This window comes from Variovorax davisae (assembly GCF_030316845.1).
In the GTDB taxonomy this organism is placed as follows: domain Bacteria; phylum Pseudomonadota; class Gammaproteobacteria; order Burkholderiales; family Burkholderiaceae_C; genus Variovorax; species Variovorax davisae.
Map to the genome: position 1 here is coordinate 497,267 of NZ_JASZYS010000001.1, position 111,993 is coordinate 609,259.

100 protein-coding genes, 5 tRNA genes, 2 pseudogenes and 1 riboswitch (2 of these 108 only partly in view) are annotated in these 111,993 nt (G+C 69.5%); of the genes and pseudogenes, 65 read left to right on the plus strand and 42 right to left on the minus strand.

Annotated elements, in window-relative coordinates:
• Positions 1–106, minus strand: the start of a protein-coding gene (locus QTI33_RS02445) for a peptidylprolyl isomerase (protein WP_444814793.1). Its footprint begins 482 nt before the window's first position; the window shows 106 of its 588 coding nt (coding positions 1–106); its start codon is at positions 104–106; its stop codon lies beyond the left edge, outside the window.
• 55 nt (positions 107–161) lie between these two features.
• Complete coding sequence (locus QTI33_RS02450) at positions 162–752, minus strand: tetratricopeptide repeat protein (protein ID WP_286504166.1); 591 nt, start codon at positions 750–752, stop codon at positions 162–164.
• A 191-nt stretch (positions 753–943) separates the two neighbouring features.
• On the opposite strand from QTI33_RS02450, the gene cysS reads away from it, so the two are divergent.
• The 8 genes from cysS (at position 944) to QTI33_RS02490 (ending at position 7,015) form a co-directional block, all read left to right on the plus strand.
• Positions 944–2,320, plus strand: coding sequence for a cysteine--tRNA ligase (gene cysS / locus QTI33_RS02455; RefSeq protein ID WP_286504167.1), 1,377 nt, complete (start codon positions 944–946; stop codon positions 2,318–2,320).
• The gene (locus QTI33_RS02460; protein WP_444814794.1) at positions 2,317–2,988 is read left to right on the plus strand and encodes a DNA-3-methyladenine glycosylase family protein; all 672 of its coding nucleotides are present in this window, start codon (positions 2,317–2,319) and stop codon (positions 2,986–2,988) included. The genes cysS and QTI33_RS02460 overlap by 4 nt, the downstream gene beginning before the upstream one ends.
• A gap of 16 nt (positions 2,989–3,004) precedes the next feature.
• On the plus strand, positions 3,005–3,985 hold the full coding sequence (locus QTI33_RS02465; protein ID WP_286504168.1) for an acetyl-CoA carboxylase carboxyltransferase subunit alpha: 981 nt from the start codon (positions 3,005–3,007) through the stop codon (positions 3,983–3,985).
• A gap of 44 nt (positions 3,986–4,029) precedes the next feature.
• Positions 4,030–5,010: a tRNA lysidine(34) synthetase TilS gene (tilS, locus tag QTI33_RS02470; RefSeq protein ID WP_286504169.1), complete on the plus strand. Its 981-nt coding sequence runs from the start codon at positions 4,030–4,032 to the stop codon at positions 5,008–5,010.
• 93 nt (positions 5,011–5,103) lie between these two features.
• Complete coding sequence (locus QTI33_RS02475; protein ID WP_286504170.1) at positions 5,104–6,372, plus strand: aspartate kinase; 1,269 nt, start codon at positions 5,104–5,106, stop codon at positions 6,370–6,372.
• A gap of 22 nt (positions 6,373–6,394) precedes the next feature.
• Positions 6,395–6,487: transfer RNA gene (locus QTI33_RS02480), tRNA-Ser, on the plus strand.
• 105 nt (positions 6,488–6,592) lie between these two features.
• Entirely contained in the window at positions 6,593–6,817 is a 225-nt protein-coding gene (locus tag QTI33_RS02485; RefSeq protein WP_286504171.1) for a hypothetical protein, read from the plus strand.
• 30 nt (positions 6,818–6,847) lie between these two features.
• Positions 6,848–7,015 carry a hypothetical protein gene (locus tag QTI33_RS02490; RefSeq protein ID WP_286504172.1) on the plus strand — a complete coding sequence of 56 codons (168 nt, stop codon included), beginning with the start codon at positions 6,848–6,850 and terminating at the stop codon, positions 7,013–7,015.
• 16 nt (positions 7,016–7,031) lie between these two features.
• On the opposite strand, the gene QTI33_RS02495 is transcribed toward QTI33_RS02490, so the two are convergent.
• The 4 genes and pseudogenes from QTI33_RS02495 to QTI33_RS02510 all read right to left on the minus strand — a co-directional run bounded on the left by QTI33_RS02495 (position 7,032) and on the right by QTI33_RS02510 (position 10,371).
• Complete coding sequence (locus QTI33_RS02495) at positions 7,032–7,838, minus strand: PPK2 family polyphosphate kinase (RefSeq protein ID WP_286504173.1); 807 nt, start codon at positions 7,836–7,838, stop codon at positions 7,032–7,034.
• Positions 7,839–7,851: 13 nt separating this feature from the next.
• The gene (locus tag QTI33_RS02500) at positions 7,852–8,280 is read right to left on the minus strand and encodes an RNA-binding S4 domain-containing protein (RefSeq protein ID WP_286504174.1); all 429 of its coding nucleotides are present in this window, start codon (positions 8,278–8,280) and stop codon (positions 7,852–7,854) included.
• Positions 8,281–8,284: 4 nt separating this feature from the next.
• Entirely contained in the window at positions 8,285–9,700 is a 1,416-nt protein-coding gene (locus tag QTI33_RS02505) for a sensor histidine kinase (protein ID WP_286504175.1), read from the minus strand.
• A pseudogene (locus QTI33_RS02510) lies at positions 9,697–10,371 on the minus strand (response regulator). The gene QTI33_RS02505 and the pseudogene QTI33_RS02510 overlap by 4 nt, the downstream one beginning before the upstream one ends.
• Before the next feature lie 112 nt (positions 10,372–10,483).
• On the opposite strand from QTI33_RS02510, the gene QTI33_RS02515 reads away from it, so the two are divergent.
• The 3 genes from QTI33_RS02515 (at position 10,484) to QTI33_RS02525 (ending at position 13,576) form a co-directional block, all read left to right on the plus strand.
• The gene (locus tag QTI33_RS02515) at positions 10,484–11,443 is read left to right on the plus strand and encodes a Bug family tripartite tricarboxylate transporter substrate binding protein (RefSeq protein ID WP_286504176.1); all 960 of its coding nucleotides are present in this window, start codon (positions 10,484–10,486) and stop codon (positions 11,441–11,443) included.
• An 80-nt stretch (positions 11,444–11,523) separates the two neighbouring features.
• Positions 11,524–12,057 carry a tripartite tricarboxylate transporter TctB family protein gene (locus QTI33_RS02520; RefSeq protein ID WP_286504177.1) on the plus strand — a complete coding sequence of 178 codons (534 nt, stop codon included), beginning with the start codon at positions 11,524–11,526 and terminating at the stop codon, positions 12,055–12,057.
• Between the two features lies 1 nt (position 12,058).
• Positions 12,059–13,576, plus strand: coding sequence for a tripartite tricarboxylate transporter permease (locus tag QTI33_RS02525; protein WP_286504178.1), 1,518 nt, complete (start codon positions 12,059–12,061; stop codon positions 13,574–13,576).
• Between the two features lie 16 nt (positions 13,577–13,592).
• Here the strand turns inward: QTI33_RS02525 and QTI33_RS02530 are convergent, their stop codons facing one another.
• Positions 13,593–14,051: a hypothetical protein gene (locus QTI33_RS02530; RefSeq protein WP_286504179.1), complete on the minus strand. Its 459-nt coding sequence runs from the start codon at positions 14,049–14,051 to the stop codon at positions 13,593–13,595.
• Between the two features lie 143 nt (positions 14,052–14,194).
• On the opposite strand from QTI33_RS02530, the gene QTI33_RS02535 reads away from it, so the two are divergent.
• Positions 14,195–14,899, plus strand: coding sequence for a Crp/Fnr family transcriptional regulator (locus QTI33_RS02535; RefSeq protein ID WP_286504180.1), 705 nt, complete (start codon positions 14,195–14,197; stop codon positions 14,897–14,899).
• A gap of 1 nt (position 14,900) precedes the next feature.
• Here QTI33_RS02535 and QTI33_RS02540 read toward each other — a convergent pair whose 3' ends face one another.
• From QTI33_RS02540 to QTI33_RS02570, 7 genes are all read right to left on the minus strand, one after another.
• The gene (locus QTI33_RS02540) at positions 14,901–15,788 is read right to left on the minus strand and encodes a copper chaperone PCu(A)C domain-containing protein (RefSeq protein ID WP_286504181.1); all 888 of its coding nucleotides are present in this window, start codon (positions 15,786–15,788) and stop codon (positions 14,901–14,903) included.
• Positions 15,789–15,810: 22 nt separating this feature from the next.
• Positions 15,811–18,135, minus strand: coding sequence for a TonB-dependent receptor (locus QTI33_RS02545; protein WP_286504182.1), 2,325 nt, complete (start codon positions 18,133–18,135; stop codon positions 15,811–15,813).
• A gap of 98 nt (positions 18,136–18,233) precedes the next feature.
• Complete coding sequence (locus QTI33_RS02550) at positions 18,234–18,590, minus strand: DUF2946 family protein (RefSeq protein ID WP_286504183.1); 357 nt, start codon at positions 18,588–18,590, stop codon at positions 18,234–18,236.
• A 55-nt stretch (positions 18,591–18,645) separates the two neighbouring features.
• Positions 18,646–18,999 (minus strand): hypothetical protein, encoded by a 354-nt coding sequence (locus QTI33_RS02555; protein ID WP_286504184.1) that lies wholly within the window; start codon positions 18,997–18,999, stop codon positions 18,646–18,648.
• Positions 19,000–19,029: 30 nt separating this feature from the next.
• Positions 19,030–22,137: an efflux RND transporter permease subunit gene (locus QTI33_RS02560; RefSeq protein WP_286504185.1), complete on the minus strand. Its 3,108-nt coding sequence runs from the start codon at positions 22,135–22,137 to the stop codon at positions 19,030–19,032.
• Between the two features lie 12 nt (positions 22,138–22,149).
• Complete coding sequence (locus QTI33_RS02565) at positions 22,150–23,307, minus strand: efflux RND transporter periplasmic adaptor subunit (protein WP_286504186.1); 1,158 nt, start codon at positions 23,305–23,307, stop codon at positions 22,150–22,152.
• Positions 23,304–24,785 carry an efflux transporter outer membrane subunit gene (locus tag QTI33_RS02570; RefSeq protein ID WP_286504187.1) on the minus strand — a complete coding sequence of 494 codons (1,482 nt, stop codon included), beginning with the start codon at positions 24,783–24,785 and terminating at the stop codon, positions 23,304–23,306. Before QTI33_RS02570 ends, QTI33_RS02565 begins: the two co-directional genes overlap by 4 nt.
• Before the next feature lie 220 nt (positions 24,786–25,005).
• Here QTI33_RS02570 and QTI33_RS02575 point away from each other — a divergent pair, with 220 nt between their 5' ends.
• The 8 genes from QTI33_RS02575 (at position 25,006) to QTI33_RS02610 (ending at position 32,985) form a co-directional block, all read left to right on the plus strand.
• A complete protein-coding gene (locus QTI33_RS02575) occupies positions 25,006–26,541 on the plus strand; it encodes a sigma-54 interaction domain-containing protein (RefSeq protein ID WP_286504188.1) in 1,536 nt (511 codons plus the stop codon).
• A gap of 150 nt (positions 26,542–26,691) precedes the next feature.
• The gene (locus QTI33_RS02580) at positions 26,692–27,882 is read left to right on the plus strand and encodes a substrate-binding domain-containing protein (protein ID WP_286504189.1); all 1,191 of its coding nucleotides are present in this window, start codon (positions 26,692–26,694) and stop codon (positions 27,880–27,882) included.
• A gap of 128 nt (positions 27,883–28,010) precedes the next feature.
• Entirely contained in the window at positions 28,011–28,778 is a 768-nt protein-coding gene (locus tag QTI33_RS02585) for an ABC transporter ATP-binding protein (RefSeq protein ID WP_286504190.1), read from the plus strand.
• Entirely contained in the window at positions 28,775–29,500 is a 726-nt protein-coding gene (locus QTI33_RS02590; RefSeq protein WP_286504191.1) for an ABC transporter ATP-binding protein, read from the plus strand. Before QTI33_RS02585 ends, QTI33_RS02590 begins: the two co-directional genes overlap by 4 nt.
• Entirely contained in the window at positions 29,497–30,480 is a 984-nt protein-coding gene (locus QTI33_RS02595) for a branched-chain amino acid ABC transporter permease (protein WP_286504192.1), read from the plus strand. Before QTI33_RS02590 ends, QTI33_RS02595 begins: the two co-directional genes overlap by 4 nt.
• Positions 30,481–30,490: 10 nt before the next feature.
• Complete coding sequence (locus tag QTI33_RS02600) at positions 30,491–31,555, plus strand: branched-chain amino acid ABC transporter permease (RefSeq protein WP_286504193.1); 1,065 nt, start codon at positions 30,491–30,493, stop codon at positions 31,553–31,555.
• Positions 31,552–32,427 (plus strand): alpha/beta fold hydrolase, encoded by an 876-nt coding sequence (locus QTI33_RS02605; protein ID WP_286504194.1) that lies wholly within the window; start codon positions 31,552–31,554, stop codon positions 32,425–32,427. Before QTI33_RS02600 ends, QTI33_RS02605 begins: the two co-directional genes overlap by 4 nt.
• A 51-nt stretch (positions 32,428–32,478) precedes the next feature.
• A complete protein-coding gene (locus tag QTI33_RS02610; RefSeq protein ID WP_286504195.1) occupies positions 32,479–32,985 on the plus strand; it encodes a DUF1993 domain-containing protein in 507 nt (168 codons plus the stop codon).
• Here the strand turns inward: QTI33_RS02610 and hemH are convergent.
• A complete protein-coding gene (gene hemH / locus QTI33_RS02615; protein ID WP_286504196.1) occupies positions 32,967–34,016 on the minus strand; it encodes a ferrochelatase in 1,050 nt (349 codons plus the stop codon). The genes QTI33_RS02610 and hemH overlap by 19 nt on opposite strands.
• Positions 34,017–34,031: 15 nt before the next feature.
• On the opposite strand from hemH, the gene QTI33_RS02620 reads away from it, so the two are divergent.
• Positions 34,032–34,763 (plus strand): HAD family hydrolase, encoded by a 732-nt coding sequence (locus tag QTI33_RS02620; protein WP_286504197.1) that lies wholly within the window; start codon positions 34,032–34,034, stop codon positions 34,761–34,763.
• Between the two features lie 15 nt (positions 34,764–34,778).
• Here the strand turns inward: QTI33_RS02620 and QTI33_RS02625 are convergent, their stop codons facing one another.
• The 4 genes from QTI33_RS02625 to QTI33_RS02640 form a co-directional block, all read right to left on the minus strand.
• Positions 34,779–35,309, minus strand: coding sequence for a hypothetical protein (locus tag QTI33_RS02625; RefSeq protein ID WP_286504198.1), 531 nt, complete (start codon positions 35,307–35,309; stop codon positions 34,779–34,781).
• Positions 35,309–35,989 (minus strand): C39 family peptidase, encoded by a 681-nt coding sequence (locus tag QTI33_RS02630; RefSeq protein WP_444814795.1) that lies wholly within the window; start codon positions 35,987–35,989, stop codon positions 35,309–35,311. The genes QTI33_RS02625 and QTI33_RS02630 overlap by 1 nt, the downstream gene beginning before the upstream one ends.
• 13 nt (positions 35,990–36,002) lie before the next feature.
• Positions 36,003–36,374: a hypothetical protein gene (locus tag QTI33_RS02635; RefSeq protein ID WP_286504199.1), complete on the minus strand. Its 372-nt coding sequence runs from the start codon at positions 36,372–36,374 to the stop codon at positions 36,003–36,005.
• 94 nt (positions 36,375–36,468) lie between these two features.
• Entirely contained in the window at positions 36,469–37,848 is a 1,380-nt protein-coding gene (locus QTI33_RS02640; RefSeq protein ID WP_286504200.1) for a hypothetical protein, read from the minus strand.
• Between the two features lie 569 nt (positions 37,849–38,417).
• Between QTI33_RS02640 and QTI33_RS02645 the strand changes: the two genes are divergently transcribed.
• On the plus strand, positions 38,418–39,737 hold the full coding sequence (locus tag QTI33_RS02645; protein ID WP_286504201.1) for an acetate kinase: 1,320 nt from the start codon (positions 38,418–38,420) through the stop codon (positions 39,735–39,737).
• Between the two features lie 17 nt (positions 39,738–39,754).
• Positions 39,755–41,260, plus strand: coding sequence for a sigma-54 interaction domain-containing protein (locus tag QTI33_RS02650; RefSeq protein WP_286504202.1), 1,506 nt, complete (start codon positions 39,755–39,757; stop codon positions 41,258–41,260).
• Here QTI33_RS02650 and hpnE read toward each other — a convergent pair.
• Genes hpnE through hpnC form a run of 3 tightly spaced genes read right to left on the minus strand, consistent with a single transcriptional unit; the run spans position 41,257 to position 44,312 of the window.
• A complete protein-coding gene (gene hpnE, locus QTI33_RS02655; RefSeq protein ID WP_286504203.1) occupies positions 41,257–42,561 on the minus strand; it encodes a hydroxysqualene dehydroxylase HpnE in 1,305 nt (434 codons plus the stop codon). The two genes, QTI33_RS02650 and hpnE, sit on opposite strands and share 4 nt — an antisense overlap.
• Position 42,562: 1 nt before the next feature.
• Positions 42,563–43,402 carry a presqualene diphosphate synthase HpnD gene (hpnD, locus tag QTI33_RS02660; RefSeq protein WP_286504204.1) on the minus strand — a complete coding sequence of 280 codons (840 nt, stop codon included), beginning with the start codon at positions 43,400–43,402 and terminating at the stop codon, positions 42,563–42,565.
• Between the two features lie 13 nt (positions 43,403–43,415).
• Positions 43,416–44,312, minus strand: coding sequence for a squalene synthase HpnC (gene hpnC / locus QTI33_RS02665; RefSeq protein WP_286504205.1), 897 nt, complete (start codon positions 44,310–44,312; stop codon positions 43,416–43,418).
• A gap of 53 nt (positions 44,313–44,365) precedes the next feature.
• Between hpnC and QTI33_RS02670 the strand changes: the two genes are divergently transcribed.
• The 13 genes from QTI33_RS02670 to QTI33_RS02730 all read left to right on the plus strand — a co-directional run bounded on the left by QTI33_RS02670 (position 44,366) and on the right by QTI33_RS02730 (position 59,367).
• Positions 44,366–46,276 carry a potassium transporter Kup gene (locus QTI33_RS02670; RefSeq protein WP_286504206.1) on the plus strand — a complete coding sequence of 637 codons (1,911 nt, stop codon included), beginning with the start codon at positions 44,366–44,368 and terminating at the stop codon, positions 46,274–46,276.
• Positions 46,277–46,394: 118 nt separating this feature from the next.
• Entirely contained in the window at positions 46,395–47,513 is a 1,119-nt protein-coding gene (locus QTI33_RS02675) for an efflux RND transporter periplasmic adaptor subunit (RefSeq protein ID WP_286504207.1), read from the plus strand.
• A 10-nt stretch (positions 47,514–47,523) separates the two neighbouring features.
• A complete protein-coding gene (locus tag QTI33_RS02680) occupies positions 47,524–50,691 on the plus strand; it encodes an efflux RND transporter permease subunit (RefSeq protein ID WP_286504208.1) in 3,168 nt (1,055 codons plus the stop codon).
• Between the two features lie 117 nt (positions 50,692–50,808).
• A tRNA-Leu gene (locus tag QTI33_RS02685) sits at positions 50,809–50,895 on the plus strand.
• 31 nt (positions 50,896–50,926) lie between these two features.
• Positions 50,927–52,240, plus strand: a complete 1,314-nt coding sequence (tig, locus tag QTI33_RS02690; RefSeq protein ID WP_286504209.1) for a trigger factor — start codon at positions 50,927–50,929, stop codon at positions 52,238–52,240.
• A gap of 91 nt (positions 52,241–52,331) precedes the next feature.
• Positions 52,332–52,940 (plus strand): ATP-dependent Clp endopeptidase proteolytic subunit ClpP, encoded by a 609-nt coding sequence (clpP, locus tag QTI33_RS02695; RefSeq protein WP_286504210.1) that lies wholly within the window; start codon positions 52,332–52,334, stop codon positions 52,938–52,940.
• Positions 52,941–53,080: 140 nt separating this feature from the next.
• Positions 53,081–54,346: an ATP-dependent Clp protease ATP-binding subunit ClpX gene (clpX, locus tag QTI33_RS02700; RefSeq protein ID WP_286504211.1), complete on the plus strand. Its 1,266-nt coding sequence runs from the start codon at positions 53,081–53,083 to the stop codon at positions 54,344–54,346.
• A 119-nt stretch (positions 54,347–54,465) separates the two neighbouring features.
• Complete coding sequence (lon, locus tag QTI33_RS02705; RefSeq protein ID WP_286504212.1) at positions 54,466–56,907, plus strand: endopeptidase La; 2,442 nt, start codon at positions 54,466–54,468, stop codon at positions 56,905–56,907.
• 54 nt (positions 56,908–56,961) lie between these two features.
• A tRNA-Gly gene (locus tag QTI33_RS02710) sits at positions 56,962–57,037 on the plus strand.
• A 54-nt stretch (positions 57,038–57,091) separates the two neighbouring features.
• Positions 57,092–57,165, plus strand: a tRNA-Cys gene (locus QTI33_RS02715).
• A gap of 86 nt (positions 57,166–57,251) precedes the next feature.
• Positions 57,252–57,344, plus strand: a tRNA-Leu gene (locus QTI33_RS02720).
• Positions 57,345–57,366: 22 nt separating this feature from the next.
• Positions 57,367–57,999: a DUF6806 family protein gene (locus QTI33_RS02725; RefSeq protein ID WP_286504213.1), complete on the plus strand. Its 633-nt coding sequence runs from the start codon at positions 57,367–57,369 to the stop codon at positions 57,997–57,999.
• A gap of 69 nt (positions 58,000–58,068) precedes the next feature.
• A complete protein-coding gene (locus tag QTI33_RS02730; RefSeq protein WP_286504214.1) occupies positions 58,069–59,367 on the plus strand; it encodes an MFS transporter in 1,299 nt (432 codons plus the stop codon).
• A 3-nt stretch (positions 59,368–59,370) separates the two neighbouring features.
• Here the strand turns inward: QTI33_RS02730 and QTI33_RS02735 are convergent, their stop codons facing one another.
• The 6 genes and pseudogenes from QTI33_RS02735 to proV form a co-directional block, all read right to left on the minus strand.
• Positions 59,371–60,141: a PA3715 family protein gene (locus QTI33_RS02735; RefSeq protein ID WP_286504215.1), complete on the minus strand. Its 771-nt coding sequence runs from the start codon at positions 60,139–60,141 to the stop codon at positions 59,371–59,373.
• The gene (gene murI, locus QTI33_RS02740; protein WP_286504216.1) at positions 60,141–60,953 is read right to left on the minus strand and encodes a glutamate racemase; all 813 of its coding nucleotides are present in this window, start codon (positions 60,951–60,953) and stop codon (positions 60,141–60,143) included. Before murI ends, QTI33_RS02735 begins: the two co-directional genes overlap by 1 nt.
• Positions 60,950–62,500: a fumarate hydratase gene (locus QTI33_RS02745; protein WP_286504217.1), complete on the minus strand. Its 1,551-nt coding sequence runs from the start codon at positions 62,498–62,500 to the stop codon at positions 60,950–60,952. Before QTI33_RS02745 ends, murI begins: the two co-directional genes overlap by 4 nt.
• Positions 62,501–62,569: 69 nt before the next feature.
• Positions 62,570–63,559, minus strand: a complete 990-nt coding sequence (gene proX, locus QTI33_RS02750; RefSeq protein ID WP_444814805.1) for a glycine betaine/L-proline ABC transporter substrate-binding protein ProX — start codon at positions 63,557–63,559, stop codon at positions 62,570–62,572.
• Between the two features lie 6 nt (positions 63,560–63,565).
• A pseudogene (gene proW, locus QTI33_RS02755) lies at positions 63,566–64,708 on the minus strand (glycine betaine/L-proline ABC transporter permease ProW); the annotation flags it as partial.
• A gap of 19 nt (positions 64,709–64,727) precedes the next feature.
• Entirely contained in the window at positions 64,728–65,987 is a 1,260-nt protein-coding gene (gene proV, locus QTI33_RS02760) for a glycine betaine/L-proline ABC transporter ATP-binding protein ProV (RefSeq protein WP_286504218.1), read from the minus strand.
• Positions 65,988–66,448: 461 nt separating this feature from the next.
• Between proV and fumC the strand changes: the two genes are divergently transcribed.
• A complete protein-coding gene (gene fumC, locus QTI33_RS02765; RefSeq protein ID WP_286504219.1) occupies positions 66,449–67,846 on the plus strand; it encodes a class II fumarate hydratase in 1,398 nt (465 codons plus the stop codon).
• 18 nt (positions 67,847–67,864) lie between these two features.
• Here the strand turns inward: fumC and QTI33_RS02770 are convergent, their stop codons facing one another.
• Positions 67,865–68,482, minus strand: coding sequence for a YqhA family protein (locus QTI33_RS02770; protein WP_286504220.1), 618 nt, complete (start codon positions 68,480–68,482; stop codon positions 67,865–67,867).
• Between the two features lie 165 nt (positions 68,483–68,647).
• Between QTI33_RS02770 and acs the strand changes: the two genes are divergently transcribed.
• Both acs and QTI33_RS02780 read left to right on the plus strand, forming a co-directional pair.
• Positions 68,648–70,645, plus strand: coding sequence for an acetate--CoA ligase (gene acs, locus QTI33_RS02775; protein ID WP_286504221.1), 1,998 nt, complete (start codon positions 68,648–68,650; stop codon positions 70,643–70,645).
• Between the two features lie 43 nt (positions 70,646–70,688).
• Positions 70,689–71,195, plus strand: a complete 507-nt coding sequence (locus tag QTI33_RS02780) for a LapA family protein (protein ID WP_286504222.1) — start codon at positions 70,689–70,691, stop codon at positions 71,193–71,195.
• A 19-nt stretch (positions 71,196–71,214) separates the two neighbouring features.
• Here the strand turns inward: QTI33_RS02780 and QTI33_RS02785 are convergent, their stop codons facing one another.
• The gene (locus QTI33_RS02785) at positions 71,215–71,520 is read right to left on the minus strand and encodes a c-type cytochrome (protein WP_286504223.1); all 306 of its coding nucleotides are present in this window, start codon (positions 71,518–71,520) and stop codon (positions 71,215–71,217) included.
• Positions 71,521–71,625: 105 nt separating this feature from the next.
• Between QTI33_RS02785 and QTI33_RS02790 the strand changes: the two genes are divergently transcribed.
• Complete coding sequence (locus QTI33_RS02790) at positions 71,626–71,880, plus strand: TIGR04438 family Trp-rich protein (RefSeq protein WP_286504224.1); 255 nt, start codon at positions 71,626–71,628, stop codon at positions 71,878–71,880.
• A gap of 128 nt (positions 71,881–72,008) precedes the next feature.
• Here QTI33_RS02790 and ilvD read toward each other — a convergent pair whose 3' ends face one another.
• Positions 72,009–73,703, minus strand: a complete 1,695-nt coding sequence (gene ilvD / locus QTI33_RS02795) for a dihydroxy-acid dehydratase (RefSeq protein ID WP_286504225.1) — start codon at positions 73,701–73,703, stop codon at positions 72,009–72,011.
• A gap of 97 nt (positions 73,704–73,800) precedes the next feature.
• Here ilvD and QTI33_RS02800 point away from each other — a divergent pair, with 97 nt between their 5' ends.
• Positions 73,801–74,736: a LysR family transcriptional regulator gene (locus tag QTI33_RS02800; protein ID WP_286504226.1), complete on the plus strand. Its 936-nt coding sequence runs from the start codon at positions 73,801–73,803 to the stop codon at positions 74,734–74,736.
• 6 nt (positions 74,737–74,742) lie between these two features.
• On the opposite strand, the gene bfr is transcribed toward QTI33_RS02800, so the two are convergent.
• The gene (bfr, locus tag QTI33_RS02805) at positions 74,743–75,213 is read right to left on the minus strand and encodes a bacterioferritin (RefSeq protein WP_286504227.1); all 471 of its coding nucleotides are present in this window, start codon (positions 75,211–75,213) and stop codon (positions 74,743–74,745) included.
• A gap of 137 nt (positions 75,214–75,350) precedes the next feature.
• On the opposite strand from bfr, the gene lgt reads away from it, so the two are divergent.
• The 6 genes from lgt to QTI33_RS02835 all read left to right on the plus strand — a co-directional run bounded on the left by lgt (position 75,351) and on the right by QTI33_RS02835 (position 81,780).
• Entirely contained in the window at positions 75,351–76,178 is an 828-nt protein-coding gene (gene lgt / locus QTI33_RS02810; protein ID WP_286504228.1) for a prolipoprotein diacylglyceryl transferase, read from the plus strand.
• 95 nt (positions 76,179–76,273) lie between these two features.
• Positions 76,274–76,942 (plus strand): GntR family transcriptional regulator, encoded by a 669-nt coding sequence (locus QTI33_RS02815; RefSeq protein WP_286504229.1) that lies wholly within the window; start codon positions 76,274–76,276, stop codon positions 76,940–76,942.
• Positions 76,939–78,396 (plus strand): malonyl-CoA decarboxylase, encoded by a 1,458-nt coding sequence (locus tag QTI33_RS02820; protein WP_286504230.1) that lies wholly within the window; start codon positions 76,939–76,941, stop codon positions 78,394–78,396. Before QTI33_RS02815 ends, QTI33_RS02820 begins: the two co-directional genes overlap by 4 nt.
• A 78-nt stretch (positions 78,397–78,474) precedes the next feature.
• A complete protein-coding gene (locus tag QTI33_RS02825; protein WP_286504231.1) occupies positions 78,475–79,461 on the plus strand; it encodes a Bug family tripartite tricarboxylate transporter substrate binding protein in 987 nt (328 codons plus the stop codon).
• Positions 79,458–80,234, plus strand: coding sequence for an enoyl-CoA hydratase/isomerase family protein (locus QTI33_RS02830; protein ID WP_286504232.1), 777 nt, complete (start codon positions 79,458–79,460; stop codon positions 80,232–80,234). Before QTI33_RS02825 ends, QTI33_RS02830 begins: the two co-directional genes overlap by 4 nt.
• A gap of 7 nt (positions 80,235–80,241) precedes the next feature.
• Positions 80,242–81,780, plus strand: coding sequence for a malonate--CoA ligase (locus QTI33_RS02835; RefSeq protein ID WP_286504233.1), 1,539 nt, complete (start codon positions 80,242–80,244; stop codon positions 81,778–81,780).
• Positions 81,781–81,789: 9 nt separating this feature from the next.
• On the opposite strand, the gene QTI33_RS02840 is transcribed toward QTI33_RS02835, so the two are convergent.
• The 4 genes from QTI33_RS02840 to QTI33_RS02855 all read right to left on the minus strand — a co-directional run bounded on the left by QTI33_RS02840 (position 81,790) and on the right by QTI33_RS02855 (position 83,647).
• Positions 81,790–82,215 (minus strand): universal stress protein, encoded by a 426-nt coding sequence (locus tag QTI33_RS02840; RefSeq protein ID WP_286504234.1) that lies wholly within the window; start codon positions 82,213–82,215, stop codon positions 81,790–81,792.
• Positions 82,216–82,257: 42 nt separating this feature from the next.
• Positions 82,258–82,701 carry a universal stress protein gene (locus QTI33_RS02845; protein WP_286504235.1) on the minus strand — a complete coding sequence of 148 codons (444 nt, stop codon included), beginning with the start codon at positions 82,699–82,701 and terminating at the stop codon, positions 82,258–82,260.
• Positions 82,702–83,096: 395 nt separating this feature from the next.
• Entirely contained in the window at positions 83,097–83,423 is a 327-nt protein-coding gene (locus QTI33_RS02850) for a cell division protein ZapA (RefSeq protein ID WP_286504236.1), read from the minus strand.
• Complete coding sequence (locus QTI33_RS02855) at positions 83,423–83,647, minus strand: DUF904 domain-containing protein (RefSeq protein ID WP_286504237.1); 225 nt, start codon at positions 83,645–83,647, stop codon at positions 83,423–83,425. Before QTI33_RS02855 ends, QTI33_RS02850 begins: the two co-directional genes overlap by 1 nt.
• Before the next feature lie 69 nt (positions 83,648–83,716).
• A riboswitch (cobalamin riboswitch) is annotated at positions 83,717–83,952 on the plus strand.
• A gap of 174 nt (positions 83,953–84,126) precedes the next feature.
• On the opposite strand from QTI33_RS02855, the gene QTI33_RS02860 reads away from it, so the two are divergent.
• The 8 genes from QTI33_RS02860 to QTI33_RS02895 all read left to right on the plus strand — a co-directional run bounded on the left by QTI33_RS02860 (position 84,127) and on the right by QTI33_RS02895 (position 91,731).
• Positions 84,127–85,920: a TonB-dependent receptor domain-containing protein gene (locus tag QTI33_RS02860; protein WP_286504238.1), complete on the plus strand. Its 1,794-nt coding sequence runs from the start codon at positions 84,127–84,129 to the stop codon at positions 85,918–85,920.
• 83 nt (positions 85,921–86,003) lie between these two features.
• The gene (locus tag QTI33_RS02865; RefSeq protein ID WP_286504239.1) at positions 86,004–86,570 is read left to right on the plus strand and encodes a bifunctional adenosylcobinamide kinase/adenosylcobinamide-phosphate guanylyltransferase; all 567 of its coding nucleotides are present in this window, start codon (positions 86,004–86,006) and stop codon (positions 86,568–86,570) included.
• Positions 86,567–87,427 (plus strand): ABC transporter substrate-binding protein, encoded by an 861-nt coding sequence (locus QTI33_RS02870; RefSeq protein ID WP_286504240.1) that lies wholly within the window; start codon positions 86,567–86,569, stop codon positions 87,425–87,427. Before QTI33_RS02865 ends, QTI33_RS02870 begins: the two co-directional genes overlap by 4 nt.
• The gene (locus tag QTI33_RS02875) at positions 87,424–88,428 is read left to right on the plus strand and encodes a FecCD family ABC transporter permease (protein WP_286504241.1); all 1,005 of its coding nucleotides are present in this window, start codon (positions 87,424–87,426) and stop codon (positions 88,426–88,428) included. Before QTI33_RS02870 ends, QTI33_RS02875 begins: the two co-directional genes overlap by 4 nt.
• On the plus strand, positions 88,425–89,201 hold the full coding sequence (locus QTI33_RS02880; RefSeq protein WP_286504242.1) for an ABC transporter ATP-binding protein: 777 nt from the start codon (positions 88,425–88,427) through the stop codon (positions 89,199–89,201). Before QTI33_RS02875 ends, QTI33_RS02880 begins: the two co-directional genes overlap by 4 nt.
• Before the next feature lie 12 nt (positions 89,202–89,213).
• Entirely contained in the window at positions 89,214–89,783 is a 570-nt protein-coding gene (gene cobO / locus QTI33_RS02885) for a cob(I)yrinic acid a,c-diamide adenosyltransferase (protein WP_286504243.1), read from the plus strand.
• Positions 89,780–90,730: an adenosylcobinamide-phosphate synthase CbiB gene (cbiB, locus tag QTI33_RS02890; protein WP_286504244.1), complete on the plus strand. Its 951-nt coding sequence runs from the start codon at positions 89,780–89,782 to the stop codon at positions 90,728–90,730. The genes cobO and cbiB overlap by 4 nt, the downstream gene beginning before the upstream one ends.
• Positions 90,727–91,731, plus strand: a complete 1,005-nt coding sequence (locus tag QTI33_RS02895; protein WP_286504245.1) for an aminotransferase class I/II-fold pyridoxal phosphate-dependent enzyme — start codon at positions 90,727–90,729, stop codon at positions 91,729–91,731. Before cbiB ends, QTI33_RS02895 begins: the two co-directional genes overlap by 4 nt.
• 1 nt (position 91,732) lies before the next feature.
• Here QTI33_RS02895 and QTI33_RS02900 read toward each other — a convergent pair whose 3' ends face one another.
• Positions 91,733–92,647, minus strand: coding sequence for a LysR family transcriptional regulator (locus QTI33_RS02900; RefSeq protein WP_286504246.1), 915 nt, complete (start codon positions 92,645–92,647; stop codon positions 91,733–91,735).
• A gap of 165 nt (positions 92,648–92,812) precedes the next feature.
• On the opposite strand from QTI33_RS02900, the gene QTI33_RS02905 reads away from it, so the two are divergent.
• From QTI33_RS02905 to QTI33_RS02920, 4 genes are all read left to right on the plus strand, one after another.
• Positions 92,813–93,676 (plus strand): alpha/beta hydrolase, encoded by an 864-nt coding sequence (locus tag QTI33_RS02905; RefSeq protein ID WP_286504247.1) that lies wholly within the window; start codon positions 92,813–92,815, stop codon positions 93,674–93,676.
• 205 nt (positions 93,677–93,881) lie between these two features.
• Complete coding sequence (locus QTI33_RS02910; protein ID WP_286504248.1) at positions 93,882–95,126, plus strand: efflux RND transporter periplasmic adaptor subunit; 1,245 nt, start codon at positions 93,882–93,884, stop codon at positions 95,124–95,126.
• 22 nt (positions 95,127–95,148) lie between these two features.
• Positions 95,149–98,406, plus strand: coding sequence for an efflux RND transporter permease subunit (locus tag QTI33_RS02915; protein ID WP_286504249.1), 3,258 nt, complete (start codon positions 95,149–95,151; stop codon positions 98,404–98,406).
• Positions 98,407–98,436: 30 nt separating this feature from the next.
• Positions 98,437–99,921, plus strand: coding sequence for an efflux transporter outer membrane subunit (locus tag QTI33_RS02920; RefSeq protein ID WP_286504250.1), 1,485 nt, complete (start codon positions 98,437–98,439; stop codon positions 99,919–99,921).
• A gap of 22 nt (positions 99,922–99,943) precedes the next feature.
• Here QTI33_RS02920 and QTI33_RS02925 read toward each other — a convergent pair whose 3' ends face one another.
• Positions 99,944–100,192, minus strand: coding sequence for a hypothetical protein (locus QTI33_RS02925; protein ID WP_286504251.1), 249 nt, complete (start codon positions 100,190–100,192; stop codon positions 99,944–99,946).
• Between the two features lie 125 nt (positions 100,193–100,317).
• On the opposite strand from QTI33_RS02925, the gene QTI33_RS02930 reads away from it, so the two are divergent.
• The 4 genes from QTI33_RS02930 to QTI33_RS02945 are packed head-to-tail and all read left to right on the plus strand — an operon-like array spanning position 100,318 to position 104,175.
• Positions 100,318–101,790, plus strand: a complete 1,473-nt coding sequence (locus tag QTI33_RS02930) for a cobyric acid synthase (protein ID WP_286504252.1) — start codon at positions 100,318–100,320, stop codon at positions 101,788–101,790.
• Positions 101,787–102,833: a nicotinate-nucleotide--dimethylbenzimidazole phosphoribosyltransferase gene (cobT, locus tag QTI33_RS02935; protein ID WP_286504253.1), complete on the plus strand. Its 1,047-nt coding sequence runs from the start codon at positions 101,787–101,789 to the stop codon at positions 102,831–102,833. The genes QTI33_RS02930 and cobT overlap by 4 nt, the downstream gene beginning before the upstream one ends.
• Positions 102,830–103,627, plus strand: a complete 798-nt coding sequence (locus QTI33_RS02940) for an adenosylcobinamide-GDP ribazoletransferase (RefSeq protein ID WP_286504254.1) — start codon at positions 102,830–102,832, stop codon at positions 103,625–103,627. Before cobT ends, QTI33_RS02940 begins: the two co-directional genes overlap by 4 nt.
• Positions 103,624–104,175 (plus strand): histidine phosphatase family protein, encoded by a 552-nt coding sequence (locus QTI33_RS02945; RefSeq protein WP_286504255.1) that lies wholly within the window; start codon positions 103,624–103,626, stop codon positions 104,173–104,175. Before QTI33_RS02940 ends, QTI33_RS02945 begins: the two co-directional genes overlap by 4 nt.
• A 9-nt stretch (positions 104,176–104,184) precedes the next feature.
• Here QTI33_RS02945 and nth read toward each other — a convergent pair whose 3' ends face one another.
• Entirely contained in the window at positions 104,185–104,823 is a 639-nt protein-coding gene (nth, locus tag QTI33_RS02950; RefSeq protein ID WP_286504256.1) for an endonuclease III, read from the minus strand.
• A gap of 63 nt (positions 104,824–104,886) precedes the next feature.
• Between nth and QTI33_RS02955 the strand changes: the two genes are divergently transcribed.
• Positions 104,887–106,074 (plus strand): aminotransferase-like domain-containing protein, encoded by a 1,188-nt coding sequence (locus QTI33_RS02955; protein WP_286504257.1) that lies wholly within the window; start codon positions 104,887–104,889, stop codon positions 106,072–106,074.
• 136 nt (positions 106,075–106,210) lie between these two features.
• The gene (locus QTI33_RS02960; protein WP_286504258.1) at positions 106,211–108,463 is read left to right on the plus strand and encodes a PhoX family protein; all 2,253 of its coding nucleotides are present in this window, start codon (positions 106,211–106,213) and stop codon (positions 108,461–108,463) included.
• 18 nt (positions 108,464–108,481) lie between these two features.
• Here QTI33_RS02960 and QTI33_RS02965 read toward each other — a convergent pair whose 3' ends face one another.
• The 3 genes in view from QTI33_RS02965 to mfd are tightly spaced (at most 4 nt apart) and all read right to left on the minus strand, a layout consistent with a single transcriptional unit that may run on beyond the window.
• A complete protein-coding gene (locus QTI33_RS02965; protein ID WP_286504259.1) occupies positions 108,482–109,723 on the minus strand; it encodes a cystathionine gamma-synthase family protein in 1,242 nt (413 codons plus the stop codon).
• A gap of 4 nt (positions 109,724–109,727) precedes the next feature.
• Positions 109,728–110,432: a phosphoserine phosphatase SerB gene (serB, locus tag QTI33_RS02970; protein ID WP_286504260.1), complete on the minus strand. Its 705-nt coding sequence runs from the start codon at positions 110,430–110,432 to the stop codon at positions 109,728–109,730.
• A protein-coding gene (gene mfd, locus QTI33_RS02975; RefSeq protein ID WP_286504261.1) for a transcription-repair coupling factor crosses the window boundary here: on the minus strand, positions 110,429–111,993 show its end. Its footprint extends 1,921 nt past the window's final position; the window shows 1,565 of its 3,486 coding nt (coding positions 1,922–3,486); its start codon lies beyond the right edge, outside the window; the stop codon is at positions 110,429–110,431. Before mfd ends, serB begins: the two co-directional genes overlap by 4 nt.

Below are 111,993 nucleotides of genomic sequence, written 5' to 3' on the forward strand. Positions count from 1 at the left end.
TGACGCGCGGGGCGCCCTGCGCCCAACTGGGCACGGCGGTCGTGGCGATGGCCAGCGTGGCGGCCAGGGCCAGGGCCCGGCGGCGCGAAAAGGCTTGAAGAATCACGGGTGGATCGCTTTCGAAGGAGTGCGCCGCGGCGCGTTCAGGAAAGAGGAAGGCTTCAGTTGCGCACCGGCTTGCGCACCACCGGCGTGGCCGGCGGCAGGGCGTCGGGCGCGGGTGCGCCGAACATCTGGCGCACCAGGGCGAGCTTCGGCGGCGCGGTGGTGTTGCCGGCCTCGAGCTTGAGCGCCCGGCCATAGGACTGGGCCGCCAGCCGCGCATAGACGTCGCCGAGGTTCTCGTGCGCGGTGGCGTAGTCGGGGTTGAGCTTGATCGCCATCTCGAGCGCGGCGCGCGCCTTGTCGAACTGGCTCTGGGCGGCGTAGAGCGCGGCCAGGTTGTTGTAGGGCTCGGGCAGTTCGGGGAAGTCCTGCGTCAGTGCCGTGAACACCACGATCGCGTCGGCCTGCTTGCCCTGCTCGGTCAGGATCACGCCGCGCAGGAAGCGCATCTGCGGGTCCCGCGGCTTGCCTGCGATGTAGGCATCGGCCTTGGCCAGGGCCTGGTCGGCCTTGCCCTGGCGCAGCAGGGTGTTGACGTCGGAATAGTCGTCGGCGTGGGCGATGCCGACCGTGAGCGCGACCACGAGCGCGGCGACGGCCCGGACGATGCGCAGGGGGGAGGAGGGGGCGGAAGCGGCGTGCGGCATGGTGTCTCGGGAGGTGGAGGGGATGGGCCTCGTAAACACGCGGAAAACATCCGGCGGTGGCCGTTTATACTTGGAAGATTGTAGCCGAGGGGCCTTTTCCAGCCGCTCGTCGCCACACCCCCGCCACCCCTGAAAAACCCCCAGCGTTCGCCCGTTCCCTGCACGTGCGCGAATCGACGTTTCCGAGCCTCATGAGTCTTCGCATCTACAACACGCTCTCGCGTGAACTGGAGGAATTCACCCCTCTGCAACCCGGCAGGGTGCGCATGTACGTGTGCGGCATGACGGTCTACGACTACTGCCATCTGGGCCATGCGCGCTCGATGATCGCCTTCGACGTGGTGCAGCGCTGGCTCCGGATCTCGGGGCTGGACGTGGACTACGTGCGCAACATTACCGACATCGACGACAAGATCATCCGCCGGGCGGTCGAGAACGGCGAGAGCATCCGGGCGCTGACCGACCGCATGATCGACGCCCTGCACGAGGATGCCGACGCGCTGGGGATCGAACGGCCTACACACGAGCCGCGGGCGACCGAGTTCATTCCCCAGATGCTGTCGATGATCTCCACGCTGGAGCACAAAGGCCTGGCCTATCGTTCGCCCAACGGCGACGTGAACTACGCGGTGCGCAAGTTTCCCGGCTACGGCAAGCTGAGCGGCAAGACCCTCGACGAGCTCCATGCCGGCGAGCGCGTCGCGGTGCTCGACGGCAAGGACGATCCGCTCGACCCGGTGCTCTGGAAGAGCGCCAAGGCCAGCGAACCCGACGAGGTCAAGTGGGCGAGCGAATTCGGCCCCGGCCGGCCCGGCTGGCACATCGAGTGCTCGGCCATGGCCTGCCAGCTGCTGGGCGAGACACTGGACATCCACGGCGGCGGCGCCGACCTGCAGTTCCCGCACCACGAGAACGAGATCGCCCAGAGCGAGGGTGCCAGCGGCAAGCCGCTGGCCCGCACCTGGATGCACAACGGCTTCATCAACATCGACGACGAGAAGATGTCCAAGAGCCTGGGCAACTTCTTCCTGATCCGCGACGTGCTCAAGAAGTTCGATGCCGAGACCGTGCGCTTCTTCGTCGTCCGGGCCCATTACCGCAGCCCGCTCAACTACAGCGACGTGCACCTGAACGATGCCCGCAATTCGCTGCGCCGGCTCTACAACGCGCTGGCGCTGGTGCCACCGGCGCCGGTCGCGATCGACTGGACCCAGGCCCATGCGGCGCGCTTCAAGGCCGCGCTGGACGAGGACTTCGGCACGCCCGACGCCGTGGCCGTGCTGTTCGACCTCGCGGGCGAGGTCAACCGCACGCAATCCGCCGAATCCGCCGGCCTGCTGAAGGCGCTGGCCGGCTGCCTGAACCTGCTGCAAGCCGACCCGCAAGCCTTCCTGCAGGCCGGCAGCATGCTCGACGACGCCACCATCCAGGCCCTGATCCAGCAGCGCGCGCAAGCCAAGGCGGCGAAGAACTTCGCCGAGGCCGACCGCATCCGCCGCGAACTGCTGGCCCAGGGCATCGAGCTCAAGGACTCGGCGAGCGGCACCACCTGGACCTCGGCCCAGTGAGCGCCGCCGCCCGAACCACGGCTGCCGTCAAGGAGCCGATCGTCCAGGTCTTCACGCCCGATTACTGGGAGGAAGCCTGCAAGCACCTGGGCAAGAAGGACCGCGTCATGAAGCGGCTGATCCCGCGCTTCGGCGACGTCCGCCTGGAGTCGCGCGGCGACGCTTTCACGACGCTCGCGCGCAGCATCGTCGGCCAGCAGATCTCGGTGCCGGCGGCGCAGACGGTCTGGCGCCGCTTCGTCGAACTGCCGCGCAAGCTGACGCCGGCCAGCGTGCTGAAGCTCAAGGTCGACGACATGCGCGGCGCCGGGCTGTCGGCGCGCAAGGTCGAATACCTGGTCGACCTGGCGATCCATTTCGACTCGGGCGCGGTGCACGTCGACGCCTGGGAGAACATGTCCGACGAGATGATCATCGCGGAACTGGTCGCGATCCGCGGCATCTCACGCTGGACCGCCGAGATGTTCCTGATCTTCCACCTGATGCGGCCCAACGTGCTGCCGCTGGACGACCCCGGCCTCATCAGCGGCATCAGCCAGAACTACTTTTCGGGCGATCCGGTCAGCCGCAGCGATGCCCGCGAGGTCGCCGTGGCCTGGGCCCCGTACTGCAGCGTGGCGACTTGGTATATTTGGCGATCGCTCGACCCGCTACCGGTCGCAATTTGAAAAACAGGAGAAGACGTTGGCGAAACGAACCTTTCTCGACTTCGAGCAGCCCGTGGCCGAGCTCGAAAGCAAGATCGAAGAACTGCGTTATGTCCAGACCGAATCCGCGGTCGACATCTCGGAAGAAATCGATCAGCTGGGCAAGAAAAGCCTGCAGCTCACCAAGGACATCTACAGCGACCTGACGCCCTGGCAGATCACCAAGATCGCCCGCCATCCGGAACGCCCCTACACGCTCGACTACGTCAACGAGATCTTCACCGATTTCGTCGAACTGCACGGCGACCGCCATTTCTCGGACGACCTGTCGATCGTCGGCGGCCTGGCGCGCTTCAACGGCACGCCCTGCATGGTGCTGGGCCACCAGAAGGGCCGCGACACCAGGGAGCGCACGGCGCGCAACTTCGGCATGAGCAAGCCCGAGGGCTACCGCAAGGCGCTGCGCCTCATGAAGACGGCCGAGAAGTTCAAGCTGCCGGTCTTTACCTTCGTCGACACGCCGGGCGCCTACCCGGGCATCGACGCCGAGGAGCGCGGCCAGTCCGAGGCCATCGGCCGCAACATCTTCGAGATGGCGCAGCTCGAGGTGCCGATCATCGTCACCATCATCGGCGAGGGCGGCTCCGGCGGCGCGCTGGCGATCTCGGTGGGCGACCAGCTGGTGATGCTCCAGTATTCGATCTATTCGGTGATCAGCCCCGAAGGCTGTGCCTCGATCCTCTGGAAGACCAGCGACAAGGCCCAGGAAGCGGCCGATGCGCTCGGCATCACCGCGCACCGGCTGAAGGCGCTCGGCCTCGTCGACAAGATCGTCAACGAGCCGGTCGGCGGCGCCCACCGCGACCATCGCCAGATGGCGGCCTTCCTCAAGCGGGCGCTCAACGATGCCTTCCGCCAGGTCAGCGACCTGTCGACCAAGGACCTGCTGAACCGCCGCTACGAGCGGCTCCAGGGCTACGGCCGCTTCGCCGACACCAAGGCCGACAGCAGCAAGTGAGGCGCTGGGCGCCGAGGCACGGCCCGGCGCACCGCCCGCTCTCCATGGAAAATCCGGCCGCCCAAGCTCTCGCATCCTGGGCGGCGGCGCCGTTGCCGCTGGCGATCGCCTACAGCGGCGGCGCCGATTCGACCGCGCTGCTGCACGCGGCCGCGGCCCGCTGGCCCGGGCAGGTGCATGCCCTGCACGTGCACCATGGCCTGCAGCAGGCGGCCGATGACTTCGAGGCGCACTGCGCCGCCGCCTGCGCGGCGCTCGGCGTGCCCCTGCATTCGGCCCGCGTCGACGCCCGCCACGCCCCCGGCCAGAGCCCGGAGGACGCGGCCCGCCGTGCCCGCTATGCCACGCTGGCGGCGCTGGCGCTGCCCCGCGGGCTGCGCCACGTGGCGCTGGCCCAGCATGCGGACGACCAGGTCGAGACGATGCTGATCGCGCTCGGCCGCGGCGCCGGCCTCGATGGCCTGGCGGGCATGCCGCGCTGCATCGAGCGGCACGGCGTGAGCTTCCACCGGCCGCTGCTCGACGTGCCGGCCGAAGCGCTGCGCGCCTGGCTCGCCGCCAGTGGCGTTGCCCATGTCGACGACCCGACCAACGCCGACCTGCGCTACACCCGCAACCGGATCCGCCAGCGGGTGCTGCCGGCGTTGGCGGCCGCGCTGCCGCAGTTCCGCGAGACCTTCGCCCGCTCGGCGCGCAATGCGGCGCGGGGCTCGGCGCTGCTGGCCGAGCTGGCGGCCCGGGACCTGGCCGACGCCGGCGCGCCGCCGTCGCTGGCCGTGCTGCGCGCGCTGCCGCGGGAGCGCCTGGCCAATGCGCTGCGCCACTGGCTGCGGCGCGACCACGGCGTGGTGCCCAGCGAGGCGCAGTTGGAGCAGCTGCAGGATCAGATCGCGGCCTGCAGCACGCGCGGGCACCGGATCCGCCTCAAGATCGCGTCCGGCCGGGTCGAGCGGGAGGGCGCCGTGCTGCGTTGGTACAATGCTTCGCCCTTGTCGCAGTCCGCCGCCCTGGCGCGAAAGCGCTGAAGCGATGAATCCGGCCGGCGGGCGCGCGAGTGCCTGCAGAGGCCAGCGAAGCCGGCAATGCGGCATCCGAATCCTTCTCTTTGACTTTCACCCATGGCATTGATCGTTCATAAATACGGCGGCACGTCGATGGGCTCGACCGAGCGCATCCGGAATGTCGCCAAGCGCGTTGCCAAGTGGGCACGCGCCGGCCACCAGATGGTGGTGGTCCCGAGCGCCATGAGCGGCGAGACCAACCGCCTGCTCGGCCTGGCCAAGGAACTGGCGCCCGCCAGCCCCGATGGCGGCCACTACCGCGAACTCGACATGCTCGCCGCCACCGGCGAGCAGGCTTCGTCAGCCCTGCTGGCGATCGCCTTGCAGGCCGAGGGCCTGGAGGCCGTGAGCTACGCCGGCTGGCAGGTCCAGGTGAAGACCGACAGCGCCTACACCAAGGCGCGCATCGAGAGCATCGACGACGAGCGCGTGCGCGCCGACCTCGATGCGGGCCGTGTCGTCGTCATCACCGGCTTCCAGGGTGTGGACGAAGGCGGCAACATCACGACCCTCGGGCGCGGCGGCAGCGACACCTCGGCGGTGGCGATCGCCGCGGCGCTGAAGGCCCACGAGTGCCTGACCTTTACCGACGTCGACGGCGTCTACACCACCGACCCGCGGGTCGAACCCGACGCCCGCCGGCTCAAGACCGTGAGCTTCGAAGAGATGCTCGAGATGGCCAGCCTGGGCTCCAAGGTGCTGCAGATCCGCTCGGTCGAGTTCGCAGGCAAGTACAAGGTGCCGCTGCGCGTGCTGTCGAGCTTCACGCCCTGGGACATCGACATCGAGGAAGAAGCCAAGTCCGGCACCCTGATCACTTTCGAGGAAGACGAAAACATGGAAAAAGCCGTCGTATCCGGCATTGCCTTCAACCGCGACGAGGCCAAGATCTCGGTGCTCGGCGTGCCCGACAAGCCGGGCATCGCCTACCACATCCTGGGCGCGGTGGCCGACGCCAACATCGAAGTCGACGTCATCATCCAGAACCTGAGCAAGGACGGCCGCACCGACTTCAGCTTCACGGTGCACCGCAACGACTACGCCCGCGCGGTCGACCTGCTCAAGGACAAGGTGCTGCCGACCCTGGGCGCCGCCGACATCGTCGGCGACACCAAGATCTGCAAGGTCAGCATCGTCGGCATCGGCATGCGCAGCCACGTCGGCGTGGCCAGCAAGATGTTCCGCGTGCTGAGCGAAGAGGGCATCAACATCCAGATGATCTCGACCAGCGAGATCAAGACTTCGGTCGTGATCGACGAGAAATACATGGAATTGGCGGTCCGCGCGTTGCATAAAGCCTTCGATCTGGACCAACCGACCGCCTGAAGATGGCATAATCCAAGGCTCAGGAACTGTGACCGAGTGGCCGAAGGTGCTCCCCTGCTAAGGGAGTATGGGGTGTAGAGCCTCATCGAGGGTTCGAATCCCTCCGGTTCCGCCAAATTGATCTTCGATGATCTTTGAAAGCCCCGACGCTGATCCAGCGCCGGGGCTTTTTCATTGGAACCGCCGACAAGGGCCGAGGGCCAAAGGCCAAGAAAAGCGAATGCAGATTCAGTACAGAGGGCCGTTTGCCCTGAGGGGCTACGGCAAGGTGCTCGACGACGGGCGCTTCGAGGCCGTCTTCGTGGTCACCGAGCCGACGGCGGCGGGCGAGATGGATTCGCACCATTCGACCCATCTGTTCTTCGACTCGGAGGCCGCTGCCGTGGCCGCCGCCGGTGCCGCCGCCGCGCAGTGGCTGGAGCGTCTCGTGGCGGCCGCCGCCTGAGTCCGCGCTGCCGCGCGCTACCATCCCCGGATGCCTGAATTCACCCTGGAACTCGCTTCCGTCGTTGCCGTGAGCTTCGCTGCCATCATGACCGTCGGCTTCGCCTGGCGCGAGCGCAAGTGGGGTCCGGCGCTGATGATGGTCGGCATCGTGGGCTTCCTGGCCATCATCGCCTACGGCATCGTGCCGAAGTTCTGATGCGGGTGAACGGGCCCTACTCGACGATCAGCCCCTTGAGGGCCGGGTCGGCGTCCGGCACGCGCAGCTTCATGTCCTTGAGCGTCTTCACCAGCAGCCCGGCGATCATCAGGTTGCGGTGGTGCTTGCTGTCGGCCGGGATCACGTGCCATGGCGCGTCGTCGGTCGAGGTGGCGGTCAGGGCCTTTTCGTAGGCCGCCTGGTAGGCCTCCCATTTCTTGCGCACCGCGAGGTCGTCGAGCGAGAACTTCCAGTGCTTGTCGGGGTCGTCGACCCGTGCCTGCAGGCGCACGCGCTGCTCCTGCTTGCTGATGTGCAGCATGCACTTGACGATGACGGTGCCGGTCTGGGTCAGCAGGCGCTCGAAGTCGTTGATCTGGGCATAGCGCTGCCGGGTCTGGCCCTTGTCGATCCAGCCTTCGACCACCGGCACCAGCACGTCCTCGTAGTGGCTGCGGTTCCAGACCGTGATCTCGCCGGTGCGCGGCACCGCGGCATGGCAGCGCCACAGGAAGTCGCGCGAGCGCTCTTCCTCCGTCGGCGCCTTGAAGGCCGCCACCTTGACGCCCAGCGGCGAGGTGCGCGAGAACACCCAGCGGATGGTGCCGTCCTTGCCGCTGGTGTCCAGCCCCTGCAGCACCAGCAGCAGCTTGCGCCGGCCCTCGGCGTGCAGCAGGTTCTGCAGCCGGTCGAGCTCGATGGCCAGGGCGTCGAGTTGCTCGCGCTGGGCATCGTCGCCGCCGCTGGAGAACGGCGTGGCGGCCGGATCGACGCCGGACAGCTTGAACTTGGGACCGACACGGAATTTCTTGAAACTGGCCATGGCAGGGAGTCCTTCAGGTCTCGTCGTCGGGGTCGATGGAGGCACTCCAGCGGCTGTCCCAGTCGGCGCGCCGTGCGCCGTCGAGGTCGCGCCGGTCGCGCTTGGTGGGGCGGCCCTGCTCGATGCTCAGCGCTGGTTCGCTGCCCAGCCGGCGCTGCTCGCGCGCGGCCGCCTGGGCCGCCAGGCTCTCGGGTGTTTCTTCATAGAGCAGCTGGGCGACCGGGGCCGGGCCGCGCTGGCCGCTGATGCCGCGCACCCAGACCACCCGCGACAGGCTGCCCAGGCGCAAGGTGACGGTATCGCCCACCTTGACCTCGCGCGAGGCCTTGGCGACGTCGCCGTTGACCTGCACGCGGTTCTTGCCGATCTCGTCGGCAGCCAGCGAGCGCGTCTTGAAGAAGCGCGCCGCCCAGAGCCATTTGTCGATTCGAAGTCGGTCCATGAGTTCAGCGATTGTCGCGCGCCAGCGGGATTCGCACGACAGCGTCCAGCCCGACGGTCCGGCCGTCGGCCTGGCGGTTGTCCAGCGCGATGCGCCCGCCCAGGGCCAGCACGATCTCGCGGCAGATCGCCAGTCCCAGGCCGGAGCCGCTGGCCACGTCGCCGGCCGCGAACGGCGCGAACAGCCGCTGGCGCAGCTCGTCGGAGATGCCGCGGCCCTGGTCGCTGACCTGCAGCAGCGCCAGTTCCCCTTCGGCCTGCACCCGCACCGTCAGCGCCGCTGCGCGCGGGCTGTGCTTGATGGCGTTGTGCAGCAGGTTGCGGGCGAGCTCCTGCAGCATCCAGAGGTGGGCGCGCACCGGCACCGGCCCCGGATCGGTCGACAGCTCGAAGTCGAGCGCCTTGTCGGCGACCAGCGGCGACAGGTCGAGCGCCACCGCGCGCACCGCCTCGGCCAGGTCCAAGGTGACCGACTCGGGCTGCTGGCGCAGCTGCTCGACCTTGGCCAGCGACAGCATCTGGTTGGCCAGCGCGGTCGCGCGCTCGACGGTCTCGCTGATCTCGCCCAGCGCCTGGTCGGGCGGGACGTCGCCGCGGCGGGCCGACTGCACCTGCGCCTTGAGCACCGCGAGCGGCGTGCGCAACTGGTGCGCGCTGTCGCGCACGAAGCGCTTCTGATGGTCCAGCAGCCGTTGCAGCCGGCCCATCACCTGGGTCGTGGCGTCGATCAGGGGGCGCAGTTCGCGCGGCGCATCGGGCGCGTCGATCGGCGACAGGTCGTCGGCGGCGCGGGCCTGGATCGCCTCGCCCAGCGCGCGCACCGGGCGGGTGGCGCGCTGCACCACGACGACCGTGACCGCGGCGATCACCCCCATCAGCACCAGCTGGCGCCACAGCATGTCGACCAGCAGCTTGCGCGCCAGCGTCTCGCGCAGCTCCAGCGTCTCCGCCACCTGCACCACGGCCATGGCGCGTCCGCGGGCGCTCGCGATGGGCTGCAGCAGCACGGCCACCCGCACCGGCATGCCGCGGAAGCCGGCGTCGTAGAAGTCGACCAGCGCGGCATAGGGCGGGCGGTTCGGCAGCTGGCCGCGCCAGAAGGGCAGTTCCTCGAAGCCCGAGACCAGCTGGCCGTCGAGCGCCGACACCCGGTAGTACATCCGGCTCTGGTTGTCGGCCTCGAAGGCCTCGAGGGCCGAGTAGGGAACGATGGCGCGCAGCGTGGCCGCCTCGTCGTAGCCCTCGACGTCGAGCTGCTCGCCGATGGTCTTGGCCGAGGCCAGCAGGGTGCGGTCGTAGGCGGTGGTGGCGGCGGCCAGGCTCTGGCGGTACAGGCTCACGCTGTTGATGACGATGAACACCGCGATCGGCCCCAGGATGCCCAGCAGCAGCCGGGCGCGCAGCGAGGTGGCCCGCATCACGCGTCTTCGCGCAGCAGGTAGCCCAGGCCGCGCAGCGTCATCAGCGTGGCGCCGGTGGCGGCGAGCTTCTTGCGCAGCCGGTAGACCACGACCTCGACGGCTTCGTACTGCACGTCGGCCTCGCCCGGAAACACCAGCTCGAACAGGCGCTCCTTGCTGACCGCATGGCCGGGCTTGGCCATCAGCGCCTTCAGCAGCGCCAGTTCGCGCGGCGTCAGTTCGAGCACCTCGGCGCGGTGGTAGATGGCGCCGCTGTCGGGCTCGTAGCGCAGGCCGCCGACCTCCGGCAGGCGCGCCGACGCCTCGGCGCCCTGGTGGCGCCGCCTGAGCGCCCGGATGCGGGCCTCGAGCTCGTCGAGGTCGAAGGGCTTGGGCAGGTAGTCGTCGGCGCCGGCATTGAGGCCGACGATGCGGTCGCCGACCGTGCCGCGGGCGGTGAGCAGCAGCACCGGCGTGCGCAGCCCGGCGGCGCGCGCCCGGGCCAGCACCTGCAGGCCGTCGAGCCCGGGCAGGCTGAGGTCGAGCGCCACCACGTCGGGTTCGAGCGCCTGCCACTGGGCCAGCGCCTAGGCGCCGTCGCCGCAGATCCGGACGTCGATCTGGCGCCGCCCGAGCGTGCGCTGCAAGGTGGTTTGCATCGACGGATCGTCTTCGACTAGCAGCAGCTTCATGGCGCGATTTTCGGTGTTTACCCCAGTCCGAAGGACAGCCAACTGACAGCAGGGCGGCGCATCATAGCGGCGTCAGCTTCCACTCAGCTTGCCAAAATCCAAGGAGACCTGCATGCGTCGCGATACCTTTCTGAAGTCCCTGGCCGCCCTGGCCGCCACCGGTGCCCTGCCGTTGTCGGCCTGGGCCGCTCCCAATGTCAAGATGATGATCCCCGCCAACCCGGGCGGCGGCTGGGACACCACCGGGCGGGCGCTGGGCAAGGCCCTGACCGACGCCAAGCTGGCCGACACCGTGACCTTCGACAACAAGGGCGGCGCCGCCGGTGCGCTGGGCCTGGCCCAGTTCGTCAACGGCTCCAAGGGCGATCCCAACGCGATGATGATCATGGGCGCCGTGATGCTGGGCGGCATCATCACCGGCAAGCCGCCGGTGAGCCTGTCGCAGGCGACGCCGATCGCCCGCATCACGAGCGAATACAACGTCTTCGTGCTGCCCGCCAGCTCGCCCCTGAAGACCATGAAGGACGTGGTCGAGCAGCTCAAGAAGGACCCGGGCAGCGTCAAGTGGGGCGGCGGCTCGCGCGGCTCCACCGAGCACATCGCCGCAGCCATGATCGCGCAGAAGGTGGGCGTCGATCCGTCCAAGATCAACTACGTGGCCTTCCGCGGCGGCGGCGAGGCCACGGCGGCGATCCTGGGCGGCAACGTCACGGTCGGCGGCAGCGGCTTCAGCGAATTCGCCGAGTACATCAACGCCGGCAAGATGCGCGCGATCGCCGTCACCTCGGCCCAGCGGCTGCCGGGCATCAACGTGCCGACGCTGAAGGAGCAGGGCATCGACGTCGAGATCGGCAACTGGCGCGGCGTCTACGGCGCGCCCGGCATCACGCCCGAGCAGCGCAAGGCCCTGACCGACATGGTGCTGGCGGCGCTCAAGACGCCGACTTGGGGCGAGGCCATGAAGAAGAACGACTGGACCCCGGCGGTGCTGTCCGGCGAAGCCTTCGCCAAGTTCGTCGACGACGAGTTCGCGAGCCTGCGCGCGACCATGGTCAAGTCGGGCATGGTGTGAGCGCCTGAATCGCTTCGCAACGGGCGCAGGCCGTCGAAACGGCCTGCGCCCTTTTTCCGCCCCCAGCGAGGTCCAGAAGAATGTCCAACATCGACGCACTCCCCCCTTCACCCCCGGCGTTGTGGCCGCAGACGCTGGTCGGCGCCGGGGTTCTCGTCACCGGGCTGGCGCTCGCCTTCGGTGCCATCGGCATTTCGTCCGAGGCCGGCTATGGCGGTGTCGGGCCCAACTTCCTGCCCTGGCTGGTGTCGATCGCACTGACCATCTGCGGCGCCTGGATCCTGTGGGAATCGCGCACCGGCGGCTTCCGCGAAATGGACGAGCCTTCGGGCGCCTCCGCGGCCTACTGGGCCGGCTTCGTCTGGGTCTCGGCGGGCCTGCTGCTCAACGCGGCGCTGATCACCAGCATCGGCTTCATCCTGAGCTGCACCCTGTGCTACGTGCTGGCGGTGCAGGGCCTGCGGCGCGCCAGCGGGCAGGGCGGCGTCAACGCGCCGCGGACCTGGCTCATCGACCTGGTGACCGGGCTGCTGATCGCGGCGCCGGTGTTCTGGACGTTCACGAAGTTCCTGGCGATCAACCTGCCGGGCCTGACGAGCACAGGCTGGATCTGACATGGAAATCTTCAACGCATTGATGCACGGCTTCGCGCTGGCGATCACGCCCGCGAACCTTCTCTGGTGCCTGGTCGGCTGCGCCCTGGGCACGGCGGTCGGCGTGCTGCCCGGCATCGGCCCGGCGGTCGCCGTCGCGATGCTGCTGCCGATCACCGGCAAGGTCGACGTCACCGCCTCGATGATCTTCTTCTCGGGGATCTACTACGGCGCGATGTACGGCGGCTCGACCACCTCGATCCTGCTCAACACGCCGGGCGAGACCGCCAGCATGGTGACGGCCATGGAGGGCAACAAGATGGCCAAGAGCGGGCGCGCCGGGGCCGCGCTCGCCACGGCGGCGATCGGCTCCTTCGTCGCCGGCACGATCGCCACCGTGATCGTCACGCTGTTCGCGCCCTTCGTGGCCGACTTCGCGGTGAAGCTCGGTCCGCCCGAGTATTTCCTGCTGATGCTGCTGGCCTTCACCACCGTGAGCGCGGTGCTCGGCAAGAGTACGCTGCGCGGCATGACGGCGCTGTTCATCGGCCTGGCGGCCGGCTGCATCGGGCTCGACCAGATCTCGGGCCAGGGCCGCTACACCGGCGGCATTCCCGAACTGCTCGACGGCATCGAGATCGTGCTGGTGGCGGTCGGCCTGTTCGCGGTTGCCGAGGTGCTGTATGCGGTGCTCTACGAGGGCAAGGTGGTCGAGGGGCAGAACAAGTTGAGCCGTGTCCACATGACGGCGCGCGACTGGAAGCGCTCGATCCCGGCCTGGCTGCGCGGCACCGCGATCGGCACGCCCTTCGGCTGCATCCCGGCCGGCGGCACCGAGATCCCGACCTTCCTGAGCTACGCGACCGAAAAGAAGCTGGCCAAGGATTCGGACGCCAAGGCCGAGTTCGGCACCAGCGGCGCGATCGAAGGCGTGGCCGGCCCCGAGGCGGCCAACAACGCCACCGTCACGGCGGCGCTGATTCCGCTGCTGACGCTCGGCATCCCGACCTCGAACACCACCGCCATCCTGCTCGGCGCCTTCCAGAACTACGGCATCCAGCCGGGGCCGCAGCTGTTCACGACCTCGGCGGCGCTGGTCTGGGCGCTGATCGCCTCGCTCTACATCGGCAACGTGATGCTGCTGGTGCTGAACCTGCCGATGGTCGGGCTGTGGGTCAAGCTGCTCAAGATCCCGAAGCCGCAGCTCTACGCGGGCATCCTGATCTTCGCCACGGTGGGGGCCTACGGCATGCGCCAGAGCGCCTTCGACCTGGTGCTGCTGTACGCGATCGGCGTGCTGGGCGTCGTGATGCGGCGCTACGACTTCCCGACGGCGCCGGTGGTGGTCGGCATGATCCTCGGGCCGCTGGCCGAAGCGCAGCTGCGCAACGCGATGTCGATCGGCGAGGGCAGCGCGGCGGTGTTCTTCCAGCGCCCGATGTCGATCGCGCTGGTGATCATCGTGCTGGCGGTGATGATCCTGCCGCGCGTGGCCAAGCGGCTGAGCGAGCGGCGCGCCGCCGGGGCGGCGGCCGCCTGAGGCCGCGGCGCGCAGATCAGTTCGCGGCCGGGCCCGCGCCGTACGGGGCGGTCGCGGTCTGCTGCATCCTGGCGCCCTGCAGGCGCTGCACCTCGGCCATGTATTCCGGGCCGCTGCGCATGCGCTGGTAGGCCGCCATCTGGGCGCGGTAGGCCGGGCTCGACGGATCGAAGCTGTCGCGGTTGGCGACCTGGCTCATGCCGGAGCGGATCCAGAGATTCGTGTCGGCGGCGACCTCGACCCGGCTCATCGCGCCGGTGGCGGGGTCGGCGGGGCCGACGCGGTACTCCTGCGGCGCACTCATCATCATCGACCGGCTGGCCGCCAGGTCGGCCGTCACGGCCGAACGGCTGTAGGCGCCGCCCGTGGTGGCGATGGGCGCTCCGACCCACTGCTCGGCCGGGACCGTCTGGGCAAAGGCGGCGGCGCCGGCCAGCGCGAGAACCGAGGCACCGAGAAGTTGCTTGGCATTCATGATGAAATCTCCCGAAGGCTTGGACGTGCAGTCGCGGACATCGCGGCCATCACAGGACGTGACTGTGACGATTCCGCGCCGTGGGGGCTGTGCGATTTCGCACGTCATTTCTCAATCCGCCCGATGCAACTGGGGGTTCCGCCATGGCGCTCCAACGTTCCTCCCTCGGCCTGCAGCACATCGCGCTGCTGCAGGGCCTGTCGGCCGGCCGGCTGGCGCAGCTGGCCGAGCGCTGCCAGTGGAAGAGCCTGCCGGCCGCGACGCCGGTGCTGCTGCGCTCCGAGCAGAAGAGCGATGTCTACTTCGTGGTCTCGGGCGCCCTGCGCGTGACCTCTTACGCGGCCAATGGCCGGCAGGTCACGTTCCGCGATCCGCAGGCGGGCGAGCATTTCGGCGACATCGCGGCGATCGACGGCCAGCCCCGCTCGGCGGACGTCGTCACGCTCACGCCCTCGGTGGTGGCCAGCCTGGACCGCACCGCCTTCCTCGAACTGCTGCGCGACGAGCCGGTGGTCGCCGAGCGCGTGATGCGGGGCCTGGCGGCGCTGGTGCGGCAACTGTCGGACCGGGTCATCGACCTGAGCACGCTCGGGGTGCAGAACCGCGTGCACGCGGAACTGCTGCGGCTCGCCCAGCAGGCCGGCGTGGTCGACAACCGCGCGCGGCTGGAGCCGGTGCCCACCCATGCCGAGCTGGCCGGCCGGATCAGCACCAACCGCGAACAGGTGACGCGGGAGCTCAACGCGCTGCGCCGCGAGGGCCTGCTCGCCAAGGATGGCAAGGCGCTGGTGGTGCCCGACGTGGCGCGGCTGGCCGGACTGGTGGCCGAAGTCCGGGGCTTCGACTAGCTCAGTTGTGCACGTGGCCGCCGTGCGCTTCGGCCGCGCTGCCGGCCGGCGTGCCGACCGGGACGTCGACCTGGAGCGCGCTCTTGACGCCCTTGGCATCCTCGAAGCGCAGGGTGAGCGGGATGCTGCCGCCCTTGGTGAACGGCTGCTTCAGGTCCATCAGCATCACGTGCAGGCCGCTGGGCTTGAGCTCCACGGTCTGCCGCGCTGGCAGTTCGAGCCCGCCGGTGACGGCGCGCATCTTCATGGTGTCGCCTTCCATCTTCATCTCGTGCACCTCGGCGACGCCGGCCGCGGGCGTCGAGGCGCCGACCAGCCGGGCCCCCGAGGGTGCCGTCAGCTTCATGAAGGCGCCGGTGCCGCTCTGGCCCGGCACCGTCTGGCGGACCCAGGCGTCGCGCACGTCGACTGCGGCCACGCCGGCCGGCAGCACGTCGAGGCGGGCCGCGGGCAGGGCCAGCTTCTCCGTCGAGCCCGCGACCGGCAGCTGGGCCCAGTCGGCGCTGCCGACGTCGCAGCTCTGCAGCACCTTGAAGTAGAGCGGGCCGGGCTTGTCGGTGAGCTTGCCGCGGACGATGAATTCGGCCCGTTCGGCGCCCGGCAATGCGGCCTGCGCCGAGTCGGCCTTCCACGACACCTCGCCCGGCGTGGCGGCCAGCGCCCAGCCCTGGCGCGGCTGGGCCTGGATCAGCGTGAAGCCCTGGGGCAGCTGGACCCGCAGGCCGGTGGTGGCCTTGGCGTCGGTGCAGGCATGGCCGACGCGGAAGGCGGCGTCGTAGTCGCTGCCGGCCGCAGCGCCGCCGGCGGGCAGGGTGACGTGGGCCATGGCGGCGGTGCTGCAGAGCAGGGCGCAGGCCGTGAGCGAACGGATGGCGGATGGGGTGGTCATGGTGCTCTCCTGGGGGCGGGGTTCAAAGGTCCCAGCGCAGTTCAGCCGTGTACGTGCGCTGCGGGTAGGGGTGGAAGTTCCAGTACTGGTAGTTGTTGGCATTGTCGATTCCGAAGGCGGCGGACCACTGCTTGTCGATCTGATAGCGCACGCGCAGGTCGACCGTGAAGTACTTGCTGGCGCCGAAGTAGGCGAAGCCGTTGACGTCGCTGTTGTCCAGCGTCGAATACTGCTTTCCGCTGTAGCGTGCCGCGGCCGTGAAGGCCCAGTGGGCGTCGGGCCGGTAGGTGGCGTAGACCGTCGAACGCCATTGCGGCACGCGCGGCTGCCACTTGCCCACGCTGGCCGGGAACAGCGGGTTCGCGACGATCTTCGAGTTCGCGTAGGTGAGGCTGGCACCCATGTCGAGGCCGCGCATCCACACGTCCTGCCCGGTGTACGACAACTCGAGGCCGGTGGTGCGCACCTTCTGGATGTTCTGCACCCGCGAGATGCTGGTGTTCGGGATCAGCTGGCTGTAGAGCGCGTCGTCGGTGGTCTCGTGGAACAGCGTGGCGCGCGCCAGGCCATTGCCCAGGTCCTTCTCGGCGCTCAGTTCGCTGGTCCAGGATTTCTCGGGCTTGAGCAACGGGTCGTTGATGAAGGACAGCGCGCCACCGCTGGTCGCGCCGTACAGCTCGCCCACGGTCGGGTAGCGCACGGCCCGGCCCAGCGAGGCCTTGAGCACCGTGTCGTCGGCCCACTGGTAGGCCAGCGCCGCCTTCGGCGAGGCGTCGGATTCGCTGCGCGAGGCGTAGGGCAGGGCGCTGGTCGCGGTGGCGGTGAAGCCGTTGCTGGCTTGCCAGTCCTCCCATCGCAAGCCCAGCACGGCCTTCCATCTCGGCGCGAAGGACCAGCTGTCCTGCACCCATCCGGCGACGGTCTCGGTGTTGCCGCCGACGTTGCTGACCAGCGTGCCCGAGGGGCCGGAGAGCCAGTTGCCGATCGCGTTGGTCTTGAGGATGCCGAGCTTGTAGGCATCGCGCTCGACGCCGAAATCGACGATGTGGGCGCCGCCCACTCCCTGCGGCCGCCAGGTGCCCTTGGCCGTCAGCGTATTCCAGCCCGTGGAACCGCCCTGGTCCTGCAGGGTGCCGGCGCCGCCGAAGGCCGCCAGCGGCAGCGCCACCGTGGGTGCGCGCTGCTGGTCCTTCGAGTAGTCGTAGAGGCTGGCGGCCACCTCCCAGTCCCACTCACCCTGGGTGTTGCTCCTGACCGAGAGGCCGTGCATGGTGTGCGTCTGCTCGTCGTTGGTGAGCGGAAAGGCCGTCGGCGCGAGCGTGAAGCTGCGCCCGAGGATGTTGACCAGCCCGCTGTAGACCGCCTGGCCCTGGGCGGTGCGCAGGTAGCTCTCCGGCCGGCCCTCGGAACTGTTCTGCCACCAGCCCAATGTGTAGGTGGCGGTGACGGTGGGCGAGAAGTCGTAGGCCAGCTTGAGCTTGGCATGGTCCTGGAGCGTGTGGTACTGGGTGCCGGTGCCCAGGATGTACCACGGCGTGTTGGTGGTGTTCAGGCCCGGCACGAAGCCCGCCACCGGGGTGCCGGCGCGCCCGGGCGTGCCCGAGGCCACCGTCGCGGTCGTGAAGGTCAGCGGCTGGCCCTGGCTGTCGCCCCGGCTCAGGTCGATGAACCACGACCAGTCGCCGCTGCGGCTGCCGAGCGAGGCGCTGGTCTGCCAGCTGTTGAAGGTCTTGCTTGTGGCGTAGAGGTCGTTGGGCTGCGACTGGTAGCCCATCTTGACGTGGGCCTCGAGCTGCGAGGGCATCCGGGTCACGTAGTCGACCACCGCGCCGGCCGAGTTGCCGGGGTAGGCGGCCGAGAAGGGGCCGTACATCACGTCGACCCGCTCGATCTCTTCGGGCGTGACGAGGCCCCAGCGCGGCGCATAGTTGCTGCCGTTGGCGATGCCGTTGCCGAGGTAGTTCGACAGCAGGATGCCGTCGGCGTAGACCGCCGAGCGGGCGCTGTTGCCGGTGCCCGAGGCGCGGGTCGACAGGATGGCGTGGTTGTAGTCGCCGATGTAGCGCTTGCGCACCAGCAGGCTGGGCAGGTACTTGAGCGCATCCTCGCTGTCGGTGGCGTTGATGCGGGTCTCGATCTCCTCGCGGGTGACGCCCTCGATGGTGGTCGGGATCTGGGTCGGCAGCGAGGTCGGCTGGCCGCCGGTCACGGTGACGACGCCGAGCGAGCGCGTGCGGTCGGGGGCCTCTTCGGCGGCACGCGATGCCGGCCGGTCCTGGGCCGACGCCGGCAGGGCCCACCAGGGGAAAGCCGCGCTCAACGCGAGCGACAGCAGGGTCTTGTCCATGGGAAGAATCTCCTCGGCAGCCTTGGGCTGCCTCCGCATTGCTGGAACGCGCAGCGCGGCGCCTTCCATGCGCCGCGTGCGTCAGGGCTGAAGCAAGCTCAGGAGAGAGGAGGTCCGCGCGCCGGCAGCGGGGCGGCGGTGGCCGCGGCGATGCGCGCGGCCGGAATGGGCTGGACCGCATGGCCCAGCGGCTGCAGCGTCGGCAACTGCACCAGCGGCAAGGCCGGCGGTGGTGCACCGGCCGGCAGGCACAGCGGGCAGTCGAGATGGCCGGCGGCGGGCGCCTTTGCGCCGTCGTCGGTCAGGACCACCAGCATGGTGGCGCCGGCGGCAGAGCAGACGATTTCCATCGGCTTCGGCTGCACCAGCGGAGAGGCCACGGCGACGCCGAGCGACAGCGCGAACCAGGCCAGCACGAAGCAGGCGAGGAGGCGGGCGCGGCGAAGGGCGGGCATGGGCGCGATTATGCGGCTTGGCGTGGACGGCCGGACTGGCGTCGTGCGGGCGGGGTCAGCGCGCGGGGGCGTCGGCCGGCACCACGGTGGTGGAGCGGCGCGAGCGGACCGTTTCGGTCGCGCCCGGCACCGGCTGGCCGGCCGGCGTGACCACCGTGGCGCGCCGGTCGGGCGTGCGCGTCGTGACGTTGGCCGGCGGTCCGCCGCGCGCGCGGTCCAGTGCCGCGCCGGCGTCGCGCACGCAGGCTTCGCGCTCGGGCGCCGGCAGCTTGCCGCTGTTGCACACGGCCAACTGCCGCTCGTGGCGCTCCTGGGCCTGCTGCAGGTCGGTCGGGGTCTGGGCCCAGGCGCCGAGCGCGGCGGCCAGCAGGACGCCGCAGGTCGCGGCACGGAAAACGGGTCGAGTCATGGTGTGGCTCCGTCGATGGACGGGGCTAGTCTATCCCGCGCTGTGGGCCGCGTCCGGCTTCGCTTCGGATGCGGCGGGCTGGCCGCGCAGCCGCCGCACCGTGCGCTTGATCCAGCCCTCGACGTCGTCGACATAGGTGAACACCGCCGGCACCACCAGCAGGCTCAGCACGGTGGAGGTGATCAGCCCGCCGATCACGGCCATCGCCATCGGCGCGCGGAAGCTGGAATCGGCGGCGCCGAGCCCGATCGCGATCGGCAGCATGCCCGCGCCCATCGCCAGCGTGGTCATGATGATCGGCCGGGCCCGCTTGTGGCAGGCGTCGCGCAGCGCGTCCCAGCGGCTCATGCCATGGTCGCGGCGCGCCACGATCGCGTACTCGACCAGCAGGATCGAGTTCTTGGTCGCGATGCCCATCAGCATGATGAGCCCGATCAGCGAGGGCATCGACAGCGCCTTCTGGCCGATCAGCAGGCCGACGAAGGCGCCGCCGAGCGCCAGCGGCAGCGCGCACAGGATCGTGATCGGGTGCAGGAAGTCCTTGAACAGCAGCACCAGCACGATGTAGATGCACAGCACGCCGGTCAGCATCGCCAGGCCGAAGCTCGCGAACAGCTCGGTCATGACCTCGGCGTCGCCGACCTCGGCCACCCGCACGCCGGGCGGCAGGCTGCGGATCGAGGGCAGCTTCATCGCCGCGTCCTTGGCGTCGCCGAGGCCGACGCCCGACAGTTCGATCTCGAAGTTGACGTTGCGCGAGCGGTCGTAGCGGTCGATCACGGCCGGGCCGCCCTCCATCGTGAGCGCCGCCACCTGGCTCAGCATCACCGGTCCGCGCGTGCCGGGCACCGCGAGCCGTTCGAGCAGCGCCAGGTCCTGCCGCGCCGAATCTTCCAGCTTGACCACGATCGGCACCTGCCGCTGTGCCAGGTTGAGCTTGGGCAGGTTCTGGTCGTAGTCGCCCAGGGTGGCGACGCGCAGCGTCTCGGCGATCGCCGAACTGGTGACGCCGAGGTCGGCGGCGCGCGCGAAGTCGGGCCTGACCGCGATCTCGGGCCGGATCAGGCTGGCGGTCGAGGTGATGTTGCCGAGGCCAGGAATGGTGCGCAGGTCGCGCTCCACCGCGCGCGCGGCGGTGGTCAGCGCGTTCGGGTCGTCGCCGCTGAGCGCCAGGATGTACTTCTCGCCCGAGCCGCCGAGGCCGACGGTGCTGCGCACGCCGGGCAGGGTTTCGAGCGCGGCCCGGATGCGGTTCTCGACCACCTGCTTGCGCGGGCGATCGCCGCGCGGATCGAGCTGGATCGTGAGCGTGGCCTTGCGGGTCTCGGGGGTGCCGAAGTTGGCGAAGGGGTCGCCGCCGGCGCTGCCGCCGCCGACCGTGGTGTAGACGCTGCGCACATGGTCGATCGCCATCAGGCGGCGGCGCGTCTCCTCGGCGGTCGCGGTGGTCTGGGCCAAGGTGGCGCCGGGCGCGAGCGACAGGTAGACCTGGGTTTGCGAGTTGTCGTCGGGCGGGATGAAGCCGGTCTTGAGCAGCGGGATCATCGCCACCGAGCCGAAGAAGAAGAGGGTGGCCAGCACCATCGTCGTGAAGCGGTGCTTCAGGCACCACTCGGCCATCCGCATGTAGATCCGGAGCCAGCGCGGCTCCTTCTCGGCGCCGACGATCGGCTTCAGGATGTAGGCCGCCATCATCGGCGTCAGCACGCGGGCCACCACCAGGGAGGCGAACACCGCGAGCGAGGCGGTCCACCCGAACTGCTTGAAGAACTTGCCGGCCACGCCGCTCATGAAGGCGGTCGGCAGGAACACCGCGATCAAGGTGAAGGTGGTGGCGATCACGGCCAGGCCGATCTCGTCGGCGGCTTCCATCGCCGCCTGGTAGGGCGTCTTGCCCATGCGCAGGTGGCGCACGATGTTCTCGACCTCGACGATCGCATCGTCCACCAGGATCCCGACCACCAGCGACAGGGCCAGCAGCGACACCACGTTGATCGAGAAGCCCAGCAGGTACATGCCCACGAAGGCCGGGATCACCGACATCGGAAGTGCCACCGCCGAAATGAAAGTCGCGCGCCAGTCGCGCAGGAACAGCCAGACCACGATGACGGCCAGGATCGCGCCTTCGTAGAGCAGGTGCAGCGAGCCTTCGTACTCCTCCTCGACCGGGGCGACGAAGTTGAAGGCCTCGGTGAGCTGGATGTCGGGGTGCTGCAGGCGCATCTCGCCAAGCGCCTTCTGGATCGCGGCGCCGACTTCGACCTCGCTGGCGCCGCGGCTGCGCGCCACCTCGAAGCCGACCACCGGACGGCCGTCGAGCAGCGCGGCCGCGCGCGGCTCGGCGATGGTGTCGCTGATGCGCGCCACTTCGTCGAGGCGGATGCGGCGGCCGTCGCCGAGCGCGATCTGCATGTCGGCCAGCTGGTCGGCCGACTGCACCGTGGCCAGCGTGCGCACCGGCTGCTCGCTGCCGCCGACGTCGGTGCGGCCGCCCGCGCTCTCGGTCTGCACCAGTCGCAGCTGGCGCGAGATGTCGGCCGCGGTGGCGCCGAGCGCCTGCAGCCTGGCCGGATCGAGATCGACATGCACCTGGCGCGTGACGCCGCCGACCCGGTTCACCGCGCCGACGCCGGGCAGCGCCAGCAGCTTCTTGGTGACGTCGTTGTCGACGAACCAGGACAGCGCCTCGTCGTCCATCTTGGACGACGCGATCGTGAAGGCCAGCACCGGCTGGGCCGCGAAGTCGAGCTTGGTGACCACCGGGTCGCGGACGTCGGCCGGCAGGTCGGCGCGCACCCGCTGCACCGCCGAGCGCACGTCGTCGACCGCTTCCTGCACCGGCTTCTCGAGCCGGAACTCGACGATCAGCGTGGCCGCGCCGTCCTGCACCTTGGTCGTGATGTGCTTGAGGCCCTGGATGGTGGCGATCGCGTTCTCGAGCTTGCGCGCGACATCGTTCTCAAGCTGCGAGGGCGCGGCGCCCGGCAGCGCGGCCGACACCGTGACGGTCGGCAGGTCGATGTCGGGGAAGTTCTGCACCTTCATGGCGTTGAAGGACAAGAGACCCGCGAAGGTCAGCAGCACGAACAGCATCACCGCCGGGATGGGGTTGCGGATGGACCAGGCCGAGACGTTCATCGTCGCTGCTCCTTACTTGGCGGCTTCGACCGTGGGCTTGGCAGCCGCCGCCGGCGCCTCGACCACGCGCACCAGGTCGCCGTCGTTGAGGAAGCCCGCGCCCTGGACCACCACCCGCGCGTCGGCCGGCAGTGCGGTCGTGATCTCGACCCGGTCGCCGACCCGGCGGCCGGTCTCGACCTTGCGCTGGGCGACCCGGTTGTCGGGCTGCAGCAGCAACAGGTAGTTGAAGCCGTCGCGCGGCACCACCGAGGCCTGCGGCACCGTCAGCGCGCTGGTGTGGCCGAGCTGGAAATCGCCGCGCGCGAACATGCCGGCCTTGAGGCCCGTGTTCTGCAGCACGTTGGGGATGTCGACATAGACCAGCGCGGCGCGGGTCTGCGGATCGACCGTCGGCGCGATGCTGCGGACCTTGCCGCTGACCTGGGCGCCGCTGGCGCTGGTGATCACGGCCGGCGTGCCGACCGCGATGCGGCCGAGCTCCGACGAGGTGACCTCGGCCCGCCATTCGAGGCGGCCCTGGCGGACCATGCGAAACAGCTCGGTGCCGGCGGCGACCACGCTGCCGACGGTGGCGGTGCGGGCCGAGATCACGCCGTCGTCGGGCGCGAGCACCTGCGTGTTGCGGCCGCGCACCTGCTGCGCGGCCAGCACCGCCTCGGCCGCCTCGACCCGCGCCTTGGCGGTCTGCTCGGCCGTCTGGTACTGGTTGATCTGCTGCTGGCTCATGGCGCCGGTGGCCTGCAGCGTGCGCGCCCGCGCCGCGGTGCCGGTGGCGTCGGCGGCGGTGGCGCGGGCCTCGGCCAGCGAGGCCTTGGCCTGGGCCACGTCGGCCTGCACGGATTCGGGCGAGAAGGTCGCGAGCAGCTGGCCCTTCTTGACCGCGTCGCCGACATTGACCCGCACCTCGGCCAGCTTGAGGCCGTTCGATTCGGAGCCGATGCTGGCCTCCTGCCAGGCCGCGACATTGCCGTTGGCCGCCAGCGTGACGCTCAGTTCGCTGGTCTCGGGCTTGGCGACCGTGACGGTCAATGAGGGCCGGGCCGTGGCCTCGGGCTTTTTCTCGGGTGCGGCGGCGGGCTTGCCGCGCAGCAGCCAGACAGCGCCGGCGACAAGCACCAGCACGGCAGCCAGCACGACGAGGAGGGTGGAACGCTTCATTCTTTTCATGGCGACGGTGCGGAGGCAGGGGCGGTGGAGGCCAGGGATTCGGGCCGCGTCCAGCCGCCGCCCATGGCGCGGTAGAGCGAGACCCAGGCTTCGGCGCGCTCGCGCTGCAGCGCGACGCGGGCGGTCTGCGAGACGAACAGGGTGCGCCGCGCATCCTCCAGGTCGAACAGGCTCGCCAGCCCGGTGTTGAAGCGGGCCTGGGTGGCGTCGAAGGAGGTCTGGTAGTTCTGCACCGCGGTGTCGGCGTCGGCGGCGCGGTCGTTGGTGCTCTGCAGGTTGATCAACGCCTGCTCGACCTCGCTCACGGCGCGCCGCACGTTGGCGCGGTAGAGCGACACGGATTCGTCGTAGCGCCCCTTGGCGGCGTCGTAGTTGGCCGCCAGGGTGCCGCCGTCGAAGATCGGGACGTTGAGCGCCAGCGGGCCCAGCGTCCAGGTGTTCAGCGATTCGCTGAAGCCACCGCCGCGCACCTTGAGCACGGCGATCGAGCCCTGCAGCGTCAGGCGCGGAAAGCGCTGGGCCAGCGCCGCGCCGGCTTCGGCGCTCGCCGCGGCGACGTCGAGTTCGGCCGCGTAGACGTCCGGCCGCTGCGCCAGCGCCTCGGCCGGCACGCTGTAGACCGCCTGCACGGCCGGCAGGGTGACGTCGATCGGAGCGGCGGCGAGCTTGGGCGCCAGGACCGCTCCCTCGATGCCGGTCAGCGCCACCAGCGCCTGCTGCTGCACGCTGCACAGCGCGCGCTGCTGGGTCAGCCTGCCGGCGGCCTCGGCGGCGCTGGCGCGGGCCAGTGCGGCATCGGCGGGCGCCGTGAAGCCGGCCTGCGCCGACAGCTCGGTCAGGCGCGCGGACTCGGCGCGCGATCGGGCATCCGAGGTCGACACCACCAGCTGGCGCCGGCAGGCACGCTCGGCCAGGTAGGCGTTGGCGGTCTCGGCCGCCACCGACACCCGGGCGTCGTGCCAGCGGGCGTCGGCGCCCGCATAGCGCGACTGGCTGGCGTCGCGGCTGCCGCGCAGGCCGCCGAACAGGTCGATCTCCCAGCTCGACTGCAGGCCGGCCTGCTGCGTGGTGAGGGGCGGGATGTCGGTGCCGGTGCTGCCGGTCGAGAAACCCGAGGTGGGCGAGTTGCCGCGGCTGGCCGACAGCGAGCCGTTGAGGTTCGGCACCAGCGCGGCACCGGCCGCGACGCGCGAGGCGCGGGCTTCGCCGATGCGGGCCTGGGCGCTGGCCACGGTCGGGCTGGCGGCCTCGGCGGCGACGATCAGCTCGACCAGCAGCGGGTCGTCGAGTTGCCGCCACCACTCGGCCAGCAAGGGCATGGAGCCGCCGTGGGGCAGGGCGGCGGTGCCGACCGGCAGGGGTGTCTGCCATTGCGCCGGCGTCGGCGCCGCGACCTGTTCGGGCGGCCGCGAAACGGCGCAGGCGGCGAGCAGCAGGGGGGCGACGAGCAGGAGCGCGGGGAGCCGGGAGTTCCTCATGAGATTCCGCAAGAAAGGAGTGACGTGCGCTGGCGGACGGGTGGTGGCGCCAGGGCGTCGGCAGGCGGCCGGTGGACCGTGCAAGGGGCGCAGCATAGCAAGGCCTCATGGGCGCTTCTGTAGTCGCGCACCGCATCTTCCAAAGCCATCGATGGTAGCGACTCGGCGAGCCGGAATTGTCCGATTCGGGCGTCGGATGGATGCACGCTACGATCCCGCCATGCCACCCGCTTCCGCCGCACCTCCTGCCCTGCCGCTCGACGCCGAAGGCATCCTCGCGCTCGCCGCGCGTTCGATGTTCCACCTGTTCTCCAGCATCAGCCAGGGCATGTTCCTGGTCGACCGGGGCGGGCGCATCGTCTGGGTCAACGAGGGCTACCGGCGCTTCCTGCCGGCGCTCGGTTTCTCGTCGATCGACCAGTTCCTGGGCCATCTGGTCGAGGACGTGATCCCGAACACGCAGATGCGCCGCGTGCTCGACACCGGCGAGCCGATCCTGATCGACCTGCTGACCAACAAGGCCGGCACGTTCGTGGTCAGCCGCATCCCGCTGCGCGAGGAGCGCGAGGGCGATGCCGGCGCGACGCCCGGCGAGGTGATCGGCGCCATCGGCATCGTGCTGTTCGACCATCCCGAGACCACGCTGCAGCCGCTGATCAGCAAGTTCGCGCTGCTGCAGCGCGACCTCGACGATGCCCGCCGCGAGCTCGCGAGCCAGCGCGCCAATCCGCTGTACCAGCAGTCGGCCGACGGGCAGCGGCGTTCCAAATACACCTTCGCCAGCTTCATCGGCAGCAGCCCGGCGGCGGTCGAGGTCAAGCGCCACGCACGGCGCGCGGCGCAGTCGTCGAGCCCGGTGCTGCTGCTCGGCGAGACCGGCACCGGCAAGGAGCTGCTGGCCCACGCGATCCATGCCGCCTCGGCCCGTGCCGGCGGCATGTTCGTCAGCGTCAACATCGCGGCCGTGCCCGACACCCTGCTGGAGGCCGAGTTCTTCGGCGTCGCGCCCGGTGCCTTCACCGGCGCCGACCGCAAGGCGCGCGAGGGCAAGTTCAAGCTGGCCGACGGCGGCACGCTGTTCCTCGACGAGATCGGCGACATGCCGCTGGGCCTGCAGGCCAAGCTGCTGCGCGCGCTGCAGGAGGGCGAGATCGAGCCACTGGGCTCGAACAAGCTGGTGCCCTTCGATGCCCGGGTGATCGCTGCGACCTCGCGCGACCTCGCTGCGCTGGTCAGGGATGGGCGTTTTCGCGAAGACCTGTACTACCGCCTCAACGTGCTGCCGGTGCGCGTGCCGCCGCTGCGCGAGCGCCGGGCCGACATCCCCGCGCTGGTCGAGGCGCTGGGCGAGGACATGGCGCTGCGCAGCGGCGAGGCGCCGCCCGAGCTCACGCCCGACGCGCTGGCGCTGCTGGCCGCGCAGCACTGGCGCGGCAATATCCGCGAACTGCGCAATGTGCTCGAGCAGGTGACCATGCGCAGCGATTCGCAGCGCATCGACGCCGCCCAGCTGGAGCGCATCCTGCGCGAGGCCGGGCAGGAAAAGATCGCCGCGCCCGAGCCGCTGCCGAGCGCCGCCCCCGACTCGGCCGAAGGCGCGGCGCTGCTGCGGCCGCTGGCCCAGCAGGTGGCCGAGCTCGAACGCCGGGCGATCGCCGCCGCCATGGCCGCGACCGGCGGCAACAAGCTCGCGACCTCGCGGCTGCTGGGCATCTCGCGCGCGACCCTCTACGAACGTCTGGAAAACCCTGAATAGAAAACATGCAATCGCCTGAAATTCAGACAATCCTTTTGTCCTGATTCCGGGCGTTCCGGAGGAAAACCAAGGGAAAGTCCTTTGTTTTCAAGGCGATGGCGGCTGGCACGAACTGTGCAATATTCAGCCATCACCTTCAGGAGACAAAGAATGCAACGTCGCTACCTCGTCGCGCTGGCCACCCTGGCTGCCGCAGGTGCCCTGGCCGCTCCGGCCTGGGCCCAGTCCAACGAGATCAAGATCGCCCACGTCTACAGCAAGACCGGTCCGCTGGAAGCCTACGGCAAGCAGACCCAGACCGGCCTGATGATGGGCCTGGACTACGCGACCGGCGGCACGATGACCGTCAACGGCAAGAAGATCGTCGTCATCGAAAAGGACGACCAGGGCAAGCCCGACCTCGGCAAGTCGCTGCTGGCCGCGGCCTACGCCGACGACAAGGCGGCGCTGGCGGTCGGCCCGACCTCCTCGGGCGTGGCGCTGGCGATGCTGCCGGTGGCCGAGGAATACAAGAAGATCCTGCTGGTCGAGCCGGCGGTGGCCGACTCGATCACCGGCGACAAGTGGAACAAGTACATCTTCCGCACCGGCCGCAACAGCTCGCAGGACGCGATCTCGAACGCGGTGGCGATCGACAAGCCCGGCGTCACGGTCGCCACGCTGGCGCAGGACAACGCCTTCGGCCGCGACGGTGTGAAGGCTTTCGGCAGCGCGCTGAAGAAGGCCAAGCTGGTCCATGAGGAATACCTGCCGCCGGCGACCACGGACTTCACCGCGGGTGCGCAGCGCTTGATCGACAAGCTCAAGGACCAGCCGGGCCGCAAGGTCATCTGGATCGTCTGGGCCGGCGCCGGCAATCCGTTCAAGATCGTCGACCTCGACCTCAAGCGCTACGGCATCGAGATCGCCACCGGCGGCAACATCCTGCCCGCCATGGCGGCCTACAAGGCGCTGCCGGGCATGGAAGGCGCGGCCTACTACTACTTCGGAATTCCGAAGAACCCGGTCAACGAGGCGATGGTCTCGATGCACTACAAGGAATTCAAGACGCCGCCGGACTTCTTCACGGCCGGCGGCTTCTCGGCCGCGATGGCGATCGTGACGGCGCTCAAGAAGACCGGCGGCGACACCGGCACCAACAAGCTGATCACGGCGATGGAAGGCATGAGCTTCGACACGCCCAAGGGCAAGATGACCTTCCGCAAGGAAGACCACCAGGCGATGCAGTCGATGTACCACTTCAAGATCAAGGTCGACCCGGCCTTCGCGTGGGGCGTGCCTGAACTGGTGCACGAGATCAAGCCCGAAGAGATGGACATTCCCATCAAAAACAAACGCTGACCCCCAGGTTGCCCGGCACTTCGTGTCCGGGCGCCCACCCCCTTTCAGGGGGCGACACCAGCGGCCCGGCAAAGCCGGTTCCGCGGTGTTCCACCAACACGGCCTGGCTGCGCCGGCCGGCTCAAGCCATGCTCGAAACCAAAGATCTCACCATCCGCTTCGGCGGACACGTGGCGGTGAATGCTGTCTCCTGCGCGTTCGCGCCGGGCACGCTGACCGCGATCGTCGGTCCCAACGGGGCCGGCAAGACCACGTACTTCAACCTGATCTCGGGCCAGCTCAAGGCGTCCGAGGGCACGGTGTCGCTCGACGGCCAGCTGCTGTCGGGTCTGCCGGCCTCGGCGCGCACGCGGGCCGGGCTCGGGCGGGCCTTCCAGTTGACGAACCTGTTCCCGAACCTCACGGTGCTCGAGAACGTGCGGCTCGCGGTGCAGGCGACGCGCGAGGGCGCGCACCGGCGCGGCCTCAACCTGTGGAGCATCTGGAGCGACCACCGCGCCTTGACCGAGCGCGCCGACCAGATCCTGGCCGACGTGGCGCTCAAGGCCAAGGAGCACGCGACCGTGGCCAGCCTGCCGCACGGCGACCAGCGCAAGCTCGAAGTGGCGCTGCTGATGGCGCTCGAACCCAAGGTCTTCATGTTCGACGAACCGACCGCGGGCATGAACGCGGCCGAGGCGCCGGTGATCCTCGACCTGATCCGCAAGCTCAAGCAGGACAAGCGCAAGACCATCCTGCTGGTCGAGCACAAGATGGACGTGGTGCGCGAACTGGCCGACCGCATCATCGTGCTGCACAACGGGCAGCTGGTGGCCGATGGCGAGCCGGCCGAGGTGATCGCCTCGCCGATCGTCCAGGAAGCCTATCTGGGCGTCGCGAAGGAGGCCTCCGCATGAACGCGAATCTTCTCGAGATGAAGGACGTGCACACGCACATCGGTGCCTACCACATCCTGCACGGCGTCGACCTGGCCGTCCCGCGCGGCCAGCTCACGATGCTGCTGGGTCGCAACGGCGCCGGCAAGACCACCACGCTGCGCACGCTGATGGGCCTTTGGCATGCCTCGCAGGGCAGCGTGCGCTTCGGGGACAAGGACATCACCGCCTTGCACACGCCGCAGATCGCCGAGCTCGGCATCGCCTACGTGCCCGAGAACATGGGCATCTTCTCGGACCTCACGGTCAAGGAGAACATGCTGCTCGCCGCTCGCAAGGCGAAGAACGCCGAGCAGATGGACGACGCGCGGCTGAAGTGGATCTTCAAGCTGTTCCCCGCGGTCGAGAAGTTCTGGAACCACCCGGCCGGCAAGCTCTCGGGCGGGCAGAAGCAGATGCTGGCCGTGTCGCGCGCGATCGTCGAGCCGCGCGAGCTGCTGGTGGTCGACGAGCCCAGCAAGGGGCTGGCGCCGGCCATCATCAACAACATGATCGATGCCTTCGGCGAGTTGAAGCGCAGCGGCGTGACGATCCTGCTGGTCGAGCAGAACATCAGCTTCGCGCAGCGCCTGGGCGACAAGGTGGCCGTGATGGACAACGGCCGCGTGGTGCACAGCGGCAGCATGGCCGCGTTCTCGGCCGACGAACAACTGCAGCAATCCCTGCTGGGACTCGCGCTATGAAAAACTCCGACTTCGACTGGAAGCCGCTCCTGCTGGTGCCGGTGCTCGCGCTGGTGGCGCTGCCGCTCACGGGCTCGGTCTCGACCTGGCTCACGCTGACGGTCGCCGGGCTGGCGATGGGCATGATCATCTTCATCATCGCGTCGGGTCTGACGCTGATCTTCGGGCTCATGGACGTGCTCAATTTCGGCCACGGCGTGTTCATCGCGCTCGGCGCCTTCGTGGCCAGCAGCGTGCTCGGCCTGATGGGTGACTGGACCGGCTCGGGCGAACTGTGGCGCAACCTGGTGGCCGTGTTCCCCGCCATGCTGGTCGCCATGCTGGTGGCCGGCGCAGTCGGCCTGGCCTTCGAGCGCTTCATCGTGCGGCCGGTGTACGGCCAGCACCTGAAGCAGATCCTGATCACGATGGGCGGCATGATCATCGGCGAGGAGCTGATCAAGGTCATCTGGGGCCCGGCGCAGATCCCGCTGCCGCTGCCCGAAGCCCTGCGCGGCTCGCTCCTGGTCGGCGACGCCGCGATCAGCAAGTACCGCATCCTCGCGGTGGTCATCGGCCTCTTCGTCTTCGGCCTGCTGGCCTGGACCCTGGGCCGCACCAAGATCGGCCTCTTGATCCGCGCCGGCGTGCAGGACCGCGAGATGGTCGAGTCGCTGGGCTACCGCATCGGGCGCCTGTTCGTCGGCGTCTTCGTGGTCGGCAGTGCGCTGGCCGGCCTGGGCGGCGTGATGTGGGGCCTGTTCCAGCAGAACCTGATCCCGCAGATGGGCGCGCAGGTCAACGTGCTGATCTTCATCGTGATCATCATCGGCGGGCTCGGCTCGACCGCCGGCGCGCTGATCGGTGCCTTGCTGGTCGGGCTGATGACCAACTACATCGGCTTCATCGTGCCCACCCTGACGCAGTTCGCGAGCATCTTCCTGATGGTGGCCGTGCTGCTGTGGCGTCCGCAGGGCGTCTATCCGGTCGCCAACCGCTGAAGGGAAACCGATGCTCTCCCGACTTCTTTCCAACGACCTGCCGCGCAGCCGCCTGCTGGCGCTGCTGCTCGCGGCCCTGGTGCTGGCCCTGGCCTTCGCACCCTTCCTGTTCCCGGGTGTCAAGGCGCTCAGCGTGGCGGCCAAGATCCTGGTCTTCATCGTGCTGGTCGCGAGCTTCGACCTGCTGCTGGGCTACACCGGGATCGTCAGCTTCGCGCACACCATGTTCTTCGGCATCGGCGCCTACGGCATCGCGATCTCGGCCAGCCGCCTGGGCGCCAACTGGGGCGCGGTGGCGGTCGGCCTCGGGGCCGCGCTGGCGATCTCGCTGGTGCTGTCGCTCGCGATCGGGCTGTTCTCGCTGCGGGTGCGGGCGATCTTCTTCGCCATGATCACGCTGGCCGTGGCCTCGGCCTTCCAGACCCTGGCCTCGCAGATGTCGGACTTCACGGGCGGCGAGGACGGCCTGACCTTCAAGCTGCCGGAGCTGATCTCGCCGAGCTTCGAGTTCGCCGAGGAGCCCTTCCTCGGCGTCTCGCTGGACGGCCGGCTGCTGTGCTACTACCTGCTCTTCGTGGCCACGGTGGTGCTGGTGCTGGCGCTGCTGCGGATCGTGAATTCGCCCTTCGGCCGGGTGCTGCAGGCCATCCGCGAGAACGAGTTCCGCGCCGAGGCGATCGGCTACCGCGTGGTGGTCTACCGCACCACGGCCTCGGTGCTGTCGGCGCTTTTCGCGACCCTGGCCGGCGCGATGCTGGCGATCTGGCTGCGCTACAACGGGCCCGACACCTCGCTCAGCTTCGAGATCATGGTCGACGTGCTGCTGATCGTGGTGATCGGCGGCATGGGCACGGTCTACGGGGCGGTGGTGGGCGCGGTGCTGTTCGTGATCGCCCAGAGCTACCTGCAGGACCTGCTGCGCATCGCCAGCGAGGCCGCGAGCGGCATCGGCTGGCTCGCCGCGCTGCTGTCGCCGGACCGCTGGCTCTTGTGGCTCGGCGTGCTGTTCGTTCTGTCCGTCTATTACTTCCCGACCGGCATCGTCGGCCGCCTGCGCGCGAGGGCCATGAAATGAACGCTCCGAGCTCGAACTACCTCCAACTCGCCGGCCGCGAAGTCCATTGGCTCGACTGGGGCCCGCGCGACGGCCCGGTGGTGGTGGCCTGGCATGGCCTGGCGCGCACCTGCCGCGACATGGACGAGCTGGCCGTGCATTTCGCCGGGCGCGGCTTCCGCGTGATCTGCCCCGACACCATCGGTCGCGGACTGAGCCAGTGGAGCCCGGCGCCGGACCAGGAATACCAGTTGTCCTTCTACGGCCGGCTCGCGCTCGAATTGTTCGACGCGTTGAAGCTCACCCGTGTCCACTGGATCGGCACCTCGATGGGCGGCGCCATCGGCATGGTCTGCGCCTCGGGCCTGCTCGAGCCGACGATGAAGCCGCGCATCGCGAGCCTGGTGCTCAACGACAACGCGCCGCAGATCGCCGCCGCTGCGGTCGAGCGCATCCGCTCGTATGCGGGCCAGCCGCCGGCGTTCGACACGGTGGTCGAGCTCGAGCAGTTCTTCCGCACCGTCTACAAGCCCTATGGCTGGCTGAGCGACGCCCAATGGCGCCGGCTGACCGAGAGTTCGACCCGCCGCCTGGCCGATGGCCGCGTCACGCCGCACTACGACCCGGCGATGGTGCGGCAGTTCGAGGCCCACCCGGACGACTATCTGATGTGGCCGCACTACGACGCGATCGAGGCGCCGGTGCTGTGCCTGCGCGGCGTCGACTCCGACCTGGTGCTGCCCGAGACGCTGGCGCAGATGCGCACCCGCGGCCCGGGCGCCGCCGGCCGCCTGCAGGTCATTGAGGTGCCGGGCTGCGGCCACGCGCCGGCGCTCAACGTCCCCGAGCATCTGCTGCCGATCGAGGCCTTCGTGCGCGCCGCCGGCACGTGAAGCGCGGCGGGCCGACAATCGGCCCGCTCAATCAATTCGGAGACTTCATCCATGGCGCTCTCGTTCTACGACATCTCGGTCCCGGTTTTCGTGCGCGGACTCGGTCAGCTCTCGCATGTGCTCGACAAGGGGCTGGCCCATGCGCAGGCCGGCGGCACCGAGCCGGCGGCCCTGTTCGATGCGCGGCTCGCGCCCGACATGTTCACCTTGGCCGGGCAGGTGCAGAGCGCCAGCGACGCCGCCAAGCTCGGCACGGCCCGCATCGCCGGCATCACGGCGCCGAGCTTCCCCGACACCGAAGCCAGCTACCCGGAGCTGCAGGCGCGGGTGGCCAGGACGATCGAATTCCTGAACGGCGTGGACCGGGCGCAGGTCGATGGCGCCGAGGCGCGCGAGATCGTGATGAAGGTGCGCGGCAACGAGCTCAAGTTCACGGCCGAGCGCTATCTGCTGCAGTTCGCGCTGCCGAACTTCTTCTTCCACATCACGACCGCGTATGGCGTCTTGCGCCACAGCGGCGTGCCGGTCGGCAAGCTCGACTACCTCGGCAGGTTCTGAGCCCCGGCGCGGGTCGGCCAGCCTTGCAGGTGGCGCTCGGCGATGCCACTGAGCGCCGTGATCCAGGCCGGACTGTCGTTCAGGCAGGGGATGTAGTGGAACGCCTTGCCGCCCGCTTGCAGGAAGGCCTCGCGGCCTTCCATCGCGATCTCTTCCAGCGTCTCCAGGCAATCCGCCGGAAAGCCGGGGCACATCACGTCGACCCTTGAAACGCCCGCTGCGCCGAGTTCGCGCAGTGTCGGCTCGGTGTAGGGCTCGAGCCACTTCGCGCGGCCGAAGCGCGACTGGAAGGTCACGCGGTATTGCGCCGCCGTGAGCGCGAGCCGCTCGGCCAGCAGCCGTGCGGTGGCCAGGCACTGCTGCTGGTACGGATCGCCGAGCCGGATGTTGCGCTCGGGGATGCCGTGGAAGCTCATCACGAGCTGGTCGCCGCGGCCGTTGCGCTGCCAGTGCTGTTGCACGCTCTGCGCCAGGGCGTCGATGTAGAGCGGGTCGTCGTGGTAGTCGTTGACGAAGCGGATCTCGGGCAGCCGCCGCACCCGCGCGCTCCACGCGTTGACCGCGTCGATCACGCTGGCGGTGGTGGTGGCCGAGTATTGGGGGTAGGCCTGCAGCACCAGCACCCGGGCCGCGCCTTCGGCCTGGAGTTCGTCCAGCCGGGCCGCGACCGAGGGCTGGCCGTAGCGCATGGCATCGCGCACCGTCAGGCGATGGCCGCGCTCCCCGAGCCAGCCGGCCAGCAGCACCGCCTGCTTGCGGGTCCAGACCTTGAGCGGCGACCCCTCGGGCGTCCAGATGCTGGCGTACTTGGCGGCCGACCTGGCCGGCCGGGTCCGCAGGATGATGCCGTGCAGGATCAGCGCCCAGAGCAGGCGCGGGATCTCGACCACGCGCGGATCGCCGAGGAAGTCCGCCAGGTACGGGCGCAGCGCCTTGGCGGTCGGCGCGTCGGGGGAGCCGAGGTTGCACCAGAGCACCGCGGTGCGCTCCGGGGTCATGGGGGCGGCGGGCGGTTCGTCTCGAAAGGGCATGCGATATTCTCGGTCATGGCCATCGCGACCCCCGACCCCCTTGCCCTCGACGTCCGGCGCATCGGCGCCATCTCGCTCGACCTGGACGATACCTTGTGGCCGATCTGGCCGACCATCGAACGCGCCGAGCGCGTGCTGCACGAGTGGCTGCTGCGCGAGGCGCCGAAGACCGCCGAACTGCTGCTGACGCCGGGCGTGCTGCGCGAGTTGCGCGAAGCCACCGGCCGGGAGCGCTCCGACCTCGCGCACGACCTGAGCGCGCTGCGCCGCGAGTCGATTCGCGGCGCGCTGCGGCGCGCCGGCGAAGACCCGGCGCTGGCCGAGCCGGCCTTCGAGGCCTTCTTCGAAGAGCGCCAGCGCGTCACGCTCTACGACGATGCGCTGCCGGCGCTCAAGTGGCTCAGCGAACGCTATCCGCTGGTGGCGGTCTCCAACGGCAATGCCGACGTCCATCGCACCGGTGTCGGACGCTGGTTCCGCACCGCCTTCAATGCGCGCGAGTTCGGCAGCGGCAAGCCGCATGCGCCGATCTTCCGCGCCGCCGCGGCGTCGGTCGGCTTGCTGCCCAAGGACATGCTCCATGTCGGCGACGATCCCGCGCTCGACGTGGTGGGCGCGCTGGACGCGGGCATGCAGGCCGCCTGGCTGGTGCGCGAGGAGCGGCCCTGGGAGCACGGCGCGCGGCCCCAGCTGATCGTGCCGAACCTGCACGCGCTGTGCATGGCGCTCGACACGGCCCGCGATTGAGCCGATCCGCTGCGGTCAGCGTGGCCCGGTGATCGCGCGCACCAGGCCGTCGCTCACGGGCGCCTGGGTGTTGAGGTTCTTGATCATGCCCAGCGCGTTGCTGCTGGCATCGATCACGGTCCGGTTCACGATGTGCTGGTTGTCCAGCGTGTTCTGGATCACGGTGCCCGAGCTTCCGGCCTGCTGCGGCAGGAAGCTGTTCCCGGGGCCGATCTGGATCAGGTTGATGGCCGCCATCTGCTTGCTGAGCTGCGCCGCCTGGGCCGCGCTCAGGTTGTTCAGCTGCCCGAAGTTGAGGGTGGTCTGCGTCACCAGGTCGCCGTTGACGTAGGTGGCGCGTGAGATGCCGAAGGTCACCATCAGGCCGTTGCCGGTGTCGAAGCCGCCACGCAGACTGTCGAGGGTGCTGTCGCCCACCGCCATCCATGTCTCGTTGTGCCGCTGCGCCGGGTCGGCCACGCCGTCGGCCCAGGCGGCGCAGGCGCCCACGAGCACCGACACGGCGAGCATCGTTCGCATCACCGACAGGGCACGTGCGCGGCGCATCAGAAGTCTCCGGGGCCGAGCTTCGGCAGCGAGAGGTCTGTGATGCCGTTGCGGGCCATGCCCGTGTCCATCGGTGGCCGCGGCGCGGCGCGCCAGTCGGCGGCAACGTTGAAACGTGCCGATTCCATGCGGTTGTGGATGACGAACAGCAGGCCGTTCTGCCACTTGCTCTCGAACACCTTGCGCGGCATGGCGCGCGTCCCCAGGGCGGGGTCGCCCAGCAGCACCCGGTCGTCCTGCACGCCCTTGACGACCACGAAGTGGTGGTAGCCGTCGGAATTGATCAGCACGATGGCCGGGACGCGGGCCTCGTTGAGCTTGTCCAGCGGCTGCTTGAAGCCGTCGGCCTGGAAGCCCTGGGCCTCGAGAAAGCGTTTCATGTCGAGCAGCGAGAAGCCTTCGGTGCGGATCTTGGCCTGGTCGCCATGCTCGTACATCTGCTGGAACACGGTCTGCTCGGTGACCGGAAAGCCGTAGTGGTGGGTGAGCAGCGTGGCGACTGCGGCCGAGCCGCAGCTGAAGTCGTATTTCTGGATCAGCGTGCGTCCCGTGCGGGACGCCTTCAGGGAAGTCAGCGGCAGCACCACGTCGCCCATGGCGATCGAGGGCATGTAGGCGCCGTCGGCGACGGCCAGATCGGCCGTCGCCAACAACGCGATGCAGAGCAACAGCCGACGCATGATGGAACGCCCTTCAGTTCATCTGCAGATTGAGGATCGTGGCGTTCTGGATCAGCACGTTGGCGCCGCTGTTCTGGATCACCGTCGGCAGCCCGCTCATGTTGGCGAACGAGCCGGCGCTGATGTTGTTGTCGCCTGTCGTGACGTTGCGTGCCGAGTTGTTGGCCGTGACGCCGCGCAGGGTCATGTCGTTGTTCACGACCTCGGCGCCACCGCGGGTGCGTGCCAGCGTGTCGGCGTCGACCGGTTGGGCGACGAAGGCCACGCTGTGGGTCCCGGCGCCGGTGGCGTCGGGTTCCGGCTGCGTGCGCTGCGCCGCCGCTGTCGCCGGCAGCATGATCCCGAGCGCCAGGCAAATGGGCCCGAGGCGGGTGATGGATGTCATCGTGTCTCCCTTCGGCCTGTGGTGAGGGCGGGCCGCTCCGCGCCGCGCGCCCGGTGACCCGGGACGCGCGGCGGTGATCGGTCCCGCGCTTCGATCAGCGACCCACGGACAGGTTGGCCTGCACGTTCACGCTTTGTTGCACCAGCGAGGACAAGCCACTGTTCTGGTTCGCGAGCATGACACCGGCGGCGCTCTGCCCGACGCTGGTCATCGTGTTCGACATGTTGAACGTGCCTGCATCGACGGTGATCGTCCCGCCGCCACCACCGGAGCCACCTTGGCCCACGCCACCGGTACCGCCTGCGGCGGTGTTGGTTCCACCATTGCCGCCGGTGCCACTGCCGCCGGTGCCGCTGCCGCCGTTGCCACCATTTCCGGCCGTGTTGTTGCCGTTGCTGGCGCTGCCATTGGTGGCGCTGCCGTTGGTGCTCGAGCCGCCGTTGCCGCCGGTGCCGTTGCCGGCCGTGCGGGTGCCGCCGGAGGTGCTGGTGGCCGTGCCGCCTGCGCCGCCTGCGCCGCCTGCGCCGCCTGCGCCCGTGGCACCGCTACCGCCGCCTGCGCCGGCCGTGCTGGTCCCGGAGCCCGCACCGCCTGCGCCGCTCGCGCCGCCCGCACCGGCCGTGCCACTGGTACCGCCTGCGCCGCCCGAACCGCCTGCGCCGCCGGCGCCCAGGGTGCCATCACCACCGGAACCGCCCGAGCCGCCGGAGGTGTTGCCGGTGCTGCCACCGCCGCCGCCGCCGCCGCTGCGGCCGCCCAGACCTGCGGCCAGGCTGCCGCTGCTGCCGCCGCGACCGCTGTCGCCGCTGGCGCCACCGCGTCCGCCATCGCCGCCGCTGGAGACGGCCCTGCCGCTTTCGCTGGAACCGCTGGCGCTGCCACCGGAGCCGCGACCGCCGTTGCCGGCGTCACCAGCACCGCCGTTGGTGGCGCTGCCATGGGTGATCGAGCCGTTGGAGGCAGTGCCGCCCACTGCGCCGACGGCGCCGTTGCCGACGCCACCGTTGCCGCTCGCGCCGCTTCCGGAGGCGGTGCCGCCAGCACCACGACCACCGGTGCCGCCATAGCCCTTGCCGCCCGCAGCAGAGCCGTTGTTGGTGGCCTGATTGCCGATGCCCCAGATGCCGTTGTTCGACACCGTGCCATTCAGCTCGCTGCTTGCCGTGGCCGTCGTCTTGTTGAAGTTGAAGGCGTTGTCGAAGGTGCCGGTGGAACCGTTGTTCAGCGCCGCGGATCGCGCCGCGCTGCTCACGGCGTCGCCGTTGGTACTGCTGTCGGTGCGCGTGTGCGTGCTGCTGTCAGTGCGGGTGCGCTGGCTGCTGTCGGTACGCGAATAGGTACTGCTGTCGCTGTAGTTGACGTTGACGTTGGTATCGGCGCCGGCACCCGATGGGCCGGCCGTCTGCTGCGCGAACGCGGCGCCACCAAATCCAAACGCTACAGCAATGGCTGAAGCCAGAAGTGACTTTTTCATGAACCCTCCAGTAAGTTGAACGGACAAGGCTTGACTTGATATGCGGCCGCAAATCGGAGGGGCCATGTGCAACTTCGGTGCCAGCAATTTACGGCTTGTTTCGCGCGGGCTCTCTGCCAGAGGCGAGGGCCCGCTTCGAACGCATTTCGCAGGGCCCGCGACCCGGGTCGCCAGGGCTGCGCGCTCAGCGAATGAGCACTCGACTTGTCACACTCCCTTGACGGCCGTTCGGTCTAGCGGCGGGGGCGTGCGCCGAGCGGTCCGACAACCCCCGGACCGGCTCCGGCGTGGGCTCGCCGTGCATTTCGTCACGCGTGTGTGACAGTCGATGGCGTCGAAGCAAGGCCTTGCTCGAAGGGCGCTCCTGTGGCGGTGAGGCCAGGCTTGGCGCCGCGCGCCGCGCAGGCGCCGACGACGGTCCGGATCGAAGTGCCACAAATCTGAGACAGCGCCCAAATCCGCTACAAATTGCTTACCTTTGTTTTCAACTTGTAGCTTGGTGTACTTGTTCTTTACGATTAGGCTGGCACGCGAATCGCTCGCAACAAGAAGCCAAGAGAGGGGACACCATGGAGACCTTCGGTCCGCACAGGGCGCTGGCATTGCTGGCCTGTTCGTCACTGGCATGGTCAGGTGCTCTCGCTCAGAGCCAGAGTGGCTCCTCGACCCGCAATGCGGCCAAGCGCCTGGAGGCGCTGCAGCAGCAGGTCAAGGACCAGGGCCGACAGATCGATGCACTGAAGGAGCAGGCCGACCAGCAGGAGGCCCGCTACCGTGAACTGCAGCAGCGGCTCGAGACCCAGGAGGCGCGCGGCGCGCCGGCCCCCGACGCCACCCGGACCGCAACCCGCAAGCCGGCCGCGGAGGGCGAGGTGGCCGACGCCGGCGCGAGGCCGGTGCAGGTCGGCGTCGCCCCCAGCGACGACACGCCCCAGCCGCCGCAATATGCACAGCTGTTCGACGAACCCGGCGTGCTCACGCCCAAGGGCAAGTTCGTCTTCGAGCCTTCGCTCTATTACGGCTATTCGTCCAGCAACCGCGCTTCGCTGGTGGGCTACACCGTGATCCCGGCCCTGCTGATCGGGCTGATCGACGTGCGCGAATTCAAGCGCAACACCTTCATCGGCACCTTGACCGGCCGCTGGGGCGCGACCAATCGGCTCGAGTTCGAAGCCAAGCTGCCCTACGTCTCGCGTTCGGACGACACGATCAGCCGCGAAATCTTCACCGGCTCGGCGTTCGACAACGTCTTCAACACCAAGGGCAAGGGCATCGGCGATGCCGAATTCGCGGCCCGCTACCAGATCACCGACGGCAAGGACGGCAAGCCCTACGTGATCGGCGGCTTGCGCTTCAAGTCCCGCACCGGCAAGGACCCCTTCGAGGTGGTCACCGACTGCGTGACGCGCTGCATCGGCAACACCAGCGGCACCGGCCTGCCGCTCGACCTGGCGACCGGCTCGGGCTTCTATTCGCTGCAGCCGGGCATCACCTGGCTGCTGCCCTCGGATCCCGCGGTGTTCTTCGGCGGCCTCAACTTCACCTACAACTTCTCCCGCAGCGGCATCAGCCGGCTGGTGCTCAACGGAGAGACCGAATTCATCGGCGACGTCAAGCCCGGCAACGTGTGGGGCTTGAACTTCGGCATGGGCCTGTCCATCAACGACCGTTCGTCCTTCAGCCTCGGCATGGAGCTGTATTCGATCGGTCCCACCGAGCAGAACGGCCAGCGCGTGATCGGCTCGGTGCGCACGCAACTGGCTTCGCTGCTGCTGGGCTACTCGTACCGCTACAGCCCCAAGACCACCTTGAACGTGACCGTGGGCGCAGGGCTGACGCGCGACACGCCCGACCTCCAGCTGACTGTCCGCGTGCCGATGTCGTTCTAGCGCGGCTGGGTGGTCACATGCAGCAACCAGGCAGCATTCTTTGCGTGACGCTCGGCGGCCATTCGGTCCGGGTGGCGGAGCAACTGCTCGCGCGTGGCTGGGACCTGGCCCAGGCGAGCGACCTGGCCGGTGCCGGCCGTCTGCAGGCGCATCGCAGCTTCATGCTCGGCCTGCTGGTGGTGGGGGCCGAATCGAGCGTGCCCGAGACGGCGGTGGAGGCCTGCATCGGCGCCTCGGGCGGCAGCGAGTGGGTGGTGGTGTGCGAGCCCCAGGCGCTGGAGTCGCCGGCCTTCCGTGACCTGGTCCTCGGGAGCTTTTTCGATCACCAGCTGATGCCCTTCGACCTGAACGAACTGGAGCTGGTGCTCGGCCACGCGACCCAGCGCGCCATCCTGCGGCAGCGCCACGACGCCGCCCGCCGGCATGCGGTGGATGCGCTCGGCATGGTCGGGCAGGGGCCCGCCATCACCCGCTTGCGCGACCAGATCCGCAAGGTCGCCGCCACCGAGGCGCCGGTGCTGATCGGCGGCGAAAGCGGCAGCGGCAAGGAGCTGGCGGCGCGCGCGATCCATCAGTGCTCGCACCGCTCGGCCGGGTCCTTCGTGGCCGTGAACTGCGGCGCGATATCGCCGTCGCTGATCCAGTCCGAACTGTTCGGCCACGAGCGCGGCGCCTTCACCGGCGCATCGTCGGAGCGCCGCGGGCTGATCGAAGCGGCCAGTGGCGGCACCATCTTCCTCGACGAGATCGGCGACCTGCCGATCGAACTGCAGACCAACCTGCTGCGCTTCCTGCAGGAGAAGACGATCAGCCGCGTGGGCGGCGTGCGCAACATCCATGTCGACGTGCGGGTGGTGGCCGCGTCGCACGTGGACCTGGCCGAAGCGGTCGCCGTCGGGCAGTTCCGGGAGGATCTGTTCTATCGGCTGAACGTGCTGTCGATCGACGTCGCGCCGCTGCGCCGGCGGATGGAGGACGTGCCGATCCTGGCCGAGTATTTCTTCCAGCGCTGCGTCGCCAAGAGCCGCACGCGGGTGCGCGGATTCAGCCGCCAGGCGCTGGCCGCGATGCTCGCCCACGGCTGGCCCGGCAACGTCCGGGAGCTGTTCAACCGGGTGCAGCGCGCGGTCGTCATGACCGACCGGCGCCTGATCGGGCCCACCGACCTGGGCCTGCAGGCGGTAGAGAACGTGGCCGGCATGGGGCTCGACCTGGCGCGAACGGCGGCCGAGCGCGACGTGATCTGCCTGACCCTGACGCGCGTCGGACGCAACATCACGCATGCCGCGCGCGAACTGGGGGTCTCGCGCATGACCTTGTACCGGCTGATGGAAAAGCACGGCATCGCGCTCGAATCGGAGTCGCGGCTCCACGTGGCCCCGGCCTGGCCGGAGCCGGCGCCGGTGATTCGATCGACGCCCTCGCCGCGGGTCGGCGATCCGCTCGAGGCCATGATGAAGGCGCCGGCCGCCGGCTTCCGCGCCGATTGGGCGGGTGCCGGCAAGCCGGCGGGGCGGGCTTAGGGCGTGAACACGCCCTGGTCGAGCATGCGCACGGCGTCGATGGCGCTGCGCACCGCGCCTTCGAGCGTGGCCGGATAGGCGCCATCCACATAGTCGCCGCAGGCCAGCAGGCCCGGCGCCAGCGCCTGCCGCGGACGGACCAGCCCCGGCACGCAGGCGAAGGTGGCGCGCCGCTCGACCACCGTCAGCACCGGCTCCAGGTCGACCAGGCCGAGCTGCTCGCGGGCCTGCGCCAGCACCTGCCGCTGCAGCTGTTCGCGGTCTGCACGGCTGGCACTGATCACGCAGGCGAGCAGGCCGCGCGGACCGCCGAGCTGGCCGCGATCGAAGACGAACTGCGCCGGCGCGTCCTCGCGGCTGCGCAGGGCGAGCATCGGCGCCGGCAGCGCGGCGTCGCCGTGCAGGTAGACGGTGGCGATGGCTTCGTGCGACAGCGCCTCGGCCGCGGCCGCCCAATCGGGCGCCGCGCCGGCCGCCAGCCGTGCCGCTTCCCAGGGCGGGCAGGCCAGCACCACGCGATCGAAGGGCTCGCCGTCGAGCTGCCAGCCGGCGCCGTGGCGCGCCAGCGAGCGCACCCGGCGGCCGGTCTCGGTGCGGGCGCCGTGCTGCCGCAGCCAGCGATCGGCGGCGTCGGGGAACAGCGCGCCGAGGTCGACCCGCGGCAGCAGCAGCTGCGAGCCGCCGGGCGTGTCGAACAGGGCGTCGGCCAGCACCCGCAGGAACACCCGGCCGCTGGCCTCGGCCGGCGGCGTGTTCAGGGCCGACAGGCACAGCGGCTCGGTGAGCTCGGCCTGCACGCGCGGCGTCAGGGTGGCGCACAGGTCGGCCACCGTGGCCGTGTCGGCGCAGGCGAAGCCTTGCCGCTGCCAGCGGGTCGAAGTCTGCAGCAGCGACAGCTTGTCGCGCCACGACCAGCCGCGCGCCGCCAGCACCCCGGCCAGCACGTCGAGCGGTGCCAGGCGGCGTGTCGCCCGGTCGAGCCAGTGCGGCAGCCGCGGCAGCGAAAGGCCTCCGCCATCCGGAAAGCGCAGCACCAGCGGGATCCGCTGCAGGGCCGCGCCGGCATCGACGCCGACCCGCGCCATCAGCGCCAGGGTCTCGGTGTAGGCGCCGATCAGGATGTGCTGGCCGTTGTCGAGCAGGAGCGGGGTGCCGTCGGGCAGCGTCGCCGGCAGCGCCCGCGCCCGCCCGCCCCATTGGCGCGCGGCCTCGAAGACCGTGACCGCATGGCCGGCCCGCACCGCCTCGACCGCGCAGGCCATGCCGGCCCAGCCGCCACCGACGACCGCCACAGTGCTCAAGTCACAGCTTCCCGAGTGCCTGGACCCGCCACGCCAGCCACAGCTTGCGCACCGGCGTCAGGCTCACGCGCTGGTCGAGCACCTTGAAGCCGTCGCGCGCGATCTCCTCGAGCAGGGTGCGATAGATGCTGGCCATCATCAGCCCGGGCTTCTGGGTTCGCCGGTCGGTCGCGGGCAGCAGCGCCAGGGCCTCGTCGTACGCTTCCAGCGCCCGGCCGGCCTGGAACTTCATGAGCGCCACGAAGCGCTCGGAGTGGACCCGGTTCAGGATCTCGTGGGCCTTGACGTCGAACTGCTGCAGCTCGTTGACCGGCAGGTAGATGCGCCCGCGCAGCGCGTCTTCGCCGACGTCGCGGATGATGTTGGTCAGCTGCAGCGCCAGGCCCAGCTTGTGGGCGTACTCGGTGGTCTGCGCATCGGTCTGGCCGAAGATGCGGGCCGCGCCTTCGCCGACCACGCCCGCCACCAGGTGGCAGTAGCGGCGCAGCGCCGGGAAGTCGAGATAGCGGGTCTGGTCGAGGTCCATCTGGCAGCCCTCGATCACCTGCTGCAGCTGGCGCTCCTCGATGCCGTAGGCGGCGGCGTGCGGCATCAGGGCCTGCATCACCGGATGGTGCGGCTGGCCGGCGAAGGACTGGGCGACCTCGCTGCGCCACCAGGCCAGCTTGGTCGCCGCGACGCCGGGGTCGCTGACCTCGTCGACCACGTCGTCGACCTCGCGGCAGAAGGCATAGAAAGCCGTGATCGCCGCGCGGCGCGGTTTCGGGAGAAACAGGAAAGCGTAGTAAAAGCTGCTGCCCGACGCAGCGGCCTTGTCCTGGACGTACTGCTCGGGGGTCATCGTGCGGGACTCTTCATGCGGCCGATTGTCTCCGCATCCGCAAGGCCCGCCAGGCCAGCAGCGCCGCGTCGCCGCGGCCGAGGGTCGGTCGGGCCGAGAAGCTGTCGCAGCCCAGGGCCTCGATCTTGTCGAGGATGCGGCTGCCGCCCTGGACCACGAAGCGCAGCTCCCAGCCGGCGCGCCCGGGCAGCCGGTGCACCAGCGGCGCGCCTTCCTGCATCAGCCCGCGGGCCCAGGCCACCTCGCTCGCCACCAGCGCGATGGCGGCGGACGGCGGCGCGGTCGTCGCCAGCGGCGCGAAACGGTCGAAATCGCCGTCCGCGAGCCCGTGGACGCGACAGTCCTCGCGCGGCAGGTAGCGGCGCCCGCGCGGCAGGTCGACGCTCAGGTCCTGCCAGAAGTTGATCAGCTGCAGCGCGCTGCAGATGGCGTCGCTCTGCGCCAGCGAGCGCCCGTCGGTGACGCCGTACAGATGCAGCAGCAGGCGCCCGATCGGGTTGGCCGAGCGGCGGCAGTAGTCCAGCAGCTCCGCGCGGTCGGCATAGCCGGCGCGATCGCGGGTCTTCTCGATGTCCTGCACGAAGGCCGACAGCAGGTCCGCCAACAGCTTCTCCGGCAGCGCGAACGCGCGCATGGCGAAGGCCAGGGGGCCGAACACCTCGGGCCAGCGGCCGGCGGGCGCTGCACCCTGCGCGGCGGCCGCCAGGTCGGCGCGGAAATGGCGCAGGGCCTCCAGCCGTTCGGCCGGGGCGGCATCGCCTTCGTCGGCGATGTCGTCCGCGGTGCGGGCGAAGGCGTAGATGGCCGCGATCGGCGGGCGCAGCCGCGGCGGGCAGAGCCAGGAGGCGACGGGGAAGTTCTCGTAGTGCGTGGGCGCGGCTGCGAGCGGGGGAGGGGAGAGGGATGACACGCAGCGGATTGTCCCGCAGGCTACGATCGGAGCGCCCACGAATCCCCCCGCCCATGCCCACATCGACGCCGCAGACGAATCTCGCCCACCCTGCGCCGCCGCGGCTGCCGCTGGTCATGGTCGCCGCCCTCGGGGTGGTCTTCGGCGACATCGGCACCTCGCCGCTCTATGCCTTCAAGGAGACGATGAACCCGGCGCATGGCGTGCCGTTCACGCCCGGCTCGGTGCTCGGGCTGCTGTCGCTGATCTTCTGGGGCCTGATGTTCGTCGTCACGCTGAAGTACGTGGTGTTCGTGCTGCGCGCCGACCACGACGGCGAAGGCGGCATCCTGGCGCTGCAGGCGCTGGCGGCCGGCGCGGTGTCCAGGCCGCCGCCGGCCCGGCGCTGGCTGGTGCAGGCCATCGGCGGGCTGGGCCTGGTGGGGGCCGCCACCTTCTATGGCGACAGCCTGATCACGCCCGCCATCTCGGTCCTGTCGGCGGTCGAGGGCCTGGAAGTCGAGGCGCCGGGGCTGCAGCCTTTCGTGATCCCGATCACGGTCTCGATCCTGATCGCCTTCTTCGCGGTCCAGCGCAAGGGCACCGGCGTGGTCGGCAACATCTTCGGGCCCGTGATGCTGCTGTGGTTCGTCCTGATCGCGCTGGCGGGCCTGTGGCAGGTGCTGCAGCAGCCGCAGGTGCTGGCGGCGCTCGACCCGCGGCATGCGATGGGCTTCCTGCTGCACCACCGGGCCCAGTCGCTGGCGGTGCTGGGCGCGGTGTTCCTGGCCTTCACCGGCGGCGAGGCGCTCTATGCCGACATGGGGCATTTCGGCGCCCGGCCGATCCGGCTGGCGTGGCTTTTCATCGCCTTGCCCGCGCTGGCCCTGAACTATTTCGGCCAGGGCGCGCTGGTGCTGGGCAATCCGGGCGCCATCGACAACCCGTTCTTCCGCCTTTTCCCGTCCTGGGGCGTGCTGCCGATGGTGGTGCTGGCCGCGATGGCCACCGTGATCGCTTCGCAGGCGGTGATTTCCGGCGCCTTCTCGATCACGGCGCAGGCCATGCGCATGGGCTACCTGCCGCGCATGCAGGTGGTCCAGACCTCCGGCCTGGCCATCGGGCAGATCTACGTGCCGACCATCAACTGGCTGCTGATGGCCGGCGTGCTGCTGCTGGTGATCGGCTTTCGCAGTTCGAGCGCGCTGTCGGCTGCCTACGGGATCGCGGTGTCGATCACGATGGTGACCACCACGCTGCTGACCGGCGTGGTGGCTTGGCGCCTCTGGCGCTGGAACCGGGTGGCGGTGCTGGCCGGGGTGCTGCTGTTCGCGCTGGTCGACCTCACCTTCGTCACGGCCAACAGCCTGAAGATCCTGCAGGGCGGCTGGCTCACGCTGGCCGTGGCGGTGGGGGTGATGCTCTTGTTCACGACCTGGGGCAAGGGCCGCCGGCTCGGGCTGGCCGCCGCGGAGGCCGAGCGGCTGCCGCTGGAGCCCTTCGTGCGCTCGCTGGAGGCCCACATGCCGCACCGGGTCCGCGGCACGGCGGTGTTTCTCAATCCCGATGCCGACTCGGTCCCGCACGCCTTGCTGCACAACCTCAAGCACAACCAGGTGCTGCACGAACAGGCGATCGTGCTGCGGGTGCTGCCCTGCAACACGCCGCGGGTCGACGCCGGCGAGCGGATCGAGGCCGCGTCGCTGGGCAGCGGCGTCTGGGTCGTCACCGCCCGCCACGGGTACGTGGAACGCCCCGACGTGCCCGAGTTCATCCGCATCCTGGCCTACCAGAAGGGCCTGGCCTGCGACTCGATGACGACCTCGTACTTCGTCTCGCGGGCCTCGGTCGTCGACGCCCACCTGCCGGGCATGAACCCCGTGCGCCGGGCCCTGTTCCGCTGGCTGCAGCGCAACGCGGGCCGGGCGTCGGACTATTTCGAGCTGCCGGGCAACCGGCTGGTGGAGATGGGGCAGCGGGCGTAGGCGGGCGCTGCGCGGACGGCCCGCGCCCCCCGATTCCGTTTGACATCGATTCGCGTTTACCCTAGATTACTAACCGGCTGGTCATTAATGACCCCCAGTCCAATCTCAAGGGTGCTTCATGACCGCGTCGTCCTCCCATCGAATTCCCGGCCGTGCCTGGCTCTTGCTGGCCGCGCTCGTGCTGGCCGGCTGCTCGCGCCCGCCGGCGGCCGAAGAACCCCTGCGTGCGGTCAAGGTGGTCCAGGTCGGGACCAGCGCCTACGACACCGAGCCGGAGTTTTCTGCCGAGGTGAAGGCCCGGGTCGAGTCGCGCCTCGGCTTCCGGGTCGCCGGCAAGATCGCGCGGCGCCAGGCGGAACTGGGCCAGCATGTCCAGGCCGGCCAGGTGCTGGCCCAGCTCGACCCGCAGGACTTCCGGCTGGCCGCCGAAGGCGCCCGCGCCGCCCATGCCGCGGCCTTGACCAACCGCGACCTCTCGCTGGCCGACCTGAAGCGCTATCGTGAACTGCGGGCGCAGAACTTCATCAGCGGTGCCGACCTCGAGCGCCGCGAAAGCACCTACAAGGCCGCCCAGGCGCAGCTCGAGCAGGCCCAGGCGCAGCTGTCGGCGCAGGGCAACCAGACCAGCTACACCTCGCTGGTGGCCGACGTGCCCGGCATCGTGACGGCGATCGAGGCCGAGCCCGGCCAGGTGGTCGCGGCCGGCGCGCCGGTGGTGCGGATCGCCCAGGACGGCGCCCGCGATGTGGTCTTCGCGGTGCCCGAGGACCGCGCGGCGCTGATCAAGCCGGGCTCGCCGGTGGCGGTGCGCGGCTGGTCGGGCGGCGGCGAACTCGAGGGCAAGGTGCGCGAGGTCGCGGCCAGCGCCGACGCCGTCACCCGCACCTATTCGGTCAAGGTGGCGATCGATGCCGCCACCGCGCCGGCGCTCGGCGCCACGGTCTACGCCCGGCCCAAGGCCCTGTCGCACAGCGGCACGCCGGTGCTCAAGCTGCCGACCAGCGCCCTGCGCCAGGAGGGCAGCGGCAGCGCCGTCTGGGTGCTCGATCCGGTCAGCCTGACGGTGCGCTCGCAGCCGGTGCAGGTGGCGACCGCCGACGGCAACGAGGCGGTCATCGCCGCCGGCCTCACCCCCGGCATGCTGGTGGTGGCCGCCGGCGTGCACGTGCTGTCGCCGGGGCAGAAGGTGTCGATCTACCGCGACAAGTCCGCGGCGGCGCCGGTGGCGGCGCGCTGAGGACCCGGCGATGAGCGCGCAGCAGAACGCCGATGCCGGCAAGGCCGGATTCAACCTTTCGAAATGGGCCCTCGAGCACGCGGCCCTCACCCGCTACCTGATGCTGGTGCTGATGCTGCTGGGCTTCGCGTCCTATTTCCAGCTCGGCCAGGACGAAGACCCGCCGTTCACGTTCCGGGCGATGGTGGTGCGCACCTACTGGCCCGGCGCCACCGCGCAGCAGGTCGCCGAGCAGGTCACCGACAAGCTCGAGCGCACGCTGCAGGAGGCGCCGTACGCCGACAAGATCCGCAGCTATTCCAAGCCCGGCGAGTCGCAGATCATCTTCGAAATCAAGGATTCGTCGAAGGCCGGCGATGTCGCCAACGTCTGGTACACGGTGCGCAAGAAGATCTCCGACATGCGCCAGACGCTGCCCGCGGGCGTCCAGGGTCCGTTCTTCAACGACGACTTCGGCGATGTCTACGGCGTGATCTACGCGCTCGAAAGCGACGGCTTCAGCTACGCCGAGCTCAAGACCTTCGCCGACGACGTGCGCCAGCGGCTGCTGCGGGTCAAGGACGTCGCCAAGGTCGAGCAGTTCGGGGTCCAGGACGAGAAGATCTTCATCGAGGTCTCGCAGAAGCGCATCGCCCAGCTGGGCCTGGACTTCAATGCGGTGCTGGCCCAGATCGGGTCGCAGAACGCGGTCGAGAGCGCCGGCACGATCCAGTCGCCGCAGGACGTGGTGCAGGTCCGGGTGGCGGGCCAGTTCACCAGCGTCGACCAGTTGCGTGGGATGCCGATCCGCGGCAGCTCCGGCAACCACCTGCGGCTGGGCGACATCGCCGAGATCCGCCGCGCCTACATCGACCCGCCGGCGATCAAGGTGCGGCACGAGGGCCGCGAGGTGATCGCGCTCGGCGTCTCGATGGCCAAGGGCGGCGACATCATCGCGCTCGGCAAGGCGCTGCGCGGCGCCACCACGGAAATCGACAAGCGGCTGCCGCTGGGCGTCAAGCTGGTGCAGGTGCAGGACCAGCCGGTGTCGGTGTCGCGCTCGGTCAACGAATTCGTCAGCGTCCTGATCGAGGCGGTGGCGATCGTGCTGGCGGTGAGCTTCGTCGCCCTCGGCCTGCACAAGGGCGGGCGCTTCGGCTGGTACGTCGACATCCGGCCCGGGCTGGTGGTGGCGATCACGATCCCGCTGGTGCTGGCCGTCACCTTCCTGGCGATGAACTACTTCGGCATCGGGCTGCACAAGATATCGCTGGGGTCGCTGATCATCGCGCTCGGCCTGCTGGTCGACGACGCGATCATCGCGGTCGAGATGATGGTGCGCAAGATGGAGGAGGGCTACGACAAGGTCCGCGCCGCCACCTTCGCCTACGACGTCACGGCCAAGCCGATGCTGACCGGCACGCTGATCACCGCGGCCGGCTTCCTGCCGATCGGGCTGGCGAAGTCGGTCACCGGCGAATACACCTTCGCGATCTTCGCGGTCACCGTGATCGCGCTGGTACTGAGCTGGTTCGTCTCGGTCTATTTCGTGCCCTACCTGGGCACGCTGCTGCTCAAGGTCAAGCCGCACGACCCCGACGCGCCGCCGCACGAGCTGTTCGACACGCCGTTCTACAACGCCTTCCGCCGCGCGGTGAACTGGTGCGTCGAGCACCGCTGGCTGACCATCGGCGCCACGGTGCTCGTGTTCGCGCTCGGCATCGTCGGCATGGGCAAGGTTCAGCAGCAGTTCTTCCCCGATTCCAGCCGGCCCGAGATCCTGGTCGAGCTCTGGTTCCCCGAGGGCACGTCGTTCGCCGCCAACGAGGAAGTGGTCAAGCGGGTCGAGCAGCGGATGAAGCAGGAGGAGGGCGTCGCCACCGTCACCAGCTGGATCGGCTCGGGCGTGCCGCGCTTCTATCTCCCGCTTGACCAGGTGTTCCAGCAGACCAACGTGTCGCAGCTGCTGCTGTTGTCCAAGGACCTGCATTGGCGCGAGAAGCTGCGCCTCAAGCTGCCGGCGGTGCTGGCGCAGGAATTCTCCGAGGCCCGCGGCCGCGTCAAGCTGCTGCCCAACGGCCCGCCGGTGCCGTACCCGGTGCAGTTCCGCGTGGTCGGCGCCGACCCGGCGCAGCTGCGCACGCGGGCCGACGAAGTCAAGGCCGTGATGCGCGAGAACGCCCACATGCGCGGCGTCAACGACAACTGGAACGAATCGGTCAAGGTGATCCGCCTGGAGGTCGACCAGGACAAGGCGCGCGCGCTCGGCGTCACCAGCCAGGCGATCGCGCAGGCCTCGCGCACCATGTTCAGCGGCACCACGGTCGGCCAGTTCCGCGAGAACGACCTGCTGATCGACATCGTGCTGCGCCAGTCGCCGGACGAGCGCGAGGCGATCTCGGACATCGGCAATGCCTACCTGCCGACCAGCTCGGGCCGCTCGATCCCGCTGACCCAGATCGCCAAGCCGGTGTTCAGCTGGGAGCCGGGCGTGATGTGGCGCTGGAACCGCGACTACGCGATCACCGTGCAGGGCGACATCGTCGAAGGCATGCAGGGCGCGACCGTCACCAACGAACTGCTGCCCCGGCTGCGCGCGCTGGAGGCTAAATGGGCCGCCGACGGCCAGGGCGCCTACCGCATCGACGTCGCCGGCGCGGTCGAGGAGAGCAGCAAGGGCTCGGCCTCGATCGTCGCCGGCGTGCCGATCATGCTGTTCCTGGTGTTCACCCTGCTGATGCTGCAGCTGCACAGCTTCAGCCGCTCGCTGCTGGTCTTCATCACCGGGCCGCTCGGCATCGTCGGCGTGGCCGGCGCGCTGCTGGCCCTGAACCGGCCCTTCGGCTTCGTGGCCCTGCTGGGCGTGATCGCGCTGATGGGCATGATCCAGCGCAATGCCGTGATCCTGATCGACCAGATCGAGAGCGACCGCGCCGCCGGCGTGCCGGCCTGGGACGCGATCGTCGAATCGGCGGTGCGGCGGCTGCGGCCGATCGTGCTGACCGCGGCGGCGGCAGTGCTGGCGATGATCCCGCTGTCGCGCAGCGTGTTCTGGGGCCCGATGGCGGTGGCCATCATGGGCGGGCTGATCGTCGCCACCGTGCTGACCCTGCTGGCGCTGCCGGCCATGTACGCGGCCTGCTTCCGCGTCAAGCGCGAGACGCCGTCGGCGTCAGGAATCGCTCCGGTTAGCGTTTAAAATACGCGGTTGACCGATTTCAGGCGGGTGGCGCGAGAGCCCATCCGCCGCTATTTACCGAAGGCGCGGCCTGTCCGAGGCGGGCCTTTCTCGGTATTCACCTGAAAAACTGGAACTGCGCGGGTGGCGAAATTGGTAGACGCACCAGGTTTAGGTCCTGACGTTCGCAAGAACGTGCCGGTTCGAGTCCGGCCCCGCGCACCAGCAAAAAAGACCCCTCAAAAGGAAGACTGAAATGACCGTGAACGTTGAAACCCTCGAGAAGCTCGAACGCAAGATCACGCTGACCTTGCCGGTCGGCACCATCCAGTCCGAGGTCGATTCGCGCCTCAAGAAGCTGGCCCGCACCGTCAAGATGGACGGTTTCCGTCCCGGCAAGGTGCCGATGAACGTCGTCGCCCAGCGTTACGGCTATTCGGTCCACTACGAAGTCATGAACGACAAGGTCGGCGAGGCCTTCTCGCAGGCCGCCAATGAAGCCAAGCTGCGCGTGGCCGGCCAGCCGCGCATCACCGAGAAGGAAGAGTCGCCCGAAGGCCAGCTCGCCTTCGACGCCGTGTTCGAAGTCTTTCCCGACGTCAAGATCAACGACCTGTCGGGCGCCGAAGTCGAGAAGATCGACGCCGAGGTGGGCGGCGAGGCGATCGACAAGACGCTCGACATCCTGCGCAAGCAGCGCCGCACCTTCGCCCAGCGCGCGCAGGACGCCGCCGTGGCCGACAACGACCGCGTGACGGTCGACTTCGAAGGCAAGATCGACGGCGAGACCTTCCAGGGCGGCAAGGCCGAGGACTTCCAGTTCATCGTCGGCGAAGGCCAGATGCTGAAGGAATTCGAAGACGCCGTGCGCGGCCTCAAGTCCGGCGACAGCCGCACCTTCCCGCTGTCGTTCCCGGCCGACTACCACGGCAAGGACGTGGCCGGCAAGCAGGCCGACTTCATGGTCACCGTGAAGAAGATCGAAGCCTCGCACCTGCCCGAAGTCAACGAACAGCTCGCCAAGTCGCTCGGCATCGCCGACGCCACGGTCGACGGCCTGCGCGCCGACATCAAGCGCAACCTCGTGCGCGAGGTCAAGTTCCGCCTGCTGGCGCGCAACAAGAACGCCGTCATGGACGCCCTGATCGCCAATGCCGAACTCGACCTGCCGAACTCCAGCGTGCAGGCCGAAGTCGACCGCATGGTCGAAGGCGCCCGCGCCGAGCTCAAGCAGCGCGGCATCACGGACGCCGACAAGGCGCCGATCCCCGACGACGTGTTCCGCCCCCAAGCCGAACGCCGCGTGCGCCTGGGCCTGGTGGTGGCCGAGCTGGTTCGCGCCAACAACCTGCAGGCCAAGCCCGAGCAGATCAAGGCCCACATCGACGAGTTGGCCGCCAGCTACGAGAAGCCGGCCGACGTGGTGCGCTGGTACTTCAGCGACAACCGCCGCCTGGCCGAAGTCGAAGCGGTGGTCATCGAGAACAACGTCACGGACTTCGTGCTCGGCAAGGCCAAGGTCAATGCCAAGTCGGTGTCCTTCGACGAACTGATGGCCCAGCAGGGTTGATCCTGCCCGCCGCCGCGCCCTGGGGCTTGTGCTTTTCGGCACGGGCCCCATGTCGTCTGGGTACCGTACAAAACCCCTCTGGAGAGCACACATGAGCGCACAGGACATTCAAGGCCTCGGCATGGTTCCGATGGTCATCGAGCAATCGGGCCGCGGCGAGCGTTCCTACGACATCTATTCGCGCCTGCTCAAGGAGCGCGTGATCTTCCTGGTCGGCGAAGTCAACGACCAGACCGCCAACCTGGTGGTGGCGCAGCTGCTGTTCCTCGAGAGCGAGAACCCGGACAAGGACATCTCGTTCTACATCAACTCCCCGGGCGGCAGCGTCAGCGCCGGCATGGCGATCTACGACACCATGCAGTTCATCAAGCCCGACGTCTCCACCCTGTGCATCGGCTTCGCGGCCAGCATGGGCGCCTTCCTGCTGGCGGCCGGCGAGAAGGGCAAGCGTTTCTCGCTGCCCAACTCCAAGATCATGATCCACCAGGTGCTCGGCGGCGCCCGCGGCCAGGCCACGGACATCGAAATCCATGCCCGCGACATCCTCAAGACCCGCGAGCAGATGAACCGCATCCTGGCCGACCGCACCGGCCAGTCGTTCGAGAAGATCGCCCGCGACACCGAGCGCGACTACTTCCTGACGGCCGACGAGTCCAAGGAATACGGCCTGATCGACCAGGTCATTGCCAAGCGCAGCTGAAAAAGCCCCCGCGCTGAGGCGCGCGAGCAACAACGGCGTTTTCCATAGGGGAAAGCGCCGTTTTTCTTCAGGTCACCGACGGGCTTGTGGGCTTTCATCTTCGCTATCATTGTTAAACCCCTGTTACGAGGCATCTGCCCATGGCCGAGAAAAAAGGCTCCTCCAGCGAAAAAACGCTTTACTGCTCGTTCTGCGGGAAGAGTCAGCACGAGGTCAAGAAGCTGATCGCCGGTCCGTCGGTGTTCATCTGCGACGAGTGCATCGACCTCTGCAACGAGATCATCCGCGACGAACTGCCCGCGGGTGAGGAGTCGCGCGAGGCCCGCAACGACCTGCCGACGCCGCTGGAGATCAAGGCCAACCTCGACAACTACGTGATCGGCCAGGAGCCGGCCAAGCGGATGCTCTCGGTGGCGGTCTACAACCACTACAAGCGGCTGCGCCACAAGGAAAAGTCCAAGGGCGACGACGTCGAGCTCAGCAAGAGCAACATCCTGCTGATCGGCCCGACCGGATCGGGCAAGACCTTGCTCGCGCAGACGCTCGCGCGGATGCTCGACGTCCCCTTCGTGATGGCCGATGCCACCACGCTGACCGAGGCCGGCTACGTCGGCGAGGACGTCGAGAACATCATCCAGAAGCTGCTGCAGAGCTGCAACTACGAGGTCGAGCGGGCCCAGCGCGGCATCGTCTACATCGACGAGATCGACAAGATCTCGCGCAAGTCGGACAACCCCTCGATCACCCGCGACGTCTCGGGCGAGGGCGTGCAGCAGGCGCTGCTGAAGCTGATCGAAGGCACCATGGCCAGCGTGCCGCCGCAGGGCGGGCGCAAGCACCCGAACCAGGATTTCCTGCAGATCGACACGACCAACATCCTGTTCATCTGCGGCGGCGCCTTCGCCGGCCTCGAAAAGGTCATCGAGAACCGCACCGAGGCCTCGGGCATCGGCTTCGGCGCCTCGGTCAAGAGCAAGCAGCAACGCAGCATCACCGAGGTGTTCCGCGAGGTCGAGCCCGAGGACCTGATCAAGTTCGGGCTGATTCCCGAACTGGTCGGCCGGATGCCGGTCGTCGCCTCGCTGGCCGAGCTCAGCGAAGACGCGCTGGTGCAGATCCTGACCGAGCCCAAGAACGCCGTCGTCAAGCAGTTCACCAAGCTGCTGCAGATGGAGGGTGTCGACCTCGAGATCCGCCCGGCGGCGCTGAAGGCGATCGCCCGCAAGGCGCTGGCCCGCAAGACCGGCGCCCGCGGCCTGCGCTCGATCCTCGAGCAGTCGCTGATCGACACCATGTTCGAGCTGCCGAACGCGACCAACGTCGACAAGGTGGTGGTCGAAGAGTCCACGATCGACGAGAACAAGCCGCCGCTGCTGGTCTACCGCGAGGCGGCCAAGAAGGCCTGAATGCAGCACCGGACGTCCCCTTCCTGCCAGGCGTCCGGCGTCTTCGACGAAGACCGTGCCCGCGCACTTGAAAAGTGCGCGCGGCCAACCATCTCTCCATGATCAAGTAAAGGATTCCCATGTCCGGTCATACCCCCCTGCCTGCCACCGAGCTCGACCTGCCGCTGCTGCCGCTGCGCGACGTGGTCGTGTTCCCCCACATGGTCATCCCGCTGTTCGTCGGCCGGCCCAAGAGCATCAAGGCGCTCGAGCTGGCGATGGAGGCCGAGCGCCGCATCATGCTGGTGGCGCAGAAGGCCGCCGCCAAGGACGAGCCCTCGGTCGAGGACATGTTCGAGGTCGGCTGCATCTCGACCATCCTGCAGATGCTCAAGCTGCCCGACGGCACGGTGAAGGTGCTGGTCGAGGGCCAGCAGCGCGCCCGCGTGAACCGCATCGACGACGGCGAGACCCATTTCTCGGCCAACGTGACCCCGGTCGAAGTGGCCGAGGCCGCGACCCAGAAGGGCACCGAGATCGAGGCGCTGCGCCGGGCCGTGATGCAGCAATTCGACCAGTACGTCAAGCTCAACAAGAAGATCCCGCCCGAAATCCTGACCTCGATCTCGAGCATCGACGATCCGGGCCGGCTGGCCGACACCATCGCCGCCCACCTGCCGCTCAAGCTCGACAACAAGCAGGCGGTGCTCGACCTCGACGACATCAAGGCCCGGCTCGAGAACCTGTTCGGCCAGCTCGAGCGCGAAGTCGACATCCTCAACGTCGACAAGAAGATCCGCGGCCGCGTGAAGCGCCAGATGGAGAAGAACCAGCGCGACTTCTATCTCAACGAGCAGGTCAAGGCGATCCAGAAGGAGCTCGGCGAAGGCGAGGAGGGCGCGGACATCGAGGAGATCGAGAAGAAGATCAAGCTCGCCAAGATGCCCAAGGAAGCGCTCAAGAAGGCCGAGAGCGAACTCAAGAAGCTCAAGCTGATGTCGCCGATGTCGGCCGAGGCCACGGTGGTGCGCAACTACATCGACGTGCTGATCGGCCTGCCCTGGAGCAAGAAGACCAAGATCAAGCACGACCTCGCGAACGCCGAGGCGGTGCTCAACGAGGACCACTACGGGCTGGAGAAGGTCAAGGACCGCATCCTGGAATATCTCGCGGTGCAGCAGCGCGTCGACAAGGTGAAGGCGCCGATCCTGTGCCTGGTCGGCCCTCCGGGGGTCGGCAAGACCTCGCTCGGGCAGTCGATCGCCAAGGCGACCGGCCGCAAGTACACCCGCATGGCGCTGGGCGGCATGCGTGACGAGGCCGAGATCCGCGGCCACCGCCGCACCTACATCGGCGCGCTGCCGGGCAAGGTGCTGCAGAGCCTCAACAAGGTCGGCACGCGCAATCCGCTGTTCCTGCTCGACGAGATCGACAAGCTGGGCACCGACTTCCGCGGCGACCCGTCGAGCGCGCTGCTCGAAGTGCTCGACCCCGAGCAGAACCACACCTTCGGCGACCACTACGTCGAGGTCGACTTCGACCTCTCCGACGTGATGTTCGTCGCCACCTCGAACTCGATGAACATCCCGCCGGCGCTGCTGGACCGGATGGAAGTGATCCGCCTGGCGGGCTACACCGAGGACGAGAAGACCCACATCGCGCTGAAGTACCTGCTGCCCAAGCAGATGAAGAACAACGGCGTGAAGGAAGACGAGCTGCTGATCAACGAGGAAGCGGTGCGCGACATCGTGCGCTACTACACCCGCGAGGCCGGCGTGCGTTCGCTCGAACGCGAGCTGTCGAAGATCTGCCGCAAGGTGGTCAAGGGCCTGCTGCTCAAGAAGATGGAACCGAAGGTGCTGGTCACCGGCGCCAACCTCAACGACTTCCTGGGCGTGCGCAAGTACAGCTTCGGCCTGGCCGAGAAGCAGAACCAGGTCGGCCAGGTGGTCGGCCTCGCCTGGACCGAGGTCGGCGGCGACCTGCTGACCATCGAGGCGGTGACCATGCCCGGCAAGGGCGTGATCAGCCGCACCGGCTCGCTCGGCGACGTCATGAAGGAATCGGTGGAAGCGGCGCGCACCGTGGTGCGCAGCCGGGCCCGCCGGCTCGGCATCAAGGACGAGGTGTTCGAGAAGCGCGACATCCACATCCACGTGCCCGACGGCGCGACGCCCAAGGACGGCCCGAGCGCGGGCGCCGCGATGACCACCGCCTTCGTGTCGGCGCTGACCGGCATCCCGGTGCGCGGCGACGTCGCCATGACCGGCGAGATCACGCTGCGCGGCGAGGTCACGGCGATCGGCGGCCTGAAGGAAAAGCTGCTGGCCGCCCTGCGCGGCGGCATCAAGACCGTGCTGATCCCCGAGGAGAACGCCAAGGACCTGCAGGACATTCCCGAGAACGTGAAGAACGGCCTCGAGATCGTGCCCGTGAAGTGGATCGACAAGGTGCTGGAGATCGCGCTCGAGAAGATGCCGACGCCGTTGTCCGACGAAGAGGTCGCGGCATCGGCGGCTGCGGTGGCCGAACTGGCCAAGCAGCGCGCCGCGGCACCGGCCGAAGGATCCGTGAAGCATTGAGCCGCGAGGCTTGCGAGAGCTCGAAAAAATACTATATAATTCGAGGCTCGAAACGCGGGAATAGCTCAGTTGGTAGAGCGCAACCTTGCCAAGGTTGAGGTCGAGAGTTCGAGACTCTTTTCCCGCTCCAGTTTTGAAAAAGGGAAGCATCTGCTTCCCTTTTTTGCGCAACGAGAAGATTGCTGGCGCGATAGCAAAGCGGTTATGCAACGGATTGCAAATCCGTCTAGCCCGGTTCGACTCCGGGTCGCGCCTCCACCGACATCGGTACCGAAAGTGCAGCCCCGCCAACCCACGTTGCCGGGGCTGTGTTCGTTTGCGGTATCGTCGTCGTTCGACCGGAAGCCCGGATGGTGAAATTGGTAGACACATCGGACTTAAAATCCGCCGCTTCCTGAACAAGGGGCATACCGGTTCGACCCCGGTTCCGGGCACCACCACACTACAAGGGAGCAAGACATGCCTCGCTACAACGCTCCGTTCGAAATCCATGTGCACGGCGACGTGCCGCTGCGTTCCGACGTGAGCTTCGAGCAGATCCAGGAAGCGCTCGCGCCGCTCTGGAAATACGCCGGCGCCAAGTCGCTGGCCGATGGCGCCACCAGCGTCTACGAGGAAGAGCCGGGCATCCGCTTCGAGCAGAAGGAGCACATGCTCCAGATCTGCTGGACCGTGGCCGGCGACGAAGACTTCCGCCAGGCGCTCGACGAGATGTGCATGGCGCTCAACGAGCTGTCCGAGCAGGGCGCCGCGCTCGAGGTCACCTTCTACGACACCGACTTCGACGAGGAAGAGGGCGACCCCGACGAAGAATCGCGCGACGATTTCCTGATGCTGTTCGTCGGCCCGAACCCGGCCGCCATCATGCAGGTGCAGCGCGACCTGCTGGTGGAAGACGTGGTCAACCTCATGGAGCGCCACTTCGACGGCGCGGAACTCGGCGGCGTGGTGGCCGAGATCGACAAGCTCTTCGGCGAGCGCTTCGACGCGCTGGTCAATTCGCTCGAGATCGGCAAGCGCCCGCGCGGCGGCACCGGGGGCGCCGGCAGCGGCGGCCACGGCGGCGGCCGCCGTCCGCGCCACCTCCACTAGCGTCTCGGGTCACGGGCCGGCCACGCCGCTCCGCTATGCTCTGCGACCATCGTGTCGCGGAGTTCTCGCTTGGCCCTGTTTCCCCAGTCCGCCCTCCAACCCGGCGTGCGCAAGCGCGAGGTGTTCGGATGGGCGATGTACGACTTCGCCAATTCGGGCTACACCACGGTGGTCATCACCGCGGTGTTCGCCGCCTACTTCGTCGGCGGCATCGCCAAGGGCGCGCCCTGGGGGGCCTTCGCCTGGACCGCGGCGCTGAGCATTTCCTACGCGATCGTGATGCTCACGATGCCGGCGATCGGCGCCTGGGCCGACCTGCGCGCGGCCAAGAAGCGGGTGCTGGTCATCGTGACCATCGCCTGCGTGGCCGGCACCGCGGCGCTGGCGCTGACGCCGCGCCTGGCCGGGCCTTACGCGGTGGCGCTGGCGATGGCGCTGGTGGTCGTCTCCAACACCTTCTATTCCTACGGCGAGTCGCTCACTGGAGCCTTCCTGCCGGAGCTGGCCACGGCCGACGGCATGGGCAAGGTGAGCGGCTGGGGCTGGGGCTTCGGCTACCTCGGCGGCATGCTGGCCCTCGGCCTGTGCCTGGCCTACGTGCTCTGGTCCCAGGCCCGGGGCCTGCCGGCTTCGCACTTCGTGCCGGTCACGATGCTGATCACGGCCGCGCTCTATGGCGCGGCCGCCTGCGTCACGTTCGCGCTGCTGCCCGAGCGGGCCGTGCCGCAGCAGCGCGGCGCCGAACAAGGCGCCTGGCAGCAGCTGCGCGACACCTTCCGTGAAGCCCGCGCCTACCGCGACTTCATGTGGCTGCTGGCCTGCACCGTCTGCTACCAGGGCGGCGTTGCGGTGGCGATCACGCTGGCGGCGATCTACGCCGAGCAGGTGATCGGCTTCGTGCCCAGCGAGACGATGGTGCTGATCTTTGTGCTCAACATCGCGGCCGCGCTCGGCGCCTTCGGGTTCGGCTACCTGCAGGACCGGATCGGCCACCGGCGCTCGCTCGCGGGCGCGCTGGTGGCCTGGATCGCGGTCTGCCTGATCGCGGCCTCGGTCAGCACCAAGGGCGGCTTCTGGTGGGCCGCCACGATCGCCGGGCTGGCGATGGGCTCCAGCCAGTCGGCGGGGCGCGCCATGACCGGCATTCTTGCGCCGCCGCGGCAGCTGGCCGAATTCTTCGGCCTCTGGACCTTCGCCACCCGGCTGGCCAGCATCGTCGGCCCCTTGAGCTACGGCGCGATCACCTGGGCCACCGGCGGCAACCAGCGGATCGCGATCCTTTCGACCACGGTGCTGTTCGTCGGCGGCCTGCTGTTGCTGCTGCCGATCGACATGCGGCGCGGACGCGCGGCGGCGCTGCGCGCCTGAGCCTCAGTCGGCCGCGGCGCCCTTCGACAGCCGGTAGCGCGTGCCGTCGTAGCGCAGCAGGCGCGACTTGAAGGTCTGGCGCTGCTCCTGGCTCACGCATTCGTCGCCGAGCGGGCTCGATCGGCTTTCGGAGCGGGCCTGGCGCAGGACCAGATCGGCGTAGCCGTCGGTGGCGCTGCGGGCCACGGAAAGGCTGCCGCGCACGGTCTCGAAGCTGCCGGTGCAGTTGGTGTCCCACTCGCCCTGTTCCAGCGTGAGCTCGAGTCCGTCGAGCACCTTCGCGAGCTTGGGGCCCTGGGGCACGTAGAGCGCCAGGCTCTCGTTCGAATAGGGATTGGCCCGCGAAGAGCCCTGGCGCAGGATCCGCAGGCCGAAGGCGCGGGCATCGGGCGCCAGCGCATAGCGTGTGCCGTCGACCCGGATCTCGCTGATGCGAACCGCGTCCTCGGCCAGCACGTCTTCCTCGAACAGCCGGCTCACGATTCTTGCGCGCTCGGTGTTGCCGTTGTCGGCCTGCTGCACCACCAGCACGTCGAGATCGAACTGCGTCGTGCCCGGCTCGGTCGACGGGCGCGGCAGCGGCAGCACGACGATGAAGCGGCCCGGCAGGCCGCGCCAGGGCTCGCACACGGCACGCTCGTGGTCGAGCGTGCGCTTGGGGTGCAGCTTGGCGTGCATGCGTTCGGCCAGCCCGGTGTCGCAGGCGGCGTGGGCGGCGATGCCGCAGCCGACCAGCAGCCAGGCGGCGAACAGGGCGCGGCGCAGGCGGGGCATCAGGCGAGCGCCGTGAGCCAGCGGGCGGCCGCGGCGTCCAGGGAGCCGGGGGCGCCGCTGCCGAGCAGCCGGAGTTCGCCTCGGCCCCCGGTGCGCAAGGTGCCGGCCAGCTGCAGCAGCCGCCGCGTCTGCTGCGCCACGGGCGCGCCGGTGTCGATGAAGCGCACCGCGTCGCCTGTGTGGCGGCGCAGTTGGTCGGCGATGAAGGGGTAGTGGGTGCAGCCCAGCACCAAGGTGTCAAGTTCGCCGGCGCCGCTGCCGAAGCGTCCGGCGGCCGCCAGGTACTGCGCGCAGAGTGCCGCGATGCGGGCCTCGTCGGCGCGCTCGATGGCACCGGCCAGTCCGTCGCAGGGCACGATGCTGAAGCTGGCCTGTGCGGCGAGCGCGTCATGCAGGGCCCGGAACTTGGCGCTCTCGACCGTGACGCGGGTCGCCAGCACCGCGATGCGCCCGGTGCGGCTCAGCGCCACGGCCGGCTTCAGCGCCGGCTCGACGCCGACCATCGGCAGCGCCGGGTGGCCGGCCCTCAAGAGGTGGATGGCGGCCGCGGTGGCGGTGTTGCAGGCCACCACCAGGGCCTTGATCCGATGCGCTTCGATGAGCTCGCGGGCGACCGTGTCGCTGCGCGCGGCGACGAAGGCGTCGCCGCGCTCGCCGTACGGGGCATGGCCGGTGTCGGCGAAGTAGACGAAGCGCTCGTGCGGCAGCGCCTCGCGCAGCGCGTTGAGGACGCTCAGGCCCCCGACGCCGCTGTCGAACACGCCGATCGGATCATCGGCGCGCGAAGAACCGTCGACGGGCGCCAGGCTCAAGCCGGTTCCAGCGTGATGGTCTTGAATTCGCCGCTGGCGATGCGCTTCTGCCACTCGGCCGGGCCGGTGATGTGGGCGCTGGTGCCGCCGGCGTCGACCGCCACCGTCACCGGCATGTCGACCACGTCGAACTCGTAGATGGCTTCCATGCCGAGGTCGGCGAAGCCGACCACCTTGGCGGTCTTGATCGCCTTGCTCACCAGGTAGGCGGCGCCGCCCACCGCCATCAGGTAGGCGCTCTGGTGCTTCTTGATGGCCTCGATCGCGACCGGGCCGCGCTCGGCCTTGCCGATCATCGCGATCAGGCCGGTCTGGGCCAGCATCATCTCGGTGAAGCCGTCCATGCGGGTGGCGGTGGTCGGGCCGGCCGGACCGACCGCTTCGTTGCCGACCGGGTCGACCGGGCCGACGTAATAGATCACGCGGTTGGTGAAGTCCACCGGCAGCTTCTCGCCCTTGGCCAGCATGTCGGAGATGCGCTTGTGGGCGGCGTCGCGGCCGGTCAGCATCCTGCCGTTGAGCAGCAGGGTCTCGCCGGGCTTCCAGCTGGCGACCTCGGCCGGCGTCAGCTTGTCGAGGTCGACCCGCTTGCTCTTGTTGTAGTCGGGCGCCCAGTCGATCTTCGGCCACAGGTCGAGCGAGGGCGCCTCGAGGTAGACCGGGCCCGAACCGTCGAGCACGAAGTGGGCGTGGCGGGTGGCGGCGCAGTTCGGGATCATGGCCACCGGCTTGCTGGCGGCGTGCGTGGGGTACATCTGGATCTTGACGTCGAGCACGGTCGCCAGGCCGCCGAGGCCCTGGGCGCCGATGCCCAGCGCATTGACCTTCTCGTACAGCTCGATGCGCAGCGCCTCGACCTTGCTCAGCTCGGCGCCGGAGGCCTTCTTGGCCTGCAGCTCGTGCATGTCGAGATCGTCCATGAGGCTTTGCTTGGCCATCAGCGCGGCCTTCTCGGCGGTGCCGCCGATGCCGATGCCGAGCATGCCGGGCGGGCACCAGCCGGCGCCCATGGTCGGCACGGTCTTGAGCACCCAGTCGACGATGCTGTCGCCGGGGTTGAGCATCGCCAGCTTGCTCTTGTTCTCGCTGCCGCCGCCCTTGGCCGCGACCGTGACCTCGACCGTGTTGCCGGGCACGATCTCGGTGAAGATCACGGCCGGCGTGTTGTCCTTGGTGTTCTTGCGGTCGAACTGCGGGTCGGCCACGACCGAGGCGCGCAGCGTGTTGTCCGGGTGGTTGTAGCCGCGGCGCACGCCTTCGTTGATGGCGTCGTCGAGGCTGCCGGTGAAGCCGCCCCAGCGCACGTCCATGCCGACCTTGAGGAAGACGTTGACGATGCCGGTGTCCTGGCAGATCGGCCGGTGGCCGGTCGCGCTCATCTTGCTGTTGGTCAGGATCTGCGCCATCGCGTCCTTGGCCGCCGGGCTCTGCTCGCGCTCGTAGGCGCGGGCCAGGTGGGCGATGTAGTCGGCCGGGTGGTAGTAGCTGATGTATTGCAGCGCGGCGGAAACCGACTCGATCAGGTCGGCTTGCTGAATGGTGGTCATGGTGGGGGAGATTCTCGTGAGTGGGGGACGCCCCGCGATTATCTCAGCCCGAAAAAACCCGCGCCGGGCCTAGCTCGCGGCGGCCAGCGCCTGCGCGATCCAGCCGTCGAACAGTTGCCGGTGAACCCGGATCCAGCCGTCGACGTGGCGCTCGATGTCGCGCTGCGAGCCGGCGCCCTGGCTCATGCGCAGGTTCTGCGCATTGATGTCGGCGATCGGCAGCTGCATGAGCTCGAACAGCTTGCCGGCGGCCGGATTCTTCTCGACGAAGGCCCGGTTCGCCACGATCTGCTCCTGGTTGGCCTGGAAGCCGTAGTTCCTGCCGTTGGCCAGCGCGGTATCGGCGTTGCCGCCCGGCGAGGACGAGAACGGCACCTGCAGCCAGACCACGTCGGTGCCCGGGCGCAGCACGGCGCTGACCCAATAGGGCGTCCAGGTGTAGTAGAGGACCGGCCGGCCCTGCTTGTAGCGGGCGATGGTGTCGGCCATCAGCGCGGCATAGCTGCCCTGCTTGTGGGTCACGCGGTCGCGCAGCTGGTAGGCCGCGAGGTGGTTCTCGATCGCCCCTTCGCAGCCCCAGCCCGGGTTGCAGCCGGTGAGGTCGGCCTTGCCGTCGCCGTCGGTGTCGAACAGCTTGGCGATCGCGGGGTCCTTCAGCTGCGCGATGTTGGTGATGTCGTACTGGTCGGCCGTCTTCTTGTCGATCAGGTAGCCCTGGACCGCGCCGTCGGCGTAGACCCCGCGGCGCCACAGCTTGGCGTCGCCGCCGCTGTTCTTGTAGAAGTCGGCGTGCAGCAGGTTCCAGTGGCTGGCCATGAAGGTGGCGTCGCCGTTGGCGATCGCCAGGTGCTCGGTGGCTGGCTCCAGGTCCTTCATCGGCTGCACGTCGTAGCCGAGCCGCTCCAGCGCCCGGGACACCAGCAGCGTCTGGAAGGCCTCTTCGGCGAGCGAGCTCTTGAGCGGCTGCACGCTGACGCCCTGGCCCGGCAGCGCGCCCGCATCGGCCCGGGGGGCAAGGCCGAGGCCCAGGACGAGCGCGAGCAGGGCCGTGGCCAGCAGCCCGTGCGCGGCGGCGGGCTCTCGCGCGCCGGGCGACGGGCGCACCAGGCGGTGCAGCAGGCGCAGCGCGAGGCCGGCCGGTCCGGTGTGCCACCAGCGGCGCCCGGCGCTGCGGCGCGAGCGGCCCATGGCCTGCGTCAGGCGGTCGAGCGAGATCGCCAGCAGCACGATGCCCAGGCCGCCGACGGTCGCCAGGCCCATGTCCAGCCGGCCGATGCCGCGCAGCACCATCTGGCCGAGGCCGCCGACCGCGATCATCGAGGCGATCACCACCATCGACAGCGACAGCATCAGCGCCTGGTTGATGCCCGCCATGATCGAGGGCATCGCCAGCGGCAGCTTGACCTTGAGCAGCATCTGCCAGGGCGATGCGCCGTAGGCGCGGGCCGCCTCGACCAGGTCGGGCCGCACCTGGCGCAGGCCCAGGTTGGTCAGGCGCACCAGCGGCGCCAGCGCGAAGATGATGGTCACGATCACGCCCGGCACGTTGCCGATGCCGAACAGCATCACCACCGGCACCAGGTAGACGAAGGCGGGCGTGGTCTGCATCGCATCGAGCACCGGGCGCATCAGGCGCTGGGCCCGGTCGCTGCTGGCCAGCAGCACGCCAAGCGGCAGGCCGAGCGCCAGGCAGAAGACCAGCGAGGTCAGCACCAGCGAGAGCGTGACCATGGCCTCGGACCAGATGCCCAGCAGCGCCACCAACAGCAGCGACACCGCGGTCCCGACGGCCAGCTTGCGGCCGGCGAACTGCCAGGCCAGCAGGCCGATCAGCGCGATCATGGCCAGCGGCGGCAGGCCGTTGAGCAGGCCCTCGACCCGGGTCAGCGTGCCGTCGATCGGCAGCCGCACGGTCTGGAAGAAGGGGCGGAAGTGCTCGACCACCCAGCCGAGCCCCTGGTTGATCCAGGACTCGACGGGCAGGGAGCCGTCCCAGAGGCGGTGCAGCTGGAAGCCGGTCGCCGCGGGGTCGGCCGAGCCGGCCAATTGCCGGGCGCTGTCGACGGGCGCGTCGAGCCAGGCGCTGGCCGACGCCGTGTCTGGGGGGGCGGACAGGGCGGCCCAGGGGTCGCCGGCCGTGGGCGGGGGCAGCGCCGTCACGGGATCGTTCAAGGTGGCCAGTTCGGAAGGCAGTGCGGTGTCGTTCATCAAGGGGTCCTTCGCAAAGTCAGTGCGCTGCGGCGGTTTCGGGCGTGCGGGCAGCCGGCCGGGTGGCCGCGGCCTCGATCGGCGGCGTGTCGCGGTCGAGGAACTTCAGCAAGGTGGTCTTGCTGATCGCGCCGCAGAAGCGGCCGTCGCCGGCCACCACCGGCACGGCGCAGGGCGCCTGCGCCACCTGGCCGAACAAACCGGCCACCGGCGCGTCGGCGGCGATCGGCGCCAGCCCGTCCACGAACGCGTGCTGCAGGCCGAGCGGGCCCGAATGGCCGTCGAGCGCCGCGCGCAGCGTGTCGGCCGAGACCGTGCCCAGGTAGCGCCGGGTCGGGCTGACGACGTAGGCGAACTCGCGGTCCTGGTCCTCGATCGTCTTCAGCGCGGCGCGGGCGCCCCGGTCGCTGTGCTCGCAGACCACGGTCAGCGACTGGCGGGCGATGTCCGCGGCCTTGAAGACCGCCGCGGCATCGACGCCGCGCACGAAGCTGCGCACGTAGTCGTCGGCCGGACTGCGCAGGATCTCGTCGGGCGTGCCGACCTGGATCACCTGGCCGTCCTTCATGATCGCGATGCGGTCGCCGATGCGCATCGCCTCGTCGAGGTCGTGCGAGATGAAGACGATGGTGCGGCGCTGCTGCTGCTGCAGCCTCAGCAACTCGGACTGCATCTCGGTGCGGATGATCGGGTCGAGCGCCGAGAATGCCTCGTCCATCAGCAGGATCGACGGATCGGCGGCCAGCGCGCGCGCCAGCCCGACGCGCTGCTGCATGCCGCCGGAGAGTTCGTCGGGGTAGCTGTCGCCCCAGCCGGCCAGGCCCACCTGGGCCAGCGCCTGGTCGGCCTGTTCGAGCCGCTGCTTCCTGCCGGCGCCGGCCAGTTCCAGCCCGAAGGCGGTGTTCTCGCGCACCGTCATGTGCGGCATCAGCGCGAAGGACTGGAACACCATGCTGATGTCCTTGCGGCGCAGCGCCCGCAGCCTGGCATCCGAATGCTGGTTGATGTCGGCGCCATCGATCACGATGCGCCCGGCGGTCGGCTCGATCAGCCGGTTGAGCAGGCGCACCAGCGTCGACTTGCCGGAGCCCGAGAGGCCCATGATGACGAAGATCTCGCCGGCCTGGATCTCGAAGGTGGCGTCGAACACGCCGATCGACTGGCCGGTGCGCGCCAGGATCTCTTTCTTGGAAAAGCCTTGGTGGACCAGGTCCAGGGCCTGTTGCGGCGCGTCGCCGAAGACCTTGAAGACGTGGTCGATCAGAATTGCTTTGGCCATGGGCCGGGCTCCTTTCGTGCAGGCCACGCCGTCGGCCGATCGGGCCGCCCGGACGCGCAGGCGGCGGTCCGGCAAGCCCCGAGGGCTGCCGACAGGCACTGAAGACGACTTGGCGACGAACCAGTGCCCGCCGGAGGCTTCATTCGCAGGGCAGCGGGCCTGGTCGAGGGGCGCCGCCTGGATGAGCGAGACGTGGCAGTGGGGCCGGAACGTTCCGGCCGATTTGCCGGGCGCGGGACCCGGCGGCGAGAACCTGCACCGCGACGGGATTCGGGATCCGCGAGTAGTGCAGGGCAATCAACATGACTTGTTGATCGTCTGAGAGGTTGGATTATAACTTTCCGGTATGACGGTTGTCAAGGCGGAGGCAGGCAAATGAGAGCCATTCTTGTTTGCGACGATACTCGGTGCAGATCCCGGTCCGCCGGGCGTACCCTCCCATCCGAACTCCGGAGCCATCCATGACGACATCCTCCAAGACCCGTGTCGAACGCGACACATTCGGCCCGATCGAAGTCCCGGCCGACCAGCTGTGGGGCGCCCAGACCCAGCGTTCGCTGCAGAACTTCGACATCTCCGGCGAACGGCAGCCGCGCGAAATCATCCGCGCCCTGGCGCAGGTCAAGCGCGCCTCGGCGGTCGTGAACCATGCGCTGGGCCTGCAGGATGAGGCAAAGACCCAGGCCATCGCGGCCGCCGCCGACGAGGTGATCGCCGACCGGCACCCGGACGAATTCCCGCTGGTGGTCTGGCAGACCGGCTCCGGCACCCAGACCAACATGAACGTCAACGAGGTGCTGGCCAACCGGGCCAGCGAGCTGCTGGGCGGCGAGCGCGGGGAAGGGCGGCGGGTGCACCCGAACGACGACGTCAACCGCAGCCAGTCGTCGAACGACGTCTTCCCGACGGCGATGCACGTGGCGGCGGTCGAGGCGATCACGCACCGGCTGCTGCCGGCGATCGCCAAGCTGCGCGGCACGCTCGACCAGAAGTCGAAGGACTTCGCCGACATCGTCAAGATCGGCCGCACCCACCTGCAGGACGCGACCCCGCTGACCTTGGGCCAGGAGTTCTCGGGCTATGCGGCCCAACTGGCCCACGGCGAGGCCCATGTGCGGGCCTCGCTGCCGCACCTGTGCGAGTTGGCGCTCGGCGGCACCGCGGTCGGCACCGGCCTCAACGCCCCCAAGGGCTATGCGGAGCAGGTGGCGGCCGAGCTCGCGAAGCTCACCGGCCTGCCGTTCGTCACGGCGCCCAACAAGTTCGAGGCCATGGCCTCGGTCGATGCGCTGGTCCATGCGCACGGGGCGCTCAAGACCCTGGCCGCCAGCCTGATGAAGATCGCCAACGACGTGCGCTGGCTGGCCAGCGGGCCGCGCAGCGGCATCGGCGAGCTGAGCATCCCGGAGAACGAGCCGGGCTCCTCGATCATGCCGGGCAAGGTCAACCCGACCCAGAGCGAGGCCGTGACGATGCTGGCGGCGCAGGTGTTCGGCAACGACGTGGCGATCAACATCGGCGGCGCCTCGGGCAACTTCGAGCTCAACGTGTTCCGCCCGATGGTGGCCCACAACTTCCTGCAGAGCGTGCGGCTGCTGGCTGACGGCATGGTGAGCTTCAACGACCATTGCGCGGTCGGCATCGAGCCGAACCGCGAGCGCATCACCGAGCTGGTCCAGCGTTCGCTGATGCTGGTGACGGCGCTCAACACCCACATCGGCTACGACAAGGCGGCCTTCATCGCCAAGAAGGCGCACAAGGAAGGCAGCAGCCTGCGCGAGGCGGCGATCGCCTCGGGGCACCTGACGGCCGAGCAGTTCGACCAGTGGGTGGTGCCGGAAAACATGACGGGGCGATAGCCCGGCCGGCGGCGCGCGTCAGTGCGCGTCGTCCGGCGCCCGGTACATCAGCTTGTCGGTGTAGGCGATCGCCATCGCCGACAGCAAGAAGGTGATGTGGATCGCGGTCTGCGCGATCAGCACCCGGTCGGTGTAGTTGTCGGCGTTGATGAAGGTCTTGAGCAGGTGGATCGAGCTGATGCCGATGATCGCGGTCGCCAGCTTGACCTTCAGCACCGAGGCGTTGACGTGGCTGAGCCATTCGGGCTGGTCGCGATGGCCCTCGAGGTTCATGCGGCTGACGAAGGTCTCGTAGCCGCCGACGATCACCATGATCAGCAGGTTGGAGATCATGACGACGTCGATCAGCGCCAGCACCACCAGCATGATCACGGTCTCGTTGAGCGTCGTGACCGGTGCCGCGGTCTTGTAGCCGATGCTCGTGATCAGCGACTCCAGCGCATCCTTGCTGCCGAATGCGGCCTCGACCAGGTGCGTCAGCTCGACCAGGAAATGCATCACGTAGACGGCCTGCGCCACGATCAGGCCGAGGTACAGCGGCAGCTGCAGCCAACGGCTGGCGAAGATCAGGTTGGGCAGCGGACGCAGCGGCGAGACCTTGCCGGTCCGGGGAAGGAGAGGATCGTCGTTTGACATCGAAAGGTTTCGGTGAACTTGCGAACAGCTGTAAAACGGCGATTCTAGGGGCGGCCCGTGACCGCGCGGTGCAATGCCCCGTGTCGTTAACATGGCCCGTCAGTCGTCCGTAAGTGCGGAATCCGACATTACGACCCGTCATCACGTTTGGTACAGGAGACAAGAATGAGCAGCGCATCGACGATCGAATCCGTCCTGGTCGAGAACCGTGTCTTTCCGCCCGACGCGCGGGCCAGCCAGGGGGCGCGCATCGCCAGCATGGCGGCCTACGACGCGCTCTGCAAGGAGGCCGCGGACGACTTCGACGGCTTCTGGGCCCGCCAGGCGAAGGCCAACGTGGCATGGACCAAGCCCTTCACCCGCACCCTCGACGAGTCGAACGCGCCCTTCTACAAGTGGTTCGAGGACGGCGAGCTCAACGCCTCGGCCAACTGCCTCGACAAGCACATCGGCACCCCGGTCGAGAACAAGACCGCCATCATCTTCGAGGCCGACGACGGCACCGTGACCCAGGTCACTTACAAGGAACTGCTGGCGCGGGTCGCGCAGTTCGCCAACGCGCTCAAGGCCGAGGGCATCCAGAAGGGCGACCGGGTCATCATCTACATGCCGATGACCATCGAAGGCGTGATCGCCATGCAGGCCTGTGCCCGCATCGGTGCCACGCACAGCGTGGTCTTCGGCGGCTTCTCGGCCAAGGCGCTGCAGGAGCGCATCATCGATGCCGGCGCGGTGGCGGTCATCACGGCCAACTACCAGCTGCGCGGCGGCAAGGAACTGCCGCTGAAGGCGATCGTCGACGACGGCATCGCGCTCGGCGGCTGCGAATCGATCCGCAGCGTGCTGGTCTACCAGCGCACCGCCACCGCCTGCAACATGGTCGCCGGACGCGACAAGACCTTCGCCGAGGCACTGAAAGGCCAGTCGGGCGAATGCCCGCCGGTGCCGGTCGGCGCCGAGCATCCGCTGTTCATCCTCTACACCTCGGGCTCGACCGGCAAGCCCAAGGGCGTGCAGCATGCCACCGGCGGCTACCTGCTGTGGGCCAAGCTGACGATGGACTGGACCTTCGACATCCGTCCCGAAGACGTCTTTTGGTGCACCGCCGACATCGGCTGGATCACCGGCCACACCTACGTCGCCTACGGCCCGCTCGCCGCCGGCGCGACCCAGGTGGTGTTCGAAGGCATCCCGACCTTCCCGCACGCCGGGCGCTTCTGGCAGATGATCGAGAAGCACAAGGTCTCGATCTTCTACACCGCGCCGACGGCGATCCGCTCGCTGATCAAGGCCGCCGACAGCGACGAGAAGGTGCACCCGAAGAACTGGGACCTGTCGTCGCTGCGCATCCTCGGCACCGTGGGCGAGCCGATCAATCCGGAGGCCTGGATGTGGTACCACCGGAACATCGGCGCCGAGAAGTGCCCGATCGTCGACACCTTCTGGCAGACCGAGACCGGCGGCCACGTCATCACGCCGCTGCCGGGCGCCACGCCGCTGGTGCCGGGCTCGTGCACGCTGCCGCTGCCCGGCATCATGGCCGCGATCGTCGACGAGACCGGCAAGGACATCCCCAACGGCGCCGGCGGCATGCTGGTCATCAAGCGGCCCTGGCCCTCGATGATCCGCACCATCTGGAACGACCCCGAGCGCTTCAAGAAGAGCTATTTCCCCGAGGAGATGGGCGGCACGATCTACCTGGCGGGCGACGGCGCGGTGCGCAGCGCCGACCGCGGCTACTTCCGCATCACGGGGCGCATCGACGACGTGCTCAACGTCTCGGGCCACCGGCTCGGCACCATGGAGATCGAGTCCGCGCTGGTCGCCAAGACCGACCTGGTGGCCGAGGCGGCCGTGGTGGGGCGGCCCGACGACGTGACGGGCGAGGCGGTCTGCGCCTTCGTGGTGCTCAAGCGCGGACGGCCGACGAGCGACGAGGAGGCGCGCAAGATCGCGACCGAGCTGCGCAATTGGGTGGCGAAGGAGATCGGTCCGATCGCGAAGCCGAAAGACATCCGCTTCGGGGAGAATCTTCCGAAGACGCGCAGCGGTAAGATCATGCGGCGCCTGCTGCGCAGCCTCGCCAAGGGCGAGGCCATCACGCAGGACACCTCGACGCTGGAGAATCCGGCCATTCTGGAACAGCTGGGCCAGGCGTACTGAGCGGGGGGGCGCTGCCAGCGGATCAACTTCAGGGAAAAACACAATGGGCTTGAGAACTGCCGTCTTGCTGATCGTGGTGCTGCTGATCGCAGCGCTGGCGGCGTTGAACTGGGGCACGATCGCAACGCCCACCCTGATCTCGATCGGCTTCATGCAGGTCACTGCGCCGCTGGGCCTGATCATGTTGGGCCTGACGGCGCTGCTCGGCATCTTCTTCGTGGCCTACGTGGTCTACCTGCAAAGCTCGATCCTGATGGAGACGCGCCGCCACACCAAGGAAATGCAGGCCCAGCGCGACCTCGCGGACAAGGCCGAGGCCTCGCGCTTCACCGAGCTGCGCAGCTTCCTCGAAACCCAGGAAAACGTTCACATGGCGCGCAATGCCGAGCGGCATGCGGCCTTGCTGGCGCGCATCGAACAGGTGGAGACGGCGGCCCGGCAGCGCGCCGACCAGTCCGAGAACACCATCGCGGCGCACATCGGGCAACTCGAGGATCGCCTGGAGCGGCGCCCGGCACCGACGCCGGCCGCGATGCCGCCGGCGGTCTGAGCCGGCGCGGGGCCCGTGGCTACTTGGTCGACAGCACCCAGGCCGCGAGCTTCTTCGCGTCGGCTTCGCTGACCTGGTTGTTGGCCGGCATCGGCACCGGACCCCAGACGCCCGCGCCGCCCTTCATGATCTTGGTCGCCAGCAGGTCGGCGGCGCCCTTGTCGTCCTTGTATTTCGCGGCCACGTCCTTGAACGAGGGGCCCAGCACCTTGCGATCGACCGCGTGGCAGCTCATGCAGTTCTTCGACGTCGCCAACGCCAGGTCGGCGAAGGCGGGCGCGGCGCAGGCCAGGCCGGCCGCAACGAACAGGAGCGCTTTTTTCATGGGTGACCGATGCGTGGGTGCGTTAAAGTTGTATCAACGCGATTGTAGGCAGGGCGGTGCACCGTCCTTGCGCGTCGTGTCCCTGACTCAACGGAGAAGTTCGCGATGTGGTTTCTGATGCTGGGCCTGCTGGGTGTGGCGCTCAAGTTCCTCGAGATCGGCCCCGTCGCCACCTGGAGCTGGTGGGTGGTGCTGATTCCCTTCGCGCTCGCGATCGCCTGGTGGGCCTGGGCCGATGCCTCGGGCTACACCAAGCGCAAGGTGGTCGAGAAGGAGAACCAGCGGCGCCAGGACCGCATCGACCGGCAGCGCAGCAACCTCGGCATGCTCACCAGCCGCTCCAACCGCAAGCGGCGCTGAGGAGACAGGCGCCTCCAACGCGCTCTTCGCCAGAAACACCGCGGAACCGGCTTTGCCGGGCCGCTGGGGTTGCCCCCGGTAGGGGGTGGGCGCCCGGACACGCAGTGCCGGGCAACCTGGGGGCGAGCTCAGTACTTGTCGAGCACCGCGCCGGAGCTCGCGCTCGAGGCATTGAAGGCGAACTTCGCCTGCACCCCTCGCGTGTAGCGCGGCGCCGGTGCCTTCCAGCCTTCGCGCCGCTTGGCGATCTCGGCTTCCGGCACGTTGAGTTCGAGCTTCAGCTCATGGGCGTCGATCGTGATCGAGTCGCCTTCGTTGACGAAGGCGATGGTGCCGCCGGCCGCCGCTTCGGGCGCCACGTGGCCGACCACCATGCCCCAGGTGCCGCCCGAGAAGCGGCCGTCGGTGATCAGGCCCACGCTTTCGCCGAGGCCGGCGCCGATCAGCGCGCCGGTCGGCGCCAGCATCTCGGGCATGCCCGGGCCGCCCTTGGGGCCCAGGTAGCGCAGCACCATCACGTCGCCGGCCTTGATCTTGCCCGCGAGGATCGCCGCCAGGGCCGACTGCTCGTCGTCGAAGACGCGCGCCGGGCCGGTGATGACCGGGTTCTTGAGGCCGGTGATCTTGGCCACCGCGCCTTCGGGCGACAGGTTGCCCTTGAGGATCGCGAGGTGGCCTTCGGCGTACATCGGGTTGCCGATCGGGCGGATCACGTCCTGGTCGGCGCGCGGCTGGTCGGGCACGTCATTCAGCACGTCGGCGATGGTCTGGCCGCTGATCGTCAGGCAGTCGCCGTGCAGCAGGCCGGCGTTGAGCAGCACCTTCATGACCTGCGGGATGCCGCCGGCCTGGTGCAGGTCGACCGCCAGGTACTTGCCGCTGGGCTTCAGGTCGCACAGCACCGGCACCTTCTTGCGCATGCGCTCGAAGTCGTCGATCGACCAGTCCACGCCGGCCGCATGGGCGATCGCCAGAAAATGCAGCACCGCATTGGTCGAGCCCCCGGTGGCCATGATGACGGCCACCGCGTTCTCGATCGCCTTCTTGGTGACGATGTCACGCGGCTTGATGTCCTTCTTGATCGCCTCGATCAGCACCTTGGCCGATTCCTTGGCCGAGTTGGCCTTCTCGTCGTGCGGGTTGGCCATGGTCGAGGAGTAGGGCAGCGAGATGCCCAGCGCCTCGAAGGCCGAGCTCATGGTGTTGGCCGTGTACATGCCGCCACAGGAGCCGGTGCCGGGGATGGCGCGCATCTCGATCTCGCGCAGGTCCTCGTCGCTGAGGTTGCCGGCGGCGTTCTGGCCGACCGCCTCGAACACGCTCACGATGTTCAGGTCCTGGCCCTTGTACCGGCCCGGCAGGATGGTGCCGCCGTAGACGTAGATTGCCGGCACGTTGGCGCGCAGCATGCCCATCAGGCCGCCGGGCATGTTCTTGTCGCAGCCGCCGACCACCAGCACGCCGTCCATCCACTGGCCGCCGACGCAGGTCTCGATGCAGTCGGAGATCACTTCGCGGCTGACCAGCGAGTACTTCATGCCCTCGGTGCCCATCGCCATGCCGTCCGAGATGGTGGGCGTGCCGAACACCTGCGCGTTGCCGCCGGCTTCCTCGATGCCTTCGATGGCGGCATCGGCCAGCTTCTGCAGGCCCGAGTTGCAGGGGGTGATGGTGCTGTGCCCGTTGGCGACGCCGACCATCGGCTTCTTGAAGTCGCCCTCCTGGTAGCCCATGGCGTAGAACATCGAGCGGTTCGGCGCCCGGCTCTTGCCTTCGACGATGTTGGCGCTGCGGCGGTTGATCTGGATCGGTTTCGTGTCCATCGGGGTTCTCGCGTTCGTGATCGGGGGACGCCAAGTATCGGACGATTGATTGATTGGTTCCAATCCTATTTCATGGGGTCATTGATATGCTCGGCATATGAAAGAAACGTTGATCGACCTGCGGGCCTGGCGCCAGTTCGTGGCGGTCGCCGAGGAGCTCCATTTCGGCCGCGCCGCGCTGCGCCTGCACATGACCCAGCCGCCCGTCACCCAGGCGATCGCGCAGCTCGAGAAGACGCTGGAGGTGCAGCTCTTCGACCGCACCCGGCGCCGGGTGGTGCTGACCGCAGCCGGCGAGGCGCTGCTGCCCGAGGTGCGCGAACTGCTGGCGCGCGCCCAGGCGCTGCCGGCGCGGGCCCGCGCGGCGGCGGCCGGCGAGGTCGGGCGGGTGCGCCTCGCCTTCGTTTCGACCATCGGCTTCGACCAGCTGCCGGGCTGGGTGCGGGCGTTCCGCGAACACAGCCCGCAGGTGGTGCTGGAACTGGTCGAGGCCACGGGCGACGTGCAGCTGCGCGACCTGGCGCGCAGCGCCATCGACGCCGGCCTGATGCTGCATTCGCCGGGCTTCGCGCCGCCGGGCCTGCACCATCTGCGGGTGGTGGTCGAGCCGATGGTGCTGGCGCTGCCCGAGCACCATCCGCTGGCGAGCGCGCCCCAACTGCCCTGGGAGGCGGTGCTGGGCGAGCCGCTGGTGATCTTTCCGCGCCGCATCGCGCCGTCGCTGCACGATGCGGTGTTCGGGCTCTACCACGCGGCGGGCCGGCTGCCGGTGGTGGCGCAGGAGGCGATCCAGATGCAGACCATCGTCAACCTGGTCTCGGCCGGTCTGGGGCTGGCCTGGGTGCCCGAAAGCGTGATGCAGTTCCGGCGCCCCGGCGTGATCTACCGGACGCCGGACCCCGCCGGCGGGCGCGGCCCGAAGCGGCCTGCCGCGCCGCTGTGCGAGACCAGCCTGGTCTGGCTGGAAGGCGATGGGCAGCCGGCGCTGGAGCGCTTCGTGGACTTCGTGCGCGCGCAGTTGGCCGGCAGCTGAAGCCGCTCAGCCTTCGGACTGGGTCTGGAGATAGTTCTGCAGCCCGACCTTGTCGATCAGCCCGAGTTGCTTCTCGAGCCAGTAGGCATGGTCTTCCTCGGTGTCGCGCAGCTGTGCCAGCAGCAGGTCGCGGCTGACATAGTCGCCGACGCTCTCGCACAGCGCCATGCCCTGCTTCAGCGCCTCGCGCACCTCGTATTCGGTGTCCAGGTCTTTCTGCAGCATCTCGGGCACGGTCTGCCCGGGCGTGAATTCCTTCGGGCGCATGTCCGGCAGGCCGCCGAGCAGCAGGATGCGGCGGATCAGCGCATCGGCGTGCTGGGTTTCCTCCTGCATCTCGTGGTCGAGGCGCGCGTAGAGCTTGACGAAGCCCTGGTCCTCGTAGATGCGCGAATGGATGAAGTACTGGTCGCGGGCGGCGAGTTCGCCGCGCACGAGCTGCTTGAAGTAGTCGATGACCTGTGGGTTTCCCTGCATGGGACTGACCTTGTTGTTCTAGGTGAAGACCCGAGTATCGCGTCGAACCGGGCCGCCGGGGAAGATGTCCCCCTTTCCGCGGTCTGCATGGGTCTGTGTCTCAGAAGCGTTCGCATCGGGGCGGCACAATCGGCCCCATGCTCATGTACCCGCAGATCAATCCCATCGCCCTGCAGCTCGGGCCGGTCGCCATCCACTGGTATGGCCTGACCTACCTGGCGGCCTTCGCGCTGTTCTACTTTCTGGGCACCCGCCGGCTCGGGCACGAGCCCTTCCGCTCGATCACCGGCCCCGGCGCCTGGACCCGCAAGGATGTCGAGGACATCCTGTTCCTCGGCGTGATGGGCGTGATCGTCGGTGGCCGGCTCGGCTACTGCCTGTTCTACAAGCCGGGCTACTACCTCACGCACCCGCTGGAGATCTTCTTCGTCTGGCAGGGCGGCATGAGCTTTCACGGCGGGCTGCTGGGCGTGATCGCCTCGATGGTGTGGTTCTCGCGTTCGCGCGCCCGGCCGTTCTGGCAGGTGATGGATTTCGTGGCGCCCTGCGTGCCCACCGGGCTGGCGGCCGGGCGGGTGGGCAACTTCATCAATGGCGAACTGTGGGGCCGCTTCAGCAACCCCGAGCTGCCCTGGGGCATGGTGTTTCCCCAGAGCGGCTCGATGCTGCCGCGCCATCCCTCTCAGGTCTACCAGTTCCTGCTCGAGGGCCTGTTGCTGTTCGTGCTGCTGTGGCTCTATGCCCGCAAGGACCGCGGCGAGCGGCGCGTGTCGGCGGTGTTCCTGATCGGCTACGGCCTGATGCGCTTCATCGCCGAGTACTTCCGCGAGCCCGACGACTTCCTCGGCCTGCTGGCGCTCAACATGAGCATGGGGCAGTGGCTGTGCGTGCCGATGATCGCCTTCGGCCTCTGGCTCTATGCCAGCGCCCGCCCGGCGCGGGTGGCCGGCGCGCTCAGGGGGTGAGGGCGGGGCGCCGGGGCCGGGTATTTCCGAGGCCCCGGGGCGTTGCGCATGGGGCTCCGCATTCACATAATTACGCGTAATTACGGAATTCGCCTATGCGCCTGGTCCAGAACTCCCTGCACGACGAAGTCGCCGCCACCCTGCGCGAAGAGATCTTCGGCGGCGTGCTGGTGCCGGGCGCCTTCATCGACGAGGCGTCGGTGTGCGAGCGCCTGCAGATCTCGCGCACGCCCTTGCGCGAGGCGCTCAAGGTGCTGACGGCCGAAGGGCTGCTGCGGCACGAGCCGCGCCGCGGCTGCTTCGTCGCCGAGGTCACGCAGCGCGACCTCGACGAGATCTTCCCGGTGATCGCGCTGCTCGAAGGCCGCTGCGCCTGGGAGGCCGCGCGCCATGCCAGCGACGACGATCTCGCCGCGCTCGAGGCGCTCCACGACCGGCTCGCCAAACACGCGCGGGCGCGCCGCATCAACGACTACTACGCGACCAATTTCGCGATCCACGAGGCGATCATCATGCTGGCCGACAACCGCTGGCTGGCGCAGGTGATCGGCGACCTGCGCAAGATCCTCAAGCTGGCGCGGCAGCAGCAACTGCATGCGCCGGGACGGCTCGAGCAGAGCCTGTCCGAACATCTCGCGGTGTTCGCCGCCCTCAAGGCGCGCGACAGCGACGGCGCCGAGGCCGCGATGCGGACCCACCTGAACCGCCAGCGCGAGGCCCTGCGGGCGGTCGCGCTGCAACAGAAAGCGAAGCTCATCTCATGAATGCCGGCGACTGGATCACCCGCGGGGTCTCCCTGCTGCGCCCGGGCCACGCGCCCGATGGCGCCAAGGCGGCCAACGATTCGACCAAGGGGAAGCGGGCCGGCGGGCCGCGCCCGCTCGGCGAGCGGCTCGAGGCGACGCTGCGCCGTCCCGGCGAGGCACTGGCGCCGCGGGCCTTGCGCAACGCGCTGGTCGAACTGCAGGCGGTGGTCGACCCGCGCATCAGCGAGGTCGAGGCCGGCCGCCGCGCCCATGCGGTGGTGCAGTGGTACGGCGAGCGCGAGCTCGACGAGCGGCGCGACATCTGGCTCTTGATGAGCGAACGCTTCGCGCCCGACGTGCACAAGCTCAGCACGGCGCGCGACCGCCACGAGGCCGCGGTCGGCACGCCGGACGAGGGCCAGGCCGAGATCGGGCTGCGGCGCGCCCTGGCGTCGCCGCGCGCGCGGCTGCTGCAGCGCTTCGCGATCGATCCCGACGGCATGCGCTTCCTGGTCGACCTGCGCGCTGAACTGCTGCCGCACCTGAAGGGCGACCGCCGGCTGCTGCCGCTCGAGGCCGAACTCGAGCACCTGTTCTCGACCTGGTTCGACATGGCCTTTCTCGACCTGCGGCGCATCAGTTGGGACTCGCCGGCCTCGCTGATCGAGAAGCTGATCCAGTACGAGGCGGTGCACGACATCAAGAGCTGGGCCGACGTCAAGAACCGGCTCGACAGCGATCGCCGCTGCTACGGCTTCTTCCATCCGCGCCTGCCCAACACGCCGCTGATCTTCGTCGAGGTGGCGCTGGTCGACGGCATCAGCGAGGGCATCGTGCCGCTGCTCGACGAGGCGGCCGCCCTGGTCCGCCCCGACAAGGCGACGACCGCGATCTTCTATTCGATCAGCAACACGCAGGCCGGGCTCAAGGGCGTGAGTTTCGGCGATTCGCTGATCAAGCGCGTGGTCGAGACGCTGCAGGACGAGCTGCCTCGGTTGAAGGTCTTCGCGACCCTGTCGCCGATCCCCGGCTTTCGCGGCTGGCTGGCGAAGCAGGCCGACGGCATCGTCGCGCGGCTGGACGAGAAGCGGGCCGCCGAACTGGGGCGCGCCGTGGGCTCGCTGCCGCCGACCGGCGAGCGTTTCCTCGCCGCGGCCGACGAGGCGCTGGCCCTCGACGCCCGCTCGCCGGTGCGACAGCTGCTGCAGCACGCGGCGGCCGAATACCTCGGACGGGCCACGGCCGATGGCAAGCCGGTCGATCCGGTGGCGCGCTTCCATCTCGGCAACGGTGCGCGGGTGGAGCGGCTCAACTGGGGCGGCGACCCGTCGCCGAAGGGCCTCAGGCAGTCCTACGGCCTGATGGTCAACTACCTCTACGATCTCAAGCGGCTCGACAAGCACCGCGCCTTGCTCGCGCAGGGCAAGGTGGCCGTCTCGGGCGGTATCGACGACTTGTTCCTCAAGGGTTGAGAGAACATTGGGGCCCTTCCAACCTGGCGCGCTGCGGGCCCCGGCGCAAGACATTCCAACGACAACAGGAGACAACCGATGACCTCAGGCATTCAACGGCGGGACGTGCTGCGCCTGGCGGCGGCGAGCGCCGCGATGGCGGCGGGCGGCGTGCGGGCCCAGTCGCACTGGCCGACCCGGCCGGTGATGATGATCGTGCCGTTCCCGGCCGGCGGCGGCACCGACGCCTTCGCGCGGCCGCTGTCGGCGCAGTTCACCAAGCTCACCGGCCAGACGCTGGTGATCGACAACCGCGGCGGCGCCGGCGGCACCGTGGGTGCCAGCATCGCGGCCAAGGCGGCGCCGGACGGCTACACGCTCTTCATGGGGGCGGTGCATCACGCGATCGCGCCGTCGATCTACCCCAAGCTCGACTACGACCTCGAAAAGGACTTCGTGCCGCTGCTGCTTTTGGCCAACGTGCCGCAGGTGGTGGTGGTGAATCCGAAGCGGATCACCGAGACCACGCTGAAGGCTTTCGTCGCCAACGCCAAGCAGAACCCGGGCAAGCTCAACTACGCCTCGGCCGGCGCCGGCACCTCGCATCACCTGGCGGGCGAGCTGTTCAAGCTGCAGACCGGCACCTTCATCACGCACATTCCCTATCGCGGCGCCGGGCCGGCGCTGCAGGACCTGATCGCCGGCAACGTCGACGTGATGTTCGACGGCCTCGGCTCGTCGGCCCAGCACATCAAGGCCGGTCGCATCAAGGCGCTGATGGTGGCCGGCAGCAAGCGCAATCCCGCCTTCCCCGACGTGCCCTGCGCCGCCGAGGTGGGCTTGCCCGACTACACCGTGACGACCTGGTACGGGCTCTGGGCGCCCAAGGGCACGACAGCGGAGGTGCAGGCCCGGATCGTCGACGACATGAAGAAGGCGCTCGCCAGCGACGAACTGAAGACGATCTGGGCCAGCAACGGCTCGGAGATCCCGAACGTCACCAACGCCGCCTATGCCGCTTTCGTGAATGCGGAGATCAAGCGCTGGGCGGCGGTGGTCAAGGCCTCGGGGGCCAAGCTGGAATGACGGCTTCCATCGGGTTGCGCGTGGAGGGGCCGCTGGCCTTCGTGACCCTGGCGAACAGCGGCCGGCTCAATGCCATGACGCGCGCCATGTGGCGCGAGCTGCGCGCGGTCTTCGGGCGTCTCGCGCAGCTGCCGGCGCTGCGCTGCGTGGTCGTGGGCGGGGAGGGCGGGGCCTTCTGCGCCGGCGGCGACATCTCCGAATATCCCTCGTTCCGCTTCGAGGTCGAGCCGCTGCGCGCCTTCCACGAGGACGAGGTCTGGGCGGCGCTGGCCGCCATGCTGGCCTGCGAGCTGCCGCTGGTCGCATGCATCGAAGGCGCCTGCATGGGCGCCGGGCTCGAGATCGCGAGCTGCTGCGACATCCGGCTGGCCGCCGCGTCGGCGAAGTTCGGCGCGCCGATCGCCAAGCTCGGCTTTCCGATGGCGCCGCGCGAGGCGGCGCTGGTGCAGGGCGCGATCGGCGACGTGCTGGCGCGCGACATGCTGCTGGCAGCCGGCGTGCACGGCGCCGAGCGCCTGCGCGAGGCGGGGTTCCTGCTGCGCGTGCTGCCCGATGCCGAACTCCAGGCCGAGGTGCTGGCCTGCGCGAATCGCATCGCCGCGCTGGCGCCTGCGGCGGCGCGCCTCAACAAGGCCACCTTCGCCGCCCTGCGCCAGGCCGGCGCCCAGGCGGGCGTCGCGCCGCTGCTGGCGACCGCCTACGATTACGCCGACAGCGCCGAGCATCGCGAAGGCATCGCCGCCTTCCTCGCCAAGCGGCCTCCCGTCTTTTGAGATCGACATGACCGACACTCCCAACGCCAATCTGTTCGCCGTGCTGCGCGCGGCCTTTCCCTCCGACCTCGACGCGGTCGCGGTCGAGACCGACGACGGCCTGCGCTATTCGTGGCGCGACCTGGACCGCGCCAGCGCCATGATCGCCAACCTGCTGGACGCTCTGGACCTCGAGGCCGGCGCCCGCATCGCGGTCCAGGTCGAGAAGTCGGTCGAAGCGATGATGCTGTACCTGGCGACCCTGCGCGCCGGCTATGTCTTCCTGCCGCTCAACACCGCCTACCGGGGCGCCGAGATCGAATACTTCATCGGCAACGCCGAGCCGGCCGTCGTGGTCTGCAGCAGCGCCAACGCATCCTGGGTGGCGCCGATCGCCACCGCGGCGGGCACCCGCCATGTCTTCACGCTGGACGACGACCGCAGCGGCACCTTGCTCGAAGTGGCGGCCCGCTGCAGCGACCGCCACGCGATCGCTGCGAAGCAGGAGGACGATCTCGCCGCCATCCTCTACACCAGCGGCACCACCGGCCGCAGCAAGGGCGCGATGCTCACGCACCGCAACCTGTCGTCGAACGCCGAGGTGCTGAAGGACTACTGGGGCTGGCGCAGCGGCGACGTGCTGATCCACGCGCTGCCGATCTTCCATGTGCACGGGCTCTTCGTCGCCATCCATGGCGCGCTGATCAGCGGCAGCCGCATGATCTGGCTCAACCGCTTCGACCCCGCCCGCGTGGTGGCCCGGCTGCCCGAGGCGACGGTCTTCATGGGCGTGCCCACCTTGTACGTCCGGCTGCTGGCCGAGCGCGGGCTGACGAAGAAGGCCTGCCGCCGGATGCGGGTCTTCATCTCCGGCTCGGCGCCGCTCCTGATCGACACCTTCGATGCCTGGCGCGAGCGCACCGGCCACACCATCCTCGAGCGCTACGGCATGAGCGAGACCGCGATGCTGACTTCCAACCCCTACAGCCCGGTCCAGGGTGCGCGGCGTGGCGGCACGGTCGGCTTTCCGCTGCCCGGCGTGCAGCTGCGGGTGCGCGACGATGCCGGCGCGCCTTGCCCGACCGACGAGATCGGCCACATCGAGGTCGACGGGCCCAATGTGTTCGCGGGCTACTGGCGCATGCCCGAGAAGACCCGGGAGGAGTTCACCGCCGATGGCTACTTCAAGACCGGCGACGTCGGCAAGATCGACGGTCTGGGCTACGTCACGATCGTCGGCCGCAGCAAGGACCTGATCATCAGCGGCGGCTACAACGTCTATCCGGCCGAAATCGAAGGCTTCATCAACGAGTTGGCCGGCGTCGCCGAGAGCGCGATCGTCGGCGTGCCGCATGCCGACTTCGGCGAGGTCGGCGTGGCCATCGTGACGGCACGCCCCGGTGCCGCGATCGACGGCGAGGCGATCATTGCCGAGCTGAAGCAAAAGCTGGCCAACTTCAAGATTCCGAAGCGCTGCTTCGTGGTCGACGAACTGCCGCGCAACGCGATGGGCAAGGTGCAGAAGGCGCTGCTGCGGGAGCAGCACAAGGCCTTGTTCAAGGCCTGAGGTCGCGCCCTACTGGACCAGCAGCACGGAGATGTCGGTCTCGGCCACCACCTTGGTCGCGACCGAGCCCATCAGCGCCCGGCCGAACAGGCCGTGGCCGTGCGTGCCCATCACGATCAGTTCGGCGCCGGACTCGGTGGCGGCCTTGAGGATTTCCTCGGCGGCATGGCCATGGCGATGGTCGACCCTGTATGCCGTGATGCCGGCGCCCGCCAGCGTCGCCTTGACCGGATCGAGAACCTTGGCCGTTTCCTCGGCGTAGTAGTCGCGCACGATCTCCTTGCTGAGATGGCGGGTCACGTGGCCGGGCACGCCGATGCACACGTGCACCACGACGAGTTCGTTGCCGTCGATGAACATGGCGCGGTTCTTCGCCAGGTAGTCGATGGCTTTCTGGGTGTGCGCGCTGCCGTCGACGGCGATCAGGATCTTCATGCGAGGCCTCTCGTTGTTCTGAATGGGATGACGGGGCCGGACTCAGCGCAGGACCAGGACCGGCAGGTCCGAATGGGTGAGCACATGCTGGGTCTCGCTGCCCAGCAGCAGGCGCTTGATGCCCTGGCGCCCATGCGAGGCCATGACGATCGTGTCGCTCTCGTGCTTCTTCGCGGCGGCGATGATGGCGTCGCCGACCAGGTCGGCGCTGACCGTCGACGTCTTGACCTTGACGCCGCTGGCTTCGGCCTGTTGGGCGATCTCGTCGAGCGACGCCTGGGCCGCCTCGGCCCATTGCTTCTCGATCCGCCCGATGTCCTCGGGCGTGAACACGGCGGCACCGTCGAAGTAGTTGGTCGGGTAGCGTGGCACCACGGTCAGGGCAACCAGCTCGGCGCCGTTCTGCGCGGCCAGCGCGATGGCGCTCGCCACCGCCTTCTTGGACAGGGGGGAGCCGTCGGTGGCGACCAGGATTCGCTTGAACATGAATGCTCCTGTGGTTGGACCGCCAACAGCTTAATACAAGGGTCGCCGGGACGGTCCTGATTCACATCAAGCCGACGGGGGAAAGCGCCGCCGCCTGCCGCCGCGCAGCCATTTTCTCGAACTGGCGGGCCGAAAAAAAGCCACGGCGCCTGTCGCGGGGCCGTGGCTTTCGATGAAAGGTGTCTGCGAGTGTGAGCCGAACCCGCATCCTGAACCAGGGTTCAGGTGGGCGAGGTCAGCAAGGCTTCGGGTTCATCTGACGCGAGATGATCACACCCGCCAAGCGATGTTCCAAGCCCTGCTCCGGAGAGCATTGGTACAAGGAAATATAGAGCCCAGCTTCGCACCGCAGACGAAGCGTATTTTACGCCCGCTGCCGCCGGCGCGCCCAGGCTTCAGAGTAAATGTCCGTCGCCGGCGAGGGCCTGGTCGAGGCGCTGGACCAGCTGCGCGGCGCGGGCTTCGTCTTCGGCCGTGGCGGCGGGCGCTGCGGCAGGCGGCGCAGGCGGCGCGGGCGCGGCTTCGCGCTGCACCAGGTCGAACGCGAGGTTCAGCGAGGCCAGCACCGCGATCCGGTCGCGCGCCTTGACCTTGCCGGCATCGCGGATCTTGCACATGGCGGCGTCGACGCGTTCGACCGCTTCGCGCAATTGCGGCTCGCCGCCTTCGGGGCAGCCGAGCAGGTAGCTCTGGCCCATGATCTGGACTTCGATTTGTTTCATCAGGGAGCGCTGGCGTCTTGGCCGGGATCGGCGGGCAGGTGGTCGAGCAGGGCATCGAGCCGCGTGCGCGCGGCGGCAAGCCGCGATTTGAGGGTGTCGCGTTCGCGCGTGAGCGCGTCGACCTGGTCCTGGAGCAGCGCATTGGTGCGCTGTACTTCCTCATGGCGCACGAGCAGGCGTTCGACGCGCTCGGCGATCTGGTCAATACGGCTCGGTGCAGGCATGGAGGACGATTGTAGTTACCGGCGCCGGCGGCTTGGCATCGTCGCGCGCAAGGCGGGTGCCGGGAAACCCTACAATTCCGCGGTTGGTGCTCGCGCCGCGGTTCACGCGGCGCAGTTCAACGGGAAGCAGGAGGCGGAGCCCATCGGGCCGAGCCAGCCTGCGCTGCCCCCGCAACGGTCAAGCAGTCGGCATCTTCGGATGCCACCTTCGTCAATCAGCCACTGGGCGCCCTGAAACAGGCACCTGGGAAGGCGGCGAGGGCCGCGCTGCCAGCCCGGATACCGGCCAACGAGGCGGCCGCCGCATGGAGAGAAGCATGACGGCAGCCATGACGTCCAACCGCCGGCGGGGAAGCCGGCGACGGGCATTGATCTTTGTCGCTTCCATGAAATCTGTCCCTTCTTCCAACTGCGCCGCTCGCAGCGCTTGGCCGTGCCCCCCCGCGCGTGCCCATGCCATCGCGCTGGCGATCGTATCGTTGACCGCGCTGCCGACCCTGGCCTCGGCCCAGGACGCCGCCACCCCGGCCCTGCCCGAGACGGTGGTGACGGCGACACGCACGCCGACCCGCATCGACGAGCTCGTGTCGGACACCGTCGTCATCGAACGGGCCCAGATCGAGCAGCAGGCCAGCCGCACCCTGCCCGAGATCCTGGCCCGCATGGCGGGCGTGCAGATCTCGGCCAACGGGGGCCCGGGCAAGGGCAGCAGCGTGTACATCCGCGGCGCCGAGGCGCGCCACACGATCCTGCTGATCGACGGCGTGCGCTACGGCTCGGCCACGCTCGGCACGCCGGTCTGGGACAACATCCCGGTCGAGCTGATCGACCGCATCGAAGTGGTCAAGGGACCCGGCTCGGCGCTCTACGGCAGCGACGGCGTCGGTGGCGTGGTGCAGATCTTCACGCGCAAGGCGGCACCGGGCGAGCCGGTGTTCGACCCGCGCGCCTCCACCACCCTCGGCAGCGACAGCTACAAGCAGATCACCGGCGGCTTCAGCGGCGCCGCGGGCGCGGCGACCTACTCGCTCGACGTCACGCGCACGCTGGTCGACAGCTTCTCGGCCACCAACCGCAACGTGCAGTTCGGCAATTTCAACGCCGATCGCGATCCGTTCTCGCAGACCGGTGCCAACGCGTCGTTCGGCTACCAGTTCACGCCGGACTGGAAGTTCGACGCCGGCGTGCTCTACGCCGATGGCCTGAACCATTACGACGACGGCCCCGGCCGCGACACGCGCGGCACCCTGCGCAGCCAGACGGGTTATGCCGGGGTCAATGGCCGGGTGCTGTCGAACTGGACCACCCAGCTGCGCTATTCGCGCAGCGAAGACGACACGCGCGCCATCGTGGCGGCGCCGTTCAACCTGCCGGGCCTGTTCAACACGACGCAGGACCAGTACCTCTGGCAGAACGACATCGCGACCCCGATCGGGACCGTGGTGGCCGGGCTCGAGCGGCTGGAACAGAAGGTCAAGAGCGACATCGCCTACACGGTGACCGAGCGCACGATCGACGCCGGCTTCGTCGGCCTGAACGGCAATGCCGGCGCCCACAGCTGGCAGCTCAACGCGCGCCACGACAGCAACTCGCAGTTCGGCGACGACGACACCTGGTATGCCGGCTACGCCTACCGCATCACGCCGAACTGGCGCGTCAGCGTCTCGCACGGCACCAGCTTCGTGGCGCCGTCGTTCAACCAGCTCTACTACCCGGGTTTCGGCAACCCGGCGCTCAAGCCGGAAGAGGGCAAGAACACCGATGTCGGCCTCACCTGGACCGAGGGCGTCCACACCGTCAAGCTGGTCGGCTACGACAACAAGATCCAGGGCTTCATCACCAACACGACACTGCCGCAGAACATTCCCGAGGCCCGCATCACCGGCGGCACGCTGAGCTACGACGGCCAGTTCGACGCCGTGGGCCTGCATGCCAGCTACGACTCGCTCGACCCGCGCAACGAGGTCAGCGGCAAGCAGCTGCCGCGCCGGGCCAAGAACCAGGCGACGCTGGCGATCGACTACACCACCGGCCCTTGGAAGTTCGGGGCTTCGGCCCTGAGCGTGGGCAGCCGCTTTGACGACGTGGCCAACACGCGCACACTCGGCGCCTACACCACGATCGACCTCTATGTGGACTACCGCTTCGCCAAGGACTGGTCGGTGCAGGGCCGCATCACCAACCTGACCGATGAACACTACGAGACCGCCTATGGCTACAACCAGGCCGGATTCGGCGCCTACCTGACCCTGCGGTGGCAGCCGAAGAAATGAGCGCAGCGCCGGGCCGCCCCCAGCAAGCTCGCGCCCCCTCGGGGGGCAGCGAGGACACGGAAGTGCCGAGCGTGGGAGCTTCAATGAACATCGCGCGCCGCGAACTGATCCTCGGCGGTCAGAAGAGCGGCAAGTCGCGCCGCGGCGAGCAACTGGCCGCGGCGTGGCTGGCGCGCTCGCCCTCGCACCGCGCGGTGCTGGTGGCGACCGCGCGGGCGCTCGACGAGGAAATGCTGGCGCGCGTGACCCGCCATCGCGAGGATCGCGCGGCGCGCCTGCCGGCCTTGGAAACGGTCGAGGAGCCGGTGGCGCTGGCACAGGCGATCCGCGAGCACGCCGCGCCCGGCACGCTGGTGCTGGTCGATTGCCTCACCCTCTGGCTGACCAACCAGATGATGCCTCTAGGCGCGCCGCGTGCGTCGCTGGCGGCCGACCGCGCGGTCGCCGAGCTGCTGCGGGCGATCAACGAGTCGCCCGGCCCGCTGGTCCTGGTCGGCAACGAGATCGGTCTCGGCGTGATTCCGCTGGGCCGCGAGGTGCGCGCCTTCGTCGACGCCCTGGGCCTGCTCAACCAGCAGGTCGCCGCCACCTGCGAGCGCGTCACGCTGATGGCCGCCGGGCTGCCGCTGACCCTGAAGGAAGCGCCATGAAGCGGATCGCCCGGCTCTGGTTCGCCGGCTGGCTGTGCGCGCTGGCGCTGGCGGCCCAGGCGACGGTCGTGGTCGACGAGCGCGGCGTGCGTATCGACCTGCCGCGGCCGCCGCAGCGCGTCGTGACCGTGCTGCCGTCGCTGACCGAATCGGTCTGCGCGCTGGGCGCCTGCGACCGGCTGGTGGGAGTCGACCGCTATTCGAACTGGCCGGCGTCGGTGCGGGCGCTGCCGCAGGTCGGCGGCGGCATCGATCCGAACGTCGAGGCCATCGTCGCGCTCAAGCCCGACGTGGTGCTGCTGGCGAAATCCTCGCGCGTCACCGACCGGCTCGAGGCGCTGGGCCTCAAGGTGGTGGTGCTCGAACCCAAGAACCATGCCGATGTCCGGCGCGTGCTGGACGCGCTCGCCGGGGTGCTCGGCACGGGCGACGCCCCGGCGGTCTGGCGCGCCATCGATGCCAGCGTCTCGGCGGCGGCCCAGTCGCTGCCCGAGCGGGTGAAGCGCACGCGGGTGTATTTCGAGATCAACAGCGCCCCGTATGCGGCCGGCGAAGCCTCCTTCATCGGCGAGACCCTGGCGCGGCTGGGTGCCAGGAACATCGTGCCGGCGGCGCTGGGGCCGTTTCCCAAGCTCAACCCCGAGTTCGTGGTCCGCGCCGATCCCGACCTCATCATGGTCGGCGAGCGCAGCGCCCAGGGGCTGGAGCAACGGCCGGGCTGGGGCCGCATCAAGGCCGTGCGCGAAGGCCGGATCTGCCGCTTCACGGCCGAGCAGTCGGACGTGCTGGTCCGGCCCGGGCCGCGCATGGGCGAGGCGGCGCGCCTGATGGCCGGCTGCCTGCAGGAGCACGGGTGAAGGGGCAGCAGCGCCGCGCCTGGGGGCTGGGCATCGTGCTGGTGGCGCTGGCCGGCGCGCTGCTGGTGCTGGGCACGGGCATCGGCAGCACGGGTTTCGAGAACCTGCTGGCGGCCGGCGACGACCCGGTGGCGCTGCAGATCGTGCGCGACATCCGGCTGCCGCGCACGCTCGGTGCGTGGCTGGCGGGCGCGCTGCTGGGGCTGGCGGGCGCGGTGGCGCAAGGGCTGTTCCGCAATCCATTGGCCGATCCCTACCTGCTGGGCAGCGCCTCGGGCGCTTCGCTCGGCGTCGCGCTGGCGCTCTCGCTCTTCGGCCTGTCGCCGACCAGCACGCAATGGGTGGTGCGCCTGGGCCTGACCGGCGCGGCCTTCCTCGGTGCGGTGCTGGCGGTGCTGCTGACCTTGCTGCTGGCGCGCGGCGTCCAGCAGACCCTGCGGCTCTTGCTGGCGGGCGTGATCGTCGGGGTGGTGCTGGGCGCCGCCAAGGATCTGCTGACCATCGCCTCGGCCGACATCCTGCAGGCCATCCAGGGTTTCATGCTCGGCAGCACCGGACTGGTCGGCTGGAGCGCCTGCGCCGTGATGGGCGGGCTCGGCGCGGTCTGCCTGCTGCTGGGGTGGGCGTTGGCGCCGGTGCTTGACGGCCTGGCGCTCGGCGAGTCGACGGCGGCCAGCCTCGGGCTGCCGCTCGGCGCCATGCGCGCCGCGCTGGTCGCGGTGCTGGCGCTGGCGACCGGCAGCGCGGTGGCGCAGACCGGGCTGATCGCCTTCGTCGGGCTGGCGGCGCCGCACCTGGTGCGCTCGGTGGTCAAGACCACCCATGGGCGCCTGATCGTGCTGTCCAGCGCGATGGGCGGCCTGCTGCTGATGGCGGCCGACCTGCTGGCGCGCTGGATGATCGCGCCGCAGGAGCTGCCGGTCGGCGTCCTGACCGCGGTGCTGGGCGGCAGCTATCTGCTGTGGCTGATGCACCGGCGCAGCGCGCGGGGCGGCCTGTGAGCACGCCGGCCGCGCTCGAGGCCCGCGGCGTGACGGCCCGGCTGGGCCTGGCCGAGGTGCTGCACGGCATCGACCTCTCGCTGGCGGCGGGGCGCTGGACCAGCATCGTCGGGCCCAACGGCGCCGGCAAGTCGACCTTGCTCAAGGTGCTCGCCGGCCTGCTGGTCCATGGGGGCGAGGTGCGCCTGCATGGGCAGCCCTTGAGCACGCTCCCGGGCCGGGCCCGGGCGCAGCGGCTGTCGTGGCTGGGCCAGGGCGTGGCGGGCGAGGGCAGTGCCGACGACCTGACCGTCTACGACGTCGCGATGCTCGGCCGCCTGCCGCACCAGCGCTGGCTGGCGGCCCCGAGCGCGGCCGATCGGGCGGCGGTCGAGCGGGCCCTGCGCAGCACCCAGGCCTGGGACTGGCGCGAGCGGCCGCTCGGCCAGCTGTCGGGCGGCGAACGCCAGCGGGTGCTGCTGGCGCGGGCGCTGGCTGTGGAGGCCGGACTGCTGCTGATGGACGAGCCGCTCGCCAACCTCGACCCGCCGCACCAGGCCGACTGGATGCGCACGGTGCAGGCGCTGGTGGCTGAAGGCAAGACCGTGGTCAGCGTGCTGCACGAACTCAACGCCGCGCTCGCCGCCGATGCGATGGTCGTGATGGCGGCGGGCCGCGTGACCCACCACGGCGGCTGCGGCGAGGCCGCGACCCATCGGGCGCTCGAAGCGGTGTTCGACCACCGGATCGCCTTTCACCACGTGGCGGGCCAGTGGCTGGCCGTGCCGCACTGACAACCGACACCCATGCAAATCGAGACTCCGCCCAGCGAGAAACCCTACGAGAAGCCCGAAGGCGAGCGCCGCGGGCTGGTGATCGTCAACACCGGCGACGGCAAGGGCAAGAGCACCGCCGCCTTCGGGCTCGCCCTGCGCGCCCACGGCCGCGGCAAGGCCGTCAAGATCTACCAGTTCATGAAGGTGCCGAGCGCGCGCTTCGGCGAGCACCGGATGTTCGAGCAGCTCGGCATCCCGATCGAAGGCCTCGGCGACGGCTTCAGCTGGAAAACCCAGGACCTGGACCATTCGGCGCAGCTGGCGCGCGACGGCTGGGAGCGGGCCCGCGCCGCGATCCTTTCGGGCGCGCACTTCCTGGTCGTGCTCGACGAGATCACCTATCCGCTGATCTATGGCTGGCTGCCGCTCGAGGGCGTGCTGGAGACGCTGCGCGCGCGGCCGAAGCAGGTGCACGTGGTGCTGACCGGCCGCCGCTGTCCGCCCGAGATCGTCGAGCTGGCCGACACCGTGACCGAGATGCGGATGGTCAAGCACGCGTTCAAGGCCGGCATCCCCGCCCAGCGCGGGATCGAGGATTGAGCGCCATCGCCGCCCTCTGGCTGGCGCTGGCCATCGACCGATGGTTTGGCGAGCCGCCGGCGCGCTGGCATCCGGTAGTCTGGATCGGCCGCTACCTGGGCTGGGCCGGCCGGTGCGTCGCACCGCCGGCCGAGGCGCCGGCGCGCGCGCGGGCGGCCTTTGCCGGCGGCGCGCTCGCCTGGTGTGCCGGTGCCGTGCTGGTCGCGGCCGCCGCCTGCGCGCTCGCCGAGACGGTGAGCCGGCTGCCGGCCTGGGCCGGCCTGCTGCTGACCGGCGTCGCCCTGAAGCCGCTGCTCGCTTGGCGCATGCTGCGCGACGAGGTGCTGGCGGTCGAGGCCGCCCTGGGCCGCTCGCTCGACGAAGGCCGCGGCCGGCTGGCGCGGCTGGTGAGCCGCGACGTGGGCGCGCTGGACACGGTCGGCGTGCGCGAAAGCGCGATCGAATCGCTGGCCGAGAACCTCAACGATTCGCTGGTGGCGCCGCTGTTCTGGTTCGCGCTGTTCGGCCTGCCGGGCGCGGCGCTCTACCGCTTCGCCAACACCGCGGACGCGATGTGGGGCTATCGCGGCGAGCGCGAAGGCCGGCAGTGGACCTGGGCCGGCAAGTGGGCCGCCCGCGCCGACGACCTGCTGTCGTGGCTGCCAGCCCGCCTGACGGCCCTGTTCCTGTGGGGTGCGTCGGCGGCGCCGGGCGCAGGGCTCGGGACCTTGCGCCGCGAAGCCGGCCGGACGCCGTCGCCCAACAGCGGCTGGCCCATGGCCGCGATGGCGCTTCGGCTGGGCATCCGGCTGGCCAAGCCCGGGGTCTATGTGCTGAATGAAGGCGGCCGCGCCGCCGCTGCGGCCGACACCGCGCAGGCGGCGCGGCTGGCCGCCCGCGGGGTGGCGCTGGCGGGCGCCGGCGCCACGGTGGCGATCGGCTGCCTGGCGCTGCGGGGCGTGGCATGAGGGGCTCCGAGATGTTCGAGTTCATGCACGGCGGACCCGACGCCCAGGGCGCGGTCCCGCACGATTTCTCGACCAACGGCAATGCCTGCGGGCCCTGTCCCGCCGCGCTGCAGGCGCTGCAGGCGGTGGACGCCAGCCGCTACCCCGACCCGCACTACCTCGACCTGCGCGAGCGCCTGGCCGGCTTCCACGGCGTCGAGGCCCGGCGGGTCGTGATCGCCGCCAGCGCCAGCGAATTCATCGGCCGTGTCACGGCCGCCGTGTCGCAGGGCGGCGGGGGGCGGGTTCGGCTGCCGCGGCACGGCTACGGCGACTACGCGCGGGCCGCCAAGGCCTGGCATTTCCAGCCGGCGGTGGCCGACGGCGCGGCCGACCTGGTCTGGTGCTGCGACCCCGGCAGCCCGTTGGGGCAGCCGGAGGAGGACCTGGCCGGCCGCGTGGACCGGCTGGCTCTCCACGCCACCTGCGTGCTCGACCTGGCCTACGAACCGCTTCGCCTCGACGGCGCGCTGGCGCTGGACGCGGGGCAGCGCGACCGCGTCTGGCAGCTCTGGACCCCCAACAAGGCGCTCGGGCTGACCGGCGTCCGGGCCGCCTACGCGATCGCCCCGGTGGCGGCGCAGGAACTGGGCGCGCGACTGGCGCGGCTGGCGCCGTCCTGGCCGCTCGGCGCCCATGGCGTGGCCCTGCTCGAGGCCTGGACCGGCGCGGCGGCACGGCGGTGGCTCGACGACAGCCTGTGCACCCTGCGGGCCTGGAAGGCGGCGCAGCGCAGCGCGTGCGAATCGCTGGGCTGGCGCCTGCTGCCCGGCGACGCCAACTTCTTCTGCGCCGAGCCGGAGCTCGCGCTGACGCCGGCACGCAGCGCGGCGCTGCGGCAGGCGGGCGTCAAGCTGCGCGACACGGCCTCGTTCGGGCTGCCGGGACTGGTGCGGCTGGGCGTCCTGCCGCCCGCCAGCCAGGAGGCGCTTCGGCAGGCCTGGCGCGCCGCGCGGCGCTGAATCAGATCCGCTGCAACTGGGGGTGCTGGGCGAACAGCTCCGCCGCCCAGTCGACGAAGGCGCGCACCTTCGCGCTCAGGTGGCGGTTGGGCGGGTACACCACGTGCACCGGCAGCGGCGGCCGTGTCCAGTCGGGCAGGATCTGCACCAGTTCGCCGCTGGCGATGAAGGGCTCGGCCATGTAGGTGATGACCTGCGACAACCCGAAGCCGCCCAGCACCGCCGTCATGTGGGCGTTGCTGTCGTTGACCGAGACGCGGTAGGGCCCGGTGATCTCGAACTTCTCGTCGCCCCGGTGGAACTCCTCCGGAAACATGCGCCGCGTGCTGCCCGAGAAGAAGCCCACCACCAGGTGGCGCTTCTCGATGTCCGTGGGATGCTGCGGAGCGCCGTAGCGCTTCAGGTAGGCCGGCGAGGCCACCGTCATCCAGGGCAGGTTGCCGATCCGGCGCGCCACCAGCGACTGGTCGGTCAGGTCGCCGCCGCGGATCACGCAGTCGACGTTGTCGGAGATCAGGTCCACCGCCCGGTCGCTGACCCCGACGTCGACCTGGATGTCGGGGTAGCGGTCGCAGAAGGTCGCCAGGGCCGGCAGGATCACCAGCCGGGCCATCGACGAGCCGACGTCGATGCGCAGGCGGCCCGTCGGGTTGGACTGGGCGTTGGTCATGCTGGCCTCGATGTCGTCGAAGTCGTTCAACAGCCGGGCGGTCCGTTCGTAGTAGGCAGCGCCGTCGGGCGTGACCGTGACGCGCCGGGTGGTGCGGTTGAGGAGCTTGACGTGCAGCCGCGACTCCAGCGCCTGGATCTGCTTGGTGACCGTGCCCTTGGGCAGGCCGAGCGAATCCGCGGCGCGGGTGAAAGTGCCGGCTTCGACGACGCGGACGAATATCCGCATGCCCTGGATCTGGTCCATCTATGCTGCTCCTGGGGGTGGCGGAATGCCTTGGGGGAGCGGATTCTCACACGCGCTCCGGCCGCGATTGTTAGTCGGATGGAAACAGAGTGGGGCCCGGTGTCTGTTTGAACCCACCCTGCGCCGCCTTATATTTCGTTCATCGTCCATCCACCGAGGTCGTCCATGTCCAGCCGTTCCATTGAGCAACCCGTTGCCGCCGCCTCCACGGCGGCTGCCCGGGGCGCCGAGACCGATATCCGCATCGAATTGCCGGATCGGGAGCCGGTGCAGGCCCGCCTGTACGGCGTGCGGCCGCGCGGGGCGACCGTGCCGCTGGTGCTGCATTTCCATGGCGGCACCTTCGTCTGCGGCGACCTCGACAACGGCCGCAACGTGGCCCGGCTGCTGGCCGGTGCCGGCGCCGTGGTGGTCTCGCTGGACTACCCGCTGGCGCCCAAGGCGCCGTTCCCGGAGCCGATCGAGGTCGGCTTCGCGGCGCTCGAATGGCTCTACAAGCAGCGCGCCAAGCTGGCCGGCAAGGGCGCCGAGGTGTTCCTGGCGGGCGAGGAGGCCGGTGGCAACCTGGCAGCCGCGGTGGCGCTGATGGCGCGCGACCGGGCCCACCCGCCGTTGGCCGGCCAGATCCTGCTGTCGCCGATGCTGGACCCCTGCGCCGGCACCGCGTCGCTGCGCCAGGCCACGGGCGACGCCACCCAGTGCAAATGGGCCTCGGGGTGGCAGGAATACCTCAAGCGCCCGGTCAATGCGACCCATCCCTATGCGGTGCCGGGCGGGTCGCTCCGGCTGGCGCAGGTGGCGCGGACCCTGGTGCTGGTCGGCAAGGACGACCCGATGCGCGACGAGGCGCTGAACTTCGCGCGCCGGCTCGGCGAAGCCGGCATCGCGGTCACCAGCAGCGTGCTGCCCGGCGCGGCGAACTGGCCCGAGGCGCTCTACGAACCCGAGGGTTCGGGCTGCGCGGCCTGCGAGGCGGCGGTGCAGAAGCACTTCCGCGACTTCTTCAGCGCGGCGCCACCGCCGCACTGAGCGACGGCGCACGGCAGGCCGTGCGCCGCAGGTTCCGGTCACACGGAACTCCCTGAACAGACCGAGGTGAAGGCACCTCGAAACCGACGGCGCCAGTCCGCCGCGGGGCGGCGTTCGCCCCGCAACTTTTTCCCTACCGCTGTCCTGCGCCACCCGCGCGGGAGGGCGGCGTGTTTTCCAAGCGTCACCCCAAAGGACCTTCATCATGTCGAACCCTCAACCTTCCTCCCCGGCCCGACGCCGCCTCTGGCCCGCCGTGACGGGCGTCACGGCGCTGGTGGCGATCGCCTGCGCCGCGCTCGGCTTCCACAGCCTGCATGCCCAGGCCAGCGACGCCACGGCCGTGGCGGCGCCGCGTGCCACGCCGGTGTCGGTGGCGACGGTGGCCGCGACCGAAGTCAACACCTGGGACGAGTTCTCGGGCCGGCTCGAGGCGGTCGAGCGGGTCGACGTGCGATCGCGGGTGGCCGGCGCCGTGCAGGCGGTGCACTTCCGCGAAGGGGCGCTGGTCAAGCAGGGCGAACTGCTGATCACCATCGACCCGGCGCCCTATGCGGCCGAAGTGGACCGTGCCGAAGCCCAGGTCGCCTCGGCCCAGGCCCGCGTCTCGTTCACGCGCAGCGAGCAGGAGCGCGCCCGCCGCCTGTGGGACGAGAAGGCGATCGCCCAGCGCGAGCTCGACGAGCGCACCAATGCCGGCCGCGAGGCCGAGGCCAACCTGCGCGCCGCCCAGGCCTCGCTGCAGAGCGCGCGCCTGAACCTCGGCTACACCCAGGTCCGGGCCCCGGTCGCGGGGCGCACCGGCAAGCTCGAGGTGACGGTCGGCAACCTGGTCGCGGCCGGTCCCGGCGCGCCGGTGCTGACCACGCTGGTGTCGGTCAGCCCGATCTATGCGAGCTTCGATGCCGACGAGCAGGTCGTGGTGCGGGCCCTGAAGGAGATGCCCGGCGGCGCCAGTGCGCGCGGTCGCATCGAGGGCATCCCGGTGCAGATGGGCACCGCGGCCAGCGACGGCACGCCGTTCCAGGGCCGGCTGCAGCTGATCGACAACCAGGTCGACGCCAAGAGCGGCACGGTGCGGGTGCGCGCCGCCTTCGACAACGCCGACGGCGCCTTGATTCCCGGCCAGTTCGCGCGCATCCGCATGGGCCAGGCGCGCAACGACACGGCCCTGCTGGTCAACGAACGGGCGGTCGGCACCGACCAGAACAAGAAGTTCGTGCTGGTGGTCGGCGCCGACAACAAGGCCGAGTACCGCGAGGTCGCGCTGGGCGCGCCGGTGGATGGGCTGCGGGTGGTCACCAAGGGCCTGAAGGCGGGCGAGCGGGTGGTCGTCAACGGCCTGCAGCACGTGCGCCCGGGCGCACTGGTGGCGCCGCAGGCGGTGGGCATGGACGCCAAGGCCGAACTGGCGCCGCCGACGCAGCGCGTGGCGGACGCGAAATCCTGATCCCGCGGGCGGGGGAAACATCATGAATCTATCCAAGTTCTTCATCGACCGGCCGATCTTTGCCGGCGTGCTGTCGCTGCTGATGCTGATCGCCGGCCTGATCGCGCTGCGCGGGCTGCCGATCTCCGAGTACCCGGAAGTGGCCCCGCCGTCGGTGGTGGTGCGGGCCCAGTACCCGGGCGCCAATCCGAAGGTGATCGCCGAGACCGTGGCGACGCCGCTGGAGGAGTCGATCAACGGCGTCGAAGGCATGCTCTACATGGGCAGCCAGGCGACCACCGACGGTGTGATGACGCTGACCGTCACCTTCAAGCTCGGCACCGACCCCGACAAGGCGCAGCAGCTGGTGCAGAACCGCGTCTCGCAAGCCGAGCCGCGGCTGCCCGAGGAAGTGCGCCGGCTCGGCGTCACGACCGTGAAAAGCGCACCCGACCTGACGATGGTGGTGCACCTGGTGTCGCCCAACGACCGCTACGACATCAACTACCTGCGCAACTACGCGGTGCTGAACGTCAAGGACCGGCTGGCGCGCATCCCCGGCGTCGGGCAGGTGCAGATCTTCGGCGGCGGCGAGTACTCGATGCGGGTCTGGCTCGATCCGCAGAAGGTGGCGCAGCGCGGCCTCTCGGCCAGCGACGTGGTGGCCGCGATCCGCGGCCAGAACGTGCAGGCCGCGGCCGGCGTGGTCGGCGCCTCGCCGGGCCTGTCGGGCGTCGACATGCAGTTGTCGATCAATGCCCAGGGCCGCCTGCAGAGCGAGGAAGAGTTCGGCGACATCATCGTCAAGACCGGCACCGACGGCGCCGTGACGCGGCTGCGCGACATCGGCCGCCTCGAGATGGGCGCGGCCGACTACTCGCTGCGCTCGCTGCTGAACAACGACGCGGCGGTCGGCATCGGCGTGTTCCAGGCACCGGGCTCCAACGCGCTGGACATCTCGCGCGACGTCCGCAAGACCATGGACGAGATCGCCAGGAACATGCCCGAGGGCGTGGAGTTTCGCATCGCCTACGACCCGACCCAGTTCGTGCGGGCCTCGATCGAATCGGTGGTCCACACGCTGCTGGAGGCGATCGCGCTGGTGGTGCTGGTGGTGATCCTGTTCCTGCAGACCTGGCGCGCCTCGATCATCCCGCTGCTGGCGGTGCCGGTGTCGGTGATCGGCACCTTCGCCGTGCTGCACCTGCTGGGCTTCTCGATCAACGCGCTGAGCCTGTTCGGGCTGGTGCTGGCGATCGGCATCGTGGTCGACGACGCGATCGTGGTGGTGGAGAACGTCGAGCGCAACATCGAGGCCGGCCTGACGCCGCGCGAAGCCACGTACCGCGCGATGCGCGAGGTGTCGGGGCCGATCATCGCGATCGCGCTGGTGCTGGTCGCGGTGTTCGTTCCGCTGGCCTTCATCAGCGGGCTCACGGGCCAGTTCTACCGCCAGTTCGCGGTCACGATCGCGATCTCGACGGTGATCTCGGCGATCAACTCGCTGACCTTGTCGCCAGCGCTCGCGGCGCTGCTGCTGCGCAGCCACGACGCGCCCCGGGACGCGCTGACGCGCGGCATGGACCGGGTCTTCGGCGGCGTCTTCCGCGGCTTCAACAAGCTCTTCCACCGCGGCGCCGAGGCCTACAGCGGCGGCGTGCGGCGCGTGATCTCGCGCAAGACGCTGATGCTGGTGGTCTACCTGGCGCTGGTCGGCGTCACCTTCGGCCTCTTCAAGGCGGTGCCCAGCGGCTTCGTGCCGGCGCAGGACAAGCAGTACCTGATCGGCTTCGCGCAGCTGCCCGACGGCGCCACGCTGGACCGCACCGAGGACGTGATCCAGCGCATGGGCGAGATCATGAAGAAGAACCCGAACGTCGAGGACGCGATCGCCTTCCCGGGCCTGTCGATCAACGGCTTCACCAACAGCTCCAACTCCGGCATCGTGTTCGCGACGCTCAAGCCCTTTGCCGAGCGCAAGCGGGCCGACCAGAGCGGCGGCGCCATCGCCGGCCAGCTGAACCAGCAGTTCGCCGGCATCCAGGAGGCCTTCATCGTGATGTTCCCGCCGCCGCCGGTGGCCGGGCTCGGCACCACGGGCGGCTTCAAGCTGCAGCTGGAGGATCGCGCATCGGTCGGCTACGAGGCGATGGACGGCGCGGTCAAGGCCTTCATGGCCAAGGCCTCGCAGGCGCCCGAGCTCACGGGCCTGTTCACCAGCTGGCAGGTCAACGTGCCGCAGCTCTACGCCGACATCGACCGCACCAAGGCGCGGCAGCTCGGCGTGCCGGTGACCGACATCTTCGACACCATGCAGATCTACCTCGGCAGCCTGTATGCGAACGACTTCAACAAGTTCGGCCGCACCTACAGCGTGCGGGTCCAGGCCGATGCGCCGTACCGCGCCCGCGCCGAGGACGTGGGCCTGCTGAAGGTGCGCTCGACCTCGGGCGAGATGGTGCCGCTGTCGGCGCTCATGAAGGTCAATTCGAGCTTCGGGCCGGAACGCGCCATGCGCTACAACGGCTACCTGGCCGCCGACGTCAACGGCGGGCCGGCACCGGGCTATTCCTCGGGCCAGGCGCAGGACGCGATCGAGCGCATCGCGGCCGAGACCCTGCCCAAGGGCGTGAGCTACGAATGGACCGAACTGACCTACCAGGAGATCCTGGCCGGGAACTCGGCGCTGCTGGTGTTCCCGCTGGCGATCCTGCTGGTGTTCCTGGTGCTGGCGGCGCAGTACGAGAGCCTGACCCTGCCGCTGGCGATCATCCTGATCGTGCCGATGGGCATCCTGGCCGCGATGACCGGCGTCTGGCTGTCCCACGGCGACAACAACGTCTTCACGCAGATCGGGCTGATCGTGCTGGTCGGGCTGAGTGCCAAGAACGCGATCCTGATCGTGGAGTTCGCGCGCGAACTCGAGTTCGCCGGGCGCCCGCCGATCCAGGCCGCGATCGAGGCCAGCCGGCTGCGGCTGCGCCCGATCCTGATGACCTCGCTGGCCTTCGTGATGGGCGTGCTGCCGCTGGTGCTCGCCACCGGCGCCGGCGCCGAGATGCGCTCGGCGATGGGGGTGGCGGTGTTCGCCGGGATGATCGGCGTGACCGCCTTCGGCCTGTTCCTGACGCCGGTTTTCTATGTCGCGGTGCGAAAGATGGCCGGCAACCGCCCGCTCAAGCTGCATGGCGAGGTGCCGCACGTCGATGCCTTCGTGTCGGCCGACCATCCGGCCGGCGGCGGCGGCGCGGGCGGCGGACTGCACCCTGCGCCTGCCGCACCGCTGCATGACAACGTCTAGGCCCTCCTGCCTTCCCAAAGAAAGTCGATCATGAAATCAACCATCGAAACCCGAGGCGGGACCTGGCGCGCCACGCTGCTGCCCTTGCTCGCCGCGCTGGTGCTGGCCGGCTGCGCGACCGCGCCGGCCGAACTGCCGACCTTCACCCCGCCGGCCCAGTTCAAGGAGCAGGCCGCCGACACCCAGGGCAACTGGACCCGGACCCAGCCGGCCGAGGCGCAGCCGCGCGGCGACTGGTGGCGCAGCTTCAACGACCCGGTGCTCGACCGGCTGGTCGAGCGCGCGGACGCCCGCAACACCAGCATCCAGGCGGCGGCGGCGCGGCTGGCCGAGGCGCGGGCCCTGGCGCGCAGCACCGATGCCGACCGCGCGCCGCAGATCGGCCTGGGCGCCGGGGCCTCGCGCAGTGCCGGGCTCGACCGGAACCAGAGCCCGCGGCCCTCGACCCTGGTGCGGGCCGGCGTCGATTTCTCCTACGAACTCGATCTGTTCGGCAAGCTCTCGGGCGCCAGCGATGCCGCGCGCCTCGACGCCGATTCGCGCGCCGGCCTGCTGCAGAGCACGCGCCTGCTGGTCCAGGCCGAGGTGGCCCAGACCTACCTGGCGCTGCGCGCGGTCGATGCCGAGCGGGTGCTGGTGCGCGACACGGTCGCGGCCTACCGCGACACGCTGCGCCTGACGCAGAGCCGCGAGCGGGCGGGCGACGTGGCCGAGCTCGATGTGGCGCGGGTCGAGACCGAGGTCGCTTCCAACGAGTCCGATGCGATGACGCTGGACCGCCGCCGGGCCGAACTGGAGCACGCCCTGGCGGTGCTGGTCGGCGACCTGGCGTCCGACTTCGACGTCGGCGCCGGCGAGTGGTCCACCGCCTTGCCGACGATCCCGCCGGGCGTGCCCGCCACCGTGCTGACCCGCCGGCCCGACATCTCGGCGGCGCAGAAGTCGGTGCTGGCGGCGCAGGCGCGGGTCGGCGTCGCGCAGGCGGCCTGGTTCCCCGACATCGCGCTGACCGGCGGCGGCGGCTATGCCTCCTCCGACATCGGCGACCTGCTGAAGTGGTCGGCGCGCTCCTGGGGCATCGGGGCCTTGCTGGCGCTGCCGGTGTTCGACGGCGGCCGGCGCGAGGCGGGCGTGCAGGGCGCGTCGGCGCAGCTCGACGGCGCACTGGCCAGCTACCGCACGCAGGTGCTGGTCGCCTTCAAGGAAGTGGAGGACCAGCTGTCGTCGCTGCGCATCCTCGCCCAGCAGTCTGGCGTGCAGGCCAAGGCCGTGGCGTCGGCCGAGCGCGCCACCACGCTGTCGGACTCGCGCTACCGCAACGGCATGATCAGCCAGCTCGACCTGCTCGACGCGCGCCGCAGCGAACTCAGCAACCGGCGCCAGGCGCTGCAGGTGAAGTCGGCGCAGTACCAGGCGACCGTGGGCCTGATCCGGGCGCTGGGCGGCAGCTGGGATGCGCAGGCGGTGGCGCTCGCGCCGCCGGGCGACCGGCAGGCGCAGGTGGCGGCGCGCTGAGCGGCCCCGGCCGTGCGGCCGTTCAGCGCCCCATCGGCAGGCCGTGGAAGGCGCTGTGCGCCCAGCCGTCGGGATCGGCCAGCTTGCGCAGCTGGTGCGCGCCCATCACGAGCGCGTTCGCGTAGCTGGCCTGCGGGTTGGCGGCGCAGTAGATGCCGGTGTAGTGGATCGCTTCGGCGGCGTCGCTGGGGAGGGCTTCCAGGATCACCCAGAAGAACTGGTTCTTGTCGCGCTCTTCGACCGTGAGCGCTATGTCGCGTAAGCCTGGCATTCGCCGTGGTTCCCTTTTTTCGTCATGGCGTCGAAGGTAAGGGTGAAATGCATGAATGCTTTAGGATTCATTTCAAGCCGGTTGCGGGGATCGTGAGGAAGATCACGTAAAGGACAATCGCGCTCATGAATTCCAAAGTGCCAGGCGGCCGGGCCCGCTGCGTCATGGTCCTCGGCACCACCAGCGGCGCCGGCAAGAGCTGGCTGGCGACCGCGCTGTGCCGCTGGTTCGCGCGCCAGGGCCTGCGGGTGGCGCCGTTCAAGGCGCAGAACATGAGCAACAACGCCCGCGTGGTGGCGGGCGGGGAGATCGGCAGCGCCCAGTACTTCCAGGCGCTGGCGGCGCGCGCCGAGCCCGATGTGCGCATGAACCCGCTGCTGCTCAAGCCCGAGCGCGACACCCACAGCCAGGTGGTGCTGATGGGGCAGGTGAGCCCCGAGCTCACGGCCTTGCCCTGGCGCGGACGCAGCGAGCGCGTGTGGCCGCAGATCGCGCAAGCGCTCGATGCATTGCGTGCCGAGAACGACGTGGTGGTCATCGAGGGCGCGGGCTCGCCCGCCGAGATCAACCTGATGGCCAGCGACATCGTCAACCTGCGCGTGGCGCGGCACGCCGATGCGCGCTGCCTGCTGGTCACCGACATCGACCGGGGCGGGGCCTTCGCGCATCTCTACGGCACCTGGGCGCTGATGCCGGCTGCCGACCGCGCTTTGATCGCCGGCTTCGTGCTCAACAAGTTCCGCGGCGATGCCGCGCTGCTCGCGCCGGCGCCGCAGGAACTGCAGGCGCTGACCGGCGTGCCGACGGTGGCGACGCTGCCCATGTGGTGGCAGCACGGCCTGCCGGAAGAGGACGGCGTCTTCGACGACCGCAGCGTGGCGACGGGCGGCGCGGTCACGCGCACCATCGCCGTGGTCGCCTATCCGCGGATCAGCAACCTGGATGAATTCCAGCCGCTCAAGAACATCGCCGGGGTGCGCCTGCGCTGGGCCCGCAGCCCGGCCGACGTGGCCGGCGCCGACTGGATCATCCTGCCCGGCTCGAAGAACACGAGCGGCGATCTCGCCTGGCTGCGCGCGCAGGGCCTCGATCGCGCGGTGGCGGCGCATGCGGCCCGCGGCGGCGCCGTGCTCGGCATCTGCGGCGGGCTGCAGATGCTCGGCGAGGCGCTGATCGATCCGCACGGGGTCGACGGCAACGGGCCGGGGCTCGGGCTGCTGCCGGTGGTCACCGTCTTTGCCGCCGACAAGACCGTTCGCCACCGCGAGGCGACGTTCTCGACGCTGACCGGCCCGTGGGCCGCGTTGTCCGGCCTGCGCGTGCGCGGCTACGAGATCCATCATGGCCGGACGGCCGAGCATGCCGCCATGGCGGCCGCCGGCGACCGTGCCACGGCGGTCATGGCAGACGATCTCGCGTGGCAGAACGGTGCCGGCCATGTGCTCGGCCTCTACCTGCACGGCCTCTTCGAGGACCCCGGGGCGCTCCAGGCGATGTTCGGCGTCGAGGCGCGTACCCTCGACGCCGTGTTCGACGGCCTGGCCGATCACATCGATTCCCACTTTGAACCGGGCGTGCTGCGCGCCCTCATCGAATGACAACGCTTCAACTTCCCCCCATCGACAGCATCGACGACACCGCCTTCGCGGCACGACTGCAACAGCTGCTCGACAACAAGACCAAGCCCGTCGGCGCACTCGGCCGGCTGGAGGCGCTGGCGCTGCGCGTCGGGTGCATCCTCGGCAGCCAGGCGCCGGTGCTGGAGGCGCCGCAGATGCTGGTCTGCGCCGGGGACCACGGACTCGCGGCGCGCGGCGTGTCGGCCTATCCCAGCGACGTGACCTGGCAGATGGTGGAGAACTTCCTGGCCGGCGGCGCGGCCGTGAGCGTGCTGGCCCGGCAGCATGGCCTGAACCTGACGGTGGTCGATTGCGGCGTGCGGCACGACTTCGCGCCGCGCCACGGGCTGCTGGTGCGCAAGCTCGCGCCGGGCACCGCCGATGCCTCCGTGGGGCCGGCGATGAGCATGGCGCAGTGCGAGCAGGCGATCGCGAACGGCATGGCGCTGATGCGCGATCTGCCCGGCAATGCGGTGCTGCTGGGCGAGATGGGCATCGGCAATTCGTCCGCGGCGGCGATGCTGCTGGCCCGGATTTCCGGCCAGGACATCGATGCCTGCACCGGCGCCGGGACCGGCCTCGATGCCGCCGGGCGGGCCCACAAGCGCAAGGTGCTGCGCGGCGTGCTCGAGTTGCACGCCGCGGCCACCGACCCGCTGGCCGCGTTGGCCGCCTTCGGCGGCTTCGAGATCGCCACGTTGGTGGGCGCGGTGCTGCAGGCGGCGCAGGAGCGGCGGGTGATCGTGCTCGACGGCTTCATCGCCAGTGCCGCGGTGCTGGTGGCGCGCGCGCTGCGCCCGCATGTCGTGCAGCGCTGCGTCGCGGCGCACGAGTCGGCCGAGCCGGGTCACCGGCTGTTGTTGAACTGCCTGGAGCTGCAGCCGCTGCTGCAGCTGGACCTGCGCCTGGGCGAAGGGTCCGGTGCGGCGCTGGCGTGGCCATTGCTGGCGTCCGCCTGCTGCATCCTGCGCGAGATGGCGAGCTTCGAATCGGCCGGTGTTTCGAGGCAGGAGCCGGCATGAACGGCGTGCGCCACTTTCTGCTGGCGCTGCAGTTCTTCACCCGGGTCCCGGTCACCGGGTCGCTCGCGGGGTGGGTCGGGTTCAGCCCGGCGATGCTGCGCGCGAGCGCGGCGCATTTCCCGGGCGTCGGCTGGCTGGTGGGTGCCGTCGCCGCCGGCGTGTTCTGCATCGCGCAGGCCGGGCTTCCAGGCTTCGCCGGCGCGCTGGTGGCGGCGGCGCTGTCGACCATCGCCACCGTGCTCCTGACCGGCGCGTTCCACGAGGACGGCTTGGCCGACGTCGCGGACGGCCTCGGCGGTTCGGCCGACCGCGCGCGGGCGCTGGAGATCATGAAGGACTCGCGGATCGGCGCCTTCGGCGCGATCGCGCTGGTGCTGGCGCTGGGCCTGAAGGTGCTGCTGCTGGGGATGCTGGCGGGGCAGGGCGCACCGAACCTGGTGCTCGCGCTCGTGAGCGCCCATGTGCTGTCGCGCCTGGCGCCGCTGTTCCTGATCCGCTGGCTGCCCTACGTGGGGGACGAGAACGCGGCGAGCAAGTCGAAGCCGCTGGCCGACGCGATCGGCCATGGCGCCTTGCTGGTCGGCGTGGCGTGGTCGCTGCCGGCGGTGGGCTGGCTGGTGATGGCGCACGGCACCCTGCGGGGATTGGCGCCGGTGCTGCTGTGCGCGCTGGCCGCGTGGCTGGTCGCACGGCTGCTGCGGCGCCGGCTGCGCGGCTTCACGGGAGATGGCCTCGGTGCCACGCAGCAGGTGTGCGAACTGGCGATCTACCTTGCCCTGGCGTGGCAGGCATGAGGCTGCTGCTGGTGCGCCATGCACGGACCACTGCCGTCGATGGCTTCTGCTACGGGCGAACGGATGTGCCCGTGCTGCCCGAAATGACCCGTGCCGTGGCTGAGCGCGTGGCGCCGCTGCTGCCCGAGGGGGTTGCGCTGAGCTGTTCGCCCTTGTCGCGCTGCGCGGATCTGGCGCAAGCCATCGTCGCGCTGCGTCCCGACCTGGACGGGGTCGGCGCCGACCCGCGCATCGCCGAGATGGACCTGGGCGGGTGGGAAGAGCGGCTCTGGTCGGCCATCGACCGTGCCGAGATCGACGCCTGGACGCGCGAATTCGCGGACTTGCGCGCGGGGCGCAGCGGGGAGAGCACGCGGCAGTTCATGCGGCGGGTGGGCGAGGCCTTCGATGCCTGGCGCGCCGGCGGCCGCGATGCGGTCTGGATCACGCATGCCGGCGTGATTCGTTGCGCCTGGTTGCTGCGCGATGGCGTCCGTGCCGTCGAACGGTCCGATCAATGGCCGGGCCAGCCGATCGCTTTCGGCGAGTGCGTCACGATCGACATGTGAATGGCGGGCTCAGGGGGCTGGCGTCTTGGGCTTGTAGTCGCAGTAGGGTGACACGGCGCACTGCCAGCACAGCGGCTTGCGCGCCACGCAGGTGTAGCGCCCGTGCAGGATCAGCCAGTGGTGGGCGTGCAGCCGGTAGGGCTCGGGCACCCGCTTCTCGAGCTTGAGTTCGACCTCGAGCGGCGTCTTGCCGGGCGCCAGCCCGGTGCGGTTGCCGACCCGGAAGATGTGGGTGTCGACGGCCATGGTCGGCTCGCCGAAAGCGACGTTGAGCACCACGTTGGCGGTCTTGCGGCCGACTCCGGGCAGGGCTTCGAGCTCGGGTCGCGTGCGCGGCACTTCGCCTCCGTGCAGTTCGACCAGCATCCGGCAGGCCTCGACCAGGTGCTTGGCCTTGCTGCGGTACAGGCCGATGGTCTTGATGTAGCCCTCGAGCCCCTCGACGCCCAGGTCCAGGATCGCCTGCGGCGTGTTGGCGACCGGAAACAGCAGGCGGGTGGCCTTGTTGACCCCGACGTCGGTGGCCTGGGCGGACAGCAGCACGGCGGCCAGCAACTCGAAGGGCGTGTCGTATTCGAGTTCCGTCTCGGGGCTCGGATTGGCCGCCTGCAAGGTGGCGAAGAACGGCTCTATGTCGGTTTTCTTCATCGTGGCGGGGAGTTTAGGGGGCTGCGACAATCGCAGGCTGCAACTCCTCCCAAGAAGGCTCTCATGCAATTCGCTTCCCGCCTCGACAACGTCGAAACCTCCGCCATCCGCGAACTCTTCAAGCTGCTGGGCACGCCCGGCATCATCAGCTTTGCGGGCGGCTTTCCGGACAGCGCGATGTTCGACGTCGAAGGGCTGAAGGAGGCCAGCGCCAAGGCGCTCGCCGAAGAGCCGGGCGGGGCCCTGCAGTATGGCGCCACCGAGGGCTACGAGCCGCTGCGCACGCAGCTCTCGGCCTTCATGAAGACCAAGGGCGTCGAGGTCGACCCGAGCGGCCTGATCGTGACCACCGGCAGCCAGCAGGCGCTCGACCTGCTCGGCAAGACGCTGATCTCGCCCGGCGACAAGGTGATCGTCGAAGGCCCCACCTTCCTGGCGACGATCCAGTGCTTCCGCCTCTACGGCGCGCAGCTCATCAGCGCGCCGGTCGACGCCGACGGCGTGCGCACCGACGAGCTCGAGAAGCTGATCGCCGAACACAAGCCGAAGTTCGTCTACCTGATCCCCACCTTCGGCAATCCCAGCGGCGCGATGCTGAGCCTGGAGCGCCGCCGCAAGGTGCTCGAGATGGCGGTGCGCTACCAGACGCTGATCGTCGAGGACGACCCCTATGGCGACCTCTACTTCGACCAGGCGCCGCCGCCCTCGATCATGTCGCTGACCCAGGACGTCCCGGGCAGCCGCGCGCTGGTGGCACATTGCGGCAGCCTCAGCAAGGTGCTGAGCCCCGGCCTGCGCATCGGCTGGATGATCGGCCCGGCCGAGCTGCTCGCCAAGGCGACCATGTGCAAGCAGTTCAGCGACGCCCACACCAGCACCTTCGCCCAGGCGACCGCCGCGCAGTACCTCAAGAGCGGCCGGATGCCGGCCACGCTGGCCAACGTGCGCAAGGTCTACGCAGAGCGCGCGCTGGCGATGGGCGAGGCGCTGCAGCGCGAACTGGGCGACGCCATCACCTTCACGCAGCCGGGCGGCGGCCTGTTCTTCTGGGCCCGCCTGACCGGTGCCGGCGGCAAGGTCGCGGACGCCAACGTGCTGGCCAAGCGGGCGATCGAGAAACTCGTGGCCTTCGTGCCGGGCGCGCCCTTTTTCGCCGAGAAGCCGGATGTGGCCACGCTGCGCCTGAGTTTCGCGACCGCCAATGTGGAGAAGATCCGCGAAGGCATCGCGCGGCTCGGCGCTGCGCTGTAGACCTTCGCGCGCTTCGGCACGGGCCAAGGCGCCGTCACGTCACTGACACATCGCTTTCGTCTCCGCGTCATCTGTCGTGGCTACCTTCATGGGTTGATATCCAGAACGTCAATCCGATGAAAGAAGTACACACCGAATGACCGCGAAAAACCCGTCCGAAGTCCCGTCGATCGACCTGGACGATATCGGCTACAACAAGACCTCGAATCCTTCCTTCAGCGATCTGGTCGAGGCCCGCCTGAGCCGCCGCAACCTGTTCGGACTCGGCGTCGGCAGTGCCAGCGTGGCGCTGTTGCAGGCCTGTGGCGGCGGCGGCAGCAATGGCTTCATTCCTGTCGCCGCCTCGGCACCGGCTCCGGCCCCGGCACCCGCGCCGGCACCCGCGCCCGCCCCGGCTGCCGCCAAGCTCGGTTTCACCGCCGTGCCGAAAAGCCTGGACGATGTGGTCTCGGTGCCCGCCGGCTACACGGCCAGCGTGCTGTACCGTCTCGGCGACCCGATCGCCACCGGCGTGCCGGCCTACCTCAACGACGGCACCGATGCGCCCGCCAGCTATGACCGTCGGGCCGGCGACCACCACGACGGCATGACCTTCTTCGGCATCGACGCCTCGAACAAGTGGGACCCGGCCGCCGCGGCCCGCGGCCTGCTCGCGATGAACCACGAAGCCATCACGGCGCTGTTCCTGCATCCCACCGGCCAGACCATCGTCGGCACCGGCAACGCTGCCGTGCGCAGCGTCGCTGCAGAGGTGCAACGCGAATTCTTCGTCCATGGCGTGAGCGTGATCGAAGTCGCCAAGAGCGGCACCGCCTGGAACTACAAGCAGGACTCGGGCTTCAACCGCCGCGTCCACACGCTGACCGAGATGCAGTTCTCCGGCCCGGCGGCAAGGACCGACTACCTGAAGACCAAGTTCTCGAGCGACGGCAGCACGACCCGCGGCACGGTCAACAACTGCGCCAACGGCACCACGCCGTGGGGCACCTACCTCACTTGCGAGGAAAACTGGGCGGGCTACTTCCGCCGCATCGCGGCCACCGACAACCCCAACCGCAGCGCGAAGGAGATTGCGGCCTTCGGACGCTACGGCGTCGCCGGCACCGGCCGCGAGCTCTGGGCCACCGTCACGCCCGACACCAGCGACAACCTCTATGGCCGCTGGAACACGGAGGTGGTCAGCGGCGCGGCCAGCGCCGTGGACGACTACCGCAACGGCGCCAACACCTATGGCTGGGTGGTGGAGATCGACCCCTTCACGCCCGCCAGCACGCCGAAGAAGCGCACCGCGCTGGGCCGTTTCGGCCACGAGGGCGCCTGCCTCGGCCCGGTCGTGGTCGGCAAGCCGCTGGTCTGGTACATGGGCGACGACGCGCAGAACGAGTACATCTACAAGTTCGTCTCGACCAAGGCGTGGAACGCGGCCGACATCAACGGCGGCATCGCCGCCGGCGACAAGTACATGGACGACGGCAAGCTCTACGTCGCGCGCTTCAACGCCGACGGCACGGGCAACTGGCTCGAACTCGCGCTGGGCGTCAACGGCATCACGGCCGGCAACCCGGCGTACGCCTTCGCCGATGCCGCGGACGTGCTGATCAACGTTCGTCTCGCGGCGGACGCGGCGGGCGCGACCAAGATGGACCGGCCGGAGTGGACCGCCGTCAATCCGAAGAACGGCGAGGTGTACGTGACCCTCACCAACAACACGGCGCGACCCGTCGGTGGCACCGATGCCGCCAACCCGCGCTCGTACAACGATCCCAAGGGCCCGACCCAGACCGCGCAGAAGGGCAATCCGAACGGCCACGTCGTGCGCTTCGCGGATGCCGGCGGCAACCCGGCCGCGACGACCTTCAAGTGGGACGTCTATCTGTTCGGCGCTCGCTCCACGGCATCGGCCGACGTCAACCTGTCGAGCCTGGTTGCAGACAACGACTTCTCGAGCCCGGACGGCATGTGGTTCAGCTCGGCGACCGCCGGGCTGCTCTGGCTCGAGACCGACGACAGCAAGTACACCGACGTGACCAACTGCATGATGCTGGCCGCCCTGCCGGGCCAGGTCGGCGATGGCGGCGCGAAGACGATCACCAACGTCGACGGCGCGACCAGTGCCACGCAGGCGACCCTGGTCGGCAAAGCGCCGGGCACGGACGGCCTGCGCCGCTTCCTCGTGGGGCCGAAGGATTGCGAGATCACCGGCATTGCCGAGTCCGGCGACGGCCGCGCGCTGTTCGTGAACATCCAGCACCCGGGCGAGACCACGCCGGCCGCCAACATCGGCGACCCCAGCAAGTTCGGCAGTCACTGGCCCGGGGGCGGCACGGCGCGTCCGCGCTCGGCGACGGTGGTGATCACCCGGGACGATGGCGGCCTGATCGGGCTCTGACGCGAAGCGGTCCCGGGGTCAGGCGATGGCCTGCGCGAAGTCGGCGATGAGCTCATCGGCGGCTTCGAGCCCGACCGAAACCCGGACCAGCCCGTCGGCGATCCCCATCTCGGCGCGCACCACGGGCCCCGCTTCCCAGTAGATCGTCGGCGCCACCGGGATCACCAGCGTCCGGTTGTCGCCCAGGCCGGTGGCCTTGATGGCCAGTTGCAGGCGGTCGAGCGCGGCCGGCATGCGCGCGTTGTCGCGCAGTTCGAAGGCCAGCAGCCATGAGCCGGCCCGGAACAGCTTCAGGGCCAGCGCATGTTGCGGATGGCTTTCGAGCATCGGGTAGTGCACCTTGGCGACCGCCGGATGGGCTTCGAGAAAGCGCGCCAGCGCCAGTGCCGTCGCGCTGGTCTGCGCCACCCGCAGCGCCAGCGTCTCGGCACCCAGGCTGATGCGGTGGGCCTGCTCGGGCGCCAAGGTGCCGCCCATGTCGCGCAGCCCCTTCTTGCGGATCTGCTGCAGTCCCCATTGCCGGGGGTCGAGCCCGCGGTAGCTGGCGGCGATGTTGGGATAGGTGCCCCAGTCGAATTCGCCGGTGTCGGTGACCGCGCCGCCCAGCGCCGCGCCGTGGCCGGCGATGGTCTTGGTCAGCGAGTTCACGACCAGCCCGGCGCCGACGCTGCGCGGCCGGAAGAGGGCGGGGGAGGTGATCGTGTTGTCCACCACGTAGAGCAGTCCGCGCTCGCGGCACAGGGCGCCGATCGCCTCGAGGTCGGGGACCTGGGTGCCGGGGTTGGCGATGGTCTCGACGAACACCATGCGCGTCTGCGGCCGCAGGGCGTCGCGCACGCGGTCGACCGAGCCCGCATCGACCTTGTCGACCGCCACGCCCAGCCCGGCCAGCGTGCCGAACAGGCTGTTGGTGTTGCCGAAGACGAAATGGCTGGAGACGACGTGGTCGCCGGCGCGCAGCAAGGTGAGGAAGAGCGCGCTCAGCGCCGCCATGCCGCTGGCGAAGCAGATGCTGCCGAGGCCCTGCTCGAGCTGCGTCACCTTGGCTTCGAGCGCCGCCGTGGTCGGCGTGCCCTGACGGGCATAGCTGAAGCTGTTCTTGAGCGTGCCCTGGAAGACGCCGATCAGGTCCTCGGTGCGCTCGTAGCCGTACTGCACCGAGGTGTGGATCGGCTTGTGGATCGCGCCGTGCTCGACGCCGCCGCGGCGATCGCCGTGCAAGGTCGCGGAGGCGGGCGGCGGGCGCTGCTCGTCGGCCATGGGCTCACCGCAGCACTTCGAGCAGGCGGTCGAGGCCGCCCTCGTTGATCGCCACCATCGCCTGCTCGCGCACCAACGGCTTCGCGTGGAAGGCCACCGAGAGGCCGGCTTCGCCCATCATCGGCAGGTCGTTGGCGCCGTCGCCGACGGCGATCGCCTCGGCCGCGGAGATGCCCAGCAGCGAGGCCACCTCGAGCAGCGTGCGGCGCTTCTCGGCGCCATCGCAGATGTCGCCCCAGGGCTGCTGCACGACCTGGCCCGTGAGCAGGCCGTCGGCTTCGTCGAGCAGGTTGGATCGCGCGAAATCGATGCCGAGGCGATCCTTCACCCGGTTGGCGAAGAAGGTGAAGCCGCCCGACACCAGCAGCACCTTGAGCCCCGCAGCCTTGCAGGCCGCGACCAGTTGCCCGGCCCCCGGGTTGAGCTGCAGGCGCTGGTCGTAGACCTGCTGCAGGGCGGCCACCGGAACGCCCTTGAGCAGCGCGACGCGGCGCCGCAGGCTGTCCTTGAAGTCCTTGATCTCGCCGCGCATCGTGGCCTCGGTGATGGCCGCGACCTCGGCCTTCTTGCCCACCGCATCGGCGATCTCGTCGATGCATTCGATGTTGATCAGGGTCGAATCCATGTCGAACGCGATCAGCTTGAAATCGGCGAGCGCGAGCGGCGGCGTGAAGCGCTGCACGACGAGGCCGGGGGAGAGTTCTTTCATGCCGGTGTCGGCTCCTGTACTTTGGGTTGGCCCAGGCTGCGCAAGACGTCGCGCACCATCTGCGCGCGCTCCTTGGGCTCCTTCAGCTCGCGCTCGATGCGCAGCTTTTCGTTGCCCGCGAGCTTGATGTGCTTGTTCTTCTGGATCAGGTGGATGATGTTCATCGAATCGATCGGCGGGTCCTTCTTGAAGGTGATGTGGATCACCCCCGGCGCGGCATCGACCTTGATCACGCCGTAGGGCCGCGCCAGCACCCGCAGCCGGTGCACGTCGATCAAGGTCTGCGCCTGCGGCGGCAGCTTGCCGAAGCGGTCGACGATCTCTTCGAGCAGGGTGTCGATCTGGTCCGGCGTCTTGGCGGTCGCCAGCTTCTTGTAGAAGGACAGCCGCAGGTGCACGTCGCCGCAGTAGTCGTCGGGCAGCAGGGCCGGCGCGTGCAGGTTGATCTCGGTCGTGACCGACAGCGGCGCCAGCAGGTCGGGCTCCTGCCCGGCCTTGAGCGAGCGCACCGCCTCGGCCAGCATCTCGTTGTAGAGCTGGAAGCCGATCTCCATCATGTTGCCGCTCTGGTTCTCGCCCAGCACCTCGCCGGCGCCGCGGATCTCCAGGTCGTGCATCGCGAGGTAGAACCCGGAGCCCAGCTCTTCCATCTGCTGGATGGCGTCGAGCCGCTGCGCCGCCTGCTTGGTCAGGCCCTCGATGTCCGGCACCATCAGGTACGCATAGGCCTGGTGGTGGCTGCGGCCGACCCGGCCGCGCAACTGGTGCAGCTGCGCCAGGCCGAACTTGTCGGCCCGGCTCATCACGATGGTGTTGGCGGTCGGCACGTCGATGCCGGTCTCGATGATGGTCGAGCACAGGAGCAGGTTGTAGCGCTGGGCCACGAAGTCACGCATCACGCGCTCGAGTTCGCGCTCGGGCATCTGGCCGTGGGCCACGGCGATGCGCGCCTCGGGCAGGATCTGCTCGAGCTTCTGGCGCCGGTTCTCGATCGTCTCGACCTCGTTGTGCAGGAAGTAGACCTGGCCGCCGCGCTTGAGTTCGCGCAGCACGGCTTCCCGGATCACGCCGGTGCCCTCGTTGCGGACGAAGGTCTTGATCGCCAGCCGCCGCTGCGGCGCGGTGGCGATCACGCTCAGGTCGCGCAGGCCTTCGAGCGCCATGCCCAGCGTGCGGGGGATCGGCGTGGCGGTCAAGGTCAGCACGTCGACCTCGGCCCGCATCGCCTTCATCGCCTCCTTGTGGCGCACGCCGAAGCGGTGCTCCTCGTCGATGATCAGGAGGCCCAGGTTCTTGAACTTGACCGACTGCGACAGCAGCTTGTGCGTGCCCACCACGATGTCCACGCTGCCGTCGTCCAGCCCCTTGGCGGCCGCCGTGATCTCCTTGGCGGAGCGGAAGCGGCTCATCTCGGCGACTTTCACCGGCCACTTGGCGAAGCGGTCGACCAGCGTCTGGTAGTGCTGTTCGGCCAGCAGGGTGGTCGGCGCCAGGAAGGCCACCTGCTTGCCGCCTGTGACGGCCACGAAAGCGGCCCGCAGCGCGACCTCGGTCTTGCCGA

What these genes read in the sequence shown, in the direction of transcription:
- QTI33_RS02790 (WP_286504224.1), top strand. Translation starts at nt 71,626, where the DNA reads ATGTGGTTTCTGATGCTGGGCCTGCTGGGTGTGGCGCTCAAGTTCCTC.
- QTI33_RS02940 (WP_286504254.1), top strand. Translation starts at nt 102,830, where the DNA reads ATGAACGGCGTGCGCCACTTTCTGCTGGCGCTGCAGTTCTTCACCCGG.
- lgt (WP_286504228.1), top strand. Translation starts at nt 75,351, where the DNA reads ATGCTCATGTACCCGCAGATCAATCCCATCGCCCTGCAGCTCGGGCCG.
- QTI33_RS02830 (WP_286504232.1), top strand. Translation starts at nt 79,458, where the DNA reads ATGACGGCTTCCATCGGGTTGCGCGTGGAGGGGCCGCTGGCCTTCGTG.
- QTI33_RS02815 (WP_286504229.1), top strand. Translation starts at nt 76,274, where the DNA reads ATGCGCCTGGTCCAGAACTCCCTGCACGACGAAGTCGCCGCCACCCTG.
- QTI33_RS02570 (WP_286504187.1), bottom strand. Translation starts at nt 24,785, where the DNA reads ATGAGGAACTCCCGGCTCCCCGCGCTCCTGCTCGTCGCCCCCCTGCTG.
- ilvD (WP_286504225.1), bottom strand. Translation starts at nt 73,703, where the DNA reads ATGGACACGAAACCGATCCAGATCAACCGCCGCAGCGCCAACATCGTC.
- QTI33_RS02485 (WP_286504171.1), top strand. Translation starts at nt 6,593, where the DNA reads ATGCAGATTCAGTACAGAGGGCCGTTTGCCCTGAGGGGCTACGGCAAG.
- acs (WP_286504221.1), top strand. Translation starts at nt 68,648, where the DNA reads ATGAGCAGCGCATCGACGATCGAATCCGTCCTGGTCGAGAACCGTGTC.
- bfr (WP_286504227.1), bottom strand. Translation starts at nt 75,213, where the DNA reads ATGCAGGGAAACCCACAGGTCATCGACTACTTCAAGCAGCTCGTGCGC.
- QTI33_RS02725 (WP_286504213.1), top strand. Translation starts at nt 57,367, where the DNA reads ATGCCTCGCTACAACGCTCCGTTCGAAATCCATGTGCACGGCGACGTG.
- QTI33_RS02900 (WP_286504246.1), bottom strand. Translation starts at nt 92,647, where the DNA reads ATGGACCAGATCCAGGGCATGCGGATATTCGTCCGCGTCGTCGAAGCC.
- QTI33_RS02625 (WP_286504198.1), bottom strand. Translation starts at nt 35,309, where the DNA reads ATGCGCCGCGCACGTGCCCTGTCGGTGATGCGAACGATGCTCGCCGTG.
- cysS (WP_286504167.1), top strand. Translation starts at nt 944, where the DNA reads ATGAGTCTTCGCATCTACAACACGCTCTCGCGTGAACTGGAGGAATTC.
- QTI33_RS02840 (WP_286504234.1), bottom strand. Translation starts at nt 82,215, where the DNA reads ATGAAGATCCTGATCGCCGTCGACGGCAGCGCGCACACCCAGAAAGCC.
- QTI33_RS02670 (WP_286504206.1), top strand. Translation starts at nt 44,366, where the DNA reads ATGCCCACATCGACGCCGCAGACGAATCTCGCCCACCCTGCGCCGCCG.
- QTI33_RS02865 (WP_286504239.1), top strand. Translation starts at nt 86,004, where the DNA reads ATGAACATCGCGCGCCGCGAACTGATCCTCGGCGGTCAGAAGAGCGGC.
- QTI33_RS02735 (WP_286504215.1), bottom strand. Translation starts at nt 60,141, where the DNA reads ATGCCCCGCCTGCGCCGCGCCCTGTTCGCCGCCTGGCTGCTGGTCGGC.
- QTI33_RS02675 (WP_286504207.1), top strand. Translation starts at nt 46,395, where the DNA reads ATGACCGCGTCGTCCTCCCATCGAATTCCCGGCCGTGCCTGGCTCTTG.
- QTI33_RS02600 (WP_286504193.1), top strand. Translation starts at nt 30,491, where the DNA reads ATGCTCTCCCGACTTCTTTCCAACGACCTGCCGCGCAGCCGCCTGCTG.
- QTI33_RS02515 (WP_286504176.1), top strand. Translation starts at nt 10,484, where the DNA reads ATGCGTCGCGATACCTTTCTGAAGTCCCTGGCCGCCCTGGCCGCCACC.
- QTI33_RS02965 (WP_286504259.1), bottom strand. Translation starts at nt 109,723, where the DNA reads ATGGCCGACGAGCAGCGCCCGCCGCCCGCCTCCGCGACCTTGCACGGC.
- QTI33_RS02575 (WP_286504188.1), top strand. Translation starts at nt 25,006, where the DNA reads ATGCCACCCGCTTCCGCCGCACCTCCTGCCCTGCCGCTCGACGCCGAA.
- hpnD (WP_286504204.1), bottom strand. Translation starts at nt 43,402, where the DNA reads ATGACCCCCGAGCAGTACGTCCAGGACAAGGCCGCTGCGTCGGGCAGC.
- QTI33_RS02850 (WP_286504236.1), bottom strand. Translation starts at nt 83,423, where the DNA reads ATGAAACAAATCGAAGTCCAGATCATGGGCCAGAGCTACCTGCTCGGC.
- serB (WP_286504260.1), bottom strand. Translation starts at nt 110,432, where the DNA reads ATGAAAGAACTCTCCCCCGGCCTCGTCGTGCAGCGCTTCACGCCGCCG.
- tig (WP_286504209.1), top strand. Translation starts at nt 50,927, where the DNA reads ATGACCGTGAACGTTGAAACCCTCGAGAAGCTCGAACGCAAGATCACG.
- QTI33_RS02630 (WP_444814795.1), bottom strand. Translation starts at nt 35,989, where the DNA reads ATGCGTCGGCTGTTGCTCTGCATCGCGTTGTTGGCGACGGCCGATCTG.
- QTI33_RS02535 (WP_286504180.1), top strand. Translation starts at nt 14,195, where the DNA reads ATGGCGCTCCAACGTTCCTCCCTCGGCCTGCAGCACATCGCGCTGCTG.
- QTI33_RS02825 (WP_286504231.1), top strand. Translation starts at nt 78,475, where the DNA reads ATGACCTCAGGCATTCAACGGCGGGACGTGCTGCGCCTGGCGGCGGCG.
- QTI33_RS02530 (WP_286504179.1), bottom strand. Translation starts at nt 14,051, where the DNA reads ATGAATGCCAAGCAACTTCTCGGTGCCTCGGTTCTCGCGCTGGCCGGC.
- QTI33_RS02910 (WP_286504248.1), top strand. Translation starts at nt 93,882, where the DNA reads ATGTCGAACCCTCAACCTTCCTCCCCGGCCCGACGCCGCCTCTGGCCC.
- QTI33_RS02595 (WP_286504192.1), top strand. Translation starts at nt 29,497, where the DNA reads ATGAAAAACTCCGACTTCGACTGGAAGCCGCTCCTGCTGGTGCCGGTG.
- QTI33_RS02920 (WP_286504250.1), top strand. Translation starts at nt 98,437, where the DNA reads ATGAAATCAACCATCGAAACCCGAGGCGGGACCTGGCGCGCCACGCTG.
- QTI33_RS02475 (WP_286504170.1), top strand. Translation starts at nt 5,104, where the DNA reads ATGGCATTGATCGTTCATAAATACGGCGGCACGTCGATGGGCTCGACC.
- QTI33_RS02495 (WP_286504173.1), bottom strand. Translation starts at nt 7,838, where the DNA reads ATGGCCAGTTTCAAGAAATTCCGTGTCGGTCCCAAGTTCAAGCTGTCC.
- proV (WP_286504218.1), bottom strand. Translation starts at nt 65,987, where the DNA reads ATGGCCAAAGCAATTCTGATCGACCACGTCTTCAAGGTCTTCGGCGAC.
- QTI33_RS02620 (WP_286504197.1), top strand. Translation starts at nt 34,032, where the DNA reads ATGGCCATCGCGACCCCCGACCCCCTTGCCCTCGACGTCCGGCGCATC.
- hemH (WP_286504196.1), bottom strand. Translation starts at nt 34,016, where the DNA reads ATGCCCTTTCGAGACGAACCGCCCGCCGCCCCCATGACCCCGGAGCGC.
- clpX (WP_286504211.1), top strand. Translation starts at nt 53,081, where the DNA reads ATGGCCGAGAAAAAAGGCTCCTCCAGCGAAAAAACGCTTTACTGCTCG.
- QTI33_RS02635 (WP_286504199.1), bottom strand. Translation starts at nt 36,374, where the DNA reads ATGACATCCATCACCCGCCTCGGGCCCATTTGCCTGGCGCTCGGGATC.
- QTI33_RS02915 (WP_286504249.1), top strand. Translation starts at nt 95,149, where the DNA reads ATGAATCTATCCAAGTTCTTCATCGACCGGCCGATCTTTGCCGGCGTG.
- QTI33_RS02870 (WP_286504240.1), top strand. Translation starts at nt 86,567, where the DNA reads ATGAAGCGGATCGCCCGGCTCTGGTTCGCCGGCTGGCTGTGCGCGCTG.
- QTI33_RS02895 (WP_286504245.1), top strand. Translation starts at nt 90,727, where the DNA reads ATGAGGGGCTCCGAGATGTTCGAGTTCATGCACGGCGGACCCGACGCC.
- QTI33_RS02540 (WP_286504181.1), bottom strand. Translation starts at nt 15,788, where the DNA reads ATGACCACCCCATCCGCCATCCGTTCGCTCACGGCCTGCGCCCTGCTC.
- QTI33_RS02650 (WP_286504202.1), top strand. Translation starts at nt 39,755, where the DNA reads ATGCAGCAACCAGGCAGCATTCTTTGCGTGACGCTCGGCGGCCATTCG.
- QTI33_RS02560 (WP_286504185.1), bottom strand. Translation starts at nt 22,137, where the DNA reads ATGAACGTCTCGGCCTGGTCCATCCGCAACCCCATCCCGGCGGTGATG.
- cobO (WP_286504243.1), top strand. Translation starts at nt 89,214, where the DNA reads ATGCAAATCGAGACTCCGCCCAGCGAGAAACCCTACGAGAAGCCCGAA.
- QTI33_RS02955 (WP_286504257.1), top strand. Translation starts at nt 104,887, where the DNA reads ATGCAATTCGCTTCCCGCCTCGACAACGTCGAAACCTCCGCCATCCGC.
- QTI33_RS02960 (WP_286504258.1), top strand. Translation starts at nt 106,211, where the DNA reads ATGACCGCGAAAAACCCGTCCGAAGTCCCGTCGATCGACCTGGACGAT.
- fumC (WP_286504219.1), top strand. Translation starts at nt 66,449, where the DNA reads ATGACGACATCCTCCAAGACCCGTGTCGAACGCGACACATTCGGCCCG.
- QTI33_RS02845 (WP_286504235.1), bottom strand. Translation starts at nt 82,701, where the DNA reads ATGTTCAAGCGAATCCTGGTCGCCACCGACGGCTCCCCCCTGTCCAAG.
- QTI33_RS02835 (WP_286504233.1), top strand. Translation starts at nt 80,242, where the DNA reads ATGACCGACACTCCCAACGCCAATCTGTTCGCCGTGCTGCGCGCGGCC.
- QTI33_RS02745 (WP_286504217.1), bottom strand. Translation starts at nt 62,500, where the DNA reads ATGACCACCATTCAGCAAGCCGACCTGATCGAGTCGGTTTCCGCCGCG.
- QTI33_RS02930 (WP_286504252.1), top strand. Translation starts at nt 100,318, where the DNA reads ATGAATTCCAAAGTGCCAGGCGGCCGGGCCCGCTGCGTCATGGTCCTC.
- nth (WP_286504256.1), bottom strand. Translation starts at nt 104,823, where the DNA reads ATGAAGAAAACCGACATAGAGCCGTTCTTCGCCACCTTGCAGGCGGCC.
- QTI33_RS02610 (WP_286504195.1), top strand. Translation starts at nt 32,479, where the DNA reads ATGGCGCTCTCGTTCTACGACATCTCGGTCCCGGTTTTCGTGCGCGGA.
- QTI33_RS02565 (WP_286504186.1), bottom strand. Translation starts at nt 23,307, where the DNA reads ATGAAAAGAATGAAGCGTTCCACCCTCCTCGTCGTGCTGGCTGCCGTG.
- QTI33_RS02800 (WP_286504226.1), top strand. Translation starts at nt 73,801, where the DNA reads ATGAAAGAAACGTTGATCGACCTGCGGGCCTGGCGCCAGTTCGTGGCG.
- QTI33_RS02905 (WP_286504247.1), top strand. Translation starts at nt 92,813, where the DNA reads ATGTCCAGCCGTTCCATTGAGCAACCCGTTGCCGCCGCCTCCACGGCG.
- QTI33_RS02525 (WP_286504178.1), top strand. Translation starts at nt 12,059, where the DNA reads ATGGAAATCTTCAACGCATTGATGCACGGCTTCGCGCTGGCGATCACG.
- QTI33_RS02520 (WP_286504177.1), top strand. Translation starts at nt 11,524, where the DNA reads ATGTCCAACATCGACGCACTCCCCCCTTCACCCCCGGCGTTGTGGCCG.
- QTI33_RS02925 (WP_286504251.1), bottom strand. Translation starts at nt 100,192, where the DNA reads ATGCCAGGCTTACGCGACATAGCGCTCACGGTCGAAGAGCGCGACAAG.
- cobT (WP_286504253.1), top strand. Translation starts at nt 101,787, where the DNA reads ATGACAACGCTTCAACTTCCCCCCATCGACAGCATCGACGACACCGCC.
- QTI33_RS02640 (WP_286504200.1), bottom strand. Translation starts at nt 37,848, where the DNA reads ATGAAAAAGTCACTTCTGGCTTCAGCCATTGCTGTAGCGTTTGGATTT.
- QTI33_RS02555 (WP_286504184.1), bottom strand. Translation starts at nt 18,999, where the DNA reads ATGACTCGACCCGTTTTCCGTGCCGCGACCTGCGGCGTCCTGCTGGCC.
- clpP (WP_286504210.1), top strand. Translation starts at nt 52,332, where the DNA reads ATGAGCGCACAGGACATTCAAGGCCTCGGCATGGTTCCGATGGTCATC.
- QTI33_RS02680 (WP_286504208.1), top strand. Translation starts at nt 47,524, where the DNA reads ATGAGCGCGCAGCAGAACGCCGATGCCGGCAAGGCCGGATTCAACCTT.
- QTI33_RS02645 (WP_286504201.1), top strand. Translation starts at nt 38,418, where the DNA reads ATGGAGACCTTCGGTCCGCACAGGGCGCTGGCATTGCTGGCCTGTTCG.
- QTI33_RS02780 (WP_286504222.1), top strand. Translation starts at nt 70,689, where the DNA reads ATGGGCTTGAGAACTGCCGTCTTGCTGATCGTGGTGCTGCTGATCGCA.
- QTI33_RS02580 (WP_286504189.1), top strand. Translation starts at nt 26,692, where the DNA reads ATGCAACGTCGCTACCTCGTCGCGCTGGCCACCCTGGCTGCCGCAGGT.
- QTI33_RS02820 (WP_286504230.1), top strand. Translation starts at nt 76,939, where the DNA reads ATGAATGCCGGCGACTGGATCACCCGCGGGGTCTCCCTGCTGCGCCCG.
- QTI33_RS02945 (WP_286504255.1), top strand. Translation starts at nt 103,624, where the DNA reads ATGAGGCTGCTGCTGGTGCGCCATGCACGGACCACTGCCGTCGATGGC.
- QTI33_RS02550 (WP_286504183.1), bottom strand. Translation starts at nt 18,590, where the DNA reads ATGCCCGCCCTTCGCCGCGCCCGCCTCCTCGCCTGCTTCGTGCTGGCC.
- QTI33_RS02785 (WP_286504223.1), bottom strand. Translation starts at nt 71,520, where the DNA reads ATGAAAAAAGCGCTCCTGTTCGTTGCGGCCGGCCTGGCCTGCGCCGCG.
- QTI33_RS02590 (WP_286504191.1), top strand. Translation starts at nt 28,775, where the DNA reads ATGAACGCGAATCTTCTCGAGATGAAGGACGTGCACACGCACATCGGT.
- QTI33_RS02490 (WP_286504172.1), top strand. Translation starts at nt 6,848, where the DNA reads ATGCCTGAATTCACCCTGGAACTCGCTTCCGTCGTTGCCGTGAGCTTC.
- lon (WP_286504212.1), top strand. Translation starts at nt 54,466, where the DNA reads ATGTCCGGTCATACCCCCCTGCCTGCCACCGAGCTCGACCTGCCGCTG.
- QTI33_RS02500 (WP_286504174.1), bottom strand. Translation starts at nt 8,280, where the DNA reads ATGGACCGACTTCGAATCGACAAATGGCTCTGGGCGGCGCGCTTCTTC.
- QTI33_RS02450 (WP_286504166.1), bottom strand. Translation starts at nt 752, where the DNA reads ATGCCGCACGCCGCTTCCGCCCCCTCCTCCCCCCTGCGCATCGTCCGG.
- QTI33_RS02605 (WP_286504194.1), top strand. Translation starts at nt 31,552, where the DNA reads ATGAACGCTCCGAGCTCGAACTACCTCCAACTCGCCGGCCGCGAAGTC.
- tilS (WP_286504169.1), top strand. Translation starts at nt 4,030, where the DNA reads ATGGAAAATCCGGCCGCCCAAGCTCTCGCATCCTGGGCGGCGGCGCCG.
- QTI33_RS02585 (WP_286504190.1), top strand. Translation starts at nt 28,011, where the DNA reads ATGCTCGAAACCAAAGATCTCACCATCCGCTTCGGCGGACACGTGGCG.
- QTI33_RS02855 (WP_286504237.1), bottom strand. Translation starts at nt 83,647, where the DNA reads ATGCCTGCACCGAGCCGTATTGACCAGATCGCCGAGCGCGTCGAACGC.
- QTI33_RS02770 (WP_286504220.1), bottom strand. Translation starts at nt 68,482, where the DNA reads ATGTCAAACGACGATCCTCTCCTTCCCCGGACCGGCAAGGTCTCGCCG.
- QTI33_RS02545 (WP_286504182.1), bottom strand. Translation starts at nt 18,135, where the DNA reads ATGGACAAGACCCTGCTGTCGCTCGCGTTGAGCGCGGCTTTCCCCTGG.